Genomic DNA, 115,343 nt, shown 5'->3' on the forward strand with positions numbered 1-115,343 from the left:
GTTTTCCTTGATTGCCATTCGCGGCCGTTAACAACAGCATCACTCTTCTCCGTATCGGTTGTGATGGCAGGAACTTGACGGGAAACGGTTGGAAAATTGAACCCCGCACCAGTCCGCCTCGTTCTTGCCTGCAGGTCGATGCGATGCGTCGAGCGCGCTGCATGGCGGCCGCTCGGAGCTGGGGCGCAAAAGGAGCTCAAATCCGTTTTGCAAACACATTCTCGATGAAGTCATCAATCATCTTGTAGGTCTGATGTGCGATACCCGGGTCACAAACGCCAACACCTGGGACATTAGCCCCCTCTTCGGCGAAAGCATGGAGCAGCCCGTCGTCGGCAGTCCATCGGGGGGCTTGCCTTCGCCATACATGCAACCAACGAAAGCGACATAATCATCGCCGGCCATCCGTGCTGCCCGGCCGATCGCAACGTCGGTCACCCCAACCAGTTTGGCATAACCAAAAGAAGCGGAGGCCGCCGATCAATTTTGTTATTCCAAACGAGCGCGCCACGACTAATCACTCCACCAGCAAGGTAGTTGATCCTCTCCACAACCAAAGCAAGCGCTTCCCTCAAGTCGATCGCATCGAAAATTATTATAATTTGTACGATTTCATAACTTGTCAAGTTTTTGTTGGGCGCGCCACGAAAGATTGTGTTAGAGTTGCCTTCACCAACGATGGCTCTAAGATGTGATCGCGGCTCATAGCGACCGGCGAAAATCTGGGCGCAAACAAAATGAAGGTTAGTCAAGTCCATGAAAGCTGTAGAAGAGGCTCCGCTGGGGGAGGCGGTCGACGACGGTATCAACATCGAAGACACCGATGGTCTCGATATTTATCGCCTGCGCGATTTGCTCGGGATCGATTCTGAACGGTTTGGCCTGCGAGAACAAAACAAGGTCGATAAGCTGCAACGGATCTTTCTCGCGGCTCGGCGACAGTTCGCGGACGTCGGCTACGATGCGACCACACTGCGGGACGTAGCGAAAGAAGCACGAGTTGCGCTGGGGACCCTCAGCTCATACGCGGAAAGCAAGAGCGAGCTGGTGCTGCTCGTGTTTAACGCCGGGATGCCATCGCTGATTGCCAAGTGCAGGGAAGAGGCAAGGAACGAAAGCACGCTTCTCGATGCTGTGACTGCTTATTTCAGGCCCGCCTACACCGCTTATGCAAAGGAGCCCGGTCTGTTCCGGGTGCTACTGCGCGAAAACGTATTCCACACCAACTCACTTCACGCGCGGGAATTCCACCGTATCCGCGCGGAAACCCTGCATGACGTCAAGGCGATGATTGTGCAGGCACGCGATAGAGGAGAGATTAGACCGTACATGGACGCGACATTGAGCGCACGCACGATTTTTCTCCTCATGTTTGCCGCTGTGCGGATCTGGATTTCGAGCGATAAGCCGGATGTAGAAGGCGGACTTAGCGAGCTGAAGAGCATGGTTGCACTCCTCCTCGATGGCATGAGAGGTGGAACAGCTTAACGCGCTGGTTTGCGTCCGGCGCCGATGGCCTTCACCGACGGGCGCCCTCTTGACTATTAAAAAAACGGACATATCATAGTTTTATGATAGGTATTGTATTTCTTCGCCGATTAACAGCCGGCGCGCGGGAGCCCTGCTGAACTCGCAAGTTTCGCAAGTCTCAGTCCTGGCGTGCTTACCCTTGGGAGGGAAAACTATGATTCATGAAAAAATCACGCCAATCGATGTCGGAATGTTCCGTAGTCTAATGCGACACGTCGCTTCGAGCGTTGGCGTCATAACCACGTCACACGAGGGACAATTACATGGTATGACGGCGACGGCCATCAGCAGTGTTTCGGCCAGCCCGCCCCGGATATTGATCGTGGTCAACCGCTCCACTCGCAGTCACTCCTTGATTTCCGGTAGCAGGAACTTCGTTGTCAACATCCTTGCTGACCATCAGAAGGATCTCGGAGAGCGCTTCTCCAGTAAATCCGAAAACCGGTTTGAAGATGTCGCCCATCATTTCGGATGGCGGGGAACGCCAATCCTTGACCAGGCGGCGGCGCATCTGGAATGCGAACTGGTGAGCGAAACCGATGCCGAAACACATACAATATTCATTGGGGAGGTCGTAGGCGGCGGGGTTTCGGGAGCAAGTCCGCTTCTATATCACGACGGCGCCTATAAGGGCTTGACGCCACGCGTCCCCTCCTACGAGATTTCGCCGCTATTCCTGGAGCGCTGGTCCCCCCGCGCTTTCTCGGATGCGGAGATTGCAGACAGTGAACTGATGCCGATGTTCGAGGCAGCGCGCTGGTCCCCCTCATCACACAACGCGCAACCATGGCGGTTCGTCTATTCAAGACGGGGCGGACCTGCCTGGGAAGATTTTCTCGGATGCCTCTTTGAGGTCAATCGCGACTGGGCATTTCGGGCAGCAGCGATGGTCGCTTTCATATCTAAGCAAACGCTGGAACGCGATGGCCAGACGATGGAATCTCGATCCCACGTCTTTGATACAGGCGCGGCCTGGATGTCATTTGCCCAACAGGCAAGTCTTCTTGGATGGCACACCCATTGTATCGGCGGGTTCGACCGAGGGAGATTGGCGGAGGCTTTGAAAACTCCTGCCGGCCACACGATCAACGCCGTCGTGGCAATCGGCAAGTTGGGTGATCCATCGATACTCGCGCCTCAGCTTCGAAGCCAGGAGATTCCCAGCGAGCGACAGCCAATTCAAGATCTGGTCTTCCAAGCTTCAATGCCGGGCTAGTGCGGGAATTGAAGTATTGTATCGTGGTTTCGGCCTTGATTCGAGAGAGGTCACTCGCACTGGACTGGTGTGTCAGAGCTTGTCGAAGCCTATCACAGATCCAGTACTCGGCCGTGCTGGGCACCGGAATAAGGCGAGGCGGCAAAGTCAGCCATACGGTCGGCGTTCCGGAGATTCAGGATTTGAAAGCGTCCAGCGTTACAGGCCAATTTTGCAGCCGAACGACGGCTCGCCGTAATTCGGTCGCTTCCCAAGGCACTCTATGGTGAATTGAAAGACCTGGCCGGTGACAAGGGCGCGTGCGCCGATTAGGGCTCTCGATCTGCAAGTTGTCGACGCCGAGATCGGCGACGGCGCTTTGATAGATGTCAACACGCCGGATGCCATCAAGGCTGCCGGTGGTGAGATCGCTTCATGGCAGCTGTTCGAGCACCCCGGGTTCGTCAGGTACGATTTCGAGCGCGGTGGCAAAACGAGTATTTCCTACATACCAGGAAACCAGGGCCGCCAGATCGACAACGCCCCGCGCTCCGAACGCTGTCAGAGCCTCCTGGAACGTCTCGTCATCTACGCCGGCGTTGCCAGACGTTTGATCCGCAAATCCGAGAGCAGCGCGCTCCTCGTCCGAATAAAGATCAGATTCAGTCCAGTTGCGCAGAGCCTCAATCTTGGCCATCGGTACGCCCAGTTTTGTTGTCACGCCAACATGCACGCTCCACTCATACGCCCCGCGATTCAGTTGGCAGACGCGGAGCACCACCAACTGCCGGATCGGTGCGGGTATTGCCGACTCGCTTCTGAGAGCGGCAGCATAGGTTGCCATTGCACGAAACATCCCCGGCGAATGGCAGACAGTTTTGTGGATGTTCAAGATCTCGCCGCCACGGCCGTGTATTACCGCGAAAGCCGCCTCGACCCGCTCGTCGCTCTCTGCATAGAGACCTAGTCTGGAAGGGTGCGTGGTCGTGTTCATTGTTTCTCCTTGTCGTTCGAAACGTCTTTTTAAGAGGCGCTTATGCGATTTGAGCCAGCTCAAGCGGAGTGTTCACTAGAAGCTCCGCTTCCTTGTCGCGGACGACCATGAAGTCCGCTAGCATGACCCCGACATCGACCTTCCAATTGGCATCATGTAGATTGATATTGTTGCCAAACGCCATTCCCTCCTGGAGCTCCATTTCTGAGACGTGCGCGCCGTTGACGGAGTTCACGCCGAATCCACCTGGGTAGACGACGCTGGGGTGCTCGGGCGAGGCGGTTCCCATCGCGTGGAAGCCAAGCTCGACCCAGTCAAGCCCGGCCGCTTCCGCTGGCTTGCGTATCATCGCCACTGCCTCGCCAATCGTGCGGCCGGTTGTCAGTGCGGCTTTGCTGGCATGCAGGCATTCGACGGCAACATCCCAGATGCGGAGCAATTCCTTCGGAGCCTGCTTGCCGAGATAAACGGTGTATTCCGTATGGCAGCGGTACCCGCCATACTTCGTGTGAAGCTCCGAAATAATGATGTCCCCTGTTTCCAGCGGTCGCATTGTGGGAGCGATCGGCTGGTCCGACCCATGCAGCAGGTGCCAGAGCTCGTCTTCCGGATGATCGACTGGTCCGGCTGCCCAAAGATTGAAAATATTCGGTTCGGCCCCGTTGGCGATCTGCGCCTTTATCATCTCAGCGTATACGACTGCCTCGGGCACGCCGGGCCGCGCGGTTTCGATCAGCGCATCCACAGCTTTCCGCGCGATGCGTCCGGCCCCGCGCAGCATATCGATCTCTTCTTCGCTTTTGACGACGCGCAGCTCCTCGATCAGCCAGCTCGTTTCCACAAAGGTGGCGCCCGGCAGGAGCGATTTCAGTCCCTCAACCTCTCTGTGAAGCAGGGTCGGCGTGCGCTGGATGGTGGAAGAAAATCCGACAATTCCTATACGCCCCCGCTCCAGTCCGCGCGCCCGCAGCTCCTCGACGATCGCGCCCAGGCCCGCGCGCCCACGAACATCGTCAACCCAATCCTGCATGGACGCAAAGGCGTTAAACGGTCTGTTCATGTGAATGATGCCTGTCCAAACCACAGGATCACCAGTTGCGGGGAACAGCGCGTCGCCTCCGAGCTGAGCGTCCAACTGAAACATGTACCTGAGATTTGCCATCCCCATGCCATAATAGATATCGTTGCCAAGGAAGACTAAGGCATCCAATTCAGCGAACATCATTCGGCTTCTGGTCCTCGACCATCGCCGGTCTCGCTCGGCGATGGACAAGTGCGGAACGAATTTCTTGAGTTCACTTGTCGGTACCGCGTTCGATGGAATTGGGCGCGCGGTGGGCTTGAAGGCTGGCATGGTCATGGACAATCTCATTCGTTTGGTTGAAGTGCCGGCTGCCGCAGCAGTCCGTACTCGCTATGGAAATCTAGGCCTCTGTGCCTGGCGGAGACATGATATCTTCGATCCGGATGGGGAACCGACGGACACGGACATTCGTCTACTCCTTCGAGCGAAGTTGAAGATGCTTCGCTGACACTCGCTCCCCATGGCTGCCCATGCTTATCCGGCTGTTTCGAGAATTTCGGCCAGGCGCTCGCCAATGAACACGCATGTGGCCATCGTGGCGCAAGCAGGGATTCGTGGCATGATCGAACTGTCGGCAATGCGAAGTTTGCCGATGCCGTTGACGCGCAACTCAGCATCGACAACCGCGCCGGGGTCAGCGCCCATTCGGCAGGTGCCGCTCGGGTGGCTGTAAGTCGTCACACCGTTGCGCACGAAATTTGCGAGCTCCTCGCCTTTCAACTCCGTGCCCGGAGCTACCTCCCGCACGGCGTATGGCTTCATCGCTTCCGAATTGCCGATCTGACGGCACACCGTAATGCTTCGCTCAAGCGTCGTGATGTCGTCGAGATGAGAAAGGTAGTTTGCCTCGATAACAGGACGATCTTTGGGATTGCCGGATTTCAGCCGGACACGACCGCGACTTTTCGGCACCATCAGGGCAGCACAAAGGGCCCAGGTTTTAGGGGTTGGGACAAAGGCCTTGGCAATCGCTTCGCTCGCATAAGGTAGTTCGACCTGTACGAGGCTTATGTCAGGGCGATCGAGTGATGGGTCGCTTTTGAGGTAGCCTAGGACCTCTGCTCCACTGTTGCGATGTTCCATCTGCAGGGGTGCCTCCCACAGGCAGGACCCATGCAAAATGTGGTCCTGAAGGTTCATCCCAACCTCGGGCGAGTGGACGACAGGTTCGATTCCGACGGACTTCAGGTGATCCTGATCGCCAATGCCACTGAGCATGAGCAACTGCGGGGTATTGAAGGCGCCGCCGCACAAGATGACTTCACGGTCTGCTGCGACCGTCCGCCGCTGACCCTCATGCGTGAAGTCGACGCCGGTGGCTATGCCTCGCTCGACGGCAATTCGATCCACATGTGCATTTGTTAGAAGCGTCACGTTTGCCTGGGTAAGGACAGGATAGAGATAGGATCTTGCCATGTTCTGGCGCTGGCCGTCCCGTACGATCAGCTCCGTCAGTGCAAAGCCCTCGCCGATCTCCTCGCGCACGCCGTTTACGGAGCTATTTATCGGTAGCCCAAGGGCGCGACAGGCATCAAGCATCGCGAGCGCAAGCGGTGACGGATCGTGCGCCGTCTGGCACCAGACAGGGCCGCCTCGGCCGCGGTATCGCTCGCTCGGTACACCTTGCCAGTTTTCGATGCGGCGAAAGGCTGCAAGCGCAGATTCGTAGTCCCATCGCCTGTCTTGAGTCACCTCTGCCCAATAGTCGAAATCGTTCTTGAAGGGGCGGGCCCAGATCGTTGCATTAATACTGCTGCCACCGCCCACCGCCCTCCCCGTATGTATCACCACGCGCTGATTGTTGACATCAGCAGATGGTTCGGACGAGTCGCCCCAGTCCCGTTCGGTGCCGAGATTGGTGAACCACAGCCGCGGATCGAGAACTGATGGAGCGTCGTCCCAATCTCCCGCCTCGATTACGAGAACGCTTTTGCTACGGTCGACGGCCAGTCTGCCCACCAGTGCACACGCGGCGCTGCCCGCACCGCAGACAACGTAGTCGTAGCGTGCGGCAAGTGACCGGACTTGTGAGGCCTGGTTGGTCTTGATCTGCTCCAGTGTCTGCGCGACAGACTTGACCCCAGAAGCTGAAAGAAAGCCCAGAGCCAGAGAAGTCGCTATGAAACGGCGACGGCCAATCGTCCCCCGCAGAAAGGCGGACTCGAGTTGATCCTGCCGGGCTGCGAGCATAGCTGTCGGAGTATGATCCTGTTTATCTTGTTTCATTGCACGTTCCCTCCCAAAGGACGCCGTAGACCTGTCCTAATTGTCTGTTGTCGCGGACGTCGGCCCTCCAACCGGCGTCCAACAGCGGGCTCACGCCAAAGCGCAGCTCCAAGCTGTCCGCCCTATACGGACGGAAACAATTGGCCGATTTCGTCGCACGCGCGTGACGCGTGAAACTGCAGAACCTCGTATGTCGCCATCGAATGCTGGTGGAACGGGTCTTCCTTCATCAGCTGCTGCAGTTCTCGTCGGCTTACGCCCGACGCGACAACCACACCCGGGTCGTCATCCGCGCCACGTCCGGAAACTAGAAAAATTCCGCGCGCGTATCCCGAGGCGATGAATTCGCGATGGGCCTCCAAGTGTTTCATCACCGCCTCCAGCGGCTGCGTGTATCGCACGAGCACGACGAAAATCGGCGTATCGATGGTCTTCATTTGCTGAGCTCGCTTTCCGCATGGATGCCCTTTGCCGGCGGGCGGCGCTCAATGGACCGACTTGTCTGGTTCAGTCCTGCCTATGTCCCGCCGTCTCGTGACTACCGGTCGTTGGACCAATTGTGCATGAGTTCTTTCCAGCGAATGAAACCAACGCCTGGGGCGCCCATCATCTTTGTCTTTTCGATCGGGTATTCGTCCCAGGTGCAGAACTCTAGCTTGTGCCCTTCCGGGGAGCGGAAGTAGACCGAGACGACATCAATATCGCGATGGGCCATCGGCCCGAAGAAGGGGATTCCCTCGTTCTTTAGCCGCTCGATGTTCGCATCGAGGCCCCCCGCAGTCGTCCGGAAGGCCCAGTGAGGAGCAATGTTCGGATCGTCGGCCTGTGGGGTGGATGGACCTGTTTCCGCCGTGATCTGCAGCAGAGTGCGGCCGATCCGGACAAAGAGGTGCGGCTTTCGGTTCGTTCCTTTGTCGTAGTCGTCAAAGCCGGCATAATAATAGGGTTCGCCTCCGAGGAACTCCCTGATGAAACGCTCCATCATAACGATGTCCGTCACCGGAAGTGCAATGTGATCGACGCCCCAGAGCCCGAAGGCATTGTCACTCTTGTCTTCGCGGCCGCCGTGGCGGGGGTTGATGTTCATCAGGTGGCCGGTATCAGGGCGCGCCTGTTCTGTGGTAACCATTTCTTCTTTCTCCTGCTGTGGCGCTGTCCATCCATTTACAAGACCGGGATCAGCGCGGTCTTACATGTATCGTCGCTCGCGGTAGTACTTCTCCGCGCCTGGATGAAGCGGGACGAAGGTGTTCTTCGACATGACCGAGAGGTCGATTGGCCCTGTCAGCCCTTGCTCGGGCAGGAACAGCGACTCGATCTGGGTCTTTTGTTGATCGATGCCACGGATGGTGGCGTAGACGAGGTCGTCCGGAAGATCCTGATGGCAAAAAAGAACATGCCCGGAAAAATCGATGGCGGGAGTATCTTCCTCTACGCCACGTAGCGATCCCCGAGGAATGATCGCCCGGCGTATGCCGTATCTGCTCTCCATTCGAGCAAGGATATCCTCGTCAACGGGCAGAAACGCCAGGTCAACTGCGTTTGCGATGTCCTTCCATGGACGCGTCATCAGCGCTTCGTCGAAAACGGCGTTTAGTACTCCGGTGAGCATTCCAGAAGCCCTATCGAGCCGCCCCTCCGGCACCTTCTCCATCAGGTTCGGCTGTCGGTCGCCGTAGACGACACACCCGCCCCAAGACTCGATCTCGTCAATCGACATGCCATATTCCGCGAGAATGATATCGAGCACCCAGCCTGCGGGATGCGCCAGATGTGTAGGAGCTGTCGAAATCCTCAGCGGAATTTTTTCGTCTTTAACTTGTTTGATCGATTTGACGCCCAAGTCCCTACGGACAGCAAAGGCGAACTGATCGAAATGCGGAAAAACGCAGATCGCGCGAAGCCGGAGAGGGTGTTCACCGAAACCACGTGTTCCTCGACCGGAGACAGCCGTCTCCACCAGCCAGGTCGGCGACGTCAACGCCATGTGGTAACGCCCCTCGTCAACAAGTCGAGGACCAGCCATGCAAGCTTCGCCTGGATGCATATTGTGCACGGAAACCGTTGAACCGCCCGGCAGCGAACCGAAGTAGCCAGTCAACCCCAGGCTGATCATGCTGCCATATTTAGAGAAGTTCGCTCCTGCAGCCAACAATCTGATCTCGACGGGGCCGTTGGTTAAATCCAGCATCTTTTTCCTCCTCGGCGATTGGACGGACTTCTGAAAGGCTTTTTAGGCCCACGCTACTCCGTCAGCTCCTCCTTGCCGATAAAAATGCTATATGACCGATTTTCAATTCTGTCCACTTATTTATGTAGACCATCAAATTATGGCAGTGGCTCCTGAAAGCTTCCAGCGCGAATTGACAGCATCGCGCACGAGAATATAGTCATTAATATCAGTATGATAATGAGAAAATTTCTGATGCCTTATTTCTTGGTGCGGCCTTCACGAAGTGCGAAAGGTTTTGCAGATTAGAAGCCACAACCCTGATAAATCTCGAGAAATAAAAATGGACATATAACATAAATTATGAAATAGGAACGTGCAGGAGGATACTTCATGATGCATTCGAACATTACTACGTCCCACGAGCTGGTGAATGCGGCCACGGCCTTGGTGCCGTATCTGCGAGAGACAGCGCTGGAAACGGAAAGGGCACGCAAAGTCCCCGAGGAGACAATAGGTCGCCTACGGGACGCCGGGCTGCTTGAAATTCTCGTACCGCGACAGTTTGGTGGTCACGAGGCCGATCTGACGACGGCAGCACGGGTCATCGCAGAACTCGGACGCGGCTGCGGTTCCACCGCTTGGGTCTACGGGGTAGCAGCATCACAGAACTGGATTGCTGCCACGTTCGATACCGAGGCGCAGAAAGAGGTGTGGGCTCGGGGTCCGCGAACCGTCATTTCCGCAACCTATGGGATCAACCCCAAGACACAATCGGCCACGCGCGTCGACGCCGGCTTTCGGTTGTCCGGGCGCTGGGGATTTGCCAGCGGCTGTGACCACGCGGACTGGCACCTCGCACAATTCCTTGCTCCTGCGGACGGAGACAAGCCCCCGGTCGCCCACTTCGCGCTTGTGCCACGCAGTGATTTTTCCATCGAAGACGACTGGTACGTCATGGGTCTAGTGGGGACCGGCAGCAAGACGGTCTTCCTCGACGACGTCTTCGTGCCCGCGCACAGGACCCTTGCCTACCCGTTGATGAACAGCGGAAAGACTCCGGGTTCGGCAGCCAACGCCAATCCAATATACGCCCTGCCTCTGATGTCGACCACACCTGTTGGCATTGCTGCAACACTGCCTGGCATAGCGCGTGGCGCGCTTGAGGTTCTGATCTCGACGGCGGCCAGCGGCAGTCGCGACTCGGCACGCGGCAAGTTCAGTGACCATGTTCTGGCTCACGCCTGGATCGGTGAAGCGCTGGCGGATATCGAGGCTGCGGAGCTTGCGATCTTCACGAGCATGGATGTCCTTACAGCAGTAGCGCATGCCGGCAGGCCGCTGGCTGCCGAGGAGCGAATAAGGATCCGCCGCAACTTTGCTTTTTCGACGCGGATGTCGACCGAGGCTGCCGAACTCATCCTGAAATGCACGGGCGCGGCTGCCACCGCGTTGAGCCATCAAACGCAGCGCGCATGGCGGGATATCAATGCTGCGGCCAGACACATCGGACTGAACTGGGAGACCTATGCCACCCAGTCCGGCCGGCATGCGCTCGGGATGGAACCCTCCGGCCTTTACTGAAACACGCAGATCGGGGTGACAGCGGAGCGGCCGCACTCAACAACTTGGCAAGGTACCGGTTTCAGTCTAAAATCGGACGAAATGCAAATTTGTGCCTTAGAGCAGAACGCGGAGGGTTTTGTTCTATCGGCGCTGGATGTCGGACCTGACCCCCATTTCGCAGTAGCACCGGCCGGTTTCGCGGGAAAGCGCTTCGGGAAGATGGTCGACAACAGGTCGTTTTGCCAGGAAACGCGCCGTGAATCGGAGGATTTCTGGCTCAAGCATTGAACAGCAGCGGAGGAATGCATGCTTCACACTCTCAACGACTCGCGTTCGGCGGGGCCACCACAGCCAATGATTTCTTCCGTGCCGGCTCTTACCAGCGTCGATATCAGGGATCTGAAATACACCTACACGCCGGAAAACAAACGACCAGTCACCGCACTCGAAAATGTCTCGCTACATGTAAAGGGGGGTGAGTTCATCTCGTTGCTTGGCCCTTCTGGCTGTGGCAAGTCAACGCTTCTTTACCTCATCGGCGGCTTTCTCCCGATCATTGAAGGCAGCATCTCGGTCGATGCGAAGGAAATTGCCGGTCCAGGCCCGGACCGCGGTATCGTTTTTCAAAGTTTTGCATTGTTCCCCTGGCTGACTGTGTTGCAGAACGTGGCCTACGGCCTGCGGAAGCAGGGCATGTCAAAGGCCAATGCCGAAGACAAAGCGCGCGGTTTCCTGAAGCTTGTCGGGCTTGAAGGTTTCGAAGACAGTTTCCCTTCGCATTTATCTGGCGGAATGAAGCAGAGGGCTGCAATCGCACGAACCTTGGCAATCGATCCCAAAATCCTCCTGATGGATGAACCCTTCGGCGCGCTCGATGCACAAACTCGAAGTCTGATGCAGGACGAGCTGCTTGCGATATGGAGGCGTTCGCCAAAGACCGTGATATTCGTCACTCACGATGTCCATGAGGCGGCCTATCTTTCGCAGCGGGTTGTTGTGATGTCGGCGCGGCCGGGCCGCATCAAGACGATCGTGTCGTGTGATTTTGACCGCTCCGACCCGGCATTTGTGCGCAGTCCCCATTTTGTCGAAAAGGTTGACGAGCTCCAGCGTCTGGTGCGTGCTGAAGCCAAGCAGGCTGAGGATGCCGCCAGCCGATGAGACACGCGATAATCCACTATTTACCCCTGCTCCTCGTCGCCCTGTTATGGGAGATAGCGCCCCGTTTGGATCTGGTTTCGGCCAATATCCTTCCGCCGATCAGTGCCGTAGCCGTGTCATGGGCGCAGCTGATGGGCGACGGAGAACTCGTTTCGAACGGCCTGGCATCGCTCACCCGCGCGGGCGCCGGGCTGGCCTCTGCCATTGTGCTCGGCGGAACGCTCGGAATCCTGATGGCGTGGTGGCGTCCGCTCAATGCCACCGTCGGCCCCCTCGTTCAGATCTTCTATCCGGTTCCGAAGTCGGCGCTCATTCCGGTGACGGCGATTTGGCTCGGCTTCGGTGACGCCTCGAAGATCCTGCTCGTCTTCATGGGGTGCTTGCTACCGATCATGCTTGGCGCATTCAACGGCGCCCGCACGACCGAATCCGCGCTTGTCTGGTCTGCTCGCAGCATGGGCGCCTCAAAATTCGGCGTGCTTTGCGATGTCGTCGCCCAGAGCGCGCTACCGGAACTCATGAACGGCGTCCGAACGGCGCTCGCTCTTTCCTTCGTCTTGCTCGTGGCCGGCGAGCTGATCTCGGCCAGCAACGGCTTGGGGTATCTGATCGGCCTTTACGGGTCGGCCGGAGCCAATGACGCGATGTACGCGGTCATCGTCTCGGTCGCCGGCCTTGGATTTCTATTTGACCGCCTCTATCAAACATTTTCGAAGAGAGTACTGGCATGGCAACAGTAGAGGAAGTCAAGAATGGTTCCAGCCGAGGGCAAGACGCCCGAAACGCGATGATATTGCGGGTGGCAGCCACCGGTCAAAGCTCGGTTGCCCTCGTCTCACTCGCCCTCGTCTGGGAGCTGTTTGCGCGAAGCGGGCTGGTCACGCCATTTCAGCTCCCGACGCTGACATCGGTTCTTGGCACGATCTACGCTTCCGCGCTTTCGGGCGAGTTGTGGCAGAGCGTCCACCTAACGCTTTACCGCACGATATCGGGGTTTCTGATAGCAAGTACGCTCGGCATCGCACTCGGTGTCCTTATGGCGCGTAACCGAACCATCCGCTGGTTTTTCGATCCGCTCATCTCGATCATGTTTCCAGTGCCAAAGATCGTGTTTTTGCCTATCGTCATCCTGTGGCTGGGGTTCGGTGACGCCACCAAGATTTTCATGATCGTCATAGACGCGTTTCTACCGGTTCTGACAGCGACCATTGCTGCCACAAGCACCGTGCAGCGCGATCTCGTCTGGTCAGCAAAGAGCATGGGCGCAAGCCGGACCGAACTGGTTCGGGAAGTCTTGCTGCCGGCGGCAATGCCGCAAATTCTAACAGGTTTGCAGGTGGCCCTGCCCTTATCCCTCATCATCTGCATCGTGACAGAGATGCTTACTGCAGGGGGCGGTCTTGGCGCCGACATGATCAATGCGTCCCGCTTTTCCAACTCGAGGGCGCTTTTCGCCGGAATCGTGGAAGTTGCCATCGTTGGCTTTGTCCTGATCAAGGTTCTTGCCGTCGCCCGCAAACATCTGCTGCGATGGCACCCGGAGACGGCGCCGCCGGCGACCGTGTAGCGAAAATCCGGTCCGATGGGTGGGGGTAGGACTCCCGCCGGACCGTAAAACATCAACGGTGACGTAGCGCCGTATACGGGCCGGCTGGGCCTCAACAACCAGGGAGGAATGCAATGAAACTATTGTCAAAGATCGCACTCGTGGTCGGGTTGGCGACCATGTTGCACATGCCAGCAGCGGCAGAGCCTGTGAACATCAAGTTGTCCTGGGTCGTTCCGGTGACAAGCTGGGGCTCGATCGTGCTGGAGAAGAAAGACCTGATGCGGAATCTGGGCAAGACCTACAATCTTGAGGTCGCGCGCTTTCGCGGCACCTCCGAGGCGCTCCAGGGCCTCGCTTCAGGCGACCTCGACATTGCAGACATTTCTACCGGCGGGTTCGCGACCGCATATGATAACGGAGTGAATGATATCAGCATCATCGCAGATGAGCTCCAGGACGGCGTGAACGGCCATTATTCGACCGAGTTTTTGGTACGCGCCGACAGCAACATCCGTTCGGTAGCAGATATCAAAGGCAAGATTATCGCCGTAAGTGCTATTGGGAGCGCGAACGACCTAATGCTGCGCGCCATGCTGCACAAGAACAAGATCAGCGACAAGGATGTGACGATTATTGAGGCGGCACCAGCAACCATGGGCGAGATGCTGAAGAGCGGAAAGGCGCATGTGATCGCCGCAATACGGCCGTTCTCGGCACAGGCTGCAATGCGGGAGGGCAACCGCGTCCTTTTCACCGGCAAAGACGGCATGGGTGAAAGCGATCTCATCGTTTGGGTAGCCAAGAGAAGCTTCGTCGAAGAAAACCGGGCGGCGCTCGTCGACTTCATGGCCGACATGCAGCGCGTCGCATACTGGTTTTCTGACCCTGCCAATCACGCAGAAGTGGAGAAGATCGCCGCGTCTGCGACAAAACTCCCGGTCGAGTTCTGGAAAGACTGGGTGTTCACCAAACAGGACTACTACCGCAATCCCGATATGATGCCGAATACAGCCGCGTTGCAGGCGAACTTCGATCTGATGCAGCAGCTCGGATTTACCAAGGGCGCCATCAAGGTGTCTGACGTGCTCGACCCAAGCATCGTCGAAGAAGCATCGAAACGATCACGCAACTGACGGGACGTAGCGAATGGTGCAGCGTCACCAGACTACGCCATTACCGGCTGGCCCAGCTACTGTCAGGCATGCCGGGCCTGCCCGGTCGTTTCAGCCCTTCGCCGCTATAACCGCAACCTTTTCAGCAAGTTATCTGTGAGGTCCACAAAATGAACAAAGGACACAAGATCGAGCAGGCTGCTCGTGAATTGGAAGATGTTATGCGCTGGCAAATGAGGCCGGCCCTTCGAGGGATCGAGACGGCGAAGCGACCTTTGGAGACGAAATTCCTGGCAGGGTCGCGAAGCGTGATCGCGCTTGCGAAGAGTCTTATGAGAGACGCAATCAGGGACTCGGCAACCTACTATGCGAGTTTTGATTGCGCCGCCGCAATACTCGGTGATTACCATGCGATATCCGAGGATGCCGACAGGAAAAGGTTCGATGATGAGCAGCAGTAATTTGAAGATTATCGTGCTTTTCCACTCGAGGAGCGGCAACACGATGGGGCTTGCTCAAGCTCTTGCGGATGGAGCGAGGCAGGTTAAGGGTGCACATGTGGACGTACGACGTGTGCCGGAACTGACGGCTGAAGCAGAGCTGCTGGCGCACCCTCACACAGGCCAAAGCTTCCAGGAGATCCGGAAATACCCCCCAGCTCAACCCGACGAGCTCGCCGGATACGATGTCGTCATTATGGGAGCGCCGACACGCCTCGGTTCGATGTCTGCAGAAATGAAACACTTCATCGACCGGCTGGGTTCAAACTGGCAGAGGGGCGATTTGCACAATAAGGTCGGCGCTGCATTTACGTCCGCCTCGACGGTTCATGGGGGCCATGAAGTAACACTTTTGGGTTTCCTTACCACGATGATGCATCTGGGAATGATCGTGGTCACTCCGGGCTACACCGACCCGGTTTTTGACCTCGCTGCGGCTCCGTACGGGGCGACCTCTACGACCAAACCAGCACGCCTGCGACGCAAGCCCAGCGATGACGATTTGGCTGCGGCCACCGTGCTCGGAAAGAGAGCGGCCGACCTCGGCTTATGGATAAAACTCGGTCAGTCAGTCGAGTAGACAGAGCGAACCTGAGGATACCAAACGATGTTCAATACGGCAGACGTCTACGACAAACACCATGAACGGCTCCAGGTGTGCGGCCTTCAGTTTCGCAGCTTCGGAAATCATGCATCTTTTTTCGGCCCAGCAGAGACCTTGCGCACGTTTGAAGATCATACACCCGTTCTCAAGGCCGTTTCTGAGGCCGGCGACCACCGTGTGCTTGTCATCGATGCCGCCGGGTCCACGCGCGTCGGCGTAATGGGCGACCGGCTTGCCGAAATCGCCGTTGCGAACGGATGGGCAGGCGTCATCATAAACGGCGTTATCCGCGACAGCGCCGCGATAGGCTCATTGGCGATTGGGGTGAAAGCTCTTGGGGCAACAGCCCGACGAGGCTGGCAACCGACACCAGGGGAGCGCGGCGCCACTCTCAGCTTCGGCGAAGTGACAATAGCACCTGGCAACTGGGTTTACGCAGACGTTGATGCGGTTTTGATCGCAGCCGGCCAACTGGATCTGTCTGCGGACCCGGGTCAAGCAGAGTAGTGGTCACTTGCGAATCTTTGGAACGGAGCCGGTCTTTGAAAAAAACCATCACTGTCGCCAGGACCGGTTCATCAACTGTTTTTTCATCTAAGTCTGGCCGTTTCCGCAAACATCAATGCTGGCGACAGCGGGTTTGCACCCGCCTTAGCGGGATCGCGCTTGTAATCGTGTCCTTCTTCACCCAGAACGCGGAAAAAAGCCGTCCCCGTACGGGCGCTGGCCCTGGGATATGAATCTCTCGACAAGGCCCGCGGCATGAGGCCAGCCGCGTCGCAAACGTTTTCCCCAAACCCAACCAATCGGGACAATTTCCACTTGATATGGCTTCTTGGAAATCCTCGAACCACTATAGGCAGGAGACCTTCATGACCACACACGTAGCCGTCCTTGTCGGAAGCCTTCGCAAGGCATCCGTTACCCGCAAGCTGTCACACGCACTAACGGAGCTTGCCCCAGATGGGCTGGAACTGACTGCTGTCGAAATCGGTGATATGCCGTTCTATAATCCAGACCTCGAAGAGGCATCCCCACCCGCCTCGTGGACCGCCTTTCGTGACAGGATCAGAGGATCCGATGCCGTGTTGTTCGTGACGCCCGAGTATAACCGGTCTGTTCCCGGCGTGCTCAAAAATGCGCTCGATGTTGGCTCTCGACCCTACGGCAAAAATGTCTGGTCCGGAAAGCCTGCAGCCGTGATTACTGCATCGCCAGGAGCATTGGGCGGCTTCGGCGCCAATCACCATCTGCGGCAGTCGTTGGTTTGTCTGGACGTGCCGGTATTGCAGCAACCGGAAGCCTATCTGGGTGATGCCTTTAAACTTTTCGATGATGACGGAAAGCTCGCCAATGAGACAACGTCGGGATTCCTTTCCACCTTCATGGAAAAATTCGCGGCGTGGGTCGCCACTAACCGCCGGACTTGAACGGGTTGCGTTCGCTGACATTCGACTTGCCATCACCGTCGGACAATCCGTCCTACGCGGCTTAGCGTCTCGGAGGACTCACTAACCTGCTCAAGCTCATAGAGCACGCCGCCCATGTCCTTCGGGTGCAGGAAAAGAACGGGATTGCCATGCGCACCGATCCTTGGCTCGCCCTCGCCAAGGATACGGACCCCTTTTTTGAGGAGATCATCGCGGGCCGCAAGAATATCCGGCACCTCAAAGCAGAGATGATGCGTGCCGCCGCCCGGATTTCTGTCGAAAAAACCGGCGAGCGGCGAATTTTCTCCGAGGGGGTGAAGAAGCTCAATCTTTGTATTTTCAGCCTGAACGAAGACCACCGTCACGCCGTGTTCGGGCAGGGATTGCGGCGCCGAGACCTCTGCACCCAACAGCCTGTAGCGGGCAATGGCCGCATCGAGATCCGGCACCGCGATGGCGACGTGATTCAATCTTCCGAACATGTCCGCCTTCCCCTCACACGTTCCGCCTGATGCCCTCGAGCAGGTCGAGGACCTTGTTGGCGGCATCCATGACATTGGTGCCGGGTCCGAAGATTGCCGAAACCCCATGGTCGAGCAGGAATTGATAATCCTGCCGCGGAATGACGCCGCCGACCACGACAATGATATCGTCCGCGCCCTTCCGTTTCAGTGCTTCGACCAGCTGCGGCGCGAGCGTCTTGTGGCCGGCGGCAAGCGACGACATGCCGACCACATGCACCTTGTTCTGAACGGCGAGATCGGCCGCTTCCGCCGGTGCCTGGAACAAGGGACCGGCCAACACATCGAAACCGATATCGCCGAAGGCGGAAGCAATGACCTTCGCGCCACGATCATGACCGTCCTGCCCGAGCTTGGCGACCATGATGCGCGGCTTGGTGCCGATCCTCTCAGCAACACCGGAAAGACGGGCGGCAAGCGTGGCAAGTTCCGGCTCATTCTTATAGGCCTCGCCGTAAATATCGCTTACCACCTCCGGCACGGCGGCATGATCGCCAAAGGCCGCACGCAGCGCATCGGAAATCTCCCCCACCGTGGCACGTGCGCGGGCGGCGGCAACGGCTGATTCGAGAATATTCCCCTTGCCGCTGCGAGCGACTTCGGAAAGCGCCGCAAGCGCGGAAGCGACCTCCTTGCCGTCGCGGCGGCGGCGCGTCTCTTCGATGCGGCGGATTTGCGCGGCCCGCACGGCGGCATTGTCGATATCGAGAACATCGATATCCTCTTCATTTTCGAGACGGTAACGATTGACGCCGACGATGACCTCCTCGCCTTTGTCCACCGCCGCCTGTCTGCGGGTCGCGGCCTCTTCGATCAGCCGCTTCGGCAAGCCTTCAGCTACCGCCTTGATCATGCCGCCCAGCGCCTCGACTTCCTCAATCAGAGCCCAGGCCTTCTCGGTCAGCTCATTCGTCAGGCTTTCGACATAATAGGAACCGGCCAAAGGGTCGACGACCCTGGTGACGCCGGTTTCGTGCTGGAGGATAAGCTGGGTATTGCGGGCAATGCGGGCGGAAAACTCCGTCGGCAGGGCAATGGCCTCATCGAAGGAATTGGTGTGCAGCGACTGCGTACCTCCAAGCACGGCGGACATGGCCTCAAACGCCGTGCGGACGATGTTGTTATAGGGGTCCTGCTCCTGAAGCGAGACGCCGGAGGTCTGGCAATGGGTGCGCAACATCAGCGATGACGCCTTCTGCGGATTGAACTCCTCCATGATGCGCGACCAGAGCAGGCGCGCAGCGCGCAGCTTCGCCGCCTCCATGAAGAAATTCATGCCGATAGCGAAAAAGAACGACAAGCGGCCGGCGAAGTCATCGACATTCAGCCCTTTCGCCAAAGCAGCCCGCACATATTCCCGGCCGTCCGCCAGCGTGAAGGCCAGTTCCTGCACCAGCGTCGCGCCCGCCTCCTGCATGTGATAGCCGGAGATGGAGATGGAATTGAATTTCGGCATCTCCTTCGCCGTGTACTCGATGATGTCTGCAATGATCCGCATCGAAGGTTCGGGCGGATAGATATAGGTATTGCGGACCATGAACTCCTTCAGGATGTCGTTCTGGATGGTGCCGGAAAGGGCGGCACGGGGCACGCCCTGCTCCTCACCCGCAACGATGAAATTGGCGAGCACCGGAATGACCGCGCCATTCATGGTCATGGAAACCGAGACCTTATCGAGCGGAATGCCGTCGAACAGGATCTTCATGTCCTCGACGCTGTCGATCGCAACGCCCGCCTTGCCGACATCGCCCTCCACGCGCGGGTGATCGCTGTCATAACCGCGATGGGTGGCGAGATCGAAGGCCACGGAAACGCCCTGCTGTCCGGCAGCGAGCGCCTTGCGATAAAAGGCATTCGAGGCTTCCGCGGTGGAGAAACCGGCATATTGGCGGATGGTCCAGGGCCGCCCGGCATACATGGTGGCACGCGGGCCGCGGGTGAAAGGCGCAAAGCCCGGCAGGATGTTCAGATGGGAAACCTTCTGCAGATCATCGGCCGTATAGAGCGGCTTGACCTCGATACCTTCGGGCGTGTGCCAGACGAGTGTATCCGGTGAACGCTTCAGCTCCTTTTCGGCAAGCGCCTGCCAGTCGGCAATCTTGGCATCCGACATCACTCAAACTCCATGATCACTTCATCCACCGCCAGGCTTTGGCCCGCCTCAACCTTCACCGCCTTGACCACTGCCCTCTTCTCGGCTTTCAGCAGGTTCTCCATCTTCATCGCCTCGACCGTCGCCAGCGATTGTCCAACTTCGACCGTGTCGCCTTCCCTGACCAGCACCTGAGTGATGACGCCTGGCATCGGGCAGAGCAGCTTTTTCGACATGTCGGCCGACTGCTTGATCGGCATGTACTGGGATAGATCGAACAGGCGCGGTGTCATCACGCGGTAGATCATGTCGATGCCGCGGAAACGAAGGCACCATCCGGTGGAGGCGCGCGAGATCTTAACGCTTGATGCTTCGCCATTGATTGTGAACGAGGCGAGCGTTTTGCCCGGTTGCCAGTTGCTTGTGACTGTGTGATTGACGCCGTCGCCATAGCGGATGTCGATGGTGCCGGTCCCGCATGTCACGGCCTGCGGCCAGGAGTGGTCGCCGCCGACGGCAACGAAGTCGGTACCCAGTTTACGCGTGTGGTTGGCCAGCGTGCCTGAGATCTGTGCGCGGCGGGCTTCCTCAACGAGGTGAACATAGGTCGCGATGGAGGCGAGCTGGCGAGCCTGATCGTTATCTGGCGTGACACCGTGGAAACCTTCCGGCCACTCCTCGGCGATAAAGGCTGTGGTGATGTTGCCGGACTGGAACCGCGGATGTGCCATGACGGCTGAGAGAAAGGGCAGGTTGTGGCCGATGCCCTCGACCTCGAAGCGATCGAGCGCCTCGGCCATCGCCTCAATCGACCGCGTCCGGTCGGGGGCCCATGTGCACAGTTTAGCGATCATCGGGTCGTAATACATCGAGATCTCGCCGCCTTCGTACACGCCGGTATCATTGCGGACCACGATACCGTCGTGCTGTGGGCCTTCTTTAGGCGGACGATAGCGGGTCAGCCGGCCAATCGATGGCAGGAAGCCGCGATAGGGGTCCTCGGCATAGAGGCGGCTTTCGATCGCCCAGCCGTTGAGCTTGACGTCGGACTGGGTGATCGCAAGTTTCTCGCCATTGGCGACACGGATCATCTGCTCCACGAGGTCGATGCCCGTGATGAGCTCGGTCACGGGATGTTCGACCTGCAGGCGGGTGTTCATCTCGAGGAAATAGAAATTGCGCTTGCCGTCGACGATGAATTCGACCGTGCCGGCCGAGAAATAGCCGACGGCCTTGGCGAGCTGGACAGCCTGCTCACCCATCGCCTTGCGAGTGGCTTCGTCGAGGAAGGAGGACGGGGCCTCTTCGACGACCTTCTGGTTGCGACGCTGGATCGAGCATTCCCGCTCGCCGAGATAGATCGTATTGCCATGCTGGTCGCCCAGCACCTGGATCTCAATATGGCGCGGCTGATCGACGAACTTCTCGATGAAGATGCGGTCGTCACCGAAGGAAGACCTCGCTTCGTTCTTCGACGCCTGGAAACCTTCGCGGGCCTCGTGGTCGTCCCACGCGATGCGCATGCCCTTGCCGCCGCCGCCAGCCGAGGCCTTGATCATGACGGGATAGCCAATGCCGGCCGAGATCCTTACGGCCTCTTCGGCATCCGCGATCAGGCCCATATGGCCCGGCACGGTGGAGACGCCAGCTTCGGCCGCAATCTTCTTGGACGTGATCTTGTCGCCCATGGCCTCAATGGCGCCGACCGGCGGGCCGATGAAGGTCACGCCTTCTTGGTTTAAGCGCTCGGCAAACGCGCGGTTTTCTGACAGAAACCCGTACCCGGGATGCACGGCGTCCGCGCCGGTCTGCCTGATGGCTTCAACGATGCGATCAATGACGAGATAGGACTGGGCCGACGGGGCGGCGCCGATATGCACGGCCTCGTCAGCCATGCGGACATGTATTGCTTCGCGGTCGGCGTCGGAATAGACGGCCACCGTCTTGATGCCCATGGCGCGGGCGGTGCGGATGACGCGGGCTGCGATCTCGCCTCTGTTGGCGATGAGAATTTTTGTAATCATGTGATTTTGCCTTACAGGGGAATGGTGTCGTGTTTGCGCCAATAGGTTTCCGACCGCTTGGTGCGAAGCATGGCAAACGCCCGGGCGATGCGTTTGCGCGATGAGCGCGGCATGATCACCTCGTCGATGAAGCCGCGTTCCGCCGCTACGAAGGGATTGGCGAAGCGGTCTTCGTATTCCTTGGTTCGTGCCGCAATCTTTTCCGGGTTTTTGAGCTCTGATCGATATAGGATTTCTGCCGCGCCCTTGGCGCCCATCACCGCGATCTCGGCGGTGGGCCAGGCGTAGTTGACGTCGGCGCCGATATGCTTGGAGGCCATGACGTCATAGGCGCCGCCATAGGCCTTGCGCGTGATGAGAGTGACCATCGGCACGGTCGCCTGGCTATAGGCGAAGAGCAGCTTGGCGCCGTGCTTGATGATGCCGTTATATTCCTGGGCGGTGCCGGGGAGGAAGCCGGGGACGTCGACGAGGGTGAGGATCGGGATATTGAAGGCATCGCAGAAGCGGACGAATTTTGCGCCCTTGCGTGACGAGTCGATGTCGAGGCAACCGGCGAGAACCATTGGTTGGTTGGCGACGACGCCGACGGTCTGGCCCTCCATGCGGATGAAGCCAGTCAGGATGTTACGGGCGAAACCTTCCGAGATCTCGTAGAACTCGCCCTCGTCGGCCAGCGCCAGGATCAGCTCGCGCATGTCGTACGGCTTGTTTGCGCTGTCGGGGATCAGCGTGTCGAGCCGTTCTTCCAGCCGGTCGGGGTCGTCGAAGAACGGGCGGACGGGCGGCTTGTCGCGGTTGTTGAGCGGCAGGTAGTCGAAGAGGTCGCGGATGCGCAGCAACGCCTCGATGTCGTTGTCGAAGGCGCCGTCGGCGACGGAGGACTTGGTCGTGTGGGTCTTGGCGCCACCCAAATCTTCGGCGGTGACGATCTCGTTGGTGACGGTCTTCACCACGTCAGGGCCGGTGACGAACATATAGGCACTGTCGCGCACCATGAAAGTGAAGTCGGTCATGGCGGGAGAATAGACCGCGCCGCCGGCGCAGGGGCCCATGATGACAGAGATCTGCGGGATGACGCCGGAGACTTCGGCGTTGCGGCGGAAGACTTCGGCATAACCGGCGAGCGAGGCGACGCCTTCCTGGATGCGGGCGCCGCCGGAATCGTTGAGGCCGATCACGGGGGCGCCATTGCGGGCGGCCATGTCCATGATCTTGCACATCTTCTGCGCATGTGTTTCTGAGAGGGAACCGCCGAGGACGGTAAAATCCTGGGAGAATACATAGACAAGGCGGCCGTTGATTGTGCCCCAGCCAGTGACCACGCCATCGCCAGGCACCTTGTTTTCGCCCATGCCGAAATCGGTGGTGCGATGGGTGACGTACATGTCGTATTCTTCGAACGATCCCTCATCGAGAAGAACGTCGAGACGCTCGCGCGCGGTTAGCTTTCCCTTGGAATGCTGGGTGGCGATGCGGGCTTCGCCACCGCCAAGTCGGGCGGCGTGCCTGCGGGCTTCGAGTTGATCTAGGATTTCACGCATTTAGTTCCCTCTTGATGCCGTCTTCGCCATACATCCCACTGTTCAGTTGCAAAACGGTGGAAGATGTGAGCATGTGCAAATCGCAAATACTGTGTTTGCTTTTTGTGAATTTGTGAAATGGCGGTAGGAAAGCTTTACATCGGTCGAAAAGTGCGCGACTTACGCCTGTTGAACCAGGCAACGCAGCAGCAATTTGCTGAGCGTCTTGGCATATCGGTGAGTTATCTCAATCAGATCGAGAGCAACCAGAGGCCGGTGTCAGCCACCGTTCTGCTTGCCCTTGCGGACAAGTTCAAAATCGATCTATCCGATCTCACAGGTGCGGAGGGCGATCGATTGCTTTCTGCGCTGGCAGAGGCGCTTACGGATCCCTTGTTCAATTCCCAAGCACCCAGTCTTCAGGAGCTCAAAATGGTAGTGCGCAATGCGCCGGGCATTGCGCATGCGCTGATTACGGCGCACCAAGCCTACCGTCACAATTCTGAACGCTTGGCGAGTATTGACGACACACTCGGCCGTGCCTCAGCCATTGTCGAGCATACGCCCTATGAGGAAGTGCGAGATTTTTTTCATTTCATGGACAACTACATCCATGAGATCGACGTATTGGCTGAAAAGCTCGCGGACGAGATCGGCATCGGCGATCAGGACACGTATACCGCCTTATCTTCCCACCTCGAAGACCGGTTTAACATTCGCATCAGTCGGTCCAGCGACACTGGAGATCTCATGCGAAATTTCGATGAAGAACGCCGGTTATTAACTCTCTCGCCATATCTTGTTCCGGCCACGCGCGATTTTCAGATTGCCCTCCAGATTGCACAGCTTACGGGCGATGCAATCATCGATCAGCTTTTGAATAAAGCAGCCTTTCGAAGCAGCGAGGCAACTGAAATCTGCCGCATGGGTCTTCACAATTATTTCGCGGGCGCGCTCATCTTGCCCTATACCCGGTTCATGGTTGCCGCACGAGAACTGCGCCACGATCTCGATCTCCTGTCAGCCAGGTTCGGAGCAAGTTTTGAGCAAGTTTGCCATAGGCTATCGACCTTACAGAGGCCCGGGCAAAAAGGCGTACCTATTTTCTTTGCTCGCATCGACCGCGCCGGCAACATTACCAAACGGCACAGTGCGGCAAAATTGCAGTTCGCCCGCTTTGGCGCCGCCTGCCCGCTTTGGAACGCCCACCGGGCCTTTGAGGCGCCCGCAGAGGTGATCCGCCAATTGGCCGAAACGCCTGACGGCGTGCGGTATCTTTGTATCGCGACACAGGTCACCAAGGGCGACCGAGGATTTCATTCTCCTCGCCAAAATTACGCGCTCGCGCTTGGCTGTGAAATTTCTTATGCAGAGCAGTTTGTCTATGCAGATGATATGGAAATCGAAAATCGCAGAGCCTTCGACCCCATTGGTATCTCGTGCCGTATTTGCGAGCGGGCGAACTGCGCGGGCCGTGCGGTTCCACCCTTGAAGAGCCGCTTGGCAATAGACCATCGCAGGCGAGGGCGCTTGCCATACCGCATTGGCTGATGTTCGCGGCTTGCTCTAACTGAGCAGTCTATAGCTGGGGCCGCAGAGAACGGATATTAGCGAAGCTCGTTTTGGAGTAACCCCCGCTCCCAAGCGGCCAGGATTTCTTCCTTCGACGTGAAGCAATAGAAAAACGTTCTTACCGAAATGCCGGCCGCCTCGGCGATCGCGTCAAGCGTCGTAATTTATATCCGTTGTCAACAAAAAGATCGAGCGCTGCGTCGGCGATACGTTGAAGGGTCTCGCGACGCATTTTGTCGCGCCAACCCTCTAGTTTTGATTGATCCGGTGTCATTGGTATGGGGATACCGGAGATCGCAGGCAATGTAAAACCGCACTTTATGCTAACTTACATGTCTTGTAAAATTACATTGCCTGTAATATCTATTCGCACAACAAAACGAGTGCGAGGACGAAATGAAGAGGGTTCAATATGATCGTTATGGTGGGCCGGAAGGAATGTATTTTGGCGAATACGATCTGCCGGCGTTAGGGGAGTCAGAGGTGCGCGTCTCGATCAAGGCCGCGGCTATCAATCCCTTTGATTGGAAGCTGCGCCGTGGCTCAATGAAACTGTTCACTGGTAGGCGTTTTCCCAGAAGTATGGGCACGGATTTTGCCGGAATCGTCGAGGCAACCGGCAGCAAAGTTACGAAATTTTACGCCGGCGATGAGGTCTTCGGGGTATTGGACTTCAAGAAATCCGGAGCCTTTGCCGAAGTCGTGATAGTCGACAGCAATCACCTGGCAAAGAAACCAGCGCACGTTTCGTTTAGCGAGGCGGCGTCCCTTCCCACGGCGGCGATGACTGCCTGGGTCGCAATTCTCGATAAAGCCGGAGCGCGCCGCGGTTCGCACATATTTATCAACGGATGCAGCGGCGCCGTCGGCGCATTCGCAGCTCAGCTCGCAACAGCCTACGAAGCACGTGTTGCGGGCACATGCGGACCCACATCGCGCGATCGCGCAAGGGCTGCCGGGGTTGATCCTGTCTTCGGATACTCCGACAATCAAATATACGCAAAGAATACGAAGTATGACGCCGTATTTGATACGCTTGGAACGCTTCCCATCGAGGGTGCGCTTTCCATGCTCAAACCGAAAGGCGTATTCGTCGACATCAATCCGACGCCCAGCAGAGTTGCTCGTGGAATGCTGTCGCGACGATACAAGCTCGCATTTGCCGCCTCGGGGCTCAAACATCTGCCGGCGATCGCAGAACTTGCGAGTGACGGGACGCTTTGGCCGACAATCGGTCTGGAGGCGCCGTTCAGTCAGGCTTTGTCGGTAATCACCAACGCAGAGACCGCAAATCGCTCATACGGAAAGACCGTACTTACATTCTGAAGCTACCTGATTTCCACAAATGTGGATGGAGAACATGATGAGCAATCCCTCAAGCGCTCGGGTCTACAAGCTTGGTGACAAGACGGTCTCTCGCATGGGTTACGGGGCAATGCAGTTGGCCGGACCGGGTGTGTTTGGCGCTCCTAAAGATCCCGATGCAGCGCTCGCAGTGCTGCGGGGAGCCATCGCAGCAGGTGTTAATCACATTGATACCGCTGATTTCTACGGACCGCACATCACCAACCAGTTGATCAGGGAAGCGCTCTACCCGTATCCAGACGATCTGGTTATTGTAACCAAGGTCGGCGCCTCGCGTGGCGAGGACGGCAGTTGGGTGCATGCTCAAGCACCAGCGGACCTGATACGGGGAGTGCACGACAATCTCCGCAGTCTGGGGATGGATGCGCTTGAAGTGGTCAATTTGCGTATTATTGAAGGCAATGGGCGGACACCCGCGGAAGGGTCGATTGAGGAGCGGTTCACTACATTGGCTGAACTTCAACGGCAGGGTTTAATCCGCCATCTCGGCCTAAGCAATGCAACAGCCTCTCAGGTCAAGGAAGCGCAAAGCATCGCCCCGATAGTTTGCGTCCAGAACCACTATAACCTTGTCCACAGAACGGATGATGCGTTGATCGATACGCTCGCTGAACAAAAGATTGCATATGTCCCGTTCTTTCCACTGGGCGGATTCACCCGCCTACAATCGAAAGCCCTGGAGGCGGAGGCACATCAGCACGGTCTTTCGCCTATGCAATTGGCATTGGCATGGCTTCTCGCGCGTTCACCGAACATCCTGCTGATCCCTGGCACTTCGCGTATTGCACATCTCAACGAGAACCTGTCCGCTGCAGAGATAACCCTCGCGATAAGCATGCTCTCGCGGGTCGGTCAGGCGGTTCAGGAGGAGGCAAGGTAACCCCTGAAAAAAATGCTACGATGTCATCTGCGGCGTAGTGCGACTGCCAGCGAACAATCTTCATCCAGCACGGTAGTTCTAGGAGAAGAAATTATGTCGACAACCCAATTTACCCCCACCATCTATAGCAAAATCGGTTGTCCGTATTGCATCAAACTGCGCATCTTCTTACTCGAAGCGGGTCTCATTGATCGAGTAGCCTTCGTAGAGGGAGGAACACCAGAGGAGCACGACAAGCTCGCCGAGTTCCTGACAATGCATGTGGGCAGAGCGAGCTTTCCGACGGGAGAAATCTCGCCTGGCAATTACCTTCCTGAGTCTGACGATCTGGTCGACCATTTCGCAAGTATTGGCCGTGTCGATCCTCAGAAGCTACCAACCTATCAGGCATTTAACGGCGCCTTGTTGCCGCGGCTTCAAGAGTATTACCGTGGATACAGCGAGCTAAAGAAGCTACAGCAGACGAAGTGAGGTACGTCCGCAAAATCGGGTTCCGATTTGGGGAAAGCGTGGTTCCGCGTAAGGGGAACATCATTGCATTGCTTGCGGACACAAAGCGCTCTCGGCTGAAATAGGAGATGTCCATGAAACTTCTTATTATCATCGCCACCATTACGGCCACGTTTATTGTAGCACCCTGCCAGGCAGCGGCGTTGTCTAAATATTCAATCACGAAATCGATTCCGCTCGGAGCCCCAGATTCTTGGGACTATCTTACGTTCGATGCCTTGTCTGGTCGCGTTTACATCGCCCACGGCGATCAGGTCAGTGTTGTCGATGGCAAAACCGGCGAAATCCTTGGCGATATCTCAGGCATTTCGGGCGGAACGCACGCCACAGTCGTACTGCCGGATGCGGGTAAGGGGTTCACGGACGACGGCGAGGCTGGTGAAGTTGTCGAGTTCGATCTCGCATCGATGAAGGTCACTAAGCGCATCAAAACCGCCGAAGGCGCCGACGACATCATCTTCGATTCCATAAGCCGTCATCTATTCGTAATTGCCGGCAATTCCGGCGTGGTGACGAAGATTGATCCCGCGACGCAGCAGGCGGTAGCGACCATTCCGGTCGGAGAGGCACTTGAGTCCGGCGTTTCGGGAAATAACGGGAAGCTCTATATCAACGGCAGTGAAAAAAACGAGATCGTGCGCATAGACGTGGAAGCCAACGAAGCAGATGCTCATTGGCCGATACCAGGCTGCGTCGGGCCTCATGGTATGGCGATCGATTTCGCACACCACCGCCTTTTCTCGAGCTGCTCGAACAAGGTTCTTGCTATTATGGACGCGGACAGTGGCAGAGGAGTTTCAACACTGCCAATCGGCGAAGGTTCAGACGCTGCGGTATTCGACCCGAAACTTGGACGCGCGTATAGCTCAAACCGAGATGGCACCATTTCCATAGCGCAGGAAGTCTCCCCGGATAAATTTGAAGCGCTGCAACCGATTCACAGCCAGTACGGTGCCCGCACAATGACGATGGATCCAGCCTCGGGCCGTATATACACTGTGACAGCTGACATCAACGTGAACAAGAGCGCTGCGGAAACCGATTACAAGCACCGCTATTCTGTCAAGGCCGGGAGCGCCCGCTTGTTGTTTCTGGATCCAAGGTGATCTGCGTTTGGTGTGAACCCGCTGGCACAGCGCCAGGTTCATACCAAATCCCGAGTCAGTTCTCGGCGCAAATCAACATGTACACTTCAAACCGCGGCCAAGACTCGATCACGGTCTTCTCGGTGGCCACGGATGAACAACTGAAAACTTCTCAGGGGCACCCGTCAGGGGGAAAAACTCCACGTTTCTTCGCGATAGATCCGACACAGCAATGGGTCTACGTTGCCAACGAAGATAGCGATACCATCATAACCCTCCGCCGAGAAACCGATGGTTTGCTTGAAAGGCATGGCGAAGTAACCGCGGTCGGCAGTCCGACATCGATCGTGTTTCGCCGGCTTTCGAGCGACTGATCCCACTGCTCGCTCTTTACGAAACACTCACGTGGCTCTCGCGACAATGGGCGGTTGCATGACCATAACCTGCCCGCAGCTCCGTATTCCCCTCGCCGCTATGGGCGTCCGGCACGAAGCCTACCTACGCGTTTTCCGGAATTAGGTAACAACTGCTGCAGTTACTACCTGATACCGGAGATCTCTGCCGCGTTCGAAGCAGCTTGATATGGAGCAACCGGCGTTAAACCGCAGCGAATCTTCCGCTTGATACGAAACTTGGCAATCGAGTGAAGGCGAGGAAAGTTTGAAATCCGATTGCAATGTTCAAACGTTAACGAGTAGAAGGGCGACATAATCGGCGGAGCGACTCTTGCTCCCGAACAACCGAAAAATGAGGCGTTATTGTGCATGAGATCAGAACCGAGAAGCAGAAGATGCTCGCAGGTGAGCTGTATAAGGCAGACGACGAACTAATCGGCGAGATCATCAACGCGCAGCGGCTGCTTCAGGAGTTCAACTCGTCGCAGGCGAACGATTTCGAAGGTTCGGTCGGGCTGCTGCGAAAGCTCCTGGGAGCGCTTGGCGAAGACTCGTACGTCAGGCCGTCTTTCCGTTGCGACTATGGATACAACATCAGCATCGGTGACAGGACATTCATCAACTTTGATTGCGTCCTGCTGGACTGCAATCAGATCACGATCGGCAACGAGGTTCAGATTGCGCCTGGCGTGCACATCTACACGGCGACCCATCCGCTCGACGCCGCCGCTCGCCGGACAGGACTCGAGTCCGCCAAGCCCGTTGCGATCGGCGACGGCGTATGGCTGGGTGGACGGGTAACCGTCTGCCCCGGGGTCACGATTGGGCGGAACACCGTCGTCGGTGCCGGGAGCGTCGTGACGGAAGACCTGCCCGCAAACGTGCTTGCGGTCGGCACTCCGGCTCGTGTTATCCGCAACCTTTAGGGACGCGCCCTTTCCTTATTGGAGCCAGTTGGCGAAGCGATCCTTGCTTACCTGCGGTCTGGACAGCCGGCGACCGATGCCAGGGAAATATTCATCCAGACGCGCGCGCCCTATCGCAAGCTCGACAAGCTATACAGCCTGGTTCGGCGGAGGATCCGGGATGCCGGCGTCAATCTCCTAGGCAGGTGCGGCCCCCGCATCTTTCGTCACGTTCGTGCGACCGAGTTGCTGCGTGCGGCTGCCGGATGGTTTTGGTCGGAAGAAGTCTGCAGCGCATTCTTCAGAATAAGCGGCAGAATGCCGCCGGCTCGGAGAATTTCGACCTCAGCATTGGTCTCAATAGCTCCTGCCACGATAAGTTTGGTCTCTCGCCCGTCTTTACGCTTGATGGCGACCTCTATGTCGCAACGCGGATCGACGCGAGCCGGATCCGCGGAGATCTCGATAACATCACCCGACATAAGCGCGAGCTCGTCCGGACCAAAACCATCCGGCAGCCGCAGCGGCAGGATGCCCATGCCGATCAGGTTCCACCTGTGTATCCGCTCGAAGCTCAGGGCGAGAACCGCCCTTACCCCGAGCAAAGCAACTCCCTTCGCAGCCCAGTCTCGCGACGATCCCATGCCGTATCGCTCGCCCGCGACAATGACGACGGATCGATCGTCTTCAGAATAGCGTTGAGCCGCCGCCCATAGGGACATCATATCGCCCGAAGGAGCATAGACGGTCGAGCCCGGCGGGATATCCGCGCCGATCAGGTTGCGGACGGTCTTGTTGGTAAACAGGCCGCGGACCATGGCTTCCCAGTTTCCCCGGCGGGAAGCGAAGACGTTGAGATCGGTCGGGTTCTCTCCTCTTTCGACGAGATAGGTCCCCGCATCGCTGCCGACGGAAACGGCGCCGGCCGGAGAAATGTGATCCGTGGTAATATCGTCGCCGACGACCAAGATGGGATGAGCCTGATAATTGCCCAGCAACGTGCCTTTGCCGAAGCTCGCAAAGGGCGGCCGGCGAATATAGGTCGACTTCTCGTCCCATGGGAAAATGGTCGTGGTCGGCGCATCGAGTTCGCGCCACGCCTTGCTAGCCTCGGCCTTCTCATAGGCCGGTGCGAAGTCCCCGACATTCGCGGCCCGCGCCAGGACCTCGTCGATCTCCAACGCCTTCGGCCACAGCATCGAAAGCGTGACCGGCATTCCTTCCTGCGAAAGACCTATGGGGTCTGAGAGTATGTCCAGCTCAACGGTGCCGGCCAGAGCGAAGGCAACGACCATCGGCGGAGATGCCAGAAAGCCTGCCTCCAGCTGCGGATGCACGCGCCCAGGGAAATTCCGGTTTCCCGACAGCACCGCCACGGGCAGGATACCGCGCTCGGCCATGGCCCTTGCGACAGGCTCCGTCAGCGGACCCGAATTGCCGATGCATGTGGTACAGCCATAGCCGACGATCCCGAAACCCACCGCCTCCAGATCTTCAAGCAGACCGGCGCGCTCGAGATAGCGTCCGGCGGTCGGCGAGCCCGGCGCCAGCGATGTCTTCACCCAATGCGACGGACGTAGCCCATAGGCGCGCGCCTTGCGCGCAAGCAGACCGGCTGCAACAAGCAGTCGGGGATCGGAGGTGTTCGTGCAGCTCGTGATCGCAGCGATCGCGACGGCGCCGTTGTTTGGCTGTCCCTCAACTTCCACCGATACCTTCATCATGTCGGCGATGGCATGCGCCGTCTCGCTGACAGGGATGCGGTCCTGGGGACGCCGGGGACCGGCGAGACTCGGCTCGATGCTTGCGAGATCGATTTCGAGTGTCGAGGTATATCGTGGCTCGCACGACGGATCGAACCAGATGCCCACGCGTCTGGCGTAACGCTCGACGAAATCGACATGATCTTCGCTTCGCCCCGTCGCCCTCAAATATTGCGTCGTGTGGCCGTCGATCGGGAAATAGCCGCTGTTGCCGCCGAACTCCGGCGTCATGTTGGCAACGACGGCACGATCGCCTGCTGTCAGCGTCGAAACACCCGGCCCGTAGAATTCGACGAACTTATCCTGAAGATCGATCTGACGCAGCAGATGCGTGACCACCAGCGCGAGATCGGTGGCAAGCACGCCCTCGCGCAGGCTGCCGGTCAGCCGCACACCGACGACATCCGGCACGCGCAGCGTCACCGGCATGCCAAAGAAGACGCTTTCCGCCTCCAGGCCACCGACGCCCCAGGCAAGCACGCCGATACCGTTGATCATGGGGGTATGGCTGTCCGTGCCGATCAACGTATCGGGAACGGCCCAGCGCCGACCGTCTTTCTGCTGGTCGGTCGCGACCGTTGCGAGCCGCTCCAGATTGAGGGTGTGCATGATACCCGTACCGGGAGGATGGACCCGGAAGCCGGAGAGCGTATTGGTGGCCCATTTCATGAAGCTGTAGCGTTCGGCATTGCGCTCATATTCCCGCGCCATGTTCCGCTCGAGCGATGCGGACGTGCCGAACGCATCGACGGCGACGGAATGATCCGTCGAAACATCCACCGGCACCACCGGATTGAGCAGGGCCGGATCGCCGCCGGCCTCGGCCAATGCCGAGCGCATGCCGGCGATATCGACGAGCGCCGGCCCGCAGGTGGTATCATGCATCAGCACGCGGTTCGGCAGGAAGGGGATTTCGACCTCGCTCCTGCCTTCATCGAGCCAGGCGATGATCGCCGATTTCGCGCGTTCGGCGTCGTCTCCCCCCGTCCGGAGCACATTCTCCAGCAGGATGCGATGGATATAGGGCATCCGTCCAAGGAGTGCGCCTGCTACCTGCGGCAGATCGATGATATCGTACCGGATGCCGTTCAGGTCGAATTTGCTGATCGTCGTCATGCTCTGAAACTCTGCCTTACGCCTTGGGCTGCCTGGCGCGCCCGATATGGAATTGTCCCGACGGATCGCCCTCGCCTGCCGCCTCCGCGTTGGAGACGCGCATGAACCACGTCATCAGGAAGGACAGCAGCAGAAGTGCCGCCAGGAACATGAGGCCGCCAAGCGCACTGCCAGTCCAGGTCTTGGCAGCGCCCATGGCATAGGGACCGACGAAACCGCCGAGATTGCCGATGGAATTGATTGCGGCAATCGAGACGGCGGCAGTCGATCGGCTGAGAAACAGGCCCGGCAGCGACCAGAAGGGCGACTTGAAGGCATAGATGCCGGCAAGCGCCACGGAAATGAGGGTAACTGCGATATAGGGGTCGCGCGTCAGACCCGTGGCCGCCAGCGCGATGCCGGCAATCAGCAGCGGCACGGCGGTGTGCTTCTGGCGTTCGCCGGTGCGGTCCGAACTGCGCGACCACAAGACCATCGCCACGGTAGCGACCGCATAGGGCACCATGGCCACGAGACCGATCTGGAAATGGCTGAGATCGCCGCCAAAGCCCTGGATGATCTGCGGCATCCACAATCCAATCCCGAGATTGCCGACCTGATAGATGAAATAGATGGCCGAGAGGAAAAGCACCTTCGGGTTCGAGATCGCCTGCCAGAGCCCGAGATGCTTGACATTCTTGCGGGTCGCGTGATCGGCGGCAAGCTCCTTGGTCAGCCAATTGCGCTCCTCCTCCGTCAGCCATTTCGCCTTTTCTGGGCGATCCGTCATGTAGAAATAGTTGAAAATACCGGCTGCGACGGCGGGAACACCTTCAAGGATGAGCATCCAACGCCATCCGGACAGGCCGAAGCCGTTGACATTGTCCATGATCCAGGTGCTGAGCGGCGCGCCCATCAGATAGGAAACGGGGATGGCGGCGGTGAAGAAGGCCACCGTCGTCGCCTGCTCCTTCGAGCGGAACCAATAAGTCAGATAGATGATGATGCCGGGGAAGAAACCGGCTTCGGCAACGCCGAGAAGGAAACGCAGAACATAAAGCTGCATGGCGCTCTGGGCAAAGCCGGTCAGCACGGCAACGGCGCCCCAGGTCAGCAGGATGCGAGAGATCCAGATGCGCGATCCGTATCTTTGCAGGGCGATATTGCTCGGCACCTCGAAGAGGAAATAACCAATGAAGAAGATGCCGCCGGCAAAGCCGAAGGCTTCGGCGGACAGCGCCAGATCCTTGTTCATTTGCAATGCCGCATAGCCGAGGTTGGCGCGATCCAGATACGAGATGACATAAAGCAGGAACGTGTAAGGGACGATCCTCCAGAAGACCTTCCGCATCGTCGTCTTTTCTAGCGCGCTTGTCGCTGTATCGGTCATTGCTACCTCCCAGAAGCATTGATGGCGGCCCGAGGTCAACTCGAGCTCGTACAGCTTATTTACACAATATGATTATAAAATGCAATTGCGACAATCTGCAAATGGAGATATTGATGGTAACCACATCAATTCGCGGGGGGATTTTTGGGATGAACGGAGAAAAGACGAGGATCGTCTATGTCGGCGCCCGCACCACCAAGGCCCGCAACGCCCGCGGCAACGGCCTGAACGTCTATCGGCTGGCGCAGGATTTGAGCTGGGAGCATCGTCAGCTCGTGGAGATGGAAAACCCTTCCTTCCTCGCCTTCGACCAAACTGGGCATTTCCTTTATACCGTTCACGGCGACTCCGATCGCGTCAGTGCTTTCTCGATCGACCCATCATCCGGATTGCTGACCTTCCTGAACGAGCAATCGACGGAAGGCCGAAACCCCGTTCACCTCTCGCTCGATCCCTCGAACCGGTTCCTGATCGTCGCGAACCACGTGACCTCCTCGCTCGCCGTTCTCCGGCGCCTGGATGATGGTCGGCTTGGCCCGGTCGAGAGCCTGACCGCCATTGAAGGAGAGCCCGGTCCTCACCGCGTCGAGCAGCCTTTCGCCAAGCCGCATCAGGTGGAATTCGACCCCTCGGGACATTGGATCGCGGTGCCGGACAAGGGCTTGGACAAGATCCTCGTGTATCGCCTGGATCACCTCCGCGGCGCGCTGGTCGAGGCCGCATCCTGCCCGACCCGCGAAGGCGCCGGGCCCCGGCACATCGCCTTCCACCCCGAAGGACGGCTGGCCTATGTCATCAACGAGCTGGATTCGACCGTAGCGGCGTATCGTTTCGATCCTGCAACGGGAAGCATCGCGCCGTTCCAGATCCTTTCGTCGCTTCCAGACAGCTTCACCGGCAACAGTCGCGGCGCAGAGATCGCGGTGTCTCGCGACGGTCGCTTTATCTACACCTCCAATCGCGGCAGCGACACGATTGCGGCTTTTTCCATCAGCAACGACGGGCGCATCACTGCTGTCGGTTCCTGGGAGGTGGCGGGCAGAACACCGCGCTTCTTTGCGCTCCTTCCCGAAGGTGACACCCTGCTTGCCGCGAACGAGGACAGCGATACGATCGCAGCCTTCCGCGTTGACCGACAAACCGGTCACCTGTCGCCATACGCGAGCGTCCTTTCGGTCGGCAGCCCGGTCTGCATCCTTCTCAAGGACCTGGATCAGACCTGAGGCGTCTTGATGCGGCTCGCGCCCATGATGTGGGTGTAAAGGAATGCCGCCGCCTCATTGCGGCGACCGTCTTCGACCAGGTCGAGAATATGCAGATGCTCGGCCGTCTGTCTCGGAAGCCGGCTTCGGTCGATCGTGATATGATATTCGATGAGCCGGCGCAGGCGGTTTATGCGCCTGATCGCATCGAGAAAGAATTCGTTGTGGGAGCAAGCCACGAGCATCTCGTGAAACTCGTTGTTCGCCTTGAAGATCTCAGCGCGCGACCAGGTCTCATATCCTCCCTCACCGAGTTCCGTTTGGATCTGGCGCGCGCGCCTGAACCCTTCAGGATCTGGCTCAAAGCTTGGCAGTAGCATGGCCTGCTGCTCGATGACGGCACGGAAGGTGTAGCCGTCCTGATAGCTCTGCCTTGACGTCAAGGTTTGCCGGAAGGACCAGCCATTGCCGGGCAGCCGTTCGACCCATCCCTCATCGGCAATCCGATGCAGGATCTTGAGCAGCCGACTTCGCGGCAAATCGTAAAGGCGCATCATCTCGCTTTCGCTGACGCGCTCTTCGAGCTTGCCGGAAAAACGATCCTCGGCGATCCGGAAATAGATGGCCTCGTCGCCGTCGCTGTCCTTCGGGCTCTCCAGCCTGGAAGCATTCAGGCTCTCGCCGTCAACCGCGAGAAAATAGCCTCGGTTCGGCTCGGCACGGACGATGCCACGGCCCTCCAGGCTCCGGAGCGCGCTCATGATCGGTGCGCGCGATACGCGGAACGCATCGGCCAGCATCTGAAGAGGCAGATGCTGGCCTTCGCGCATTCCGTTCGCTTTCACGAACTCGATGATATTGCCGCTGATCTGCGGTGTGAGGCTGCTTCTCGCCATGGCTTCCGATTCATTGCTTCTCTTGCGGTTTTCTATCACCGCATGAAACATCAAGACAGCCCTGTCGATATCGGAACCCAGTCCGCTTACCTGGCGTTTTTGACGAACTCCGTCGTATAGGTCCTGGAAAGATCGATCTGCTTGCCTTTGACGTTCTTGGAGAACTCCGAGAGAACAGTCAGGACAGTTTCAGGACCTCCCTCAGGCATCATTCCGTCAGGTGTGAACATGCCCTTGCTTGCCTCAAGCGCTTTGACATAGCCGTCCTTGTCGCCGACGTAGAAATCCTTCGGCATCTTATCGGCGATCTCCGCGGCAGAGTGCGTGTCGATGTATCGCATTGTTTTTACAAAGGCGCTGACCAATTTCTGGACTTCCTCCTTGTGCGCGTCGACCCAGGAACTTTCCATGTACAGCGATGCAAACGGATAAACTCCGCCGAGTGCCGTTCGTGTCGATTCGACGGTGCGAAGGTCCACCAGCACCTTGGCTTCGTTTGTCTTCAGCAGCCGTGACACGGTCGGCTCGGTGGTCATTCCAGCCTGGATCTGATCCTGCTGCATGGCCGCGATAAAGGTCGAGCCTGCGCCGACGGGAACGGTCGTCACATCGCCCGTCTTCAATCCAGCCTTCGATGCCATGTAGAGTGTCAGGAAATTCGTGGAGGAGCCAAGCCCGGTTACGCCGAGCGCCTTGCCCTTGAAGTCGGCCGGCGACTTGATTTCCGGATGCTTCGTCGAAACCAGCTCCACTTCGCCGGGAACCTGCTGCAGCTGCACGACCGACTCGACGAACTTGCCCTTCGATTGCAGATCCACGCAATGGTCGTAGGAGCCAACGACGCCTTGAACGGCACCCGCAAGCAGCTGATTTTCGGCATCCACGCCAGCCGACTCGTTTAACAGTTCGACATCAAGGCCTTCATCCTTGAAATAGCCGAGCGCTTCGGTGAGCTTGGCCGGCAGATAGATCTGCTTTTCATACCCGCCGACCATGATGGATATCTTGTCGGCGGCTTTGGCAGGCGTGCCCGTGGCTACCGACGCAATCGCCATACAGATAGCTGCGCTCGAAAAAAACTTGTCTGTCATGCGCATGAAACTCCTCCTCAGTCCATAACGATCACTTGGGCGACGCGGCTCCTATCCGTCATGGGGCGCGACGCAGACAGGCAAACATGCACCTTTCTGCCGCGGGAATGACCGACCATTCCCATCTCCACGTCAGCATCAAACAGACTAGCGACCTTTGACGGGTCGTGCAATTGCATTTTATAATTATATTAGTCTTTATCGTGAGCGAGATGGAAGCGTCGCTCGGCAACGACATGAAGCGAAGTTGCGAAGAGGCGCGCTATCAGTGCAGATGACAGAACCTATTATTGCTGGCCGGTCTTGATGACCTTGTCGAAATACGGTGCCGGCGCCACGGTGACGCGGATTTCGCGCACATGATGGCGGTCCACAGTCCGCCGCCGGCTATCCGGCTCACCCCATAGCAGGGTAAGTTCGGTACCGGGCGTGGCGTGTTCGATGTTGACGAGCGCAAGCGAAATGAAGCGTCTTGCATTGGCGGAATAGGCAGACCACTGCGATACACCGGCGCGTTTACCGCCCTTGAGAACCGCGTCGGATTCGAATGTCGCATACATTGGCGTGGGAAGAGCGACGAAGCGACCAGGTGCCCCCTTGTCGAAGAGGGAAGCCTTGATCGTTGCCGCAATGTCGTCATCGTTCCAGACGAGTGTCACCTTTGTGCGCTTCTGGTTGGCTGCCCTGTCCTTGAGTACATCCCGACCGAGGAAGTCGCGGTTCCAGTCAAAGAGCCCGCCATAGCCTAGCTCGATCGGATCAACGTAGTAGTCCCCGATACGATCAGAGAGGAAGCTGCCACCAAGCGACGCGATCGATTCCAGATAATAGTTGTTGAGCCATTCGCGATAGGGCTTCATGTCGGCACTGTGATAGATCGCCGGCAATGGCATGGGCATCCAGCCGGATTCCTGAGCCGTCGTGGAATAGGCGAGCGCGCCGATCTTGCGTATGCCATATTTCTCCCCAGCCTTTTCGAGTGCTTCCCGAACCGCCTGCTGATCATCCCATTTGCCATAGAGGTCGAAGCCCGGCGTACCCGCCATGCCATGCCGCAGCGCCCGCACGTTCTTTCCGGCGATTTGGAACTCGCCGATGAAGAAGAATTTGATTTCCGGCAGCGTATTTTCCGTCACGTCCTGCATGAGGGCCAATGCTTGCGGTCCCTGGATCTGCAGCCGGAACACATCGTGGGGCGCCTGGCGCACCGACCAGTTATCATTCTTCTCTGCGCTCACGTCCAAAGATGTGGCCTGTGCGTTATAGAGCAGCCAATCACTCGCAAACGGTGCGCCGACAACGCGGAAAAACTCTTCCTCCTCGCGAAAAAGAATTGCGTCGGCGATATAATGGCCGTCATGACCTGCCAGCGGATCTGCTTGGCGCGGCGCACCTGAAACGGATCGAACCTGTTGAGCGCAAACTGTGAAAGGAAGGCGATGACGTCGCGCCCGCGCAAATGCAGTTCGGTCATGTGATGGGATTGCTCCAGAAGCGCCACGCCGTCCTTCCACGATCGCACCTCGTCGCGCCAATTGGTGAATTCGGGTGGTATGCCCGGAAAGACATAGGGGCCAATGTTGGACCCGCGCAGCAAATTCACCGCTCCGCCTGCTTCGTTGATCAATGTCTCGAGAGTCCTGGTCATTCCTCCAACGACAGCCATAAGTTCTCCTCCCTTGGCTTGTGATATCCTCGCGCTCTTTCGCTGCACCGGTCAGGCTTGGCGAGCGCGAACGTCGCAGGCATGGGTGCCCACATCCGCAATCCCTTATCTCGCTCCACTTGGCTGAGATCGGATGAGAACGCCAGCGCAACCGGTCCGGCGTCCTCATCGCCGCATCACTCCTTCGTCTTGCCTTCAAAATGCAGGACGTCGCCGAGCGGCACGTACTTCTGGCCGTCGAACTGATAGAGCTGCAGCGCTTCGATCGGGAAAATGTCGCTGCCCTCCTTGGTGGTCATCGTAATGCCATTCAGGAGAAGTGGATTTTTCCAGCCATCCATATTCTGCACCACCTTCATCAGTTCCTCGCGTGTCGGCGTCTTGAGCTTCTGAAGTGCCTGGATCAAGGAATCGCCGATGGCGTAGCCGGTCTGACCGATCGTGTTTGCAAAATTAAAGTTCACCTTGGCCGCGGAGATGGCGGAAAGGTAACGATCGACGCCCTCGTCACCCGACGGCTTATCGCTGATGATGGGCTTGAGAAAATCTGACGTGATGATGCCCTTGGCGTTGTCCAGTCCGACCGACTGGAGGACCGGGTAAGCCGACGAAAGGTTCGTGACCAGGGTTAAAGGCTTCCAGCCGCTTTCGGATTGAAAGCGGATTGCCTCGCCGCCCTGGCGAGGCGCCGCGATGATGACGAGGGTATCGGCGCCAGAGGCTTTCAACGTCGAGAGCTGCGTTTCGACGGTCGGATCCTGGGATGTGACCGGCTGGCGGTCCAATACCTTGACGTGAGAGCCCTCGATCGAGCGGTCGAACGCCTTCATGAAGGTCTGGCCGGTCTCGGTGTTGAGATAGAGAATGGCGACTTTCGCATCGGGCTTGTGGGCCTTCAGATATTCGGCAAACGAGTCCGCCTCGGTAGAGAAGGACGGGACGAAGCCGACCTCCCACTTCGGAGCATTCAAGGCAACGACACCTGAATACATGAAGACATTCGGGATCTTCTTCTGGGTGATGTAGCGGCCGATCGCAAGGTTGTTTGGTGTTGCTGCGGTACCTACGAGCGCGAATACCTTGTCCTGTTCGACCATTTTGCGGACGTTGGCCAACGTGCGCTGGGGATCGAGGGAGTCGTCTTCGATGATCAGGTCGATTTTGCGCGTTTTTCCATCGCCCATTTTAACGCCGCCTTCGGCATTGGCCTGCTCGATACGGGCGCGGATGCCTTCCGCAACACCGCCGACCACAGCGACCGGTCCGGTCAAGGGACCGGTAACGCCAATCTTCACCGAGCTATCGGCTACACCCGGTGTGGTCTCGGCTGCGCTGGCGTGTGTTGCAACAAGCAGCGCGGCCACGGCCAACTGCATTGTGCAGCCCTTCAGCTTGGAGACAAATTTCATATCAGTTCCTCCCATTGTTCGGTCGCGGGCCTCCTCAGCCTGCTGTTTTCCGAAAGATCATCGAAAGCCATTTTTCGACGAATCCAGTAACGCCATTGCGCGCGACCATCATGATCAGGATTAGCGCCAGGCCATAAATCAGGTTGCCGAGGCTGAGGTTGATGTCGGAGGCCCAGGTCGGAACGAAGACCATGAACAGCCCGCCGACAAATGCTCCGACGATACTCGTCACTCCGCCGACGATGCTGCCGATTACGATGTTGATGGACAGGATCGCCAGAAACGACTCAGGGCTGATGAAGCCAGTGACAATGGCGAACACGCCGCCGCCCATGCCCGCAAGTGCCGAGCTTCCAGCGAATGCCCACAATCGCGTGCGTGTCAGGTTCACACCGAGGGCCTCTGCGATCTGCGCATTGTCGCGTTGAGCCCGTAGCGCGCGTCCGACGTCGCCGAAAAGCAGCAACGCAACCAGAAGGGCGGCGATCCCCGCGCATCCGAGGCAAATGACATAGAGCCAAACCTCCGGGCTGAGGGGAAGCCATTCAGGCGGTTCAAGAGCGTCGATCGGAAGACCCGAAACCCCGCCCGTGAAGTTTCCCATTTTCAACACGAGCTGAGGGAAGGCAGCAGCGATACCGAAGGTGACAATTGCCAGCTGCAGGCCCTGAAGCCGCAGCGCCGGCAGGCCGATCGCGAGTCCGACCAAAACCGTCACCGCCGCCGAAACGGGAAGAGTGGCGAGCGGAGCAATGCCGTAAGTCGCGTTCAATATCGCTGTCGCATACGCACCGACGCCGAAGAGCGCACCTTGTGCAAGGCAGATCTGTCCCGCAAAGCCCATCAGCAGGTTCAGACCGAGAATTGCGATTGCGTAGGCGATCGCAACGCATATCTGCTGGTGTGCGTAGTCCGGAACGATGAATGGGATCAATATTGCCACAAGTACGAACAGACCGAACTTGATCAAGGCCGGGCGGAATCCACCACTCATAGTTTTGTCACCTTGTAGGAACCGAACAGGCCGACCGGCTTCACGAGCAGGATGGCCAATGTGAGGACGATTGGCACAGCAATGCGCATGTCAGCGCCAATGAAAGGAAGGTAAGTGGCACCAAGGCTTTCGGCGACGCCAACAGCCAAGCCGCCGACAATTGCACCCAGCGGACTATCCCATCCGCCGAGAGTCGCGGCAGCCAAGCCATAAAACAAAATCGGCGCCATCATTGTCGGGCTGAGGAAGAGACGAGGCGCAATCAGGATCGCCGCAAGAGCACCAATGACCGCCGCGAAACCCCATCCGAGCATCAGCATGCGCTCGACGTCGACGCCGACAAGGACGCTGCGAGCCCGATCGAAGGCGGCCGCGCGCATCGACAACCCAAGTCTTGTGAAGCGGAAGATGAAACCGATGGCGGCCGCGATGAAGATCAGGATCGCCAGCGTGCCTGCTGCCGATGCGAGCACGCGAACCTCGCCAAAGTTGAAGCCGCCATCGGGGAACAGGCTTGGGAATGAGAGTTGTTCAGCGCCCCAGATCCACATGCACATGGCCTGGAAGGTGACGAATATTCCAAGCGTGACCACGACGACCGCCTCCACGGACGCGCTCATCAATGGCCTGATCACGAGACGGAATGTCACGATGCCTGTGACGAATGCGACCGCCAGGCTTGTAAGCACCGCTAGCCAGAGCGGGACGCCCCATTGCATCATCTGCCATGCGACGTAAGCCGAAAATGTTGCCATCTCGCCCTGGCCGAAATTCACGACATTCGTCGCCCGGAAAATCAGGACGAGCGCAAGAGCGAGTGCCGCGTAGATGGCACCCGTCGTCAGTCCGCTCACGACGAGCTGCAAGAAGAGACTCATCAGGCAACTCCCAGATATGATTTCTTGATGTCCTCATTGTTGATAAGGTCGCTTGCCGCCCCGCTTGCGACGATTTGGCCGGCCTCAATGACGAAGGCGCGATCGGCGTATTGAAGTGTGATGTCAACGTTCTGTTCGACCACGAGCAGCGTCATGCCGTGCTCCTTGTTCAGCGTCTTAAAGATCGCCAGGATTTCCTGCGTGATCGAAGGAGCAAGCCCGAGCGAAGGCTCGTCACACATCAGGAGCTTCGGGCGGGACATGAGTGCGCGGGCAACCGCGAGCATCTGCTGTTCGCCACCGCTCAGGTTCCCAGCCAGTTGGTCCCGCCGTTCGCGAAGACGGGGAAACGTTTCGTACCAGCGCTCTTTGTCTTCCCGCACCTGTGATCGATCGGATATGATCGTCGCACCAAGCGATAGGTTTTCGTCGACGGTGAACTCCGTGAAGGTGCCGCGGCCTTGCGGTATCTGAGCAATTCCGAGCGCAAGACGCTTTTGCGCGATGGTTCTTTCCAGTGCCCTTCCGCAGAAGGCGACCGATCCCTTAAACGGAAGCAGTCCCGAGACCGCGCGTAAAAGCGTTGTCTTCCCTGCCCCATTTGAGCCGAGCAGCGCGACGAACTCACCTTCACACACCGACAACGAACAGTCGAACAACGCTCGTGTCTTGCCGTAGAATACGGAGAGGTCCTTGATGTCGAGAAGCATTACGCTGCCCTCCCCAGATAAGCCGAGACAACCGCGTCGTTCGAGCTGATTTCGCTCGGAGTGCCTTCGGCGAGATTACGGCCGAGATGGAAAACAACGATCCGGTCGCACAGCCCCATCACCAGGCCCATGTGGTGTTCAATAAGGAGGATGGAGAGATTGCGGCTCTTCCTTATTCCGTCCAGCAAAGTGCCGAACTCGTTGACCTCGCCATGCGTCAACCCTCCTGCCGGTTCGTCGAGAAGCAACAGCTTGGGATCTGACGCGAGGGCGCGGGCAATTTCCATCCGCTTCTGCAGTGGATAGGGAAGCACACCTGCTTTTCGCGCCGCCATATCGGCCATGCCCATCTCTTCGAGGATAGCCATCGACTTTGCGCACACCGTCCGCTCATCGGCCCGTGATCGCAAAGGGGTCAGTATCGCCCGTGCAAACTTGCTGCCGAGTTCATGGTGGGCGCCGAGCATGACATTCTCCAGAACCGTCATGGAGGCATAGATGCCGAGGTTCTGGAAGGTCCGCGCGACGCCGAGGCCGATCATGTCCCGAACCCTCGCGCCTTCAATTGGTACCCCATTCAAGACAATGGTGCCTGTGTCGTAGGCCGCAAGACGGGTGATTGCATTGAGAAAGGTACTTTTGCCCGCACCATTGGGTCCGATCAGGCCGCAGATTTCGCCCGAACGTATCGAAACGGAGACGTCGGTAAGCGCCTTGATGCCGCCGAAGTGCACTGAAATGCCGCGGGCTTCAAGCACGGGGCGCGCGTCGACGATGCTACTCATTTCCACTATTTCCTCCCTCCGTGAGCGGTCTCCCCGACGAGCTGTCCAATTTCTGTGATTGACAGCTATCTCCGCTTTGGATACCAATAAGTATCCGAAGACGTTTCGGTATGTCAAGTATCAATCGCATGTGGATTGGCTTGCACGAAATGGCCTCGAGAGTTGTCTGCCATCGGGTTGGAGCCGGAGGCGGCAAGACAATCGAATGCCCCGCCCAAGGGGCGATGGGAGGATATCCATGACAGGAAACAATAGCGAACTGACGGGCGAGAACCTGTATCGAGATCCGTATCCGGTCTACGCAAGGCTGCGTGCGGAAGAGCCGGTCGCCTTCTTCGAAGGCACCAAGGAATATTTCATCACGCGATTTGACGACTGCCGCACGATCGGCGGCAACGACAAGGTGTTTGGGCCCTCCGGATCAGTCGATCGCCCTGAAGCCCGCGTCATGGGCATGCCGAACGTACTGACCATGTCGGGCGAGGAACATCAATGCCTTCGCGAAGGCATTGATCAAAATCTTACACAAGAGCGCGTGCGCTCGTTTGTCGAAGGCCTGACGCACCCGGTCGTGCAACGTTACATCGATACGATCAGGAAGAACGGAGAGGCAAACCTTACGACCGAATTCTTCGAGCCAATTTCGGTGCGGTGTATCGGCGACGTCATCGGTCTGACGGACACCCCTAACGAGACGCTCGTCGAGTGGTTTCACGCGATGGCGCTCGGCCTTCAGAACGTTGCGAACGACCCCGCCATATGGAAGCGTCTTGACGATGCGCTCGCAGACATCGACAAGCAGATGGGCGACCTCTATCAGGCCTGCTTAACCAAGCCCAACAACTCCCTCCTCAGTCACGTCATGTATGGTGGCATGCCGAAGGGCGAGGTTCGCAGTTGGGAGGAGATTTCCCCCACCATGCGCGTCATCATTCTTGGTGGTCTTCAGGAGCCAGGCCATGCGGCTGCGAACGCGTGCACAGGTCTTCTTACAAATGCCGAGCAGGCCAGGATCATGGCCGAGCAGCCTCAGGAAAACGCCTTGCGCGCCTTCGACGAAGGGTTGCGTTGGATCGCTCCGATCGGCGTGACGCCGCGCGTCGCCCGAGAGGATTTCGCGATTGCCGGAACCGTCATTCCGCGAGGAGCGTCAGTGGCAATCGTCATGGGCTCCGCCAATCGTGACGAGACCCGCTTCGAAGAAGCCGACAAGTTCGACATGTTTCGCAAGAAGAAACAGCACCTCTCGTTCGGCTTCCGCCCACATTTTTGTTCGGGACATTTTCTGTCCCGCGCCATGGGCGAGATTGCACTTGCGGAAGTGTTCCGTCAGTTGCCCGAGCTTCGGCTCGACCGATCGCGCGAGATCCAGGGCAAGGGCTGGCGGTTCCGCGGTATTTCGGATCTTCCCGCGAAGTGGAACGCGTGATGTCACTCATCATCGACTGTCATGGCCACTTCACTACCGAACCGCCGGAGCACCACGCTTTCCGCAAAGCCCAGGTCGCTTTTGCGGAAGGCACGTCGTCGGATCGCCCAGTCTATCCGGGCATCCCTGACAAGCAGCTTCACGACATCATCGAAGCCAATCAGCTCAAGATCCAGCGTGAGCGCGGCTCGCACGTGACACTTCTTAGCCCCCGCGCCTCCGGCATGGGGCACCATCTGCCGAACCTGCCGGTGGCGAAAGAATGGGCGCGGGTTTCGAACGACACGATCGGTCGGGTCGTCGACATGTTTCCCGACAACTTCGCCGCGGTCTGCCAACTTCCGCAAACTGTGGACGGCGATCTTTCGGCAGTCATCGAAGAACTGGCGCGCTGCGTCGACAATGGCTTCGTCGGTTGTAATCTCAATCCCGATCCATCAGGGGGCCGCTGGAGCGCGCCGCCAATCTACGACACCTGGTGGGATCCGCTTTGGGAGGCGATGGTGGGGCTTCAGGTGCCCGCCATGATCCACGTCTCCGGCTCCTGCGAACGTTGCCTGCATACGACCGGAGCGCATTATATCAACGCCGATACCGCGGTTTTCATGCAGCTTATCCAGGGAGACCTGTTCGAGCGTCATCCCGATCTCAAGCTGATCATACCGCATGGCGGCGGGGCCGCTCCCTACCATTGGGGGCGTTATCGCGGTCTGTCCATCATGCTCGAAAAGCCGGGCCTGGACACGCACCTCATGAACAACCTGTTTTTCGATACCTGCGTCTATCACCAGGCGGGCATCGATACGCTGTTCCGCGTCGTCGATACGAAGAACATCCTCTTCGGCTCGGAACTGCTCGGCGCCGTAAAGGCAATCGATCCCGAGACCGGTCATCCCTTTGATGACACCAAGCGATATATCGACCAGCTCGACCTTGGCGAGGATGAGAGACGAGCGATCTTCGAAGCAAATGCGCGACGGGTCTACCCGCTGCTGGACAAAAGACTCCAAGACCGCGGCCTTTAAACAGCCCGAAATCCATAGGGAGATTTCAAATGACCTCAATCCAGAAACTCAGTCTGGCCGGCGGAGCGCAAGGCTTCAACTGGCTACCGGTTTTCGTGGCGGAAGAACACGACATTTTCGCCAGGCACGGGCTGTCGATCGAGTACATGAAGATGGGGACCGTCGACAAGGCCACCAGTGCCGTGTTGGAGGGCGAGGCCAACCTCGCAATTACACCTCCTGAAGGAGCCGTTTCAAACTTCGTGCAAGGCGGCCCGCTCAGGGTAATCGCCTCAAACTCGAACAGATTGCCGATGTCTCTTGTCGCCCAGCCATCCGTCAACTCCATCCAAGATCTCCGAGGCAGGAAGGTCGGGACCTCTTCGCTGACCGAAGGTACGGCAATCTACACCCAGATGCTTTTGTCCAAGGAAGGATTGCGTTACCCCGGCGACTACGAATTCGCGCTCGCGGGTATTCACACGAAACGTTGGGAAGCGCTTCAATCCGGTGAAATCGACTGCGCTCCGCAACCGGCGCCCTGGAATTTCCTCGCCGAAAGGCAAGGCTTCAATCTCATCGGCGAGATCAATGACGTCATCCCGCAAATTGTCTTCGCGGCGATCATTGGACGCGCGACCTGGCTGGAGGCAAACCGCGACCTCGTGATCCGCTTTCTGCGCGCGTTGCGGGAAGCCTATGCGATCACCAGCGATCCCGGCCGAGAGGAGATCACCCTTCCGATTTTCCAGCGGATCACGACCAAGGATGACAAGGATCTTGCGCTGCAGGGCTTGCGCTATATGCGCGACATGGGAATGTGGCCCGACGATCTTTCGATCCCACAGCAGGCGTTGGACACCACTATCGACCTTATGATCCGCGCCAGCCTTCTGGACGAAGCCACCCGGTCCGCGTCTGTAGGCGTCTTTGATCCCAGCTATCTGGACGCATCGGCTTCATAGCCAAAAAGCGGCTCCAAACCGGCGCAGAATTCGCGGGTTTGAATTGACATTCCATATGGAATTTGCATACTTATTGGTATTTAGAGTGGCATGCCCGCGCCAATATGGGGCAGGCCCGGGAGGATTCTGGTGAGAGTAGTGACAAAGACGCCGCGGACTGACCGCGCGGTATGCGAGGCCCTGGGCAAACTTGGCGTCGCCACGGTCCATGAAGCGCAAGGCCGAAAGGGGCTTCTGGCTTCGCATCTGCGGCCCGTGCTCGAGGGCGCGCGCATTGGCGGGACGGCCCTGACATGTGAAGTTCCGCCCGGCGATAACTGGATGATCCACGTCGCCCTCGAAATGGCCCAGCCGGGCGACATCTTGGTGGTTGCGCCGACCTCCCCCTGCACCGACGGATACTTCGGCGACCTGCTCGCCACCTCGTGCAAGGCGCGGGGAATCGTCGGCCTGGTCATCGACGCCGGCGTGCGCGACATCGCCGACCTGCGGGCGATGAAGTTCCCAGTCTGGGCGAAGGCGATCTCGGCCCAAGGCACGGTGAAGGAGACGCTGGCGAACGTTCAGGTTCCGATCGTATGCGCCGGCGCCGCGATCGAACCGGGCGACGTGATCATTGCGGACGACGACGGCGTGTGCGTGGTCAAACGCGACGAGGCGGAAGCGGTCCTTCAGAAAGCCCTTAAACGGCAGCAGATGGAGGACGAAAAGCGTGCACTCTACGAGTCCGGCCAATTGAGCCTCGACATCAACAATATGCGACCCCAGTTGAAAGCAAAAGGCCTGACCTATGAATAAGGGAGCAGACATCCGCATCCCGCGCCGGGTGGTTACGGGTCTTAAAGACGGCAAGTCGGTTTTCGTCAGCGACGGTCCGACGCCCAACGCTCACAGATATGACTCCGTACCAGGTCACCTGACCTCCGTCCTATACGCCACGCCGGCAAAGCCAAGCTTGCCGCAGGACCATGCCGAACAGGCACCGCCGCACACTCTGATCACACCCGAAGCGGGCGAGACGAAGCTCATGATCGTGGTTTTTCCACCGGATTCGGTCTTTGCTACCGTCGATCCCGCGGCCGCGTTTGCGGAACAGGCGCTACACATTTCCGGGCTGATCCAGGCATTTGAGGCGGACGCGCCCGGCATGCATACCACGAACACAATCGATTACGACATCGTTCTCGATGGCGAGATCTGGCTCGAACTCGATAACGGTGCGGAAACCCTCCTGAAACAAGGCGACATTGTCGTTCAATGCGGCACGCGCCATGCGTGGCGCAACAAGAGCGACAAGCCCGCCACCATGTGCTTCGTTCTGATCGGTGCAGAAAGAGTGACGCCATGACGCAGGACGTCCTCACGGGCACTTTCGATTGCATCATCGTCGGCGCGGGACACGGCGGTTGCCAGACAGCGGCAGCACTTCGTCAAGCCGGCTTCGAAGGAAGCATAGCGCTGATCGGCGCCGAGCCGGAGGTGCCATACGACCGGCCATCATTGTCGAAAGAGTATCTCGCCGGGAAGAAGACGTTCGAGAGGATGCATTTAAGGCCGCAGGATTTCTGGAGTTCCCGCAATGTGGAACTCTTGCTGAGCGCACGCGTCGTTACGGTCGATCCAATCGCAAAGACGGTCACTCTGGAAAATGGCGCGCGCTATTCATATGGCAGCCTCGTCTGGGCCGCGGGCGGAGAGCCGCGCAAACTTGTCTGCCCCGGCAGCGAGCTTTCCGGCATCTTCTATATCCGCTCGAAGGCGGATTGCGACGCGCTCCTGGCCGTTCTTTCAGATATCAGAACGATCGCAATCATCGGAGGCGGCTATGTGGGCCTTGAGGCGGCGGCGGTGTTTCGAGAACTCGGCAAGGAGGTCGTCCTTGTCGAAGCGCTCGACCGGGTCCTCGCCCGAGTGGCCGGAGAACCCATATCCCGCTTCTATGAACGCGAGCATCGCGACCACGGGGTAGAGATCCGCTTGAACAGCGGCGTCAAAGCCATCGCCGGGCGCAACGGCCATGTGAACGGTGTGCTGCTGGAGTCTGGCCAGTCGATTGAAGCCGACATCGTCGTGGTGGGCATCGGCATCGTGCCGTCCGCCGCCCCGCTTCTGGCCGCCGGAGCCGAGGGCAGCAACGGCGTGGATGTCGACGAATACTGCCGCACGTCGCTACCCAACATCTATTGCGTCGGTGATTGCGCAAAACTCATCCATGGTGCCGGCATCAGGATCGAGTCGGTGCAGAACGCCACCGATCAGGCGACGACAGCCGCAAAAGCCATTTGCGGCGACGACAAGGCCTATGACGCGTTGCCCTGGTTCTGGTCCAACCAATATGACCTGAAGCTGCAGACGGTCGGCCTCAATGTCGGCTACGACGCCGTCGTCCTGCGGGGCGAGCCGGCCAGCCGCAGCTTCAGCCTGGTTTATCTGAAGAACGGAGCGGTGATCGCATTGGATTGCGTGAATGCGCCGCGAGACTATGTCCAGGGGCGGAAACTCGTCGAACACGCGGCCAAGCTCAGCAGCGACCGATTGGCTGATATCTCTAAGCAACTCAAGGAACTGCCCCTCGAGACCAATTGACGGTCCGAGGTTCTCAGTCGGAACACGGAAAAATCAATGGCTACGATCTCACTGCGTACACGCGACGGCGAACTCCATCACTTCGAGGGGCGTATCGGCATGTCGCTGATGGAAAACATCCGCAACGCCGGCTTTGACGAACTCCTGGCGATGTGCGGCGGCTGCCTGTCCTGCGCCACCTGTCATGTCTATGTCGAAAGCCTCCCGGGCGGCGGGCAACTACCCGATGCCTCGATCGACGAAAGCGAATTGCTGGAGGGCTCAGATTATCGCGAGGACAATTCCCGTCTTTCCTGTCAAATTCCATTTGATCAGGCTCTTGACGGCATTGTCGTAAGAATTGCTCCCGAGGAATAACCCGTAATAAGATGCGCCGCGTTGGGCCACGTGAGCCTCTTCGCGGCGGGTATATCATCGTGGGACAGAAAAACCTCAGGGAGAGCCATTGGCGGCTGACGCGATCGTTATCACGATCGCGTCAGCCGCCAATGGCAAATTCGTTGCGATAGCCAAGCAGGTAAATATCTCTCTCGATGCGCCAACCGAGGCGTGTCTCTCGCACTCGATCCGGACGAGTTTGCGCGTCAATGAATTTTCGCGCGGCGATTGAGCCCTCGAAATTGCGAGAATCCCTTCAAGCAGGCAGTGAAAGCGCCACTCGAACCGGAGCAGCTGATACGCGCTGCGGCCACGAGATTGCGTAGGTGTCGGGCTGGCTGTGAAATCCAGTTCTCACGCCAGCCTTACCCCGACGCTAGCGGCGCGGACCGTGATCCTCCAAACCGGTGTAGTAGACGCATTCACGCACCTCTCGGCCTGCGGACATGCAGAAATGCTGGAATTGTCGGGTTCGGAGAATTCGAACGACGACCGGAAACCGACTTTTCGGCAATTGGTCCTCATGTATCGCAGTTTGGGCTTATACTGCGATCTCCGGATTCTCCCGGCATGGGTCACAGATGTTCACCCCTCGGGGAAACCTCCCCGACAGATCGGGGAGGAAGATAGATTCAGGCCAAAGCGGGAAGAAGTTGGTCAATGCTCTTCTTGGCGTCGCCATAAAACATGCGAGTGTTTTCCTTATAGAAGAGCGGGTTCTCAATACCGGAATATCCGGTTCCTTGGCCGCGCTTAGAGACGAACACCTGCTTGGCCTTCCATACCTCGAGAACAGGCATGCCAGCGATCGGCGAGTTCGGATCCTCCTGCGCCGCCGGGTTGACGATGTCGTTGGAACCAATCACGATCACGACGTCGGTCTCATGAAAATCCTCGTTGATTTCATCCATTTCAAGCACGATGTCGTAGGGCACCTTCGCTTCGGCAAGGAGCACGTTCATGTGACCTGGCAGGCGCCCGGCGACAGGATGGATCGCGAAACGGACAGTCTTGCCGGCGGCGCGCAGTTTGCGCGTAAGTTCCGAAACCGATTGCTGGGCCTGGGCGACCGCCATGCCGTAACCAGGCACGATGATAACGCTGTCGGCATCGTTCAATGCCGCGGCGACACCGTCGGCATCGATGGCAATCTGCTCGCCGGTGATCTCGATCTGCGGACCGGCCGTGCTGCCAAAGCCGCCAAGGATGACCGATACGAAGGAGCGGTTCATCGCCTTGCACATGATGTAGGAGAGGATCGCACCCGACGAGCCAACCAAAGCGCCGGTGACGATCAAGAGGTCATTGCCGAGCGTGAAGCCAATGGCTGCCGCCGCCCAACCGGAATAGCTGTTCAGCATTGACACCACGACCGGCATGTCGGCCCCGCCGATCCCCATAATCAGGTGATAACCGATGAAGAAGGCGAGTGCCGTCATCAGAGTGAGCGTCCATACACCGGCTCCATCGAAATACATCACCAGCAGCGCGAGCGAGGCGATGGCAGCGCCGGCATTCAGCAAATGACCGCCCGGCAGCTTCCTGGCCTTGCCGTCCAATTTACCGGCGAGTTTGCCAAAGGCGATCACTGAACCGGTGAAGGTGACGGCGCCGATGAAGACGCCAAGGAAGACCTCGACCTTCATGATTGACAGTTCCACGACATCCTTGTGAGCCAAAATGGCGCCAAATCCGGTGAGCGCTGCGCGCGAGGCTTCATCGAGACCAGCGACCTGGACCGCTTCAATATGGGCATTGAAGCCGATAAAGACGGCGGCAAGACCGACGAAGGAATGCAGCGCCGCAACGAGTTGCGGCATTTCCGTCATCTGCACCCGGTTCGCCACGTAATGGCCGAGCACCGCGCCGCCGGCAATCATCAGCGCGATGATGAACCAACTGCCGACGCCGGGTCCGAAGATCGTGGCGATTACGGCGAAGGCCATGCCGACAATGCCATACCAGACGGCGCGCTTGGCGCTTTCTTGGCCAGAAAGGCCACCGAGCGAGAGGATGAAGAGAACCGCTGCCGCAACATAGGCGGCTGATACGATACCGATGGTCATTTTTGAAGATCCCTATCGCTCAAGACTTCTGAAACATGGCAAGCATGCGTCGCGTGACCAGGAAGCCGCCGACAATGTTAACGGTGGCGATCAGTACCGAAAGGGCAGCAAGCGTCGTAACTAGCCAATTGCCCGAGCCGATTTGTAGCAGCGCGCCGAGGATGACGATGCCGGACACGGCATTGGTCACCGCCATCAGCGGTGTATGCAGTGAATGCGACACGTTCCAGATGACCTGGAAACCAACGAAGCAGGAGAGCACAAAGACGACGAAATGGCTCATGAAGCTCGACGGGGCATAGGCGCCAACAAAGAGCAGAAGTGCCGTGCCGATGGCGAGCAGCACCGCTTGATTGCGGGTCTGCGCCTTGAAGGCAGCCAGATCCTTGACCCGCTTTTCCTCTGGCGTCGGCTCCTTCACCTTCTCCTTTGGTCTTGCGGCCGCGATTGCCTGCGCCTTCGGTGGCGGCGGCGGATAAGTGATCTCGCCATCTTTGGTGACGGTTGCACCCCGGATGACGTCATCGTCCATGTTGTGGACGACAACCCCATCCTTGCCCGGCGTCAAATCCGTCAGCATGTGGCGGATGTTGGTCGCGTAAAGCATCGAGGCCTGCGCCGCCATGCGGCTCGGAAAATCCGTGTAGCCGATAACGATCACGCCATTGTCGGAGACGATCTTCTGATCCGGCACGGTGAGATCGCAGTTGCCGCCGCGTTCGGCGGCAAGATCGACGATCACCGAGCCCGGCTTCATCGCCGTCACCATATCGGCAAGCCACAGCTTCGGCGCATCCCGGCCCGGGATCAGGGCCGTGGTAATAACGATGTCGATCTGAGGTGCCAGTTCGCGGAACTTGGCCAGTTGCTTTTCTCGGAACTCCGGCGAAGACGGCGCGGCATAGCCACCTGTCGCGGCGCCATCCTGCTGCTGTTCATCGAAGTCGAGGAAGACGAATTCCGCCCCCATGGATTCGATTTGTTCGGCCACTTCCGGGCGCACATCGAAGGCATAGGTGATGGCGCCGAGTGAAGTTGCCGTGCCGATGGCTGCAAGGCCTGCAACGCCAGCGCCAATCACCAGGACCCTGGCCGGCGGCACTTTGCCGGCGGCCGTCACCTGCCCGGTGAAGAAGCGGCCAAAATTGTTTCCGGCCTCGATCACCGCACGATAGCCGGCGATGTTGGCCATCGAGGACAAGGCATCCATCTTCTGGGCGCGCGAGATGCGCGGCACCATGTCCATGGCAATGACGTTCACCCCCTTGGACTTGGCTTGTTCAAGAAGGTCCTGGCTCTGCGCCGGATAGAAGAAGGAAATCAGCGTCTTGCCGGGTGCAAGCTGCGCTATCTCGCCGGCATCGGGTGGGCGAACCTTCGCAATCAGGTTGGCCTCCGCATAAAGATCTTCGACATTATCGAAAACGGCGACACCAGCTGCGCGATATCGATCGTCTGAGTACCCAGCCGCCTGGCCGGCACCCGCTTCGATCATGCACTGATATCCGAGCTTTTGAAGCTCTCGAGCGCTCTCTGGCGTCAGAGCGACCCTCAACTCTCCAGGGTTCGTCTCCCTGGGAGACCCAATTTTCATCATTGCTGAACTTCCGGCCCAGCCGGCTCCTCTACCCCAATCCCCGTCGATGGCGGGGTAACCGAACGGGTGGCGAAAACGTGCAAAACGAACCTGTTTTGTCTAGTGCATAGAGACGCAAATTTGCTGGTTCTCGTCGCCCTTAGGACTTCCTAAATCGATTTTTATTTATTGGCCCCACTCAATACACGACGACGCCTCTGACGCTCTTTCCGGAATGCATGAGCTCGAAGCCCTTGTTGATATCTTCGAGCGGCATGGTGTGGGTGATCATCGGATCGATCTCGATCTTGCCCTCCATGTACCAGTCGACGATCTTCGGCACATCGGTGCGGCCGCGGGCGCCGCCGAAGGCCGTGCCCATCCACGAGCGGCCCGTCACCAGCTGGAACGGACGCGTCGAGATCTCCTGGCCGGCGCCGGCAACGCCGATGACCACCGACTTGCCCCAGCCGCGATGGCTGGCTTCCAGAGCCTGGCGCATCACCTTGGTGTTGCCGGTGCAGTCGAAGGTGTAGTCGGCGCCGCCGATCTGATCGGCCCCGCGCTTCGTCATGTTGACGAGATAGGGCACGATGTCGTCGCCGACCTCCTTCGGATTGACGAAATGCGTCATGCCGAAGCGCTCGCCCCAGGCCTTCTTGTCATTGTTGAGATCGACACCGATGATCATGTCGGCACCGGCAAGCCTCAGGCCCTGGATGACGTTAAGGCCGATGCCGCCGAGGCCGAAGACGATGGCGGTTGCGCCCATCTCCACCTTGGCGGTGTTGATGACGGCACCGATGCCTGTGGTCACACCGCAGCCGATGTAGCAGATCTTGTCGAAGGGGGCGTCGGGATTGACCTTGGCGACGGCGATCTCCGGCAGCACGGTATAATTGGCGAAGGTCGAGCAGCCCATGTAATGATGGATCTTGTCCTTGCCGATCGAGAAGCGCGAGGTGCCGTCCGGCATCAGGCCCTGGCCCTGGGTCGAACGGATCGCGGTGCACAGATTGGTCTTGCGCGAAAGGCAGGACGGGCATTCGCGGCATTCGGGGGTATAGAGCGGAATGACGTGATCGCCCTTCTTCACAGAAGTCACACCCGGACCGACATCGACGACGATGCCGGCACCCTCATGGCCGAGGATGGCAGGAAACAGGCCTTCCGGATCGGCACCCGAGAGCGTGAAATCATCGGTATGGCAGATGCCGGTCGCCTTGACCTCGATCAGCACTTCGCCGGCTCTTGGCCCCTCCAGCTGAACCGTCATCACCTCAAGCGGCTTGCCTGCCGCAACCGCGACCGCTGCTCTTACGTCCATGATTGGTATCCTTCCCGGTTGTTGCCGAAAGCGGCTGACGTGGTGTGCGACCTCGCCGGCAGTTATTTTGATGTGTCATATGGCTATCCAGGCACCACCGATTTCTCGATGGCGCCTAGCGAAACGGAGAACATTGTTCCCAATCATAAACCAAGGCCATTCCCCTCCCTGCGAGCGTTGTTCTTGACCGATGCGTTGGTGACGTAGAACCGCTCATCCTGAACCGCGCTAAGCAAGGCCATCAGAGAGAGGCATTTAACATACCAATACGAATGTGCATACCAAAAAGTATCTGAAATAGTAAATAATTGCCGTTGGGACGAAATCAAGGAGCGACGGATTTATCGAATCTTAAATACGATTTGGTATTTGGATGTCTGACGGTATCGGGAGGAAACGTTCAATGTCGGCAATCATGAATAAAGTCGCACTTCGGGCTGCTCTTTATGGGGCCGTTGTCCCGCCTGTGATCGCGATGACATTCTTTGGCGGGTTAAAGATTTGGGAATCGTACGAAGCTTACAATAACGCCGTTCGCGTTGCGCTCGTTCAGCGTTTTGCCAATACCTCGGGCGAGCTTGCGCAATCGCTTCCCGCCGAAATGTTCTCCCCACCCGGGGTGATCGAATCGGCGCGTGCACGGACCGACGATGCATTTGCTAACCTCTCCCGCACCTATGAGCAACTGAGTAAAGACGGGAAGCCGGATTCCGTCTTTGCAGCCGATTTCAGCTTTCTTCAAGACAGCAAGCAACGCTGGCTTGCCTTCAGAAACCGAGTGAAATCGAACCATGATGCACTCAATAAGGAGTTGTTGGCCGAAGGCACCGCTTTGGTACCCCTTCCGGCCGCCGCGATTGATATCGTCCGCAGAGCCGGCAGCGAGACGGCGGATCCTGATATTGCCGGATTGCTCCAAGGCTACTACGCCCTGATGCAGGTCAACGAGGCATCCACCATGGAAATGGCGAATGGGGCTGTCCATCTTTCGAACACGGAGCTTTCCGCTCTTCAAAAGACCCTCGTGATCAACTCCAAAGTCAACTTTGCCAATTTTCAAAGCACCGCATTGGAGCGGTTACCAGACGTCGTGATGGACGATTACAAGGCGTTTCTTGCCTCAGACGACGAAGCCTTCATCGAGGGTGTGAGAACCGGCCTTTATAGCCTGACCACATCCGGCGTCTCTGATCCGGACAAAGTGGCAAGATGGCAATCCGTAACGTCCCATAGGCTGGGAATCCTCAAGAAAGCATTTTCCGACACGCGTGGATATTTGGAAGCGGCTTCCCGTCGAGAGATCGCAAGAGCCCGATTCGAGCTTACCGCGTTCAGTATCGCTACCATAGCGCTTTTGCTTCTGATTGCCGCTGGATCGATGGTGCTTACCTCTAATATCACAGAATCGCTGAAGCGCATCAACGATCGCATGAAGCGACTGACGGAAGGGGACACCAGCTCGGATGTACCGGGCATGACCCGCTCAGACGAAATCGGGCAGATGGCGGGAGCGGTTGAACAGTTCAGGCAAAATGCAATCGATAGGGAAAAGCTGGAGCGAGAGGCCAACCTCCTGAGATCTCACGCAGAATCCGAGCGTGCGGAGCTTCAGAGCCGGACCGAACGCGAGACGGCCGAAAAGCTTTCGCGAGCAACTCGGGGCCTGGCGGGTGCAATGCGCTCTATGGCGAGAGGAGACCTTTGTTGCGAGGTTGGGGATCAATTTTCGGATGAGTTCGAAGCTCTTCGCCATGACTTCAATACGTCCGTTGTCCAACTGCGCACCACGCTGACGGCTGTTGGCCGTTTGGCCGAGGTGGTGGACAAGGAAAGCCTGGATTTCTCCACGGGATCTTCGGCCCTATCGCGGCGCACGGGCGAGCAGGCGGCAGCTCTCGAGGAGACCGCCGCCGCACTCCACGAAATAACGACGAACGTCGCTGCAACGACGAAGCGCACGACTTTAGCTCGTGATGCGGTCAAAGACGCAAGCCATAAGGCCGACGCGGCAGCATCGGTGGTCCGAAGCGCAATTGCGGCCATGGGGCAGATTGAGGACAGCTCTCGAAAGATCAGCCAGATTATCGGCGTTATCGACGAGATCGCTTTCCAGACCAACCTTCTTGCGCTCAATGCAGGTGTTGAAGCGGCCCGAGCGGGAGAGGCTGGAAAAGGCTTTGCAGTGGTGGCACAGGAGGTTCGTGAACTGGCGCAGAGATCCGCGACGGCCGCAAAGGAGATCAAGGCTCTGATTTCAAATTCGGCTAATGCTGTCGGTCACGGCGTCGGCCTCGTCAGCGACACAGGAGCAGGGCTTGGAGACATTGAGCGGCTCGTCAAGGAAATCAGCAGCCACATGGATGCAATTGCCGGTGCAGCGGAGGAACAGGCTTCTGGATTGGCTCAGGTCAATACAGCCATCACTCAATTTGACAAGGCCAACCAGAAGAACGGCGGGATGGTCGAGGATATGGCTCAAGGTGGGATGCGTCTGGCCGAGGGAAGTGCCGAGCTTCGTTCCATGCTGTCAGCATTCCGCCTGAGCTTTTCAGGGAACGCAGACCGAGGCGGCCCCGATGGCCACTCCACAAGCGTCAGCAGGACGATATCCGCCGCGGCCTAGCGCCACGCTGTCAATCACGATGGAAAACAGCGCCGCCGGCTTTTAGGCGACGACGCCTCCTGTCTTTGAACGTGAATATTGGGCTATTGCGTTCAGCTCTGATGCTCACGACCTTCGACCTGGATCACCAGATCGACCTCGTCGCCGATCATGCCAAGTGCGGCCTTCATGCCGAAATCGCTTCGCTTCACTTTGGTTGTTGCGCTAAAGCCCACGACATGGCTCTTGTCCCACGGATTCTGGCCTTCCTTGTTAAAGGTCACATCCAGAGTTGTTGCCTTCGTCACACCCGCGATGGTGAGATCTCCGACAATTTGGCCTGTCGTATCGGTCGTCTTCTTGAATTCCTTGCCGACAAATTTGATTTCCGGAAATTCCGTAGCATTGAACCAGTCGGCGCCCTGGATATCGCCGTCGCGCTGCTTGTTGTTGGTCGAGATCGCCGCGACGCTCACGTTGACGGCAAGACTGCTGGCATCCGGTTTCGCAGCGTCGAAATCGAACGTCCCGGAAAATTCCCTCGCCACGCCGATCACGCGGGAAAAGCCCAGATGGTCGATGTAGAACGCTATTCCCGAATGCACGGGATCAATGTCGAACTTCGTGGCCCATGCGGGATTTCCCACCAGCATCAGCAGCGGTGTTGAAAGCAAAAATACTGCAAGTCGTCTTTTCATTTCCATCTTCCTCCTCAGTTAAACAGGGAAATCCGTGCCGTAGTCGAGAAACACCACCAGCGCCGCCAATATCGCTGGCACGATGGCAAGGGCGACGTAGACAACGAGGCGAGCAAACGGCGCTGAGATGCCGATCCGACGGCAGACGCGTTCAGAAACGAGCGGTGGGAGCACGACACACAAGGCAAGCATAGCAAGAGCAGCCAGGTCGGTCTTGCGCGTGACCAGGACGACGGTATCTGCGACAGACAGCAGCCCACCAAGGGCTCCCAGATAGGATGCAGACCTGAAGCGAAAGGCGGGCTTGATCACATGCACAACCAGAACTCCGAATGAGGCGGCTGCATAAAGCAGACAAAGCTGAAAGGTCGAGGACGATGCGCCAAGCAGTGCGATCGGGGCAAAGCCCAATGCAAGCACCGCAACACCACCGCCACGCCTGATATCGTCATCGCTCGCTTCTCCATTACCGAAGAGAGCAAATGCCATGACGGCTACGCCCGCAATCGCCGCGAAGAAAACCTCCCACGGAGCAGCACCAAGTATCGGCTGGCCAATGTAGACGGCTGCCGCGACAGGCTGGAGCAATGCGAGCATCTTTGCGAGATGCCGCAGCCCGCCAAATTCCAGGACAGTCCCGGCAACGGTGCCCAATAGGGCGATATAGAAGATCTTGTTGACAGCACCGACCGGAGGGAATGCCGGCATCTTGTTGTAGACGAACCAATAGGCAGTCAGAAACGAAACCGGCATCAGAAGGTCGGTGGCGCAGATAATTTTGCGCCATCGCATGAAAGCCGAAGCCGCCACTGCGCCTGCCATGAAGACGAGCACAGATGCGGCCATGATCTCCTGCGGGGAGTTGCCGAACCCTAGCATCCAAGCTTTTCCGATTGTTACTTGATAAAACGAGGATCGCACGCGATTAGCTGCGCGTTGCGCCGTCCGCGAATGCCGCTAGGCCATGATGGATGCAGGTTGATTCATTTTTCCCCTCCCTTGACGGCCGCTCCTCAACGGCCTGGTCATTTTGACCAAAATACCAAATGGACTTCACATACCATATAGTTTTCGAATTCAAGATAGTCTTCGAAATTTTTGCTGTCAAGCCGGGGGATTGGTTGGCTGTTCGGGGACCGTAGAAGCACGCCACGCCCTGCCCGAAGCCTGGGGCCTTCGGACGAAGCGCGGCGACGTAATCGCATAAACCTGAGACGCGCCGCGTGGTCAGTTCACGCTTGAGGTCGATTTCGCTTCCTGCGAAGAACGATGCATTGCGCCGAGGACGATCCGCACCATGTCACCAGGCGCACCATCCTTCAGGAAGCTCGAAATACCGCCATAAGTCAGTTCGAGGACGATACCACCGACGTAGAATGGGGTTGCAGGCGACCGCATGGTCAGACCGAGCTTCCGTATCAGGATTTCGCCCACACCTTCCCACTGATCGCGGAAAAGCTTGATGTGACGATCGCCAAGCGTCTTGTCGTGCTGGGCCATTCGCAGCAACTCGATGGCGAGCATACCCCACTTGCGATCATCGCCGCGATTGTTGGCCCAATCTGCCAGCACATCGATCAGTTCGATCGGATCATCGTATTTTCCAAGAAGATCGGTGAGTTGCACCACGTCCCCACCCGCATTGCCTGCAAGAAGCTGGAGGAAGATGTCTTCCTTATTGGCGAAGTTCGAATAGAAGGCGCCCTTCGAATATCCTGCCTCTTCCGCAATGCGCTCAATCGACGCGCCTGCGTAGCCGTACCGCGCCATAACCTCATAAGCAGACTCAAGAAGCTTTTCCTTCGTCCTTGCCTGACTTTGCTCACGTGTCAGCCGTGCCATTTGCAGTTCCTGTCCGTTCAGTATCTGGAAACTGACGCGTACCTCAAAATGCAATGATCATACAATAGCCAATAGCAAACAAATGATCGCCCAGAAGATCGGATATTCCGGCCCCATCTTCTGCCAACGCCAATTTGGGCCGTTGATTTTCACAACTGCGTAAGCCGCACCCAGCATGACAAGTGCGCCGAAGACAGCGGCTATGCGCGGGTAAATCGAAAAAACGAGACCGATCGCGGCCACGGCCTCCATCGCCATGGTAATGCCGACGAACAGCTTGGCGGGACGAAAACCCGCATTCTCGAATGTGCCGGCTGCCTTCTCGTAGTGCAGCCCCTTCCCGATCAGATGAGGCACGAACCAGATGCCGCAAAGGAGTCCGAGCCACTCAGCTAGATCGATATGCATTTCCTCCTCCTTGGACGCCCTGGCGTCCCTGCGTTCTACGTCAGCGAGAAAAATGATTCTCTTCGCTTGCTTTTTCAGATACCAAACGGTATTCACAATCCATATCGAATGTCAATACGATGCGTTTTTGAGAGTGGGAGGATGGTATGAATACAATGCGGGCTGCGCGGCTGCATGCGGTAGGCCAACCAATGAGCATCGACGAGGTCGAGCGCCCCGTCGCGACCGGAAGCGACGTGGTTGTCCGAGTAAAAGCTTGCGGAATGGTTCCGAACCTTGGCAACGTCCTGGCGAATTGGGAGACGTGGTATCCGCAAATGCCGCTGCCGCCGCGCCCTGCGATTCACGGCCTCGATCCCAGCGGGATCGTCCATCAGGTAGGGCCGCAGGTCGTCAGCATTAAGCCCGGCGATCGCGTCTATGTTAACCCAGGGCGCTTTTGCGGGGCTTGCCATCATTGCTCATCGGGAAAGCCGCAAGCTTGCGAATATTGGACGCTCGGGGGATATTTCGGCTATAATCCCAAGAGCTTGGAGATGTTCGCCCGCTATCCCTATGGAGGCTTTGGCGAATATATGCTGGCTCCCCAGGCGCAGATTGTCAAAATTCCCGACAATATGAGTTTCGTGCAGGGGTCCCGGATGGGTTACCTCGGAACCTCCTACGCCGCATTGAAAAAATGCGGGCCTTTGATGGGAAGGACGCTGATTATCAATGGCGCGACCGGCACCCTGGGCCTGGGTGCGACACTGTTCGCCTTGGCCATGGGTGTTGCCAAAATCTATGCAATCGCCAGAGGCGAAAAGCTGCTTGAGAGGCTAGAGGCCATTGCCCCCGACAGAATTGTCACCTTCTCGAATACAAAGGGATCCTCCGCAGCCTTCGTCAGGGAACAGACCAATGGACGTGGCGCCGATCTGATGCTCGATACGCTGGGGGCAAAAGCCCCGCTGGAATCCATGCGGGACGCGATGGGCGGCCTCAAGCGAGGGGGCCGGATCGTGAACATCGGCGGCACCTCCGGCGAACTCCCCGTCGACGTCAAATGGTGGATGGACGAACAGATGGAATTGATCGGCTCGGTCTGGTTCACGGCAGCTGAAGGCATGGAGATCGCCGCTATGGTCGAAGCAGGGATCATCGATCTGGATGTCATGTCGCCGATGATCTGGCCGATCGAGAAAATCAACGAGGCGATCTCAGGCGTCGGCAAGGATGAAGGTGGCTTCACCTACTATGCGGTCGAATTGTAATCGACGGATTGGCGTCTTCTCATCGCATAATGATGGGCGGCTAGAGGCAAAGGCCCCAACTCAAGGCCAGAGCGTCGACCATGCATGCGGTTCTCGACGGCAAAATCTATCGAGCGGGGCAAGGGCACAGATATGAAACGAATTTCGCTGGAGCGATCATATGGTGGAACGCAGGGCGTCTACACGCATCGGTCGGACACATGTGACTGCAATATGACCTTCGCCATTTACCTGCCGCCCCAAGCAGACGAACGTCCCTGCCCCGTCGTATGGTACTTGTCCGGCCTGAGTTGCTCCCATGCCAACGTCATGGAAAAGGGTGAGTACAGGCGCACAGCCGCCTCGCTGGGACTGATCGTCGTCTGCCCGGACACCAGCCCTCGAGGACAAGGTCTGCCGGACGAGCCCGACAATTGGCAATTTGGGAGCGGTGCCGGATTCTATCTGGACGCCACCCAGCCGCCCTTCGATACAAATTATCGAATGTATTCTTATGTCATCGACGAACTGCCGCGCGTCATCGCGGCGGAGTTTCCGGCAGATATATCGCGGCAGGCGATCTTTGGACACTCCATGGGCGGCCATGGCGCCCTGACGCTCGCGCTGAAAAATCCGGATCGTTTTCGCAGCTGTTCGGCATTCGCACCGATCTCGCGACCTATGCGGGCCGATTGGTCGCGGCCTGCTTTCGAACGATACTTGGGGGTCGACGAAACGACGTGGCGCGCCTACGACAGCTGTGCGCTCATCGAAGACGGCTACCGATTCCCGGAGTTTCTGATCGATCAAGGCACCGCCGACACGTTTCTCGAGGACGGTCTTCGCCCGCAGGAACTTCAGAAGGCCTGCGCTGACGCGGGTATCAAACTGACATTGCGCATGCAGGAGGATTATGGCCACTCCTACTACTTCGTTTCGACATTCATGAAGGACCATTTAAGGTGGCACGCGGATCGGCTCGCTCCATGATCTGCCACCTCTCGACGTTCAGCAAGCTGGACAGGTGTCCGGCAATTTAGGAGGAAGCACTGATGGCAAGCATCGGAATACACCCTCATGTGGATGGTGGTCTCGGCAAAAGCGATGTGTCGTTCGCCGGGGGCACATTGGTCTGCAAGTGCAGCACAAACCCCGTGCGTATCAGGATAAAGGGTGACATCGCTCATAATCATGCTTGTGGGTGCACTAAGTGCTGGAAGCCGACTGGCGCGAACTTTTCGATCGTTGCGGTGGCCCCGACCGAGAATGTTGAGGTTCTGGAAAACGGCGACAAACTCGCTATCGTCGATCCGAACGCCCTCATCCAACGCCATGCATGCCAGGAGTGTGGTGTCCATATGTATGGTCCCGTCGAACGCGACCATCCCTTCAATGGTCTCTCCTTCGTTCATCCTGAGCGTTTTGAGGAGAGCGGCTGGTCGCAACCGGGCTTCGCCGCCTTCGTCTCCTCGATCATCGAAAGCGGTTTCGATCCCGACAAGATGGATGAGGTTCGCTCGAGCCTCAGAGATCTTGGGCTTGAGCCCTACGACTGCCTGTCACCCGCGCTGATGGATTATATTGCGACGTGGACTGCCAAGAAGAATGGGATTCTCGCCGCCTAAGATCTAATGAAACATTCGGCTTGCCTTGATCAGCAATTGAGGCAAGCCTGCGATCTACCCGAACAGAACGCGTTGTCAGCCGACAATTGCCGCTGCGGCTGATCCGCACTTCACAGTGCGCCGCCGCGAAGTGCGGCCACGCAATCCCAGCGTCACGCAGTGCTGACAGATTCGGATTCATAAGGTTACGCCGGCGATCCCGCCAGATCGCCATTCAGCTCAAGAACGGCGGGCCATGCAGAGACGCTTTTTGCGGACAAAACCTCTATATGTCTGAGCGATTTCAATCCGAATTCCGACGGTTTCAACAGTATGCGTCTGACGCTGCCGGGGGGGAAGCGATCAGCATACTTCCACACCGAAACAGGTGGCACGATCACATCGTCTTCCATGGTCACGATATTCACGTCAAAGCGCGGGGCCGAAAAATCGGGTTTAGGCAGCGAATCTCCGATATCGCTCCCGAAAAAGTCGCGGCTCGTGCACCAGCGACGCCACTGCCAATAGACACCTGCGGGCAAATCGGCTCCCAAAAGAAGCTTGCGACCGGGCAGATAACCTGCCAGCACCGTTGCCAAGGGGCCGATACCATACCAAAATGCCAGAACGGTCGGCCGGTAGTTCCAGGGATGATCGCTTACGTGAGCGAAGCCGGCACCGATTGCTATTACTCGCTCGACCCGCGCACTATGACGTCGAAAGGCAAAAGCGAGACCACCGATCGAATGGCCAAGCAGCCATAGGGGTCCTTGGGTTGCCAACCTCTCCAAGGCTGCTTCGGCCGCTGCCTGATCTTTGATGCACCATGTGGCGAGTGTCGCGCGGCTTTTGCGCATTGAGCCTCGCTGTGAAGCGCCAAAATCGCGGTAGTCATAAGTCAGTACGCCGATACCTTGACTGGCGGCCCAGCTGGCGAATGCTCTATAGTAACGCTGCGGAACACCTGTCGCGCCGTGCAGGACGAGATGAGCACGGGCGGGATCGGTCGGCTGATAGAAGCTGCCGACAAGACACGTGTCTTCAACCTCAATGTGAATCTCCTGTACCCCTGTCATCAGGCGTCCTTGGTTTCTGTAGACCATTTGGTCTATTACGACAAGTAGACCGAATGGTCCAGGGGTAGTAATGATGGAATCATGGAAGAAGCAAACAATCGGAATATCCTCATTCGCGCCGCCGCAACGCTATTTCGCCAGCGGGGCTACGCCGGTGTTGGATTGAGCGATATCCTTAAAATGGCAGATTTGCCAAAAGGATCGCTCTACTACCACTTTCCCGGCGGCAAACAGCAGTTGGCCGAGGAGGCGACACGATGGGCGGATCAAATCGTTGGAAATCTCATTGAGACCAGTTTCCGTGATACTGCATCTTTCCCCGATGGATCGACCACGCTTTGTCGTGCAATAGCAGGCATTGCATCTGCCCAGGAGCATTTTAGCGGTTGCCCGGTTCTCAGCATCGTTCTGGCAGGAGAAAAAAACCCGGAACTGCGTATAATGGCAGCGCAGGTTCTCGATCGATGGATGGAACGGATTGCCTCTCACGCACGCCGGCTCAATCAGAACTCACCCGAAGAGGCTGCAGCCTTGCTGGTCATGCAGATCGAAGGAGCATGGCTGATTGCCATGGCTCAGCAGAACCCTGTGTCATTCGAGATTCTCGAACGCTCATTGGCTGGAAAAATGTAATATCCTCGACGGTGTTTCGTCGACGGAGGCACTGTGCTTCCTGCTCCGCCCTCTGGGTGATCGACGATCGATACGATAGTGGATGGTGCCGGAACCGTCCTAGGCTATATCGCGTGTCTTTCTCGGTTCTGCTCTTTCGTCAACATCGGTCGAACCCGGCATTACGCATACTGACTATTGCTCGGCGCACGATTTGAGCCATTTTGCAACCATCGCCCGATATCGATGGATCAGCATTGCGCTAGCTCAATCGGAGATGGATACATTGCGTGGATGCTAGTAGCGCTTTTACCAGCACTTTTGAGCATCCCGTACGCACCGATCGAGTTTGTGTTTACCCCGTACTGGACCGATCGCGGGATAAGTTACCCATCTTCCCCGGCTCGCGGGCTTTGTTGGAGGTTTGATTTGTATCAATGATGTCTTCGATAGAGAACAGTCTCCACGCTCATTCAAGGATCGAATACGTTTCAATGGCCAAAGCATGAAAATTGCGTACCTCCGTATGCAGACAATTCACAAAGTTGGAAGGCCAGAGCTACCGACGGAAAACAAGCAATGATTCAATTTTCCTGGTTTTGAAGAATCTCGGGCTCAAAGGGAAGTTTACCGCCCTTGAACGGTCTCCGTCTGCTTATTCGATAAACGAAAGCCGGGGGCAAATTGCGCAGAGTGCCACCGATGCAATGGGCCTTCAATCCAAGCCGATCAAGTATGGCACGTGGCACCGGGCATCGCAGGCCATAGGTGAATTGGTAGAAATTGCCGCCATTCCGTAGGTAGGCGAACGCGCCGAACAGAATAGCAATCACCTTCCGAGGCCGCATGGACAAGAGCGGTAGCCCGCTCACAACCGAAGCGACTGATTTCGACATAAACAAATTGCTATTCGCCATATTTGCTGCGTCCATCTGCAGTACCCTCGCCTCCGGAAAATGCTGCTGCAGGCGCTGAGCGAAATCTTCTCCGAATTCAATGAGCGTCAGATCATCTTGCCGAAGACCACGAGCAAGGAGCGCCCGTGTAAAGACGCCAGTCCCGGGTCCTAGTTCCAATACCGGCCCCTGAGACGGTGAGATCTCCAACGTCATTAGTTGTGCAAGTGCTTCGCTGGATGGTGCGATCGCCGCGACACGGCGCGGATCGGAGATAAGCGAACGTACGAAACGCAAATGGTCGATAATCAAATCCATGCTGGTGCTCATCGCATTGATACCTTCGCTTTTCCACGCCAGACGACGAATAAGAGCCCCTCGGCCGCGTCGATGAGATTGATGCCGGGCGCAAATGCGCGACACAGCTGTGGCCGATTGACGGGTTGCGGACGGGAACGAGAAATCCGTTCCCTGCGCGCGATATTGCGCCGGAGCCGGTCCCCCCGGCCATATCAGCGCCGATAAAGGATTCCACACGTTTGCTCGATGGCATGGTGCGCGCTCCGGATTACTGCGGCATTTGATCAGGCCGCGAGCCCTTCAATCTCCGCCAAGGCGGCTGCCATCGCGGCATTACGGTTCTCCGTACTGATGCCGAGACCTTCAGCGCGGATGAAGCTAATGTTGGTCACACCCAAGAAGGTGAAGAAGCCTTTGAGATAGCTCTCCTGGTGATCGAGCATGGCACCAGGCTTGCCTTCGCTGTAGAGATTTCCGCGCGAGGAAGCGATGATCAGACGCTTTCCTGTCACCAGCCCTTCCGCGCCGCTGGACGTGTAACGGAAGGTCTTCCCAGCGACTGCGACACGGTCGAGCCATGCTTTGAGCTGAGAAGGCAGAGAAAAATTGTACATTGGCGCCCCGATGACAATGACATCGGCATCAAGGAAATCGTCGAGGGCTCTGGTATTGCGAGCGACATTCTCGCTCTTCGCTCCGTCCTCTGGAACTGAGCCCCTCTGGGCCAGCAACTCGTAAGCGGTTAAATGCCCCAGTGGTTCGGCGGCGAGGTCGTAGTGAATGACCGAAGTCGAAGGTCTAAGAGCGGTGAGCCGCTTGACGATAGCCCCGGATAGCTGGCGACTGGCCGAATGTTCGCTGAGAATGCTGGCGTCGACATGCAGGAGTTTCAAAATTCGTATCCTTTCGTATGTCCTCGCGACGGAGCTTCCGATCGGGAGAGTTGCATTCGACGCCGCCTGCGCAGTCGCCGGCTTTAGTCTAGTCGAGACCGCCGCAGGGTTAGGCAGTCCCTCTCATTCAAAAAATTACAGTCACTGCGATTTTCATATATTGCAGTGGCTGCGAATTTACAAGGGGTGCGGCCTGTGATAGTTGCCATCGCATGGAAAAGGAATCACTAGACCAGGCTGGCTGGCGCGAGAGGAAGCGTCGGGAGACGCTGCAGCGCATTGCCGAAATGGGGCTTAAGCTCTTCATCGAGAACGGCTACGAGGCGACGACGCTGGATGCGATCACAGCCGCTTCGGGCATATCCCCGCGTACATTCTTTTACTATTTCAAATCGAAAGAGGAGATCCTGCTGACTTGGCAACAGGGATTGCCGGATGCAGTTCGCGCCGCAGTGCTTGCCGAATCGACAGATCAGGCCTCGCTTCACGTTGTGCGCAACGCGCTTTTGAAGATGGCGACGCAGTTCGACTCCGCTCAAGCCATTACGATCTACCGAATCCTTCGCTCAAACGAACAGCTTCGAGCGAGCAATCTCGCCAAGTTCTTACAGATGGAACAGGCTGCGTTCGAGGCGCTCTGCGAGCTCTGGCCTCAGGCCAAGCGACGTAAAGGACTTCAGATGGTGGCGATGGTGTCCATAGGCGCTCTGCGCGTGGCGCTCGACGCCTGGGCGGACGAGGTGCAGCCTAAGCCACTTGTGAAGACCCTGAAAGAACAGTTCGCGAGCCTGGAAGCCGAGCTGTGAACGAGCAAGAGGGTTCGGGTCTGGAGCCAATTCGACGGTGAAGTTAGGTGCGGCCACTCTTCATATGGCCTTAGCTTTTCAGATCAGCGGCGAATAGACATAGATCTGGCGGCGCTGCCGCCTCGTGCGGCTCGCCCACTACCCCGATCTTGACAAGACTTGCTACAGCCGCACTGGCTGCGGAGGAGGAGGCGCTGGATTTTTTGGAAATTGTCTGCGCTGCAAGGATCGGGCGCGGCTGCATTAGCTAATGGGCTCTTACTGCGCGTCCGATCACGCCGATCGTCTGTGGATGCGCGTCGACCATGATAATTAGATCGCGTGCTCGATTTCACAAGTAGAATCACTGTTGGGTAAAAGTAAGATCTGAAGTGCGGCCAACAACGCGGTGACTCCCGTGTCGAAAGCCACGTGAAATTACTCGCGTTGAAACCAAGCTAATTTCCTTGGGCTCCTCGGAACATAAGGTCTTGTTCGACGAGAACGTTGAATTTGTATCCAGGCCGGATCTCAAGTGTCGGCTGAATATTGAGGTTCTTGCCGATCGTCTGTTCGGCGACGCGGCCGAAGCTCTCTGCGAAATTCCGTCGTGCCGCATCGGACGCAGTATCTTGCGTGGCGAGCGTCGAGCTCTCCGGCATGGACGCATCGATCCCCGTTCCGATCAGCGCGATCAGTACTGCCGATCCGAAGGTCCTCAAATAATGGTTGTTCACCTTGTCGCTGAAGCCACCATACCCTTGAGCATCCGTCCCAGCCATGCCACCAATCTGCAGCGTCGAGCCGTTCGGGAAGACAATGTCGGTCCAGATGACGAGAACACGGTTCTGGCCGAATGACACCTTGCTGTCGTATCGGCCGAGCAGCTTCGTTCCCTGCGGGATCAGGAGGCGATATCCTGTTGCGGAATCGAAGACGTTCTGGCTGACCTGGGCTGTGATCCGCCCCGGCAGGTCGGAGTTGATACCCGTGATCAGCGTTGCCGGAATGACGGAGCCTCGTTTTAACTCATAGGGAGACTGCTGCGGCACAATACGGTTCGGGAGGTAACCGGCCTCCTTGAGATCCGCATTGAAGAAGTCCTCCTTAGACTTTTGCGCGTTCGGATCGAGATTCTGTCCGCCAATGCCGGCGCGCAGTGCCGCCGCATAGAGGTCCGATGCCCCGCTATTGGTTGCCGTGGACGAAGAGGAATTGGTTGTCTCGGCACTTGAATCGGAGATCTCACCTCCCTTCGAACTGAATTTCCCATGATCGACGGAGATGGGGGCATCATAGGCTGAATCATCGGCTTGAAGTCTCGCCATCCGCTGGCGTTGCAGCTCGCGCAAATATTGCTCGTCCTGTTCGCGCTTCAGGCGGGCACGCCAAACTCTTTCTGCCTCGTGTTCCTGGGATGGCTGTGTCTGCTGGCGGGGCTCGGGCTGCGGCGCAAACGGATTGGTGTTACTCCTCTCATCCTTTGCTTCAACGGGAGTCGGCTGGAGGGGCGAGGTTTGTTGGGGTTCGCCAATGATCGCGTCGCCGACGCCGCGCTTAAGCTGGTCGGCAAATGTCGATGCTGGGTTGCCGGAGCTTCCACTGGGGCCTTCGTCTCGGCGGAGAAATATCCCACGGGTGGTGAGACCATAGAAGATGACAGCAAGGAAAACGACGAGCAGAACGACCAGGACGATGATCGGAAGCCGATTGACCCGGCGGATGCCGCTCTCTGAGTCCTGGTTGGGCGCACCGCCGAGCTTGAGGGATTGCACCATTGTTCTCTCCCCTACCCGCGACGCATGACGGAAAGCGGGCTTGCCGGCGACGCGCCTTGCTGGGTCACGCTGTAGGCGCGGCCGAGCTCCACAGCTTTCATCGATAGCCGTGCAAGAACTTGCCCTTCGAAGGGCTCAACGACATAGGCGAGCGGGATGGCCGCATTGTCTCCGGCGGTCTTCTGGTCGGTGACCACGGCGTACCCCGATCCTCGAAGAGCAGACTCCATCGCTCGCCCGAACGGAGAGCCATCCTGCTTCAGCACGATCGTACCTGTTCCCGGACCGACGTGTTCGGAAAGCCGGCTCACCATGTCCGTTGCGATCGAAGTCGCAGTTGCCGCGGAAATATCCGCTGGAGCCTTGCTGGCAACCAGACCACTAGGGCCAAGGCTCTGGCAACCGGAAAGGAGAAAGGAGAGTGCGAGGGCAAGGCCGACACGGCGGATGGGATGGACGGATAAAGCTCTCATCCCCGCCCTCCCCGTCGGATCGTGATCTTTTCCTGCTTCCGGCCGACGCCGGAGACAAGCACCGCCTTGTCGACATTGTAGTCGACGATCATCATGTCATTCTTCATGCGATAATTGACGATGCGGTTCTCGCCGCCGGAGACGACAAACAGCACCGGCGCGTCCTGACCGGAGATCGCCCGCGGAAACTGGATGTACGTCTTCGAGCCGTCGCTGTAGACACGGCTCGGTCGCCAACCGGCGTTACCCGAGATTGAATAGCCGAATTGCAACTGCTCAGCCGGCACTCCGGCGCCGGGAATTGTGCTGGCTTCCATGCGCGCGTTGACGTCGGCAAGTTTTGCCGAGACGTCCTCCGGAAACTCAAATCCGACGCGAGCCATATATTGCGTCGGGTTCGACTTGAGCTGGATATGGTAGGTCCGGCGCGATGTTGTGACGACCATCGAGGTCACGAGGCCAGCCTCCGAAGGTTTGACGATCAGGTGGATTGCCTGAGCGCCGGCCGCTCCCGAGGTCGCAGCCTCGACCTTCCAGCGCACGATATCGCCCACCAGCACATCGCGCACGACTTCGCCTGCCTGAAGCTCGATATCGCAGACCTGGAGCGGCGAACACACCACGGAGGGTTGGACCTCACCGTAGAGAAAGATCACTTTGCCGTCCGGACCTTTCGTCACGAGGCCAGCATTGCCCCGCCAGCGGCCGGATATGCTTGTCCCCTTGGCTTCGTTCGCCGAAAGTTTTTGGGCGATCGCCTGTGACGCGACCGTGGCGCCGGAAATGTTGATCGCCAAAGCGATCACAATGGTTCCGGCCATCCGGACTATTGTCGTTCTGGTATTCATTTTGGGTGCATGCCTCTTAGAGCTGGGCCGTCCAGTCGAAATCGCGCAGATAAAGGCCTATCGGATTGAAGCGGATGATGGCCTCGTCCTGCGGCGGTGTGAGCGTGACCGTTGCGATACCGCGGAACCGGCGGACGCCGGTTTCCTTGCCCTTGCGGTCGCGTTCGAATTCGGTCCAGTCGACCTGATAGCTCTGGTTTGACAGCGCAACGATGTTGTTCACCTCGATGGCGACGGTTGCCGCTTTCGCCTTCTCGAAGGGCGAGGAGGAACGGAACCAGGCATTGATCTTTTCCGTCGCAGGATCCGAAGTTCTCAAGAGCGCATAGGTGCGATCGATGTACTGCTTCTGTACGATGGCATCCGGGGTTACGCTCCGGAAGTTCGAGACGAAACTTCCGAGCGTTGCCCTGACGACGCGGGGATCGGCGTATTCGATCTGCTCCGGAAAGCCGGCGCTCGAGGCCGTGCCGAGCTTGTCGACCTCCACGATATAGGGAACGAGCTTGACCTGCGTGCTCTGGAAGAGCGCATAGGAAAAGCCAATCACCGCCATGACCATGCCGGTAATGCCGACGGCGCGCCAGCCGGCCGCGGCCTTCACATATGAGCCATAGCGCTCGTTCCATTCCTGCCGTGCGGCAAGATAGGGATTTTCGGGCGGATTGCCTGTCGCCATTACCAGACGGTCTCCTTATGTCTTGTCATCGATCGGCGGCGGTGGTGACTTCGACGACGGACCGCCGCCCGGCCTGCGGCTCTCATCAAGCTTGGCGTTGGCAAGACCCAGCAGCGAGCCTGCGTAAGCGCCTGGCGACGCAATCGCCTTGTCCTTGGCGGCGGAGGCCGTCGCCCTTCCTGCACCGCCGATGCCGGACGCCATGCCGCGAAGTGCTGCGCCCATCATGGACGAGCCGCTCGCTCGTGCTGTGCTTGCGGCTTGCGTCCCCTTCACCGCGGCGCCCGCGCCGAGAAATGCGCCGCCGGCTGCAAAGGTCGCGGCTTGTCCGCCATGACGGATGGCTTCCATCCCACCGGAAATCGATGCTCCTTGCACCACGCCCTGCAGGATCGGCGGGACATACATCGCAACGATGAAGACGACGACCGAGATGCCGGCGATTGCCAGCGTGGTGATAAACTGGTCCGACGTGGCGGTCGGCGCCTCGGCAAGGTCAAGCAGGATGTCGGACCCGATCTTCGCAATCATGACCAGCCCCATCAGCTTCATGCCGACGGAAAAGGCGTAGATCAGGTATCGGACAGCGAAATCCTTGGTGAAGGAGGAGCCGCCGAGGCCGAGCATGATCATGCCGGCCAGAAGCCCGACATACATCTCGACCATCACCGCGACGAAGATCGCTGCAACAAGCGAGAAGGCAATCACCACAATCACCATTGCGAACACGGCGGCGATAGCCAGCGCATTGTCTTCGAACAGGCCGAACTGCACCTGTTCCGACATTTTTGAAGCGACTCGAATTCCGGCATCAAAGATGTTTGCCGGCGATGCGGAGCCACCACCGGCGCCGAGCTGGAACAGGCTGTCGACGATCGCCTTGGCAAGCGCCGGTCCCCGGTCGAGGATGAACGCGAACAGACCGATGAACATGATCCGGCGCACCAGTTCGGCGAACCAGACGTCCAAGCTCGCCGCATTGATGGCGAGCCAGACCGCGGCGATGCCGATTTCGATGCCGGCGAGGATCCAGAATAGGGACCGCGCCGCATTCGTGACCGTCGTCTCCCAGCCCTTGGCCGCGGTGACGACGGAATTTTCGAGGGTGGTCAGAACCTCGCCACTCTGTTGGGCGAAGGCTGGCGTGTTCGTGAGAAGCACGAGGGCGATGACCATGACGCTGAGCTCAAGGGCGCGTAATTGCCGAACGATTACCATCGTGGCCTCATTTCCTGCCCGCCGCGGACATCACGTTCAGGATCGCCGCCGAAGAAGTGTGTCCGCTGGCTTCGTCGGGTTGCGTCGGATTTCGTCGTCCCACCTGCTGGGGCGGCAGTTTTTTCGTCTTGCTTCGACGTCGACACGAATGCCCACGCCGTGATGCCGGCTGCGGCGATGCCAAGGGTAATTAAGGTTATGATGACGAGGCGGCTCACCAGCGCGGCTCCATCGTCTGACCGCCGCGGATATCCGTTTGTGGCGCGTTGAAGAACCTTTCCCGGCGTGCCTGAGCGAGATCCTTTTGCGCCTGCTCGGACTGATACCAGGTTCCCATCATCGTCATTTGCTGAGAGACGAGGCCCCGAAGCTTCTGCATCTGCGCCACCTGCTGCGCGGCAATCTCATGGCCGACCTGCAGCGCCTTCATCTGCCCGTCGGCCGACTCCGACATCGAACGAAGGGATGACATGGTGGTTTCCTCGCTCGAGAACTGGTCGGCGGTCAGGTTTGCGGCCCTCAGCGTTCCGGCGATCGTGTCGCGATTGGTGGCCGACCAGCCCTGATAAGTCGAGGAAAAGCTCGCCCCATCAGGCAGATTGTTTTTCATGTCCGCAAAACTCTGGAAGCGCTGCTTGAGGACGTCGTCGATATTGCCCATGGAGAAGGCGACGCCCTGCCCTTGCGCGACAACGTTCTGCAGGCTTTTCAGATCGTTCTCGACCTGTCCCCAAACGTGATTGGGAAGCCGGGCGGTGTTTTGAAGCATGTTCTGGTAGATGTTGAGCTGGTTCTGAATCTGCTCGGCAAGTTGCGAGATCTGCTTGATCTGATTGTTCACCTGCTCGGCCGATTTGCCGACGAGGCTGATGAGCTCCGTATTGTTGGCAATTTGTGTCCACTCGGTTGCCTGCCCCGTCACTCCGCCGGCTTGAACGGGCATCGGCAGGTCAGCCGTGAACACGCTCGCAAGGATGACAGTGGCGTGCGTGGTCTCACGCAGCAGATAGAAGCGTTTCGGCATCGACAATCCCTCTTTGTTGGAGCCATTGGACAGGCCAGGCGGCTCCGTATTGCGCGTGAAGAGCGCGTATCTGTTTGAGATCCTCCTTGCCGGATGCGCCGACGAAGGAGAGAGCCACCGGAGCGAGGGTCATGTCGAACAGTCGCCGACCTTCGGGCGAAGCGACGTAGTATTCCCGCTTCGGCAATGCGGTGGCGACGATCTCGATCTGCCGGGCGTTAAAGCCGATCCGCTCATAGAACTCGCGGGTGCCCGGCTCGCGCGCAGCTCCATTCGGCAGGCAGATCTTTGTCGGGCAGCTTTCCTTCAGCACGTCGATAATGCCGGAGCGCTCGGCGTCGGAGATAGACTGGGTGGCAAGCACAACGGCACAGTTCGCTTTGCGTAGTACCTTCAGCCATTCGCGGATCTTGTCGCGAAATGTCGGATGCCCGAGCATCAGCCAGGCTTCGTCGAGAACGATGAGGCTTGGCGCTCCCGTCAGGCGCTTCTCGATGCGGCGGAACAGATAGGTGAGCACTGGAACGAGGTTCCGCTCGCCCATATTCATGAGCTCTTCGATTTCGAAGCATTGGAAGGGGCCAAGTGACAGACCGTCCTCCTCGGCGTCAAGAAGCTGTCCCATCGGTCCGTCAACCGTATAGTGATGCAAGGCGTCCTTGATCTCGCGCATTTGTACGCCGGAGACGAAGTCGGAGAGCGAGCGTCCACGGGACTGGGACATCAACGCGATCTGACGCGAGATCGCGTTGCGATAGTCCGGCGTCACAGTGACACCCTGCAGGGCAACCAGCATCTCGATCCATTCGCTTGCCCAAGCGCGATCACTTTTTCTCGAAAGTTCGGCGAGTGGGCAGAATGCCAATGCCCTCCCCTCCCCGCTTGAGGTTCCACCGTCTGCTGGGTCGCCGCCGATCTCGTAATGGTCGGCGCCGAGGCCCAGCGTGAGCGGCAGCATCGAGCGGCCCTTGTCGAAGGCGAACACCTGCGCGCCGGCGTAGCGTCGGAACTGGGCTGCGATCAGCGCCAGAAGTGTCGACTTGCCGGAGCCTGTCGGACCGAAGACAAGCGTATGACCGACGTCGTCGACGTGAAGGTTCAGGCGAAACGGTGTCGAGCCCGACGCCACCTGCATCAGCGGCGGTGATCCCTGTGGATAAAACGGGCATGGCGCCTGCGGGCTTCCTGACCAAACCGAATTCAAGGGGATCAAGTCGGCCAGATTGCGCGTATTGATCAGCGGCTCGCGAATATTGGCATAGGAGACGCCCGGCAGGCTGCCGATGAACGCGTCGGTGGCATTCAGCGTTTCGATCCGCGCGCCGAATCCCTCCGCCTGGATCAATCGGCGGATCGCCTCACATTTTTCCTGGAGACGAGTTTGGTCCTCATCGAAGAGAACGATGACAGGGGTATAGTAGCCATAGGCAACGAGTTGGGAGGCGGCCTCGGCGATCGCATCCTCAGCCTCGGCCACCATCGACATTGCGTCCTGGTCGAGCGAGCGGCTCTCAGTCTGGAATAGCTGATCGAAGAAGGGCCGGACCTTTTGTTGCCACTTCTTGCGCGTCCGTTCCAGTTTCTGCCGCGCCTCTTGCTCGTCCAAGAAGATGAATCGCGATGACCAGCGATATGTTAGCGGCATCAGATCGAGGGCGCTCAGAATCCCGGGCCAGCTCTCGGCCGGCAATCCATCGATGGCAACCACGCCAAGGAAACGGTTTTCCACCAGGGGCGTCAGACCATGCTGCAGCTCTGCAGTCACCAGCCAGTCCAGATACATCGGAATGTCGGGTAGGCGAAGAGGATGGTTCTCTCCGGCAATGCAGAAGCGCACGAACTGGAGAAGCTCGTCGTAGCGTGCGACCCGGAATCCGCCGCGTTCGTCGGTTTCACGGGTTGCCATGCGACGGATCGAGACGACATTGCCAAGATATTGTTCGATCTCACGGATGGATGTCCGGAAGCTGTCGAGCATCGTCGTGGCATAAGATGCCGACCGACTTTCCGAGTCGGAATAGACATAGCGCGCGAGCCCGGAGCGTCTCGGCTCCGGTGGCCGCCATGTAAGGATAAGGGCATGCCGGCATTCGAAATGCCCCCTCTCCTGTTGGAAGTGAGCGCGGCGCTCGGCGTCGATTGCCCGCGTCACCGGATCAGGGAAGAAGCATTCGCCCTCGTCCGGATAATCCGAGGTTGGTACGCGCACCGCTTCGACCTGGATCATCCAGCCGGATCCGAGGCGAGCGAGGATCGTATTGATCTGGCGCGACACTTCGTTGCGCTCAGCATCTGTCGAACTTTCGCTGTCAGGTCCGGCGAAGTACCAGCCTGCCATCAACGATCCGTCCTTCAAAAGAAGGACACCGTTGTCGACCAGGCCTGCATAAGGCACGAGGTCGGCGAAGGAGGGGTTTGAATGGCGGAAGGATTTGAGCGCTACCATCTTGGCCCTCAGAATTTGAGCCACGGCGTCGACGTCGGTCGGTAATGCGCCTTGTACGAGACATGACGAATGTAGACGCGTCGCATCAAAGGGTCGGCCTTCGCCATTATCCTGAGTGCAGCGATTGCCACCAGCGATAAGCCGAGCCCGAACAGCGCGGCGTACCAGGTCAGGACGACGAAGATCAGGATGATCGACGCAAGGCCGCTCAAAAGAACCAGTTCCCGGTCCGCGCCCAACAGCAGGTTCGGGCGCGAAAGTGCACGATGGATCCGAGACTGCGCGAGATTGCTGCCAGGTTCAGCCATGCGCAGGGCCTCCTCTCGCCTGGCTTGATGCCTGATGTGGCGATGCGCCGATCGATGCCCCGGTAGCGCCGAATAGGGCCACAATCTGTGTAGCGCCGAGGAGAACGCCGCCGACGAGCGCGATATAGCAAAGCCGCCGCGCGAAGTCGTTGAGTTCGCCGCCGAAGATCAGCATCCCGCCGGCGATCGCGACGGCCGCCAGAGCAATGAAGCCCGCCACTGGACCGGTGATCGATTGCTGGATCTGTTGGAGCGGAGATTCCCAGGGCAGACCGCCGCCGCCCGACGACGCAAGCGCCGGGTCGGCCAGAGCTGCTGACAACAGGACCGCGATCAGGCCGCCGGTGAGGGCATATTGACGCTTACGCTGCATGGCTATCCTCATCGATTTGGGCATAGTGTTCGGTGCGGTAGCGAGAGTTCTCGAAACCCTCGACATGGATGACGTCGCGGACCCTTCTGCCGTGCCCCGTCCGCTCGATGGAAACGACAAGGTCTACGGCCTCGCCGATCACGTCCTGCATGGACTGCTGGCTGGCTTCGGCCGTCAGTTGCTCGAGGCGGCGCAGCGCGGACATCGCCGTATTCGAGTGAATAGTAGTGACCCCGCCGGTATGGCCGGTGTTCCAGGCCTTGAGAAGCGTGAGTGCGGCACCATCGCGGACCTCCCCAACGATGATCCGGTCAGGCCTGAGCCGCATGGTACTCTTGAGAAGCCTGGCCATATCGACGCTATCGCTGGTGTGAAGCGAAACTGCGTTGTCTGCGGCACATTGGATTTCGGTAGTGTCTTCGAGAATGATCAAGCGATCGTCGGGCGCGCGCGCGACGATTTCCGCGATGACCGCATTGGCGAGCGTGGTCTTGCCCGAGCCCGTACCACCGGAAATCACAATATTCATGCGTGATCTGATCGCCTCGCGCAGGACGAAAGCCTGTGCTTCCGTCATGATTTTGGACTTCACATAGTCGTCGAGCGGGATCAGGCGCGACGCGCGCCTGCGAATGGTGAATACCGGTGCGGCGACCACGGGCGGCAACAGACCTTCGAAACGATGTCCTCCGATCGGAAGCTCACCAGAAATGATCGGCTGCTCGTTGTCGGCCTCAGACTGGAGTGCGTGGGCCACGCTCCCTATGATGACCTCTGCGGCGGTCGAATCCATCGCGCCTGCCGGCGCGACGCCCTGCCCGAGCCGCTCGATAAAGAGCCTTCCATCTGGGTTAAGCATGATCTCGACGACGGTCGCGTCATCAAGGGCGAAGCAGAGCTGATCACCCAGAGCGTCCTGAAGCTTGCGGATAAGCCGTAAATGAGAACTGAGTTGGGTCACACGGCGCCCCCGATCCGTCCCACGTTTCTGTTGCTGGCAAGCGAATGATATGTTGCTGGGCGAACTCGTTCGAAGCTTTCGCGATCAAGTGGGAGGCTTCCGGCAACCGCGATTGTGTTACCGATTTGAGCCGGGTCGCCAAGCCGATCCATCGGCCAGCCGGCACGCTTCAATATCCGCTCGAAGCGAAGATCGGTCGCGGTGACGAGCTGCGTATAGCCGCTGACCATCGACCATTCGATGATCGCTGCGAACATGGTGAGGGTGACAAAGTGGAGTTGGCCCCCTCCCCTGCTCGCTGCAACTGAAGTGTCGACACAGAAGCGTGAACTCTCGATCGTCGCCTCTCGCTCGGGAAGCGTGCGCTTTTCCAGGAGCTGCGGAAAAGTGCACTCAAGCATCGTCGGGCCGTTCGCCGGGAGAAGGCGAACGCAGCCGGCGATCGATCCATCCGGCGTCACAACGAGGATGTAGGTGGGGTGAAGGTCGTCGTACTCATCTCGCTCTTCGCCGGCGACAATTTTGACATCCCATGCCAGCCTGTTGCCGAATACTGCGGCGCGCAGCTGATGCATCTTCTTCAGATAGCTCGCACGACTTTCATAGATATCCGGCGGAACGACGAGTATTTGCATGCTCTACTCCACATAGATTGGACTACTTGGAGTGGAAACCATGCTTGTCAGCTTCAGGCTACGTGCAGATTTGCAGTTGGTGATTCTGCGGCGCTTCGGATCGAGGCTCGCAAAAGAGGGATGGCCACTTAAAGGAGAGGGTCTGATTTCAGGTGCAAATCTGCATATCAAGACCGCTGGCGTTGAACGCGGGAATCAGACTAGCTCTACGTCTATTAGTGTGAATCACGCTCGGCGCCGAAAGTCGTGGCGAGCTCCGCAAACATGCATGGCGATGAACCGGCAAGTCATCGAGCCGACTGAGTCGCTGACCGGTCGGGTGAATCTGGATCGCAAATAACAATTCTCAACGCTTTTGAGTTGTGACGGAAAGCTGGATCAACAGAAAATGCGGGCATGCGCGTTGCTGGCCTCGGGCGCTTAAGTTGTGGATATAATAGGGTTTATTTCCGTATCGGAAGAAAGGGCGTTTATGAATGAAACTTTCGCTAAGGTTTTGTTAACCCTATTTTTCTTGCCATTCACTGGGAATCGAGCCTTATTGCTTATATGCGGAATTGAGCGAGTGGTTCGGGAAAAACCGCAGATGACTTGAACAGGCGATATTATGACAGAGAGCGCAGAAGCGAAAATCACCAAGAATCCTGGACTGAGGTCCGTGATTGCGCGGCACGCTTCGTCGCTATCCACCCAGCTGCAGGCACATCACGCAAACATCTTTCCACCGCATGCGCGCAAGGGAATTCGGACGTTTTCGCCCTCCGAAACAGCTAAGCTCCTGGGCGTTGCGGAAGGCTATCTGCGCATGGTTGCATCTGAGATGCCCGATTCCAATGTCGCTCAAGGTGCAGGCGGCCGCCGAATGTACTCGGTCGATGATATTGCCGACATTCGACGCCATCTTGACCAGGGCCCGCGCGCTACGGGTCGCTATCTGCCGCATCGCCGCGAGGGAGAGGAACTGCAGGTAATTGCCGTCATGAACTTCAAGGGCGGCTCCGGTAAGACGACGACGTCAGCGCATCTTGCGCAGTATTTGGCGTTGCGCGGTTTTCGCGTTCTTGCCATTGACCTCGATCCGCAGGCAAGCCTTTCGGCACTGTTCGGAAATCAACCGGAAATCCATGTCGGCGAAAACGAGACCCTTTACGGGGCCATTCGCTATGACGACGAGCAGCGTCACATGAGCGAAGTTGTTCGTGCCACTTACATTCCGGACCTCCATCTTGTGCCTGGCAATCTCGAACTGATGGAGTTCGAGCATGATACCCCCCGCGCGCTGATGAAGCGGCAGGCCGGCGACACGCTGTTTTTCGCGCGTGTTCAGGCAGCGATCGCGCAAGTGGAAGAAAACTATGATGTCGTGGTGATCGACTGCCCTCCCCAGCTTGGTTTTCTGACTCTCTCTGCACTGACGGCTGCGACGTCGGTGTTGATTACGGTTCACCCGCAGATGCTCGACGTCATGTCAATGAATCAGTTTCTTTCGATGACGAGCGATCTTCTCGACGAAATCGCAGCCTCGGGCGCCGAGGATCGTCACAAATGGATGCGCTATCTGATTACTCGCTTCGAGCCGACTGACGGTCCTCAGAACCAGATGGTGGCCTTTCTGCGTTCGATGTTTGCTGAGAACGTCATGATCAACCCTATGTTGAAAAGTACGGCAATCTCCGATGCGGGCTTGACGAACCAGACTCTTTTTGAAGTCGACCGCGGCCAGTTCACGCGCTCGACCTACGATCGAGCGCTGGAGGCGATGAACAATGTCAACAGCGAGATCGAGACATTGATCAAGAAGGCATGGGGGAGGGTAGCATGAGTCGAAAAGATATTTTTGCCAATCTCAAGCAACCTGTAACTCCCGTCGAAGCGGAGCTCCCAGGAGATTTTGAGCGACCTCTGCTCGCCAAAACGAAGCCGATGTCCGCCGTCTCGAAATCGCTCGGCGATCTCAATGATCGAAGCCGGAGGGCTGACGAGATTGAGAAGCGCTTGGCGGAAGGCCAGACCGTCGTCGAGATGAATGTTGCCCAGATTGATCCGTCATTCGTTCAGGACCGCATGCCTGGCGACATCGATGGCCTGATCGCTTCTATTCGCGATCAGGGACAACAAGTCCCAATCCTGGTGCGCCCTCATCCCGAGCAGCCGGGCCGCTATCAGGTGGCGTTTGGCCACCGGCGTCTTCGTGCGATCAAGGAACTCGGACAGACCGTCAAGGCGATCGTTCGCAATTTGACGGATGAACAGCTCGTTGTCGCTCAGGGACAGGAAAACAACGAGCGGCAGGATCTTACCTATATCGAAAGGGCACGCTTCGCGGATCAACTCAAAGCCCGGTTTTCCCGCGACACAATCATGTCGGCCCTCTCAATCCAGAAGGGTGACCTCTCTTTGATGCTTTCGGTTGTCAGCCGCGTTCCCGCCGAACTCATCGAGGCTATTGGCCCGGCCCCTGGAGTCGGGCGGAGAAGCTGGGTGGATTTCGCCGATTATCTTGATGTGGGGACTAACACCGACAAGGCAATCGAGGCGAGTGCCCTTCCGGAGATCCGGTCCCTCCCCTCGGAGGAGCGCTTCAAGGCCATTCTCAAGGCTATCAAGCCGCGGTCAGTCGCCGAGACTTCAGACCGTTGGACGACGCCGAGTGGTCACCATCTCGGCCAAATCAAGACCGGCAAAAGCAAGCTGGATATCTCTATTGATCGAAAGGCATCGCCGGAGTTTGCGACATTCGTTCTCGAACGCCTGCCGGAGCTCTTCGATGAATTTCGCTTGAAGCAAGCAGATCAACAGAAAGCGGAGAATAAATAGCAAAAAGAAAAGGCCCCAAAACGTCGCCGTTCCGGAAGCCTCATCTCTCTTGTAGCGAAGCAGAGAATCGCATTTCCGGGAATCATCGTCAAGAGTCTTTGGCACCGTTTTTGGTGAGCGCTTTTCTTTTGCCTTTTGAAAGGTGAAAGAGGATGCAGCCGGGAAGTGTGACGACGCCGTTTGGGCGGCGGCCGATGACGCTTGCGCTCGTGCGTGGGCAGCAGGCGGCCGCGGAAATCAAAGCAGGAAAAAGCGTCGAAAAATGGAAAGTGTTCCGGGACGCCTCTGAGGCAAGAGAGCGTCTTGGTCTGCATGATCGGAGCCTCACGATTCTCGATGCCTTGCTCAGTTTCTATCCGGAAAGCGAACTTCGCCACGATGCACAGCTGATTGTGTTTCCATCGAACGCTCAATTGACCCTTCGGGCCCATGGGATCGCTGGGGCAACCCTGAGACGGCACCTGGCCGTCCTCGTTGACGCCGGGCTGATCATCCGGAGAGACAGCGCCAATGGCAAACGATACGCAAGAAAAGACAGTCAGGGCACAATTGAAAGTGCCTACGGATTTGATCTGTCGCCCATTTTGGCACGATCAGAAGAACTGGCTGTGATGGCTCAAGAGGTTGCGGCGGAGCGGATCGCATTCCGAAGGGCAAAAGAAGCGCTGACCATCTGCCGACGTGATATCCGAAAGCTTATCACGGCAGCGATGGATGAGGGCGTAGAGGGTGACTGGCGGGCGATCGAAGCCGTCTACGTGTCGATTGTCGCGAAGATTCCGCGCGCTCCAACGCGCCACGACATCCTCGCCCGCCTTGATGAGATGGAACTCTTGCGTGAAGAGGTGCTCAATCGATTGGAAATGCAAACAAAAACAGAAATAATAAGCACCAATGATGCTCAAGATGAGCGTCACAAACAGAATTCAAAATCCGAATCCATCCATGAATTTGAACTCCGCTCCGAAGATCGGAAGGGGGCAAGGCCGAATGATAAACAGAAGCCGCTGAGGGAGCCGCTGAAAGGGTTCCCATTGGCAGTCGTCCTGAAAGCTTGCCCCCAGATTTCGGATTACGGACCTGACGGCGCCATCAACAGCTGGCGCGACCTGATGTCGGCTGCGATTGTGGTGCGGTCAGTGCTTGCGGTGAGTCCGTCGGCTTATCAGAACGCCTGTGAGGTGATGGGGCAGGAAAGCGCAGCCGTGGCCATGGCCTGCATTCTGGAGAGGGCGAATGTCATCAATTCGGCAGGGGGCTATCTTCGCGACCTCACCAGGCGAACGGCAAGAGGTGAATTCACCCTGGGGCCGATGGTCATGGCTCTTGTAAATGCAAGCGGCGGTCCTCGGAGCCACGCTGGATGAAAGTTTGCCGCGGCAAACTTTTGGATGGCATCGAGCTGTCGCTTGGATTTGGCGATGGGATCAATCGCAGCGATTTTGTCCAGAGTGTTCGAGTAGGGCCTGGCGGGCGGGAGGGCTAAAGTGCGTTAAGGCGGTGGTTCGACTAGCAACGAGTCTGAAGAAAGAAAGTTTGCCGCGGCAAACTTTACGAGAGCACTGCACACCACGAGAGCCGGAAAAGTGGGATCATACGCACTCCCCATGGCGCAGATATTGCTGAATTGTCGTTTGGCATTTAATCGTAAGAATGTAGCTGTTCCGGCAGGTGATGGCACCTAATTTCAGATTTCTCGGAGCGATTTCCGGCGCTAGGCATCTCTCGACTCGGCAATAACCGTTTGTAGTATTGTGCATTTTCTGATGAAGATTGGCCGAAGGCAGCCATCGTTTCCACCGCAGCGAATCCACAGAGCCGTCGCCGTCGCGTGGGTTGTCTATTCGGCAGCATGCCCTGGATCGTCGCCCTTTGGCTCGGGCGGCTGTTCGCCTTCCCGTTCCTTGGCGCGCTCCTTCTTGATGGCGGCATTCGGGTCACTGTCGGTACCCGCTGCATCCTGACCGCCATCCGGCTCTTTGACGGTCGGCTTCCTGTCTTCGACCTTACCGGCAGCTTGCAACCAATGCCGCGGCACTTCTCCCTGCGTTACGCCTTGCGGCCGCCATATCTCATAGGCGCGGCGCCGTACCGCGCAACTGCTATCCTCGATCATCGTCTTCTCCTCCGTCCTTGCTGCTGGTACCGGGCCAAGAACCGTTCTCATCGAATGGTTAAACTCACCCTGCAAACAATGGTTCCTGTTCGCCGCCGATATGCTGCAGCGGGCGATAATCCATGGCCGTCTGCCTGTTCATGAATGCGCAGGTTCCGTAGCCTCGATACTTGAAAGCGTGGGCAATAGAGCTAGATCGTGATCGCCGAAACGTGGGATGCCGCAGCCTCTAACGAAGGCCGCATGGAGTAGATCATGTCTTCAAAGACAATGGAGTTGGTCAGCGACAATCGCGGGAGCGCGCCGGCTGTGTCAGAACTAGCGCGACATCTTGACTAGTCGTTCAAAGAGGCCATCGAGGTCTGCTCGAGCGCGGGCGATGTCGTCGCTCCCGCCGTTACGCTCGGCAAAGGCCAACTGACGGCGAAATAGATCCTCAGCGCCAGCATAGTCACCTGCCGAAAAGCAGGCGATCGCGAGATCGCGTAGCGTCGTTCCGATCACGTCGAGAATTTCATGCCGTTCGGCGATTTCCAACCGCCGGCGCATGAGTTCCACCGTACGGGCGGGATGATCGAGCGCGAACTCGTTCTGGGCGAGATTGGCAATTATGCGCAACAGGCGCGGGTCGTCCTTGCCGAACGCGATTTCGGCGCGCGTGAGGGCTTCCTTGTTGAGCTTGCGCGCCTCTTCGAATTCGTTGACTTCGTGCAGGCAGAAGGCGAGATCGGTCACCGCGGCAAGCACGACATTCTCCCCTGCGTCGGAATCGGCCTTGACGATATCAAGTACGCTACGATGCAGATCGACGGCCTCCTGCCACTTGTGATCGCGGGCCAGCGTAATAGCCTTGGCAGTCAGCAGAGAGGCGCGCTCCGATGATGTTAGGAAGGGATGCTGGCCATCGATCGCAAGCGCCGTTTCGACGGGCTCAATATAGGCAGGGTTACGCTGCTTCCACAGCACGAAACCGCGAATCAGGCTCGATCTGCCGAGAACATGTGCTTGGTCGGCGGCAGGATTCTCCTCGTCCTCAAGCAGATGCTCGCAGATGCGAGCCAGTTCGAGCAGCAAAGCCTCGACACTGAAACGCCTCTCCGGATCGCGGATCATGACCCTTAGGTCCTCCAGCCGCTGAGCAGGATTGACGGCGGGTGAAAACTCCTTGCCCATCTTCAGAAGTACCCGTTCGATTGCTTCGTCCGCATCCTCGCGACCACCGGCCCGGGCACGGCGGAACAGATAGAGCGCCTCCTCTAGATCACGATTCGTGCCCTTGCCTTCCTCGTTGGCGACGGCAAGCGTATAGGCCGCCCGCTCGAAACCGCTCTGGAGCGCATTGAAGAGAAGCAGAACGGCCTTTTGCATATCTTGCTTCACGATCGTCCCGTAATAATAGGCAACGCCGAGATTGTTTGCTCCGCGCGGATTACCGGCCTGAAGCGCGCGGCGATACCAATAAAGTGCGAGTACCGAGTTCTTCCGGACGCCCGAGCCGGTGCTATAGCAACGACCGAGGCTGACCATGGAATCGCCATCACCGTTTCGAGCGCCCCGCCTGAATAGCTTGACGGCGAGCCGCTGATCTTGCCTCAGTCCGGCGCTGCCAGCAGCGTAAAAATGGCCAAGATTGCCCATTGCCGTGCCAGAACCGGCTTTGACGCCCCGCTCGTAATAGTCGCGCGCCTTAAGGAGATCGATCTGGAAAGGGCCGTCGCCGTGCTGGTATATGCTGGCGATATTGTTCATCGCGTCGCCGTGGCCGAGGGCGGCCGCTTTTTCGTACCATTCGACGGCCTGTGCCCTGTCGAGAGTGACGTCGCACTGGCCTTGGTCGTAAATGTCACCCAGCACGAAGGCGGCATCGGAATCACCGAGGGCAGCTCGCTGCTTTAGATCCTCAAGTGGAACATCGTAAAGCCCGTGCCAGCGTTTTTCCGGCGCAGGCTCTGCAAAGCGCTTCTCAAAGTAACGGTCTGCAAGCGTTGCCAGATATTTCAGCATCGACAATCCTTATCACGAATGCATTTTTTTATGCTAGGCATTCCGCCAACTCCAAATTGTTACCACACCGATTTACACGCAGCGATGAAATTGCCGCAATGATGATTAGAAGATTTGGGTTCCTACGACCCTCAAAATCGGCCAGCCGGTATGAATCCAAAGCAAACAGCTGATCTTATTCCTCGTCGAGTGCTCTTCGATCCCTTGGAACGACGCTTGGTTAGAATTAGCCCCAACGGCAAATGGATTGCGTTTCAGGCTCCCATAGATGGCATTTTCAATCTTTGGATCGCATCCATCGATGATCCGAACACGGCTCACCCAATTACGATATACAAGGATAGGAGCATTGGCCCTTTCGTTGCCTGGGCTTTTGACAATCACCATGTTCTCACATTGCGTGACGAATACGGAGACGAAAATTTCTGCATCTTGAGCATCGACGCTCAAACAAGCGAAGCGAGATCGCTCACTCCGACAAGCGGCGTTAAAGCCTATGTCCAAAGGCTATCCCGAAATTTTCCGAACGAGGTCTTGATCGCCCACAATGGCAGATCAAAGCAGCATTTTGATCTCTACCGCATGTCGATCGATACCGGAGCTGGTGCCCTCGTCGAACAGAACGATGAGTTTCAAGGTTACATCACGGACGGCAATTTTGAAGTTCGACTAGCCCGGCGATTTACCGAACATGGGGAGAAAGAATATCTCTACAGAGATGAAACAAAGACGTGGCGGTGTTACGCGCTCGTTCCGTTTGAAGATAGCCTGACAACCTGGCCCGTTGACTACAGCGACGACGGAAAGGAGCTATTTTGGATCGACAGCCGCGGGCGCGACAAAGCTGCCGCGGTTGCGGAGAACCCGGAAACGAAAGCCATCCGAGTTCTTGCTGAAAACCCAAGAGCAGACATCGATTTCCTGTTGCTGGATACGGGGACGAGCCGGCCAATTGCAGCAACGAGTGCTTATAGCCGCAGCACATGGAACGTTATTGATTCTCGATTTGCGTCTTTTTTCGCTGGTCTCGAAGCCCAGTTGCCGGGTGACATAATATTCAGCAGCATGTCGGATGACGCCGAAAGGCTGGCTTTTGCACACGCTCAAGATCGTCATCCGCCGGAGTTTTATGCTTTCGACCGAAAGGCCGGAACAGCTAAACGGCTCTTTTCTGCGCAGCCAAAGCTCGAGAATGCGCCCTTAGCAAACATGGCGCCTGTTGTTGTGAAGGCGAGAGATGGCCTAGAGCTCGTCTGCTATCTGTCGCAGCCGGTGACCGCGTCGGAGCCAATGCCGATGGTACTCGTCGTTCACGGTGGGCCGTGGATGAGAGATAGCTGGGGACTGAACCCGACGCACCAATGGCTGGCAAATCGCGGATACGCTGTTCTAAGCGTCAATTTCAGGGGTTCCGCGGGGTTCGGTAAGGCTTTCATCAATGCAGCTAACAAGGAATGGGGTGGCAAGATGCAGACGGACCTCATTGATGTAGTCGATTGGGCTGTGTCGGAGGGAATTGCCGATCCTGATCGCATTGCCATCATGGGCGGAAGTTATGGCGGGTATGCCGCGCTCACTGGTCTCACCGCGACTCCTGACAGATTCGCCTGCGCCGTAGATTTGGTCGGGATTTCGAACCTTCTGACGTTTCTCGACACGATCCCGGAATACTGGAAAACATGGAAATCCGTCTACAAGGCCCGGTTGGGCGATTTCACGACGGAAGAGGGGCGCCGTTTTCTGGAGGAACGGTCGCCTCTGAACTATGTCGATCGAATTAGAAAGCCATTGCTGATTGTTCAGGGCGGGAACGATGTCCGGGTCAAGCCATCAGAATCAGAGCAGATCGTCGCAGCAATGCAAAAGTGCGGTGTCCCGGTTACGTACCTTCTCTATCCAGATGAGGGGCATGGTATTCAACGGATGGAAAACCGTCGATCTTATTCTGCTGTCGTGGAGGCATTCCTGGCTCAGCACCTTGATGGCCTGTGCGAGCCCGCCGGAGACGATTTCAAAGGTTCGTCAATTCAGTTTTTGGCGGGACGTGAACTCATTGCTGGTCTCTAAGGCGCCGTCGAACCTTATGTGCAGGCCATCCATAACGTACACAGGGGAGGTTTGGTAAGGCTGTTTCGCCGTTCCAAGCCTTAAGCTCATGACTGCCTGTGCTGGAAGGCAGCTGAGAGGACAAGCGAGGCGCTCAAGAGCGAACGAGTGGCAGAACAAGATTAGTGCGAAATCGTACGCTAGCCGAATTCGGGCGGATTTTCCATAACTTACAGCCTGTGCTGAAATATGACACTTTAAGTTGCAATCCTACATTGCTTGCAGCTTAGGAGTGAATGTCGATCTCCAGTTCGTCACGGCTTGTCTTGGTCGAACTGCCTGCGTAGGACCTGCCATTCCTCCCAGGCACGGGAAAAATCAACATCCTTGTAGCCACGCCTCTGTTCCACAGCCTCTGCGGCACTCGACGGCACAGCCACGGCGGCGGCGCCGTCGCGCAGTGCCTCCACCTGCTCTTGGGTCAGCGGCTTTCCATTCAGCCTTTCCGCGTTCAATAGCAATGCCGCCAGAGACGGCACAGCCACGATGACCAGGTGGTTGGGATTCGGCCGGCCCGTCAATTCCCTGAGCGTACCGTTATCTGCGCCCTTCAAAGGCTGATTGTTTGCTGCCATGCTCGCTTCCGGACTGACGATGAGGCCAACGACCCATAGCACGGCGCAGAAATTCACAAAACTTGGCATGGATAGTCTCCTTCCTAGCGCTCTCCGGAGCGGGGGGAACTTGCAACTTCTATGCCCTAAGAACGCTAAAACCAGGTATCTAGACTGGATCGCCCCATCCGAGGTGGAGATCAATCTTCCAATCTCCGATTGGCGTCAGGAGGCTGAAGACCACTCGCTTCAACAAACAGGATGTGCCCGTTTCCCTGTTCGTAGTGAATCAAGCCCGCTTCCATCGTTTTGACCATAATTCCGGAAGACAGGGTGCCACCGCCCATCATCTCTACGTCAGGGATGTCCCAGTCGGAGTAGCCGGGCAGAAAGGCGCGATTATCGAAATCGCAGACGACTATCCCTGCCATACCATCGACCATAACATGATCGCCTACCAGTATCGGCTGGCCAGTCGAATACCGCATCTGCTTACCCTCGATTGATTTCCTAACTCACCAATCTTGCCGCTCGCCCGTTTTTCCGCTCGGCGTTGTTGTAGTAGCTTGCGGCCTGGGCCACCGATTTATGTAGCGACTGCTGCATGGCTTCCTGCAAGGATACGCCGCGATTGGCCGCTTCGGTCAGATAGCCAGACCGCAGCCCATGAGCAGAGAATGCCTCAGGATCCAGACCCGCCTGTCGGCATCTGTTCTTGAGGATCAGATTGACCGACTGCGGCGTCAGGGCTCGCCGGTCGATGTTGCCCCACTGGTCGATCCGCCGGAAGAGCGGGCCGCTCTCGATCCTAGATTCTTCAATCCAGCGCTTCAGCGCGACAACCGGCCGGCCGATCAGAACGACATGCGCCTGGTCTTCAGCCGTCGTCGTCTTCGTGCGGCCGAGATGAACGGTGAGACACGGCAGGGGAGGGGAAGCGGCGTCTCTTGGATCGGCATGCACCGGCTCTTCGTCGACCAGATCCTCGATGCGCAGGTCGGCGATTTCGGAGCGCCGACGACCGCCGGAGGCAAAGGCGGCGAGCAACAGGGCGCGATCGCGCAGGTCGACCAGGCGTTCACTGTCGCAGGTGGCCAGCAGCTTTGCCAGGACATCGCCGGTGACTGCCTTTTTGCTCTTGCGTCGCCTTGGCCGAGCGCTGGCCCGCACCGCGAGCCTGAGTGCGGATTTCAAGGAAGGGGCGGAAAACGATCCGCTCAAACCGCGCAAGCGAGTAAGGATCGACCAGGAGGTCAGCCGCCGGCGAACGGTATCTGGCGCGTGCGGGCCCTCGACACGCAGCAGGCCTTTGGCGCGCAATCCAATCTCGACGTCACCAGGCATGCCGTGGGAAGAATCCTCGGCACGTTCGACCGGATCCCAGAGATGGTGGGCGACGAATTTCAGGAGTAGGCTCTCCGGCGCCGGCCAGGGGAGGGGAGCGCCGGTCGAAAGCTCGCACCAGGCTTCGAGGTAGCCGAGATCGGAGGCAAGTGCACGCAGCGTATTGGCGCCCATGCCTTCCTTGGCCAGATGCTTGAGGGTGGCGACATCGTCGTCGGTCAGCAGCGTTGCCAGCTGATCGCGGCGGGCAAAGGGTAGGATAGCGTCAAGCGCATCGAGTTCTTCGGCGCGCGCCTGCACCGGATCGGCGGGGGAGGGGAAGGCTTTTGGCTTCAGCAAGATCGTCTCCGGCGCTGTGATTTGCGCCGAGTTTAGCGGTGTCGACCGGCTTGATTAAGCGAAATCTGTTTCGTTGAATTGATAGCGTTTCCTGCCTTCTAGGTTCACCGGAATCTTCCTGGTTGGCCAGGCTGCGGGGCAGGTGGTCACCGACTGAGTAATCGAGATTTAAGGCCCTTAGGGTAAAGCTCCGGCCTTCCTTCGATATCAAGCTCTCGCGGATCATACCAAGCTGCGACCATTGAGGTGCCGTCGTCCTCCTGAAATCGAATGCGTTCCTGACCCTCGAAAGCTCCTTGAGGAAATGCCAAGTCAAAAATAAACAGGATTTCGTGCCGGCTTTGGCCTTCGTGGACGAAGACGTTCTCTATCACCATTGGCCCTGCGAGAATGGAAACCTCAGTATCGATTTCCTCTTTAAACTCTCTGGCAACAGCATCTTTTGCGGTTTCGCCAAACTCAACGCTACCACCTAGCGGCCGTACCCCCTTGAGCCGGCCCTCATGATCATAGACCTCAAATGCTAGGAGCCGGGGGCCTCGCCAATGCAGACCCAGAGCTTTGACGCGGATAACACTGGATTTGGAAATGGTCGTCATTCCATCCAGCTATCGCAATTAAAGGCTGTTCGCAACACATCCTTTGCAAGCGTGTTTTATCAACAAAATGAGGAGCCATACAGCGCGATTTTGGGCCGAGAATAGGCAACGGCCATCGTGACCACCAAACGCGCGTCAGCGGGCTTCCCTGGCGGAAATCGCGCAAGTCGGCTGTTATGGAAGGGGTCAGCCCCGGCCTCGCCGTTTTAAGCAGAGTTCGACGCGGGAATGGAGGAAGGGGAGCGGCAGTGGGCCGGCCGGTTCGGTGAACGTCATTCCACTCAATCAGGCAGATGAGTCCACCGATTCCTGGTGAAGAACGGCCAAAAAGCCCGGATTTCCGGGCTTTCCGCCGATCCATGATGACTGACGTAATGGTTTTGGGCCCCGAAATCTATCACTATCGATACTTGATACCTATCGACAGTGAAATACCGAGAAAAATACCGTCTGAGCAACGGAAGCAACGACCAATTTCGCTTCAACAAGGTGAAAGAACAGCGTTAATTCAGATGGTTAACGAAGCGGAAATCGGGAATTTTCCACCCTAGACCGGGTAAGTGGGGCAGATTCGATGGCCGCGCCCTCTTGGCAGGCAGCGATGCTTCGACGCTGTTCTATCACAGTCTGTAGCAGCGGATAAGACTTGGGCAAGGTGAAGGGTGTGGAATGGTCCGGGCGGGGGAGGTCGCCGCGCACCTGGCGATGCGGTCTGGAAGCTGATTGTGCGTGAAGAACCCATCAGGGCTTGGCAGTGATGAGCCCCGCCAGCGATGGGACGATTTTTCCGCGGACGCCAAGCCGATCGCCGAGATAGTGGTAGAAAGACAGACCAAGCTTTTGGCACGTCTTCATCAGGCCGAGCATGGTGTCACGGGCAACACGGCCGTCGCGGCTCATCGTGCCGCCGGAGACCTTTCGCTTGATGACGAAGCTGCGCAGGTCGTTCTCCGACGCATTGGTGTTGAGCGGGATTTCCGGTCGCTCGAGCACGCGCAGCAGTTCGGCCTTGCGGCGGTGCAGTCGGACCAGCAAGGCGTCGAGTGCTTCAAAGCCGGTGTGCAGCGTAAAGATCCGGTCGAACCGTCGTCGGAAGGCCGGGACTGCCTGTGGTGAGGGATGCTGTTTCCAGGCCTTCAGCGCCTTGTAGAAGCGCCAGACGAGATCGCGAACCAGTGCAACCGATCGCACCTCCTTCGCTTTCGCCGGCATCAACTTTTGCAGAAGACGCTCGCAATGGACCCAACACAGGGCATGATTGCCAATCCGGAACTGGCCGGCATCGTCGGAGATAATCACCATGTCGCCGACAAGGCCATGATAACGGATACAGCCCCAGAGGCCAGCTTCGGTCAGCAAGCCAATCCCCTGCCTGTCGAATATCTCGACACCCTTGCTGGCCAGATGCTCCAAAAACGGTACTTCGTTACAGAAGCGTTGCGGCTCGAATGAGTGCAGTCTGGCAGCAAGATCTGGATCGGCACGACGGCCTTCCAGATAATCAAACGCGGCATCGCTGAGAACGTAATCCCGATAATTGCCGCGCAGCAAGGACAGGAAGTTCAGCCGCGATTTCGACTTGGTGGTGCGGAAGACGGAAAAGTGCTCACTGCCGATCTGGGTGGTATAAAAATTGGAATGAGCATGGCGGGCGCCGGTGTCGTCGACTGTGATGTAGGAGGACGACACCAGGCCGGCATGAAGTACTGCCGCATCCTCGGCGACAAATCCGTCCAGTCCCTTGGTCAAGAGACGCACCAGCTGGCGCTTGGAAATGTCGATGCCGATATCGTTCAGCAATGTCGCTAGCCGCCCGGTCGTCACCTGACCTTGAGCGTGCAGCATCAGGCAAAGGCGCCTCAAGTGCACGCCGAAGCCCCCATAATCCCGGCGGGAAGAGGCGCCAGCACGGTCTTGCCATCGGGCGTGACCCAGCACTCACGTTGGTAGCGCACGAGCTCTGCACGTAGGATCAAATCGCGTACGACAAAGCTCCTGTACCCCTTGAAGCGTGAGCCGACCGGAACATTGGCGCGTAGGATCTCTTCCCGGCTAACCCGCTCCATATCCAACTTCGGGCCGCGTGGCTTCTTCTTGCCCACCTGCTTGTCGCCGGATTTGATGTCGGTCGCTTTCTCCATGCCGGACGGGCGAAACGGCGGCCGCGGCGGCAGGCTTTTTAGCCGGGCGATCTCATCGCGCAGCAATTGGTTCTCGACCTTGAGGCGGCTGTTTTCCAACCGAAGCTCTGCATTTTCCTCGCGGAGCGCTACATTCTCAGCCTCCAGTTTTCCGAGGCGAACTTCAGCCTGCTCGGCCCTTTCCAGCAGGCCGGTCACCAAACTGCGCAGCGCCTTCAGCGACAGCGTATCGGCATGCTCAGGGGAGGGGAGCCGTCTCTTTGCCATGTCGAGACTGAATCTGATTTGCCTTGACGACGGAATCCCCACGCCAGCAGGCAGCGCTTGAGACGGACGGTTATGCACACCTCTCTGCTTCATCATCCAAAGAGTAGTCAATCAAAACGCCCAGGTGAATTGAAAGCTCCAAATTCAGACCAAGCTCTTCGTCATAAAAACCGACAAAGGATCCGGCTGATACTGGCCGAACGGATTGCAATAGGCGTAGCCGAAGCTTTCGTAGAGTGCCCTGGCAGCCAGACTGTCGGTGCCAGTCTCCAGGTTCAATCGAACGAGGCCGATCTGTCGCGCCTTATCTTCGATTGCACCCAGCACCCTGCGCGAGAGACCCTGACCTCGCCACGCTGGCCTGACAAACATGCTCTTGATTTCACCGTTGTCATCCTCCTCACACTTCAACGCTCCGCAACCCGCAAGGGCACTATTCGTCCGGATAGTCCAGAATATGATGTTTGGCCTATCGAGTTGAGCAAGGTCGAGGGTGTGGATGCTCTCTGATGGTAGGATAGCTCTAGAATGGGCCATCCGTTCCTCGATCAACGCTTCAATCTCGAAGCCGGCCGGCCTTTCGATCTCAACACGAACCGTCATCCGAGCTCTCAAATCTAAGGGGTGTGTATTACACGTCCATTCAATCGTAGCTGGACGGATTTAGCAACCTGCCCCAAATTGGACGATAAGTAGGTGCCGATGACACCGGCTGCCATCGAAAATGCCCCACTTACCTAGACCGGGTAGTGGGCAGATTTGGTGGCAGTGCCAGTTTGACAAGCAGAGGCTGGAGAAGCTGGCCGCTTTATGCCGTGGCGAGCTTGGGTCCGGACAGTGCCGCACGCCTGTGAAATATCTCGACCATGGAAACCGTCCGCACCTCGCTGATTATTCGCGCCATTCCTTGAATGGTGGGTTTGTGCGTTTTTAGTTTTCAGATGCAACCCGCCCGGTAAGGCGGGTTTTGCTTTTCCTGTCTTCCGGCCTCAACAGGAGACAGATATGTCACGTCACGATCTGCAGGATGTAGTCGAAGCCGCCGACAAGGCCATCATGGCGGAGGATTTCGATTCCCTCATGGACTTTTACGACGAGCAGGCGACACTCGTCATCCGACCGGGATTGAACGCTTCGGGTAGGGAGCAGATCCGCGAGGCCTTCTTGGCGATCGCCAATCATTTCAATCACTCTCTCCGAATCTCTCAGGATCGGATGGTGGTAATTGAGGGTGCAGATATCGCTCTTGTTCTGGCCGAGGCCGTTCTTGATGCCGCCGGGCCGGATGGCGTGCCGATCTCGCTCGTGCGGCGCGCGACCTATGTGTTCCGAAAGAATGCTGAAGGCAAATGGCTCTGCACGATCGACAATTCCTATGGGACCAATCTGCTCGACGAGCGATAGGACAATGGTCGAAGAGATCGTTCTGGCGATAGACCAGAACGATCTCGATCGAGCGGAGGGGGGCCACCGATTTTGCCCCACGTACGGGATCGGGCAACTGGGGTAAATTCGACGGCCGTGCCGAATCCGCATGCGGTCGCCACCTCTCCCCATCGATCAGATGGATCCCGCGCGCAACCATGATCTGAAACGTTATCGGCCGTATGGTGTTTGACTGCTCAGAAGCGCGGCATGGCGAGATTGCTCGGATCGCGTTGAGCGGGCTGGTCGGGTAGTTGTTCGGACCCGCGCGCTCGTGGGTTCGACTATTTCTCGCGCAGATAGCCTGTTTTGGCGTAATTCCGCCAGTCACGAACCCAATCCGTGTCAGCGCAGCTTGGCTTGTACAGACTGCGCCCGCTTAGCAGCGGTTGCTTGAGAACGCCAAGTTTATTGGAGGAAGCGAGGTCGTAGAGCGTCTCATCGACTTTCTTACGTTCCTTGAGGGAAAGCACGTGACACTTGTCGTCGATTCTTGCGGTATGGAAGGCCAAGTTGAATATCAACCCATATCGCGCGGTGTCGCTTGCACCGTTTGCGCTTCGGCCGCCAAGGACCGGGACTGGAGTACAGAGGAGCGTGATCGCCATGAACACGATGCTTGGTCTTTTGAGGTGCTGCATTATTCTCTCTTTAAAAATGCGATGTGTGATGCGGTTGATAGCAGGGGCATCAGTGGGGCCTAGCTTACGGAAACTTCCTCGCTTTGCTACGAATCCGTGCGAGAAAAACGCAGGGGAGGCACTGGGAGGTTCGCTCGGCCTTGCGAAACAAGGATGTGAATCAACGCGCCCGCGAATATAAACAGGAGCAACCAAAGCACCGTCGTGAGGGTGATGAATTGTGTCCCGATGCGGATGTAGAGAGAGTATTGGATGGTCATGATTGCGCTTTGCGGGCTGATCAACCTCAATCCACCAATCCAGCCAAGTGTCACGAATAGCGGGATAGACATGACGGCGCAGATGATCGCAGACAATGCCGCGCTCGCCTGAGCCATCTTCCAGCTCCTTGGCGGTGATTCACTTCCGTTCTCGTCGGAGCCCTTCCACAGCGAGAGGAACGTTAAAAAGGCAAAGAAGAAAATTAGGGTTACCGGCCATCGGAAGGACAGGATTCCCAAGGAAAAGCCCACGGACCAAAAATTCAAACCCGCCATCAGGGCGTCGCGGGCGGCGAGCAGCCAGAAAAGCGACGCAACAACCCACCAGGAACTCAATCCGGTGCGTCTGCAGCGAGCAAACAGAGCTACAAGCATTGCGGTGCCGAAGATTAGAACACCGAACAGTCGACCATACAATCCGAATACGAGCCCAACTGCTCCACAGGTATCCGGAGCGCAGCGGATCGCGCGTGCAAGAGCAAACACCAGAAATGGCAACCCAAGAATAAATGCGATCATCGCGAGCGTGAGTACGCAGGTGTAGGTGGCAAACTGTCTGCGCGGCATGGGGGCGCTCTCCTATTCCACGTAAATATAACGCGAGCGAATTAAGCTATTGAAAAAGAGAAGGCTTCACATTTAGGGGACCGGTTGGGATAGCGTTCACCACAACGGGGTTGTGCTACGGCCTTTTTGGCACGCCATGCTCATTATAAGACGTTGGACAGGAACGGGAGATGAAAGACAACAAGGTCGAGAATGACGAGAAGTCGCCCGGTACCGTGGACGACATGGTGAGCGCTCTAAAAGGCGGAGAGTGGATTATCATCCTGCGACGATTTTTCGAGGCGCTCCGCTCGGCCTGGCCAAAACCGAAAGACGAAAATCGGTAGGTTCGAAAAACATCATTAGCTTTCTGACGGGCATCCTTCGCCGATATTGCGCCGCCAGATGTGCCCCACTTACAGGTGGGGCTAATTCGAGGGCAGCGTCAAATCGCTGGGCAACTGCCGCCGCTTCGGCTTTCGATATTGAATTGAATTTCACCGTCGAGTCTAATCTGCGGTGCCTGAACGTAGGAGAGACCATTGAACTCGGCGCATCTTGAACACCTCCGGCGGATACTGATCTTCGGGAACGGTGGAGCAGGTAAAACATGGCTTGCTCGTGAAGTCGGCGCCATCATCAAACGTCCCGTTGTTCATCTCGACGACTTGCGTTGGGTTCCCGGTCAGTATGGTGTGGCGAGAGGTAACCAACTCGTGCTCCGCGAGGTTGGCGACGCCGGAAGAGCCGAGACCTGGTTGATGGAAGGCGTATACGGCTGGCTGGCGAACGCCGTCTTGTCACGGGTAACCGCGTTGGTTTGGATTGATCTTCCAGAGGAAGAATGCATTGCCAACGTGAAGGCCAGAGGCATTCAAGGCGGCGGCAGCGAGGAGAGTTTCCAAGAGCTTATCGAATGGGTGAGAGAATATCGTCACCGGGAAGACTCCTCGACCTGCTATTTGGGACATCAAAAGCTGTTCGATGCATGCTCAGCCTCAAAAGTGATCCTGAGGAGCAGGGAGGATATTCGCGCATATACCGAGAATGTCCGTGCGCTTTTAGCATAGACAGCAAGCGGTCTGGCACAGGCGCCCATCCGGATGGAGGCGGGATTAATAGACATTGTCTGCCGGCATCGGTTATAGCCTTCGCTAGATTTATCTCTCAGGCGCCCCACGAGATTGAGCATTGAATTGAAGACGATGTCTATGCGTGCCTTTTCTGCCATACTGATCATGGTGCTTTTGCCGATGGTGCCGGCCGCGGCCGCCTCTTCGATCACGTGGCCACAAGGATGGGAATTGCGGCAGTCGCCAGTGCCGACGTCGAACTCGGGGGAAAAATTCGATGGTTCGAACAGGCTGGCGGTGAAGCTTGACAAGTCTGGACAGATGCTTGCGGTGCTGAACCTCATCGTGCTTGCGATCAAGCAAGGCGATAAGCCCACGCTGGAAAACCAGACGGCATTGCTGGCCAATACCATGCACGCCGCATATGCGGAGAAGGGAATGACGTCGTCTTGTCAGGAGCCGCAAGACACGACGCTCGACGGCTTTCCGGCTCGGCAGATGCGATGCACGGTGTTGAAGGATAAGGCGGATGTCCTGGAGCAATTGTTGATCGTCACCATCGGACGCCACACGGTGCAAGAGTTGAGCCTTACCGCGTCGCCGGCCAATTTCAAAACTTACGAGCCGGATTTCATTGCGACCCGCGACAGTTTGCGGATTGATTGAAACTTCCGGGGCGGGGCCTGGCGAATGGCACGCCACCCTGAGCATCGGTGAGCATCCTGGAGGGCCGATGGGCTAGATGCCGGCGTCATCCCGGCTAGTCTCGGCGGCCAGCCAGTTCAGCCTAGGAGTGATCGCGGGCTGGGCATATGCGTCGCGGCATCACCGCCGCCCGGAACCCATCGGCTACTCTCATAAAGCCGATGGGCGCGACCACGCGTCCCGAGGCGATGTCGACGCGGACCAATCTCTCCTCGGCCAGCGCCACGTCCTTGCCGGTGACCGTCGCATCCAGGGCGAGGAAATGATGCACGTGCTCGACGAGCCTGTCGGACTCCACATCTTTCCCGAGAGGTGTTTCCATGCTTCCCACGTGCGGGTGGCACCTTTCTGGAAGAGACGCACGGGAGCGAACCAGCGATGCTCATCGCGTTTCATGAGATAGCCGGCAACGTAGACTGGACCATAGAGCGTGTCGCCCAGCCGCGGATAATCCTTGCAGGCGTTGTGATAGCCAGCGAACCGCGAACGTCGTGCTTAGCTCTTCACCAAGGGCTGCGCTTTCGGTCTCAAGCTTTGCATGTCTGACTTCAGCCTGTTCCGCTCGTTTCAGCAGGAAGTCGCTGAGCAAGCGCTTATGCAAAGTTCTCTCATGAGGTGACTGAAGATGCCGCCACCCAAAATGCCCCACTTACCGTGGCCAGCTGGGACAGATTTCGTGGGAACGCCGGCGCAAACCGGCAGGGAGTGGATGGTGCAAGTCCATTGCGATGAAGGAGTGCGATCTTTGTCGACCCAAAGTGACGTGCGGGAAGTTTTGACAGAGGACCATCCAAGCCAACAATTGCGCCGCGAAGAAAGAGTGTATTATTAGTGTAACGAACACCACTTTCGGTAGATTTCAAGCGGCTAGGCTGTTGATTCGGCAATAGCGCGCGGATAGCCTGATTATTGCCTTGGTCGATTTAGCTCCGTCGCCAGGCTAAGGGGGCTTCGAATTTAATGAATGTAATTTTTGTGGGTCTTTGGACGCGCGATGCGGTTCTATGGGCCGCTTCTGTACTCAGGCAGCCTTATGCGCCTGGCATCTTCGTGGTCGTATTAGGTTTTGCACTGGTTGTATGCCTCTTAGTTTTTTTCCGAAGTATGCGGCGGAAGCGGGCTGTACTGAACAGAGCGACACGGGAAATCAAGAAATATGGTGGACCGAACGAATTTCTTCAAAACGCAGCGCAGCTATCCAATGTAATAGGCCGATGGAAGGGTGCTGATGCGCAGCACTTTGCGGCGACCTGGGAGGAATTCCGTGAGACGACGATAGAGCCAAAGCCTGGCGTCTCGAACGGAATCCAGAATTCCTTCAGGCCTTCAGTGTTCTTCAACCTGGACGAGATGGGATTTGGGGTCACGAGCTGGCGCTTCGTCCCGGGGCTTTTCGTCTCCGTTGGCCTCGCCGCGACCTTCCTTGGACTTATCGCGGCGCTTCAGCAGACTGGTGAAAGCCTTCAGACCGGGGGAGACCAAGCCAAGGTGATGTCAGCTCTGACACAACTGCTCACGGTCGCGTCCGCCAAATTTATTATGTCCCTGACCGGGCTGGTTTGCTCCATCATCTTCACCCTGGTGCTTCGTTATTGGTCGAACAGCCTGGATGGATCGATGCGTAAGCTCGTCCACGCGATCGAGCGAAGGATGAATTTCGTCAGCCTCGAAGACTTGGCCAGCCGCCAGCTCGAGTCGATCTCTGGCTTGAGGGATCATATGCAACAGCTCAACCATGAGCTTATCGCAGCAATCTCGGCTCCGCTGGAAAAGGCGGCAAGTGCCGGGGGCATCCAGGTCAGTGAGATGGTCAGTCAGATCAGCGGCACGCTGGGCACCAGCGTTACGACGGCAATTGCATCGATCAGTGACAGGATGGAAGCAGCAGCTGAACAACTGTCGGGGTTGGCGGCCGAGATCGGTACGGCTGCGGAGCAGTTCTCGACAGCGGCCGAGCGTACGGCCGTAGGTCTCGATGGCGCCGCACGGCGGTTGGAAATCGTCTCCGATAATCTCGCCAGGACGGGCAACGGGCTCGCGGAGGCATCGGGTCCAATCCTGGAAGCTGCTGGGAAGACGGCGCGTGCTTCGCAAGACATTGCGACCTCGAGCACGGCGATGGTGGAAACGATAAAACAAACACTTGGGACGGAAAAAGACGTCGTCGTCGCCGCGGCAACGGCAATTCAGCAGCAAATAAGCCAGTTCGAGGCACGAGCCGCAGCTTACGATGGTGATCTTGAACGAGCATTCAAAAAGTTCACCGATGAGATCAGTCGTTCGATCAGCGAGGTAGAGGCCCATTCGAACAACGTGCACGGACAGTATGCGGAAGCACTGTCGACGCTCCAGGCCGTTATCGAAAATGCAAAGGCTTTTGAGCCCGAGAGTTTGAGGCCGACAGCGTGAGAGGGACAAGACTATCCCACCGACATGAAGAGGAAGAAGAGTCGGTCTTCGTATCGATGGCCGACATGACGATCAGCTTTCTCTTTATCATCATGATTCTGCTGGCGTTCTTCGCCAGCCAGTTTAGCGTCTCCGACACCGTTCCGCGGGCTCAGTTCGAAGCGATGCGCTCACAAAAGGAGCAAATGGAGAAGGAACTGCAAGCCGTCCAAACCATCGTGGGAACCCCAGACCTTTCCGTCGCTCAATCCGTCCAGAAAATGAAGGACGAACTAGAACGGCTGCGCCGCCAAGTGTCGCCCGATAGCAGGAACCCAATGGAAGTCTACAATTCAGCCGTTTCGGAGACGCGCAAGGCACTTCTTGTCGGCCTTCGTGATCAGATTAACCGGCAAATTCCAGGCGTGAACGTCACGGTCAGCAGCAATTTCGATGCACTTCAGTTCCAAGGCGACGGGCTCTTTGCCTCCGGAAAAGACATCCCTACGGCAACTGGCGAAGCTCGCATGCGGCAAATCGCAACCATCCTGGACAAATCTCTGGGGTGCTTTTCACTTGGACCAAGAAGCTCATTCCATGCGGACTGTAATGACGGATACGCACTGATCGACGCGCTTCAGGTTGAGGGCCACACCGACAACCAAGGCACGGACGATCTGAATATGGGCCTCAGTGCAAACAGGGCCGCCCAAATCTTCTCCCTTATGACGAAGCAGCAGCCCGGTTTGCTGCTCTATCAAAACCGCGAGACGCAACCCGTCCTATCAGTTGCCGGTTTTGGGAAAGGACGTCCGATCCAAACCAACGTGACCGAAAACGGGCGTGACGCAAATCGCCGCATTGATCTTCGATTCATCATGGTCGTGCCGACCAAGGCATCGGATATCGATGCGATCAAGCATGCCCTGGAGGGCGTGGGCAAATGACGCTGCTTACCGCTCTTCGAACCACACGTCAGGTATTGAAGCGAAAGGACGGCGCGTCGGATCTCGCCGACTTCTCAAGAAGTGTTCAACGTGTCCGGGACCGGTTTCCCGGCTACAAGAGCGAAACTGCCCTGAACCTTGAAAAGGCCTTAGACAAGGTCGAAGCGGCATCCCGGTCGTGGGACTGGACCAAGGTGAAGCAAGGCGAAGTCGCTCTGGTGATGCAGGCGGCCTTTTCCCGGGATGTCGAGGTGAGTGAGGCGGTTGAGAGCTTCCTCGACAGGGAAGCAGAGGCAACGACAAACCCCTCCCTCCTTAGTGCGATCTGTCAAACGCATTTTTCGAGCTGGGAGAGAGGCAACTCCCGAACACGTCGGTTGGCACGCATCATTCAAAGCAGGAGCCAGTATCTCTCCCGCAACTGGATAATGCTGTTCAGTGCGCTGCCGCAAGTCCTGGACGTGGAACAGGGACCGGAGCTTATTGCTCAGGAAATGATGAAGCAGACTGACCCGTACAGGTGGCTCAGACAGTCCGGGATCGTTGCGCCCCATTCTGGCAGCCTCATGAAGGACGTCAATTTTGCTTTCCTTCGAAGCCGGGAGCCGCGAACTCTAGCGGACGTTTCCCGTATATTTCGCTGGCTTTATCCCTCGGAAGCTGTCGCGGCGGAAATAGATTGGTGTGGTGCCGCAGCCAACGCTTTACTTAAACCGTGGCTGGCTGCGGAACCGCCACCTGAGGTCAGACAAGAGCTATTAGATCGCCTCGTCGGGCTCTATGGCGATCCGCGCAATGCCCAAGGCGGATTCTGGCCTCTGGTTGATGATTCCTGCAAGCAGTTGATCATGCGGTGGTTAGCGGGCAAAAGCATGGATGCCTTGCTTGAAATCATCACGACATCGACCAAAAATCATATGTGGGCGCCACGTCACGATTTCTGGAAGGGGCTGTACAACCGCGGTGTGATCGATGAGGCGTGGATTGCTCTCTCTCCGTCGGCCGCCTTAGAAGCGAAAGCCAAGCATACGGCGACTGGCGACCCAATCTACACGATGTTTGGCAATCAGCTATCTAGACGCAAGGAGACCTGCCTCCTGATTATGCGCATCGGCAATTTCATTGTGGTTGAGGGTTCGCATGATTATCGAGTCCACATCCACAGCAAGGATCTCGTACCGACGTCGCTGCTTTACCGACGTCAGTATGACGCGGAGGCAATGACCTTCTCTGTGAATGATCCAAGGGCAAGGATCCATGACGCGTACGGCGGCTGGCGGCGGTGGGTTGAAGAGCAGGTGCTCGGGTGATCAAGTTTTCCTTCCGATACGACGCAGATTTCGCTTATCTTGAGGTCCAGCCGGAAAAGCGTGGGATGCTTGGATTGCTGCGCGGCAAATCCAGTGCGGACCTCCTTGCTTTACCGAAGGAAGAGCGAGAGCTTTCGATTGCCCTGTTTCGGCTGCGTCACCTCGATCCGGAAGGGCGATTGCATAGTGTATCCGCCAACGGTCTGTGGTTGGCACATCCACTCGTCGTCCGGCTGGATTCGCTGACCGCTCGGACGCTAGGCCTTCCGGACCTCATATCGAATTTGACCTTTAGGGCATCGATGGTTGGCACGGTCGGCAGCCCCGATTTCCGCATTCAGTGGTGGTGGGAGCAGAACGGGCGAACGGTATCATTGCCGCTCGTCGGAGCTTTCGTCGGAGCGCAATCGAAACCGATGAGGCTTCCGGCGCCAATCTACGAAGCAATCGAGATAGCTCGTGAGGTTCGACAGGGTACGAGCCTGTCAGACCACTGGCTGGCGCTCGGAGAGTTCCGGCGGCTTTTCGATTCCAAGTTCGCACTGGCGTCAGATGCTCGGCTCGACGGCCTACTGAGAAACATATCGGTGACGACCACGGATGCCATCGGGTTGGCCTTGGATGAGGAGGACGACTCGGTTTTCCGGGCGGTGCCTTATGTATCGCGTGATGTCGCAAGTTCCGAAAACGGCCAAGCCTCAACTGCCGTCATAGGTCACGAGCTGGCGACGTTTCAAGCACTTGCTGTACAGCGAGGCGCTCAGCCGGCCTATCGGGTGGGGGACGGGAAGTTTCTGATCTTGGACCGATCAGCAATCCCGGTGCTCAGCACCATTGCCGAATATGCTCGAAAGGAGCCTGAAGAGCGTCGCGCCTTTATCGCGAACGCTGGTCGCATAATTTCCGAAGCGATTGAGCGCCAAATGCGAGACGATGGGCGCCTGACGGCACTCATGTCGATCGAAGCTCGAACGGAGAGGGTTGAAGAAGAGGCCGCCAAGGCTTGGGTCGAAACGCCGGAGTGGGTTTCGCGCGTTACGGGAATTGCCAAGTGGAAAGCTATGGCAATCGATCCGATGATGGGTTCAGGCACAACCTGGCTGCCTTCAATGTCCGAAACGCAGCTGGGTGAATACCTGGGGCTCATTCCGGATGAGGATCTGGCCGACCTTGTCGAGGCGATCAAAACAGCCATGGCGGCCGGTGAGGGCTCGGTCATCCACGCAATCGGCCCGATACCAGTTACGGAGTTTGTGGTTGAAGCTTTGTCCCGACGACTTGCTGAGTTCCTGAGGCAGAAGATCGTCGATCCGGTCGGAAGCCAGATTGATGCGTATCTGCCGGTCACTCACGACAACTTTTGGGATCTGGATTACGAGGGAGGCGCGGAACCCCGTAAAGACCTCGATTTTGAAGAAGTGCCGCCAGAAATCACAACACCTTTACAAATGCATCAGCGGTCTTCTCTTCTCTGGCAGTTGAACGCCTGGAAGATGGGTTTGCCGGGTATTCTGAATGCCGACGAACAGGGTTTGGGAAAGACCCTACAGACGATCTCGTTGATGGTGTCGCTGAAAAAGAAGATGCTTGAGGGGAGCATTGCAAAGCGACCTTTCCTCATCGTCGCCCCGACATCCCTTTTGCTGAACTGGGAGGCTGAGCTAACTCGCCACCTTGTCTCAGGATTCATGGGTACACCTGTGCGCCTGTTCGGCGATCACCTGTCGACTTATAAGAAAGAAGACAGTTCCGGACAGGACATCCGCGAGGGCGAAGGACAGCTCGCGCTCGACAAGATCCTGGCAGCTCAGGACGGTATGGCTGTCGTCATTACCACATATCAAACTCTCGCGAACTATGCGATCAGCCTCATGGAGCTTCAGTGCGCAGTCGCGGTATTCGACGAAATCCAGTTCATCAAGAACCCTACAACAATGCGGGCGATTGCGGCAAAGTCTATCCATGCGGACTTCAAGATCGGCCTGACTGGCACGCCGATCGAGAATGCTACTCATGATCTCTGGGCGATCATGGATCAGCTGTTCCCGGGAGCCTTGGGAGCCCGGGCGCAGTTCAAGCGCATTTTCGATCTACCGACAGAGGAGAACATGACCGCCCTTCACGGTGCGCTATTCTATCCCCAACACGGCAGACCGCCTCTAGCTCAACGACGACTGAAGACCGACGCTGCTCCACAGCTTCCCACTAAAGTCAGAGTGCTCCATCCGCGTGAGATGCCCGCCGCACAGATGATAAGATATGACGAGGCGCGGAGTAGGGGTGGCATGATCCTCGCGCTCCTGCATCATATCCGGAGAACATCGCTTCACCCCGGCCTCTTGGACGGCGAGGCTCCAGACGATTTTGTCGCGTCATCAGCCAGGGTGGCGGCCGCGATGGATATTCTCAGACACGTAAAAGAGAAGAACGAGAGGGCTTTGGTGTTCGTCGAAAGCCGAGACGTCCAAGCCTGGTTTGCCGAGCTGATCCGCCTCGAGTTCGATCTGCCCCGGGTGTTCATCATCAATGGCGACACCACCATTGATGCTCGCAAAGAGATCACTGACCGGTTCCAGCGCCACCTTCAGGAGGACAAAGGCTTTGACGTCCTCGTGCTTGGACCGCGGGCGGCGGGAACCGGCCTGACGCTGACGGCCGCAAACCACGTCATCCATCTCAGCAGATGGTGGAATCCGGCGGTCGAAGAGCAATGCAACGACCGTACCCATCGTATCGGGCAAACCAAGCCGGTCACCGTCCATATCCCGCTGGCTGTTCATCCGCGACTTGGACCAGGATCTTTCGATTGTCTGCTACAGCGTCTGATGAAGCGTAAAAGATCGTTGGCCGAGAGAGTTTTGTGGCCCGCAGAGGCGACTGAGGGGGAGACAAAGCTCTTATATGATGCCGTGATTGCCGGGAAGGCTGATCGAGTCGAAGATCAGACCGCAGCGGTGAACAACGCCAGCTTGGAGGGACGTGACGATCTAGTTAGTCATTTCCTGACTGAGAACACGATCCGCGTCAAACCAAAGCGGGGAGGGGCCAGCGTTCTCATTTCTAGGGATCAGCACATCTCGGCCAAGGTGTTACAAGACGATGACGACGCCGTGGTGATTACGATGCACCCGGAGATCACCGAACTTCCCAAAGCTGGCGTTCCGCATTCTCGTTTGATGTCGACATCACTGTGGCCTGATTTCGTGCTCCCGGAGTAATCAGGAAGGCTTTTTTCAGGAACGTAGGACTCAAATTAAGGCATATGGGCGGACAGCTTCAGCCAGGGCTACTCGCTTGACTTCCGGTCCCCGGAAAATAGTGAAACGCTGTTTAACATGCTGGATCGTGAAGTCGCCCGTGTACATAAACCGACGGCCATCACGCCGAGCACTCGATTGCAACGGTTTCAGGCGAGGTCGGTTATTTGCGCGCCCAGGTAGATCTGTAATGACTCCCATCCGCAACTCTGGCAGATTGTTGCAAAACCTTGGTGAGTCGAAACTTAATGACGGACCGCAGCGCAGTCGCCACCATCGCGGGATACTTCTACCAATTCGACCAGTCGATCCTGCGGCTTCTCGAGCTTTTGCGAGATTCCGATACGATAGACGTTGAGTGCATCGAAGACATCGACGTTAGAACCGCTACGGAGACTACTGCCGTTCAATGTAAATATTATGAGAGCTCTGAGTATAATCATTCGATTATCAAATCAGCAGTCATCTACATGCTTGTTCATTTTCAGGCCAACAAATTGAAGGGCCTTCCACCCGTGAAATACCTAATTTTCGGGCACTATGCATCGGGGCAACAAAAGTTAACGCTGCCAATCGCGGTGGATTTCCTCAAAGAAAATTTTCTGACGTACACCGAAAAGAAAATCGTAAAGAAAAAATATTCGGAATTGGGACTTAGCGATGCGGATCTTCAAGATTTCCTATCGCTGCTTACAATCGACTTGAATGCTCCCAAATTCTCGGACCAAGTTGCGTCAATTATCAAGAAGCTCATGTCAGTGTTCGCTTGTAGCGATTTCACCGCGGAATTTTTCTTTTATAACAACGCATTGCGAGTCATCAAAGATCTAGCGATCCAACGGGAGCCAAGCAAGCGCAGGATTTCCAGGCGGACGTTTTTGAAAAAGATTGATAGCTCGAAGATCCTTTTCAATGAGTGGTTTGTCGAACGCAAGGGGAAGCAAGCCTATCTAAAAGCGCTGCGCTCCGAGTTCTTTACGACGATGAATGTCACACCTTATGAGCGTTTCTTTCTGATCGAAGTTGATACCGACGATTACAAGAGAAGCGATCTGAAAGAGCTCTTCTTCCTCATTGCCCACAAATACTCGAAGCTCTCGCGGCGCGAGAAGACGCCATTTTCGCCATATGTTTTTATATCAGGTATCGCGCCATCGGAGCTGCTTGCGCTCAAGAATGAGCTTCACCGGGAGGGCTTCGCCTTTCTCGATGGTTTTGACTTCAATGGCGCCAATTTCGACGCCGCTTCGGTGTCGCGAAAGGCTACTCATGACGGTCCAAAAATCAGGATCATCGATACATTGGGCGACGTCGAGACAACCCTTGGCGTAATTACCAAAACGCGTAAAATCTACCAGTTTTACGACAAAGTCCCGTTCGCCCAGATCGGCGATCAATCGATTGCCCATGTGCAAATCCAGGTAGAGCACTTCAACGACATCAAGAAAATCATCTAGGGGGCCGGTCGTGGCTGACATTAACGCGGAAGTTATTGCTGTATTCCCAAACAAGGTTCGCATCACAGTTGACGATCTCGAAGACTTCAAAATTGCCGAAGAGTCTCTGAAGGTCGGTTCTTACGTTAAGATTGCGGACAACGAGAATGCTGTCCTAATTGCGATTATCGAGAACTTTCAGATCGCCGTCTCAAATGACGGCGAGCGCAACTACGTGATCGAAGCTTTCCCCTTGGGAGTTCTGCGTGACGGCAAATTTGAACGAGGTGGCGACTCCCTTGCGATCCCACCCAAGGAGGTTCAGCCCGCCACGATTGAAGATATTCGAAAAATCTATGGGACTTCCCTGGCTGCGGATGACCGCTTTGCGTTCAGTCGCCTATCAACCAACAGAGACGTTGAAGTTCCAGTGAATGGAAACAAGTTCTTCAACAAACACATAGCGATTGTTGGATCTACCGGATCAGGTAAGTCGCACGCGCTTGCGAAATTAATTCAAACAGCGATCGCAGCCAAGGGCGACTTCTCGCTCAACAATTCGCATGTGATCATTTTCGATATTCATTCGGAGTATCGGTCGGCGTTTCCTGAGGCAAACTTCATCGATAGCAGCAACCTCGTCTTGCCTTACTGGATGCTGAATAGCGAGGAACTCGAAGAGTTCTTTCTCGACACCGAAGCGAACGATCATAACCAGCGCAACATCTTCAAGGAAGCCGTTGTCCAAGACAAACAGGCTCATTTTAAAGGGCCCGAAAACGAGAAGGACCTCGTTCATCTAGACACCCCAACGCTCTTCGACATCAAGAATGTCCTCAAGTACGCCGTGGCTAAAAACTCGGAGATGATTGATAGCGGAGAGGTCTACGCATCCTCCAATAAGGAGAAGGCAGGCCAACCGAAGCTGAGCCAGGGAAGCCTATTCGGAAAGCTCACGAATTTTGTGAATCGACTGGAAAACAAAATCCTCGATCGGCGGCTGGAATTCTTTCTCGGCGCGAAATCGAAGGCGATTACATTCGAGGAAACCCTTCGTAGCATCTTGGGATATACTATCCCCAAGCGATCGAACGTTACCGTCATTGACTTGAGCGGCGTTCCTTTCGAGGTCCTGAGCATTACCGTCTCCCTCATCTCGCGAATTGTCTTCGAGTACGGATATTTCTACAAACGCCTGCGCTCAGGTAAAAATCCGGAGGAGAGGATCAACAACGACGCGCCTATTCTGCTCGTATACGAGGAAGCGCATAAGTATGTGCCGAATAGCGAGCTGTCGAAATTTAGATCATCAAAGCTTTCAATCGAGAGAATTGCAAAAGAGGGGCGCAAATACGGCGTCAGCTTGCTGCTTGCGAGCCAGCGGCCGTCTGAAATCTCGGAGACGATATTTTCGCAATGCAACAATTTCATTGCGATGCGGCTGACCAATCCCGTGGACCAAGGTTACGTCAGAAAGCTGCTGCCTGATTCACTTGGAACACTGATCGACAAGATGCCTTCATTCCGCCAAGGCGAAGCCCTGCTTGTTGGCGAGTCGATCATCCTTCCTTCGGTGGTTCAGATCGATGTCTGTGACCACCCTCCCTCATCCAACGACATCCCCTTCTGGGATCTTTGGAAGGAAGAGTGGAGGGACATCGACATTGATAGCATTCGAAAAGAATGGCTTAAGCGCTAACGATTTACGGGACCGAGTTGATGAACTTCATATGGTGTGGTTCCGCACCCGAGGCAGAACTCTATGGCCGGATGTTGGGCTACTCTGGGGAGTACGTATCGCAACCCGCTGTGCCGGAGCGACCGTGGGTATACTCAAAGCCAAATAGCCTCCGTCAACCCTGCAAGTGCATAAGAAGACGAGCTGGATCTAGCGGCACTCTCCGTCTCCGGTTAAGCGCTGGCTGCAATCAGAGATAGGTGTAGTCCTGTGGTAGAGACGTTTTCAAAAACCGAAAAGTCTCCGAAATCCAAGCGCGAGCGTCCGAAGAAAGAGGCGCCGGCCGAACGCCGAATAGCGGGGGGCGCTGCGACTGGAGGCGGGATAAATTTTCAAGCGACGGTTACGGCTATCGCTTACGCCTATACGCTACGCGGGCGACCGCTGAAGTGGCTGGACGGATTGCAAGAAGACGTCCCTGTCTCGGTCGCCGCGGAGACCGGCGACGGGGGCGACGACATCCAGTTGATCCTGCGCGGCAGCAGGCGTTGCGATATTCAGGTCAAACGTGGGCTGCGTAGTGGAGACGAACTCTGGAATTCGCTGTTGGCGATGGGAGCCGCCGTTGCGGGCGGCAAGATAGACTTTGGCGTGCTCGCGGTATCCTCGAGTAGCAGCAGGACTATTCGTGAGGAACTGTCGAAAGCAATTCCTAGGATCGGCGATGGTCGTACCGATAACTTGCCGGAGATCGCGGAGCTGTTCATCACTAAGCTCACGACCGCGGCTCTAGTACCAAAGCAGGTCTGTCGGGCGCTCCGCATAATTACGGTTTCGGCAGCAATCCATGACAACGCATCGATCGCGGCGGCCCAGGCTGAACTTGGCCACATCTGTCTCGATGCTGCGGCGATAGACGCTGCCTGGAACGTACTGTACCGGGATGCAGTTGAGCTGATCGACCATCGTGGGCGCCGTGAGTTGTCCTCGCTTGTTCAGTTGCTCAATGCCAGCAACATTGCGTTAGCCACTGACGGCGCGTCACCCGCCGCTTTGCTCTCTCATCTGGCGGAGTGGACGATCAAGACGAATACAACTTTCTCGATTTTGGGTGTCAAAAAGCGGCTGCGGCTAAAGGAGGCATGGATACCGCTGCGCGCAGTCGTACATAAAGAACAAGAACCTCATACCGATCTGATGGCCGCGCTAAACGCTTATCAGTTGTGGCATGATCGCGAATACTCGCGTGACGCAACAAAGGTCGATCCAGAAACGCTTGGCCGGTTCATCAAGCTTGGCGTTCTGGTAGCCGGACCTGGTATGGGAAAAACGACCCTACTGAGCCAAATAGCCAAGTCTTATGCACACGACGGCATTCCAGTCCTTAAGGTAAGGCTCGTTTCGGTCGCAGCCCGTATGCACAGCGGCGAGACATTCGAGGAAGCAGTATTTTCGCTAGGCCTTGCTGGCAGTATGATCTCGCCCAATGTGGCGAGAGCGGCCGGCATCCGCAACTGGGTGCTGCTTTGCGACGGTCTCGACGAAACCGGCGCAGCCCAGACCCAGATTGCGTTAGCAGCGGAGCGTTTTACGCTGGGGCACGCGGAATGCCGGGTCATTGTTACAACCCGGCCGGTCGGATATCATGCCAGCAATTTCAGCGCTTGGCGGCACTACGACATCGTGCCCCTAGACCGGCACTCTGCCTATCAGGACTTGGCGCGACTTCTCCGCGAAATAGGAGGCGAGGGATGGAAATTTGCAGAAGATGCCGAGAGGATCGCTAAGGCCGAATTGGAGGAGGATGCCATTGCTAAAGCGGTAGCGCGATCGCCGCTCCTGCTCGCACTGGGCGCATCGGTAATCGCACGAGGCGGTTCGCTCGGCGTGAGCAGAAACCGCCTCTATCAAGAACTCGTCGCCCTCATTGACGATGCGCCTAATTGCAGGGTGCCGGAGCCGCCGGCAGAATCAGCTGTACTTCGCAGGTTCTTGGATATCCTTGGGTGGCAGATTGTCTCTCATCCAATTGCACCAGTCGACATCGTGATCGAAAAATCCGCGAATATCCTTGCTGATGAACTGGGAATGAGGCCACTCGCAGCCCACGCTGCGGCGCAATCTTATTTGCGGTATTGGCAGGATGTTGGACTCATCGAACGTATCGGCCTGGAAGATACGGTGACGCTCACTTTTCTTCATAAAACGTTTAGCGAGTTTGCAGCCGCGCGGTTTCTTGTGGCAATGCCCGCCATTGAAAGAACTGCCGTTCTGTCATCTATTCGGAGCGAAGACAATTGGAGTGAAACGTTGGATTTCGCGGCGATGCTCGGCATCGGCGAGGAAGTCTGCACCATTCTCATGGACGGCATTGCGCATGATGCTCCCGGAATCGCTAGGGCGGTTCGTTGCCTTGAAATTTGCCGCGAAGCGGACCCGGCACCGGACGAACAAGTCCGCACTGCGATCCTCGATTATGCGATCGAAGCACTGCAGACACCACGCAGACAATGGGCGGCCGAGATCGGTATCGCGATGCTCCCTCTGGCGCGCCGCTTTCCGAAGGAGACCGCACCGCGTTGCGCATCTCTTGTTTCTCATCCGCAATATTGGACGCGATTGGCTGCCTGGGCGGTGCTGGCTGCGGCAGGGACGCCTGATCTCGACTTTTCGCGTCTGCTATCAGCAATCCAAGATGAACCTTTGTTGGCTATGAAGGGCATATGGTCGAGCCATAGCCGCAGCTTGGTGCTCGACTCAGGTAGAGAACGTGAACTGGCCCAAGCATTTGTCCTTGCCGGTGCGCGCCAATTGCTGGAACATTTTCCTGGAAGCGCGACCGACGAAGCCGTTATCGTCGCATGTCGCATTGAAGATCTTGGCACTATGGATTTCGTGCGGCGAGCTTCGCGGCTGCTGGAGGAATTTGGGAAGTCCGGCGATATATGGTCCTATAGGCTCCCAAATGCCTCGAGACTGGTAGGTTCGTCAGCGGATCTCTTTCAAGCGCAACGTCAGGCCGTCGCCGTGTTGCTTGACGCCATCGACGGTGGTGGAGGCACCGTCGAATTCCTCTCCACTGAAGCCCCCAGGCTGCTAAATCTCAGCGCATTTCTGAAGGTAACCGGCTATTTGGATCTTTCTCTGAGTGACATCTGGGAGTGGCGGAAGCCGTTCAATCCCGAGTCTGTTCGCGAAACGTTGCGGGCCGCCGTGGTGGCCTCGGGAATTCCCCGGGATGTCCTCGATCATGAAGTTCGCGTTGCGCGCAGCGCATTGGGGGAGAATGATACGTTCTCACGACTGTTCCAATTCATCGCCGAGGTAGATGTGGCACCGATGGATTGGAAAGCGGCCGCTGCCTGCAACCCGGATCTCGAAAAAATCGAGGCGGCGCTTTATCACCCCTCTGAATGGCTGGTTCGGATCGCTGCCCATCTGATCGAAGTGCTGTCAGAAAAGTCGACGTTGGAGATGATTGCCCGCCGAGCGATCGCTGTTGGGTACGGTGACACGTTAGGGGCTATCGCGGGATTAGTCGTCGATCTTAGCAAGGCGGAGATGACCACCGCGATCTATGATCGCTTGGGACGGGATATGTCCAATGGCTGCGATCATTTGCTGCTTGCACTTCCCAAGCTGGAGGCGTCAACGGATTCGCGACTAATGGCGGCCCTTGAAATCGCATTTCTGCGTGGCACGCTGACGACTGCAATTGCTGCAGCAGAAGTGGCCGCGCATTATGCATCACCCGACACGCAGGACCTGCTTACAATCCTCGACCTGGCTGCCGCATATTGGAAGATTCACGAAAAGCCTTATCCGAAATCCGACGGTATCGTTCCGCCTAGCCCCCGCGCCAAGATCGCGGAGGCAAGCGCCGCAATCTGTATTCCAACGTACGAAACCTTGAAGATCTATGTGGCAGACCCGCGATCGGATGTGCGTAGGTTCGGCGAAGATACTCTCGTCACGCGCCTGGGTGAACAAGCCCAATTGGCATCTACCTTCCTCTCGGACATCGAGGCTGGAACGTTGCCTTTTAGCATACTTGACAATGCACTGACGGGCGGTGTTGGCTGGGATGCGCACTCTCTTACCCAAGTAAAAGGATTTTTGGTCTCGACCGAAGTCCGCCTACGCTACGCGGCGATGGCGGTATTAGAGCAGCAGTACTGCACGCTTGATTTCATCAGAAGCGAAGCAATGCGGATGACGATGGATACTGACCGACATATCAAGGATCGAGCCTATCGCATTCTCGATAGGTTGCCGGCCCTGGACGGAAGTCGCTTCGATTAGCTCGACAGTTTTTGAGAATCGACCAGGGTGCTGCCGAGCCGCTCTCGGCCCCGAAATCGCTCACTCCATCCCGGCCGGCCGATGTCTGTTAGGGGAAGTGAGATGTATGGAGTTTGCAATAGCTCGGTCGTCGTCGACTCGATGCTGGCTTCGTGACCGAGGCATGTAGCGCGTTCGCCCAAGGCGATGGCCGAGTAAAAACAAATCGCGACAGTTGCGGAACTCAATTAGAAAATGAGTTTTCGTGCGAGACCCGGAGAGAAGCGATGTTCAGTCTAATAATGTCTCACAAACTCGACGAATGGAGGTATCATGTTGGACATCAAGGGGATGGGACGTTCTCGCTGTCCCGGTTCTCAAATACATCAACAATGAAATCATCGAAAGATTGCAACCGGTAACAGATGTATCACTCAACAGTCTAACTTGCCCACGGTTTTCATGAGCGAATTGACACCTGATCCCACAACCGGTGACTACTATGTTGAACTGCAGGTCGGACGGATTGATCATCACATGGCTGATGATCAGCCAGTCAAAAAGATGCAGCACGGCGGTCAGGCGCTGCTTTGTCGTCGGCGCGGCACGGCTCCTGGTCAGCTCCTTGACCCAACCGGCCACGGGGAAAGGCGGATGAGCTGGTTCATAGTGGGTCGTCTGAGGCCGTTGGCAGATTGCCCCACTCCAGCTCGACCGCCGGTGCCGGGCAGTTTGCTTGGCATAGGATGTTGAGGTTTAGCGTCCTCATCCGCAGAAACGTTACTTCATCGCCCAGGTGGGGAATGAACCGCCGGCGGATAAAGTTGGGATCCTCGACCGGCGTGATATCGACGAGCTCTCCACGAGGATCGCGCAAAACGGAATGAGCGGTGTAGCCGTGAAAATCAGCCCCACCTCCCATATAGGCTAACCATCCGCGTACGGCGGTATATCCCGCGTGATGATTGACCCAATAATCCACATTGGCGTGACATTCGGCCGCCTTCGGCTTCCAATCTCCGATGGAGGCCTCGGGCTCGTATCGGACATCGACCGCCGACCCGCTGCGGGCACAAACATCGCGTTCGTAGTCATCCCGCTCCATCATGGCTGTCCTCGAAAGTTCAAAACCGATGCCCGGACATATTGCGGGATGTTGAGGTAAGCCACCCAAGCTTCCTTGCCCTTATTGCCGCGCAGTTTCACCTCGCTGGTCAGCGGGTTTTCCGCCGGGTTTCCGCAGTCGGGAACAATGTGGATCGCGTGGACAATCTTATTACAGGCTTCGCGAAAGCTTAGCTTTTGCGATTCTTTGTCCTCGAGCAAGTCCGGCTGCAGCTCGCCACATGCCGTATCGGCAAGTTTGCGTGTTTTGTCCGCAGCGCCCATATGCTCCAGCTGGATCCGGTTGGCGATTGCCGTGCCGATCAGCAAATGGATGATCTCGTCGACGAACAGGTCGTCGCGCATCATCCGTAGCGGATCTTCTAGGTCATCGCCGGCCAGGTCAAAAATCCGTTCATCGCCGGCGAACAGCAAAAACAGCCGATAGACATCTCTCAAAGCGGTCGAGGCATTTAGCTCGAAATTGTTGCGACCGTTCGGAATCATGTCCTCTCCTATCTATGATAAAGGACATTATCACTGATAATCAGAGGCTCGGTGTCAACTGATCCGAGTGGCCGTAGGTTCGATTCTTTTCAAGGCGTACATTTACGCAATTCAAATCGTCGCGCGCTGCCACTGTGCGAGTTCGCACATCTCAGCTTTATAAGTTGCTATAGTCAGCGGCCATATGCGCCGCCTCGAAAAGGCCGAGCAGATGGCCGTCGACCAGCATGACATCACGCTTTTTCTCTTCTGCAAGAGACGGCCGCTCGCTACATCGCGCCTGGCACCGAAGAAAACCTGCTTTCTCGTGGTTTTCGACGGACCGCCCCCGGAAGGGCGGTCCGCACGACTCGCAAGGTTTTGCTCATTTTCAGACATCGCGTGCATGAAAATTGACGGCGTTGTATTGAGTACACGCCACTCTATGACGCGCGGACAGAACGGCCTTGAATTACCGCGTGCTTGCGCACAACTTCACGTACGGCCTGTAATGTCTCCTATGGGCGTTGTCTGAAATGGCATCGTCGATCTTGCGTGCCGCGAAACTGCGACTACGCGTGCGTTGGCGCCCGGAAGCTATCGCCGCTATTCAACAAGGCCCAAA

The 115,343-nt window shown here is 57.3% G+C and carries 103 protein-coding genes and 1 pseudogene (1 of these 104 running past the window's edge); 46 read left to right on the forward strand and 58 right to left on the reverse strand.

Annotated features, from left to right (window positions below; all coding sequences use genetic code 11):
• The first annotated feature begins 756 nt into the window (after nucleotides 1-756).
• Both AC13RM_RS23970 and AC13RM_RS23975 read left to right on the forward strand, forming a co-directional pair.
• Nucleotides 757-1,488, forward strand: a complete 732-nt coding sequence (locus AC13RM_RS23970; RefSeq protein WP_488555636.1) for a TetR/AcrR family transcriptional regulator — start codon at nucleotides 757-759, stop codon at nucleotides 1,486-1,488.
• Nucleotides 1,489-1,684: 196 nt separating this feature from the next.
• On the forward strand, nucleotides 1,685-2,746 hold the full coding sequence (locus AC13RM_RS23975; RefSeq protein ID WP_488555637.1) for a flavin reductase: 1,062 nt from the start codon (nucleotides 1,685-1,687) through the stop codon (nucleotides 2,744-2,746).
• A gap of 412 nt (nucleotides 2,747-3,158) precedes the next feature.
• Here AC13RM_RS23975 and AC13RM_RS23980 read toward each other — a convergent pair whose 3' ends face one another.
• From AC13RM_RS23980 to AC13RM_RS24005, 6 genes are all read right to left on the reverse strand, one after another.
• The gene (locus tag AC13RM_RS23980) at nucleotides 3,159-3,719 is read right to left on the reverse strand and encodes a carboxymuconolactone decarboxylase family protein (protein ID WP_488555638.1); all 561 of its coding nucleotides are present in this window, start codon (nucleotides 3,717-3,719) and stop codon (nucleotides 3,159-3,161) included.
• 40 nt (nucleotides 3,720-3,759) lie between these two features.
• Complete coding sequence (locus AC13RM_RS23985; protein WP_488555639.1) at nucleotides 3,760-5,079, reverse strand: M24 family metallopeptidase; 1,320 nt, start codon at nucleotides 5,077-5,079, stop codon at nucleotides 3,760-3,762.
• 198 nt (nucleotides 5,080-5,277) lie between these two features.
• Nucleotides 5,278-7,029, reverse strand: a complete 1,752-nt coding sequence (locus tag AC13RM_RS23990; RefSeq protein WP_488555640.1) for a GMC family oxidoreductase — start codon at nucleotides 7,027-7,029, stop codon at nucleotides 5,278-5,280.
• 122 nt (nucleotides 7,030-7,151) lie between these two features.
• Nucleotides 7,152-7,466, reverse strand: coding sequence for a YciI family protein (locus AC13RM_RS23995; protein WP_488555641.1), 315 nt, complete (start codon nucleotides 7,464-7,466; stop codon nucleotides 7,152-7,154).
• A 101-nt stretch (nucleotides 7,467-7,567) separates the two neighbouring features.
• Nucleotides 7,568-8,158 carry a VOC family protein gene (locus AC13RM_RS24000; RefSeq protein ID WP_488555642.1) on the reverse strand — a complete coding sequence of 197 codons (591 nt, stop codon included), beginning with the start codon at nucleotides 8,156-8,158 and terminating at the stop codon, nucleotides 7,568-7,570.
• A gap of 60 nt (nucleotides 8,159-8,218) precedes the next feature.
• Nucleotides 8,219-9,220: a TAXI family TRAP transporter solute-binding subunit gene (locus AC13RM_RS24005; protein WP_488555643.1), complete on the reverse strand. Its 1,002-nt coding sequence runs from the start codon at nucleotides 9,218-9,220 to the stop codon at nucleotides 8,219-8,221.
• A 372-nt stretch (nucleotides 9,221-9,592) separates the two neighbouring features.
• On the opposite strand from AC13RM_RS24005, the gene AC13RM_RS24010 reads away from it, so the two are divergent.
• From AC13RM_RS24010 to AC13RM_RS24045, 8 genes are all read left to right on the forward strand, one after another.
• Nucleotides 9,593-10,783, forward strand: a complete 1,191-nt coding sequence (locus AC13RM_RS24010; RefSeq protein ID WP_488555644.1) for an acyl-CoA dehydrogenase family protein — start codon at nucleotides 9,593-9,595, stop codon at nucleotides 10,781-10,783.
• 288 nt (nucleotides 10,784-11,071) lie between these two features.
• A complete protein-coding gene (locus tag AC13RM_RS24015; protein WP_488555645.1) occupies nucleotides 11,072-11,926 on the forward strand; it encodes an ABC transporter ATP-binding protein in 855 nt (284 codons plus the stop codon).
• The gene (locus AC13RM_RS24020; RefSeq protein WP_488555646.1) at nucleotides 11,923-12,666 is read left to right on the forward strand and encodes an ABC transporter permease; all 744 of its coding nucleotides are present in this window, start codon (nucleotides 11,923-11,925) and stop codon (nucleotides 12,664-12,666) included. Before AC13RM_RS24015 ends, AC13RM_RS24020 begins: the two co-directional genes overlap by 4 nt.
• Nucleotides 12,654-13,493, forward strand: a complete 840-nt coding sequence (locus AC13RM_RS24025) for an ABC transporter permease (protein WP_488555647.1) — start codon at nucleotides 12,654-12,656, stop codon at nucleotides 13,491-13,493. Before AC13RM_RS24020 ends, AC13RM_RS24025 begins: the two co-directional genes overlap by 13 nt.
• A gap of 113 nt (nucleotides 13,494-13,606) precedes the next feature.
• Nucleotides 13,607-14,608, forward strand: coding sequence for an ABC transporter substrate-binding protein (locus tag AC13RM_RS24030; protein WP_488555648.1), 1,002 nt, complete (start codon nucleotides 13,607-13,609; stop codon nucleotides 14,606-14,608).
• 423 nt (nucleotides 14,609-15,031) lie between these two features.
• A complete protein-coding gene (gene wrbA, locus AC13RM_RS24035; RefSeq protein ID WP_488555649.1) occupies nucleotides 15,032-15,667 on the forward strand; it encodes an NAD(P)H:quinone oxidoreductase in 636 nt (211 codons plus the stop codon).
• A gap of 27 nt (nucleotides 15,668-15,694) precedes the next feature.
• Complete coding sequence (gene rraA, locus AC13RM_RS24040) at nucleotides 15,695-16,198, forward strand: ribonuclease E activity regulator RraA (RefSeq protein WP_488555650.1); 504 nt, start codon at nucleotides 15,695-15,697, stop codon at nucleotides 16,196-16,198.
• A gap of 365 nt (nucleotides 16,199-16,563) precedes the next feature.
• Nucleotides 16,564-17,121 carry an NADPH-dependent FMN reductase gene (locus tag AC13RM_RS24045; protein ID WP_488555651.1) on the forward strand — a complete coding sequence of 186 codons (558 nt, stop codon included), beginning with the start codon at nucleotides 16,564-16,566 and terminating at the stop codon, nucleotides 17,119-17,121.
• A 32-nt stretch (nucleotides 17,122-17,153) separates the two neighbouring features.
• Here the strand turns inward: AC13RM_RS24045 and mce are convergent, their stop codons facing one another.
• From mce to AC13RM_RS24065, 4 genes are read right to left on the reverse strand one after another with little or no spacing between them, the layout of a single operon-like run.
• A complete protein-coding gene (gene mce, locus AC13RM_RS24050; protein WP_488555652.1) occupies nucleotides 17,154-17,603 on the reverse strand; it encodes a methylmalonyl-CoA epimerase in 450 nt (149 codons plus the stop codon).
• Between the two features lie 13 nt (nucleotides 17,604-17,616).
• Complete coding sequence (gene scpA / locus AC13RM_RS24055; RefSeq protein ID WP_488555653.1) at nucleotides 17,617-19,755, reverse strand: methylmalonyl-CoA mutase; 2,139 nt, start codon at nucleotides 19,753-19,755, stop codon at nucleotides 17,617-17,619.
• Nucleotides 19,755-21,758: an acetyl-CoA carboxylase biotin carboxylase subunit gene (locus AC13RM_RS24060; protein ID WP_488555654.1), complete on the reverse strand. Its 2,004-nt coding sequence runs from the start codon at nucleotides 21,756-21,758 to the stop codon at nucleotides 19,755-19,757. The genes scpA and AC13RM_RS24060 overlap by 1 nt, the downstream gene beginning before the upstream one ends.
• 11 nt (nucleotides 21,759-21,769) lie before the next feature.
• Complete coding sequence (locus tag AC13RM_RS24065; RefSeq protein WP_488555655.1) at nucleotides 21,770-23,302, reverse strand: acyl-CoA carboxylase subunit beta; 1,533 nt, start codon at nucleotides 23,300-23,302, stop codon at nucleotides 21,770-21,772.
• A gap of 117 nt (nucleotides 23,303-23,419) precedes the next feature.
• Between AC13RM_RS24065 and AC13RM_RS24070 the strand changes: the two genes are divergently transcribed.
• Nucleotides 23,420-24,832 (forward strand): helix-turn-helix domain-containing protein, encoded by a 1,413-nt coding sequence (locus AC13RM_RS24070; RefSeq protein WP_488555656.1) that lies wholly within the window; start codon nucleotides 23,420-23,422, stop codon nucleotides 24,830-24,832.
• Nucleotides 24,833-24,888: 56 nt separating this feature from the next.
• Here AC13RM_RS24070 and AC13RM_RS24075 read toward each other — a convergent pair whose 3' ends face one another.
• Complete coding sequence (locus AC13RM_RS24075) at nucleotides 24,889-25,017, reverse strand: helix-turn-helix domain-containing protein (protein WP_488555754.1); 129 nt, start codon at nucleotides 25,015-25,017, stop codon at nucleotides 24,889-24,891.
• A gap of 232 nt (nucleotides 25,018-25,249) precedes the next feature.
• Between AC13RM_RS24075 and AC13RM_RS24080 the strand changes: the two genes are divergently transcribed.
• The 6 genes from AC13RM_RS24080 (at nucleotide 25,250) to AC13RM_RS24105 (ending at nucleotide 30,014) form a co-directional block, all read left to right on the forward strand.
• The gene (locus AC13RM_RS24080; protein ID WP_488555657.1) at nucleotides 25,250-26,179 is read left to right on the forward strand and encodes an NAD(P)-dependent alcohol dehydrogenase; all 930 of its coding nucleotides are present in this window, start codon (nucleotides 25,250-25,252) and stop codon (nucleotides 26,177-26,179) included.
• Between the two features lie 37 nt (nucleotides 26,180-26,216).
• Entirely contained in the window at nucleotides 26,217-27,098 is an 882-nt protein-coding gene (locus AC13RM_RS24085; RefSeq protein WP_488555755.1) for an oxidoreductase, read from the forward strand.
• 93 nt (nucleotides 27,099-27,191) lie between these two features.
• Entirely contained in the window at nucleotides 27,192-27,569 is a 378-nt protein-coding gene (locus AC13RM_RS24090; RefSeq protein ID WP_488555658.1) for a glutathione S-transferase N-terminal domain-containing protein, read from the forward strand.
• Between the two features lie 113 nt (nucleotides 27,570-27,682).
• The gene (locus AC13RM_RS24095; RefSeq protein ID WP_488555659.1) at nucleotides 27,683-28,714 is read left to right on the forward strand and encodes a YncE family protein; all 1,032 of its coding nucleotides are present in this window, start codon (nucleotides 27,683-27,685) and stop codon (nucleotides 28,712-28,714) included.
• A 77-nt stretch (nucleotides 28,715-28,791) separates the two neighbouring features.
• Nucleotides 28,792-29,067: a lactonase family protein gene (locus AC13RM_RS24100; RefSeq protein ID WP_488555660.1), complete on the forward strand. Its 276-nt coding sequence runs from the start codon at nucleotides 28,792-28,794 to the stop codon at nucleotides 29,065-29,067.
• A gap of 386 nt (nucleotides 29,068-29,453) precedes the next feature.
• Nucleotides 29,454-30,014, forward strand: coding sequence for a sugar O-acetyltransferase (locus AC13RM_RS24105; protein WP_488555661.1), 561 nt, complete (start codon nucleotides 29,454-29,456; stop codon nucleotides 30,012-30,014).
• A gap of 206 nt (nucleotides 30,015-30,220) precedes the next feature.
• Here AC13RM_RS24105 and acnA read toward each other — a convergent pair whose 3' ends face one another.
• Together acnA and AC13RM_RS24115 are read right to left on the reverse strand one after the other, a co-directional pair.
• Nucleotides 30,221-32,872, reverse strand: coding sequence for an aconitate hydratase AcnA (gene acnA, locus AC13RM_RS24110; protein WP_488555662.1), 2,652 nt, complete (start codon nucleotides 32,870-32,872; stop codon nucleotides 30,221-30,223).
• Between the two features lie 16 nt (nucleotides 32,873-32,888).
• Nucleotides 32,889-34,241: an MFS transporter gene (locus tag AC13RM_RS24115; protein WP_488555663.1), complete on the reverse strand. Its 1,353-nt coding sequence runs from the start codon at nucleotides 34,239-34,241 to the stop codon at nucleotides 32,889-32,891.
• A 149-nt stretch (nucleotides 34,242-34,390) separates the two neighbouring features.
• Here AC13RM_RS24115 and AC13RM_RS24120 point away from each other — a divergent pair, with 149 nt between their 5' ends.
• Nucleotides 34,391-35,464, forward strand: coding sequence for a lactonase family protein (locus AC13RM_RS24120; RefSeq protein ID WP_488555664.1), 1,074 nt, complete (start codon nucleotides 34,391-34,393; stop codon nucleotides 35,462-35,464).
• Here the strand turns inward: AC13RM_RS24120 and AC13RM_RS24125 are convergent.
• The 9 genes from AC13RM_RS24125 to AC13RM_RS24165 form a co-directional block, all read right to left on the reverse strand.
• Nucleotides 35,455-36,339, reverse strand: a complete 885-nt coding sequence (locus tag AC13RM_RS24125) for a GntR family transcriptional regulator (RefSeq protein ID WP_488555665.1) — start codon at nucleotides 36,337-36,339, stop codon at nucleotides 35,455-35,457. The genes AC13RM_RS24120 and AC13RM_RS24125 overlap by 10 nt on opposite strands.
• Before the next feature lie 86 nt (nucleotides 36,340-36,425).
• Entirely contained in the window at nucleotides 36,426-37,394 is a 969-nt protein-coding gene (locus tag AC13RM_RS24130; RefSeq protein ID WP_488555756.1) for an ABC transporter substrate-binding protein, read from the reverse strand.
• Between the two features lie 323 nt (nucleotides 37,395-37,717).
• Nucleotides 37,718-38,776 (reverse strand): aminomethyl transferase family protein, encoded by a 1,059-nt coding sequence (locus AC13RM_RS24135; protein WP_488555757.1) that lies wholly within the window; start codon nucleotides 38,774-38,776, stop codon nucleotides 37,718-37,720.
• A complete protein-coding gene (locus AC13RM_RS24140) occupies nucleotides 38,665-39,057 on the reverse strand; it encodes a hypothetical protein (RefSeq protein ID WP_488555765.1) in 393 nt (130 codons plus the stop codon). The genes AC13RM_RS24135 and AC13RM_RS24140 overlap by 112 nt, the downstream gene beginning before the upstream one ends.
• A 215-nt stretch (nucleotides 39,058-39,272) precedes the next feature.
• Nucleotides 39,273-40,505, reverse strand: coding sequence for an ABC transporter substrate-binding protein (locus tag AC13RM_RS24145; protein WP_488555666.1), 1,233 nt, complete (start codon nucleotides 40,503-40,505; stop codon nucleotides 39,273-39,275).
• 34 nt (nucleotides 40,506-40,539) lie between these two features.
• Complete coding sequence (locus tag AC13RM_RS24150; protein ID WP_488555667.1) at nucleotides 40,540-41,499, reverse strand: branched-chain amino acid ABC transporter permease; 960 nt, start codon at nucleotides 41,497-41,499, stop codon at nucleotides 40,540-40,542.
• Nucleotides 41,496-42,377, reverse strand: coding sequence for a branched-chain amino acid ABC transporter permease (locus tag AC13RM_RS24155; protein WP_488555668.1), 882 nt, complete (start codon nucleotides 42,375-42,377; stop codon nucleotides 41,496-41,498). The genes AC13RM_RS24150 and AC13RM_RS24155 overlap by 4 nt, the downstream gene beginning before the upstream one ends.
• Nucleotides 42,377-43,087, reverse strand: coding sequence for an ABC transporter ATP-binding protein (locus AC13RM_RS24160; RefSeq protein WP_488555669.1), 711 nt, complete (start codon nucleotides 43,085-43,087; stop codon nucleotides 42,377-42,379). Before AC13RM_RS24160 ends, AC13RM_RS24155 begins: the two co-directional genes overlap by 1 nt.
• Nucleotides 43,087-43,872, reverse strand: a complete 786-nt coding sequence (locus tag AC13RM_RS24165) for an ABC transporter ATP-binding protein (protein WP_488555670.1) — start codon at nucleotides 43,870-43,872, stop codon at nucleotides 43,087-43,089. The genes AC13RM_RS24160 and AC13RM_RS24165 overlap by 1 nt, the downstream gene beginning before the upstream one ends.
• A 238-nt stretch (nucleotides 43,873-44,110) precedes the next feature.
• Between AC13RM_RS24165 and AC13RM_RS24170 the strand changes: the two genes are divergently transcribed.
• The 7 genes from AC13RM_RS24170 to AC13RM_RS24200 all read left to right on the forward strand — a co-directional run bounded on the left by AC13RM_RS24170 (nucleotide 44,111) and on the right by AC13RM_RS24200 (nucleotide 50,213).
• Entirely contained in the window at nucleotides 44,111-45,301 is a 1,191-nt protein-coding gene (locus tag AC13RM_RS24170; protein WP_488555671.1) for a cytochrome P450, read from the forward strand.
• Entirely contained in the window at nucleotides 45,301-46,326 is a 1,026-nt protein-coding gene (locus AC13RM_RS24175; RefSeq protein WP_488555672.1) for an amidohydrolase family protein, read from the forward strand. The genes AC13RM_RS24170 and AC13RM_RS24175 overlap by 1 nt, the downstream gene beginning before the upstream one ends.
• 29 nt (nucleotides 46,327-46,355) lie before the next feature.
• Entirely contained in the window at nucleotides 46,356-47,270 is a 915-nt protein-coding gene (locus tag AC13RM_RS24180; RefSeq protein WP_488555673.1) for an ABC transporter substrate-binding protein, read from the forward strand.
• A 90-nt stretch (nucleotides 47,271-47,360) separates the two neighbouring features.
• Nucleotides 47,361-48,068, forward strand: a complete 708-nt coding sequence (locus tag AC13RM_RS24185; protein WP_488555674.1) for a 4-carboxy-4-hydroxy-2-oxoadipate aldolase/oxaloacetate decarboxylase — start codon at nucleotides 47,361-47,363, stop codon at nucleotides 48,066-48,068.
• Nucleotides 48,061-48,618, forward strand: coding sequence for a cupin domain-containing protein (locus AC13RM_RS24190; protein ID WP_488555675.1), 558 nt, complete (start codon nucleotides 48,061-48,063; stop codon nucleotides 48,616-48,618). The genes AC13RM_RS24185 and AC13RM_RS24190 overlap by 8 nt, the downstream gene beginning before the upstream one ends.
• Nucleotides 48,615-49,856: an NAD(P)/FAD-dependent oxidoreductase gene (locus AC13RM_RS24195; RefSeq protein WP_488555676.1), complete on the forward strand. Its 1,242-nt coding sequence runs from the start codon at nucleotides 48,615-48,617 to the stop codon at nucleotides 49,854-49,856. The genes AC13RM_RS24190 and AC13RM_RS24195 overlap by 4 nt, the downstream gene beginning before the upstream one ends.
• Before the next feature lie 36 nt (nucleotides 49,857-49,892).
• Complete coding sequence (locus AC13RM_RS24200; RefSeq protein ID WP_488555677.1) at nucleotides 49,893-50,213, forward strand: 2Fe-2S iron-sulfur cluster-binding protein; 321 nt, start codon at nucleotides 49,893-49,895, stop codon at nucleotides 50,211-50,213.
• 653 nt (nucleotides 50,214-50,866) lie between these two features.
• Here AC13RM_RS24200 and AC13RM_RS24205 read toward each other — a convergent pair.
• The 3 genes from AC13RM_RS24205 to AC13RM_RS24215 form a co-directional block, all read right to left on the reverse strand.
• Entirely contained in the window at nucleotides 50,867-52,300 is a 1,434-nt protein-coding gene (locus AC13RM_RS24205; RefSeq protein WP_488555678.1) for an NAD(P)(+) transhydrogenase (Re/Si-specific) subunit beta, read from the reverse strand.
• Between the two features lie 19 nt (nucleotides 52,301-52,319).
• A complete protein-coding gene (locus AC13RM_RS24210; protein ID WP_488555758.1) occupies nucleotides 52,320-53,894 on the reverse strand; it encodes a Re/Si-specific NAD(P)(+) transhydrogenase subunit alpha in 1,575 nt (524 codons plus the stop codon).
• Between the two features lie 181 nt (nucleotides 53,895-54,075).
• Entirely contained in the window at nucleotides 54,076-55,203 is a 1,128-nt protein-coding gene (locus AC13RM_RS24215) for an S-(hydroxymethyl)glutathione dehydrogenase/class III alcohol dehydrogenase (RefSeq protein WP_488555679.1), read from the reverse strand.
• 403 nt (nucleotides 55,204-55,606) lie between these two features.
• Here AC13RM_RS24215 and AC13RM_RS24220 point away from each other — a divergent pair, with 403 nt between their 5' ends.
• Entirely contained in the window at nucleotides 55,607-57,826 is a 2,220-nt protein-coding gene (locus tag AC13RM_RS24220; protein ID WP_488555680.1) for a methyl-accepting chemotaxis protein, read from the forward strand.
• Between the two features lie 92 nt (nucleotides 57,827-57,918).
• Here the strand turns inward: AC13RM_RS24220 and AC13RM_RS24225 are convergent, their stop codons facing one another.
• The 4 genes from AC13RM_RS24225 to AC13RM_RS24240 all read right to left on the reverse strand — a co-directional run bounded on the left by AC13RM_RS24225 (nucleotide 57,919) and on the right by AC13RM_RS24240 (nucleotide 60,849).
• Nucleotides 57,919-58,503 carry a YceI family protein gene (locus tag AC13RM_RS24225; protein WP_488555681.1) on the reverse strand — a complete coding sequence of 195 codons (585 nt, stop codon included), beginning with the start codon at nucleotides 58,501-58,503 and terminating at the stop codon, nucleotides 57,919-57,921.
• Nucleotides 58,504-58,521: 18 nt separating this feature from the next.
• Nucleotides 58,522-59,349, reverse strand: coding sequence for a hypothetical protein (locus AC13RM_RS24230; protein ID WP_488555682.1), 828 nt, complete (start codon nucleotides 59,347-59,349; stop codon nucleotides 58,522-58,524).
• A 381-nt stretch (nucleotides 59,350-59,730) separates the two neighbouring features.
• Complete coding sequence (locus AC13RM_RS24235) at nucleotides 59,731-60,345, reverse strand: TetR/AcrR family transcriptional regulator (RefSeq protein WP_488555683.1); 615 nt, start codon at nucleotides 60,343-60,345, stop codon at nucleotides 59,731-59,733.
• Between the two features lie 57 nt (nucleotides 60,346-60,402).
• Complete coding sequence (locus AC13RM_RS24240; protein WP_488555684.1) at nucleotides 60,403-60,849, reverse strand: DoxX family protein; 447 nt, start codon at nucleotides 60,847-60,849, stop codon at nucleotides 60,403-60,405.
• A gap of 50 nt (nucleotides 60,850-60,899) precedes the next feature.
• Here AC13RM_RS24240 and AC13RM_RS24245 point away from each other — a divergent pair, with 50 nt between their 5' ends.
• From AC13RM_RS24245 to gfa, 3 genes are all read left to right on the forward strand, one after another.
• Nucleotides 60,900-62,006, forward strand: coding sequence for an alcohol dehydrogenase catalytic domain-containing protein (locus AC13RM_RS24245; protein ID WP_488555685.1), 1,107 nt, complete (start codon nucleotides 60,900-60,902; stop codon nucleotides 62,004-62,006).
• 132 nt (nucleotides 62,007-62,138) lie between these two features.
• Entirely contained in the window at nucleotides 62,139-62,975 is an 837-nt protein-coding gene (gene fghA / locus AC13RM_RS24250) for an S-formylglutathione hydrolase (RefSeq protein WP_488555759.1), read from the forward strand.
• Between the two features lie 62 nt (nucleotides 62,976-63,037).
• On the forward strand, nucleotides 63,038-63,610 hold the full coding sequence (gene gfa / locus AC13RM_RS24255; RefSeq protein ID WP_488555686.1) for an S-(hydroxymethyl)glutathione synthase: 573 nt from the start codon (nucleotides 63,038-63,040) through the stop codon (nucleotides 63,608-63,610).
• A gap of 185 nt (nucleotides 63,611-63,795) precedes the next feature.
• Here gfa and AC13RM_RS24260 read toward each other — a convergent pair whose 3' ends face one another.
• Nucleotides 63,796-64,692 carry an alpha/beta hydrolase family protein gene (locus tag AC13RM_RS24260; protein WP_488555687.1) on the reverse strand — a complete coding sequence of 299 codons (897 nt, stop codon included), beginning with the start codon at nucleotides 64,690-64,692 and terminating at the stop codon, nucleotides 63,796-63,798.
• A 54-nt stretch (nucleotides 64,693-64,746) separates the two neighbouring features.
• Here AC13RM_RS24260 and AC13RM_RS24265 point away from each other — a divergent pair, with 54 nt between their 5' ends.
• Nucleotides 64,747-65,298: a TetR/AcrR family transcriptional regulator gene (locus AC13RM_RS24265; RefSeq protein ID WP_488555688.1), complete on the forward strand. Its 552-nt coding sequence runs from the start codon at nucleotides 64,747-64,749 to the stop codon at nucleotides 65,296-65,298.
• Between the two features lie 563 nt (nucleotides 65,299-65,861).
• Here the strand turns inward: AC13RM_RS24265 and AC13RM_RS24270 are convergent.
• Nucleotides 65,862-66,491, reverse strand: a complete 630-nt coding sequence (locus tag AC13RM_RS24270) for a class I SAM-dependent methyltransferase (RefSeq protein ID WP_488555689.1) — start codon at nucleotides 66,489-66,491, stop codon at nucleotides 65,862-65,864.
• 266 nt (nucleotides 66,492-66,757) lie between these two features.
• Entirely contained in the window at nucleotides 66,758-67,366 is a 609-nt protein-coding gene (locus AC13RM_RS24275; RefSeq protein ID WP_488555690.1) for an FMN-dependent NADH-azoreductase, read from the reverse strand.
• A 212-nt stretch (nucleotides 67,367-67,578) separates the two neighbouring features.
• Here AC13RM_RS24275 and AC13RM_RS24280 point away from each other — a divergent pair, with 212 nt between their 5' ends.
• Entirely contained in the window at nucleotides 67,579-68,172 is a 594-nt protein-coding gene (locus AC13RM_RS24280; protein WP_488555691.1) for a TetR/AcrR family transcriptional regulator, read from the forward strand.
• A gap of 437 nt (nucleotides 68,173-68,609) precedes the next feature.
• On the opposite strand, the gene trbI is transcribed toward AC13RM_RS24280, so the two are convergent.
• Genes trbI through traI form a run of 12 tightly spaced genes read right to left on the reverse strand, consistent with a single transcriptional unit; the run spans nucleotide 68,610 to nucleotide 78,894 of the window.
• Nucleotides 68,610-69,929 (reverse strand): IncP-type conjugal transfer protein TrbI, encoded by a 1,320-nt coding sequence (gene trbI, locus AC13RM_RS24285; protein WP_488555692.1) that lies wholly within the window; start codon nucleotides 69,927-69,929, stop codon nucleotides 68,610-68,612.
• 11 nt (nucleotides 69,930-69,940) lie between these two features.
• Nucleotides 69,941-70,402, reverse strand: coding sequence for a conjugal transfer protein TrbH (gene trbH / locus AC13RM_RS24290; protein WP_488555693.1), 462 nt, complete (start codon nucleotides 70,400-70,402; stop codon nucleotides 69,941-69,943).
• Nucleotides 70,399-71,223 carry a P-type conjugative transfer protein TrbG gene (gene trbG / locus AC13RM_RS24295; protein ID WP_488555694.1) on the reverse strand — a complete coding sequence of 275 codons (825 nt, stop codon included), beginning with the start codon at nucleotides 71,221-71,223 and terminating at the stop codon, nucleotides 70,399-70,401. The genes trbH and trbG overlap by 4 nt, the downstream gene beginning before the upstream one ends.
• Nucleotides 71,224-71,266: 43 nt before the next feature.
• Nucleotides 71,267-71,929, reverse strand: coding sequence for a conjugal transfer protein TrbF (locus AC13RM_RS24300; RefSeq protein ID WP_488555695.1), 663 nt, complete (start codon nucleotides 71,927-71,929; stop codon nucleotides 71,267-71,269).
• 15 nt (nucleotides 71,930-71,944) lie between these two features.
• Nucleotides 71,945-73,147, reverse strand: coding sequence for a P-type conjugative transfer protein TrbL (trbL, locus tag AC13RM_RS24305; protein WP_488555696.1), 1,203 nt, complete (start codon nucleotides 73,145-73,147; stop codon nucleotides 71,945-71,947).
• Nucleotides 73,141-73,365, reverse strand: coding sequence for an entry exclusion protein TrbK (gene trbK, locus AC13RM_RS24310; protein ID WP_488555697.1), 225 nt, complete (start codon nucleotides 73,363-73,365; stop codon nucleotides 73,141-73,143). Before trbK ends, trbL begins: the two co-directional genes overlap by 7 nt.
• Nucleotides 73,362-74,171, reverse strand: a complete 810-nt coding sequence (gene trbJ, locus AC13RM_RS24315; protein WP_488555698.1) for a P-type conjugative transfer protein TrbJ — start codon at nucleotides 74,169-74,171, stop codon at nucleotides 73,362-73,364. Before trbJ ends, trbK begins: the two co-directional genes overlap by 4 nt.
• The gene (locus AC13RM_RS24320) at nucleotides 74,143-76,617 is read right to left on the reverse strand and encodes a conjugal transfer protein TrbE (RefSeq protein ID WP_488555699.1); all 2,475 of its coding nucleotides are present in this window, start codon (nucleotides 76,615-76,617) and stop codon (nucleotides 74,143-74,145) included. The genes trbJ and AC13RM_RS24320 overlap by 29 nt, the downstream gene beginning before the upstream one ends.
• 8 nt (nucleotides 76,618-76,625) lie before the next feature.
• Nucleotides 76,626-76,925: a conjugal transfer protein TrbD gene (locus AC13RM_RS24325; RefSeq protein ID WP_488555700.1), complete on the reverse strand. Its 300-nt coding sequence runs from the start codon at nucleotides 76,923-76,925 to the stop codon at nucleotides 76,626-76,628.
• Nucleotides 76,918-77,298 carry a TrbC/VirB2 family protein gene (locus AC13RM_RS24330; protein ID WP_488555701.1) on the reverse strand — a complete coding sequence of 127 codons (381 nt, stop codon included), beginning with the start codon at nucleotides 77,296-77,298 and terminating at the stop codon, nucleotides 76,918-76,920. Before AC13RM_RS24330 ends, AC13RM_RS24325 begins: the two co-directional genes overlap by 8 nt.
• Nucleotides 77,288-78,259 (reverse strand): P-type conjugative transfer ATPase TrbB, encoded by a 972-nt coding sequence (gene trbB / locus AC13RM_RS24335; protein ID WP_488555702.1) that lies wholly within the window; start codon nucleotides 78,257-78,259, stop codon nucleotides 77,288-77,290. The genes AC13RM_RS24330 and trbB overlap by 11 nt, the downstream gene beginning before the upstream one ends.
• On the reverse strand, nucleotides 78,256-78,894 hold the full coding sequence (traI, locus tag AC13RM_RS24340; RefSeq protein WP_488555703.1) for an acyl-homoserine-lactone synthase: 639 nt from the start codon (nucleotides 78,892-78,894) through the stop codon (nucleotides 78,256-78,258). The genes trbB and traI overlap by 4 nt, the downstream gene beginning before the upstream one ends.
• A gap of 607 nt (nucleotides 78,895-79,501) precedes the next feature.
• On the opposite strand from traI, the gene repA reads away from it, so the two are divergent.
• From repA to repC, 3 genes are all read left to right on the forward strand, one after another.
• Complete coding sequence (gene repA, locus AC13RM_RS24345) at nucleotides 79,502-80,716, forward strand: plasmid partitioning protein RepA (protein ID WP_488555704.1); 1,215 nt, start codon at nucleotides 79,502-79,504, stop codon at nucleotides 80,714-80,716.
• The gene (repB, locus tag AC13RM_RS24350) at nucleotides 80,713-81,711 is read left to right on the forward strand and encodes a plasmid partitioning protein RepB (protein ID WP_488555760.1); all 999 of its coding nucleotides are present in this window, start codon (nucleotides 80,713-80,715) and stop codon (nucleotides 81,709-81,711) included. Before repA ends, repB begins: the two co-directional genes overlap by 4 nt.
• Nucleotides 81,712-81,863: 152 nt before the next feature.
• Nucleotides 81,864-83,078 carry a plasmid replication protein RepC gene (repC, locus tag AC13RM_RS24355; protein ID WP_488555705.1) on the forward strand — a complete coding sequence of 405 codons (1,215 nt, stop codon included), beginning with the start codon at nucleotides 81,864-81,866 and terminating at the stop codon, nucleotides 83,076-83,078.
• A 473-nt stretch (nucleotides 83,079-83,551) separates the two neighbouring features.
• Here repC and AC13RM_RS24360 read toward each other — a convergent pair whose 3' ends face one another.
• Nucleotides 83,552-83,827 (reverse strand): hypothetical protein, encoded by a 276-nt coding sequence (locus AC13RM_RS24360; protein ID WP_488555706.1) that lies wholly within the window; start codon nucleotides 83,825-83,827, stop codon nucleotides 83,552-83,554.
• A gap of 318 nt (nucleotides 83,828-84,145) precedes the next feature.
• Nucleotides 84,146-85,831, reverse strand: coding sequence for a tetratricopeptide repeat protein (locus AC13RM_RS24365; RefSeq protein ID WP_488555707.1), 1,686 nt, complete (start codon nucleotides 85,829-85,831; stop codon nucleotides 84,146-84,148).
• A gap of 216 nt (nucleotides 85,832-86,047) precedes the next feature.
• Here AC13RM_RS24365 and AC13RM_RS24370 point away from each other — a divergent pair, with 216 nt between their 5' ends.
• Nucleotides 86,048-87,898, forward strand: coding sequence for a S9 family peptidase (locus tag AC13RM_RS24370; RefSeq protein ID WP_488555708.1), 1,851 nt, complete (start codon nucleotides 86,048-86,050; stop codon nucleotides 87,896-87,898).
• A 293-nt stretch (nucleotides 87,899-88,191) separates the two neighbouring features.
• Here AC13RM_RS24370 and AC13RM_RS24375 read toward each other — a convergent pair whose 3' ends face one another.
• The 6 genes and pseudogenes from AC13RM_RS24375 to AC13RM_RS24400 all read right to left on the reverse strand — a co-directional run bounded on the left by AC13RM_RS24375 (nucleotide 88,192) and on the right by AC13RM_RS24400 (nucleotide 93,784).
• A complete protein-coding gene (locus AC13RM_RS24375) occupies nucleotides 88,192-88,581 on the reverse strand; it encodes a hypothetical protein (protein WP_488555709.1) in 390 nt (129 codons plus the stop codon).
• A gap of 110 nt (nucleotides 88,582-88,691) precedes the next feature.
• The gene (locus AC13RM_RS24380; protein ID WP_488555710.1) at nucleotides 88,692-88,979 is read right to left on the reverse strand and encodes a hypothetical protein; all 288 of its coding nucleotides are present in this window, start codon (nucleotides 88,977-88,979) and stop codon (nucleotides 88,692-88,694) included.
• Nucleotides 88,980-89,001: 22 nt separating this feature from the next.
• Nucleotides 89,002-90,174 (reverse strand): site-specific integrase, encoded by a 1,173-nt coding sequence (locus AC13RM_RS24385; protein WP_488555711.1) that lies wholly within the window; start codon nucleotides 90,172-90,174, stop codon nucleotides 89,002-89,004.
• A gap of 146 nt (nucleotides 90,175-90,320) precedes the next feature.
• Complete coding sequence (locus AC13RM_RS24390) at nucleotides 90,321-90,773, reverse strand: NUDIX hydrolase (protein ID WP_488555712.1); 453 nt, start codon at nucleotides 90,771-90,773, stop codon at nucleotides 90,321-90,323.
• A 741-nt stretch (nucleotides 90,774-91,514) separates the two neighbouring features.
• A pseudogene (locus AC13RM_RS24395) lies at nucleotides 91,515-93,181 on the reverse strand (IS66 family transposase).
• Nucleotides 93,182-93,325: 144 nt separating this feature from the next.
• Entirely contained in the window at nucleotides 93,326-93,784 is a 459-nt protein-coding gene (locus tag AC13RM_RS24400) for a GNAT family N-acetyltransferase (RefSeq protein WP_488555713.1), read from the reverse strand.
• Between the two features lie 402 nt (nucleotides 93,785-94,186).
• Here AC13RM_RS24400 and AC13RM_RS24405 point away from each other — a divergent pair, with 402 nt between their 5' ends.
• Nucleotides 94,187-94,585 carry a YybH family protein gene (locus AC13RM_RS24405; RefSeq protein ID WP_488555714.1) on the forward strand — a complete coding sequence of 133 codons (399 nt, stop codon included), beginning with the start codon at nucleotides 94,187-94,189 and terminating at the stop codon, nucleotides 94,583-94,585.
• Nucleotides 94,586-94,890: 305 nt separating this feature from the next.
• On the opposite strand, the gene AC13RM_RS24410 is transcribed toward AC13RM_RS24405, so the two are convergent.
• Both AC13RM_RS24410 and AC13RM_RS24415 read right to left on the reverse strand, forming a co-directional pair.
• Nucleotides 94,891-95,247, reverse strand: a complete 357-nt coding sequence (locus AC13RM_RS24410; protein WP_488555715.1) for a hypothetical protein — start codon at nucleotides 95,245-95,247, stop codon at nucleotides 94,891-94,893.
• Between the two features lie 86 nt (nucleotides 95,248-95,333).
• Nucleotides 95,334-96,074 carry a hypothetical protein gene (locus AC13RM_RS24415; protein WP_488555716.1) on the reverse strand — a complete coding sequence of 247 codons (741 nt, stop codon included), beginning with the start codon at nucleotides 96,072-96,074 and terminating at the stop codon, nucleotides 95,334-95,336.
• A 170-nt stretch (nucleotides 96,075-96,244) separates the two neighbouring features.
• Here AC13RM_RS24415 and AC13RM_RS24420 point away from each other — a divergent pair, with 170 nt between their 5' ends.
• From AC13RM_RS24420 to AC13RM_RS24430, 3 genes are all read left to right on the forward strand, one after another.
• Entirely contained in the window at nucleotides 96,245-96,400 is a 156-nt protein-coding gene (locus AC13RM_RS24420) for a hypothetical protein (protein ID WP_488555717.1), read from the forward strand.
• A 195-nt stretch (nucleotides 96,401-96,595) separates the two neighbouring features.
• A complete protein-coding gene (locus AC13RM_RS24425) occupies nucleotides 96,596-97,123 on the forward strand; it encodes a P-loop NTPase family protein (protein WP_488555718.1) in 528 nt (175 codons plus the stop codon).
• A 183-nt stretch (nucleotides 97,124-97,306) separates the two neighbouring features.
• Nucleotides 97,307-97,792, forward strand: coding sequence for a DUF4946 domain-containing protein (locus AC13RM_RS24430; RefSeq protein ID WP_488555719.1), 486 nt, complete (start codon nucleotides 97,307-97,309; stop codon nucleotides 97,790-97,792).
• Nucleotides 97,793-97,913: 121 nt separating this feature from the next.
• Here the strand turns inward: AC13RM_RS24430 and AC13RM_RS24435 are convergent, their stop codons facing one another.
• Nucleotides 97,914-98,153 carry a LysR family transcriptional regulator gene (locus AC13RM_RS24435; protein WP_488555720.1) on the reverse strand — a complete coding sequence of 80 codons (240 nt, stop codon included), beginning with the start codon at nucleotides 98,151-98,153 and terminating at the stop codon, nucleotides 97,914-97,916.
• Nucleotides 98,154-98,791: 638 nt separating this feature from the next.
• Between AC13RM_RS24435 and AC13RM_RS24440 the strand changes: the two genes are divergently transcribed.
• From AC13RM_RS24440 to AC13RM_RS24470, 7 genes are all read left to right on the forward strand, one after another.
• Nucleotides 98,792-100,240: a methyl-accepting chemotaxis protein gene (locus AC13RM_RS24440; RefSeq protein ID WP_488555721.1), complete on the forward strand. Its 1,449-nt coding sequence runs from the start codon at nucleotides 98,792-98,794 to the stop codon at nucleotides 100,238-100,240.
• A 65-nt stretch (nucleotides 100,241-100,305) separates the two neighbouring features.
• Nucleotides 100,306-101,166: an OmpA family protein gene (locus AC13RM_RS24445; protein WP_488555722.1), complete on the forward strand. Its 861-nt coding sequence runs from the start codon at nucleotides 100,306-100,308 to the stop codon at nucleotides 101,164-101,166.
• Complete coding sequence (locus AC13RM_RS24450; RefSeq protein ID WP_488555723.1) at nucleotides 101,163-102,476, forward strand: EH signature domain-containing protein; 1,314 nt, start codon at nucleotides 101,163-101,165, stop codon at nucleotides 102,474-102,476. The genes AC13RM_RS24445 and AC13RM_RS24450 overlap by 4 nt, the downstream gene beginning before the upstream one ends.
• Nucleotides 102,473-105,694 carry a DEAD/DEAH box helicase gene (locus tag AC13RM_RS24455; RefSeq protein ID WP_488555724.1) on the forward strand — a complete coding sequence of 1,074 codons (3,222 nt, stop codon included), beginning with the start codon at nucleotides 102,473-102,475 and terminating at the stop codon, nucleotides 105,692-105,694. The genes AC13RM_RS24450 and AC13RM_RS24455 overlap by 4 nt, the downstream gene beginning before the upstream one ends.
• Before the next feature lie 287 nt (nucleotides 105,695-105,981).
• Nucleotides 105,982-107,190 carry a DUF4297 family anti-phage-associated protein gene (locus AC13RM_RS24460; RefSeq protein ID WP_488555725.1) on the forward strand — a complete coding sequence of 403 codons (1,209 nt, stop codon included), beginning with the start codon at nucleotides 105,982-105,984 and terminating at the stop codon, nucleotides 107,188-107,190.
• Nucleotides 107,191-107,200: 10 nt separating this feature from the next.
• Nucleotides 107,201-108,868 carry an ATP-binding protein gene (locus tag AC13RM_RS24465; protein ID WP_488555726.1) on the forward strand — a complete coding sequence of 556 codons (1,668 nt, stop codon included), beginning with the start codon at nucleotides 107,201-107,203 and terminating at the stop codon, nucleotides 108,866-108,868.
• A 249-nt stretch (nucleotides 108,869-109,117) separates the two neighbouring features.
• Nucleotides 109,118-113,149: an NACHT domain-containing protein gene (locus tag AC13RM_RS24470; RefSeq protein ID WP_488555727.1), complete on the forward strand. Its 4,032-nt coding sequence runs from the start codon at nucleotides 109,118-109,120 to the stop codon at nucleotides 113,147-113,149.
• 643 nt (nucleotides 113,150-113,792) lie between these two features.
• Here the strand turns inward: AC13RM_RS24470 and AC13RM_RS24475 are convergent.
• The 3 genes from AC13RM_RS24475 to AC13RM_RS24485 form a co-directional block, all read right to left on the reverse strand.
• Nucleotides 113,793-114,236 (reverse strand): hypothetical protein, encoded by a 444-nt coding sequence (locus AC13RM_RS24475; protein ID WP_488555728.1) that lies wholly within the window; start codon nucleotides 114,234-114,236, stop codon nucleotides 113,793-113,795.
• A complete protein-coding gene (locus AC13RM_RS24480; protein WP_488555729.1) occupies nucleotides 114,233-114,739 on the reverse strand; it encodes a hypothetical protein in 507 nt (168 codons plus the stop codon). Before AC13RM_RS24480 ends, AC13RM_RS24475 begins: the two co-directional genes overlap by 4 nt.
• Before the next feature lie 551 nt (nucleotides 114,740-115,290).
• A protein-coding gene (locus AC13RM_RS24485; protein WP_488555730.1) for an IS110 family RNA-guided transposase crosses the window boundary here: on the reverse strand, nucleotides 115,291-115,343 show its end. The gene runs 973 nt beyond the window's last position; 53 of the gene's 1,026 nt are visible here — the last part of the coding sequence; its start codon lies off the right edge, out of view; the stop codon is at nucleotides 115,291-115,293.

The organism is Martinezella sp. CNPSo 3732 (assembly GCF_057784515.1).

Excerpts from the sequence above, each read along its gene's own strand:
- AC13RM_RS24060 (WP_488555654.1), bottom strand. The coding sequence starts at position 21,758 with ATGATTACAAAAATTCTCATCGCCAACAGAGGCGAGATCGCAGCCCGC.
- AC13RM_RS24150 (WP_488555667.1), bottom strand. The coding sequence starts at position 41,499 with ATGAGTGGTGGATTCCGCCCGGCCTTGATCAAGTTCGGTCTGTTCGTA.
- trbH (WP_488555693.1), bottom strand. The coding sequence starts at position 70,402 with ATGAGAGCTTTATCCGTCCATCCCATCCGCCGTGTCGGCCTTGCCCTC.
- AC13RM_RS24210 (WP_488555758.1), bottom strand. The coding sequence starts at position 53,894 with ATGAAAATTGGGTCTCCCAGGGAGACGAACCCTGGAGAGTTGAGGGTC.
- AC13RM_RS24365 (WP_488555707.1), bottom strand. The coding sequence starts at position 85,831 with ATGCTGAAATATCTGGCAACGCTTGCAGACCGTTACTTTGAGAAGCGC.
- AC13RM_RS24205 (WP_488555678.1), bottom strand. The coding sequence starts at position 52,300 with ATGACCATCGGTATCGTATCAGCCGCCTATGTTGCGGCAGCGGTTCTC.
- AC13RM_RS24175 (WP_488555672.1), top strand. The coding sequence starts at position 45,301 with ATGTCACTCATCATCGACTGTCATGGCCACTTCACTACCGAACCGCCG.
- AC13RM_RS24270 (WP_488555689.1), bottom strand. The coding sequence starts at position 66,491 with ATGGATTTGATTATCGACCATTTGCGTTTCGTACGTTCGCTTATCTCC.
- fghA (WP_488555759.1), top strand. The coding sequence starts at position 62,139 with ATGAAACGAATTTCGCTGGAGCGATCATATGGTGGAACGCAGGGCGTC.
- AC13RM_RS24065 (WP_488555655.1), bottom strand. The coding sequence starts at position 23,302 with ATGCGTGAAATCCTAGATCAACTCGAAGCCCGCAGGCACGCCGCCCGA.
- AC13RM_RS24170 (WP_488555671.1), top strand. The coding sequence starts at position 44,111 with ATGACAGGAAACAATAGCGAACTGACGGGCGAGAACCTGTATCGAGAT.
- AC13RM_RS24215 (WP_488555679.1), bottom strand. The coding sequence starts at position 55,203 with ATGGACGTAAGAGCAGCGGTCGCGGTTGCGGCAGGCAAGCCGCTTGAG.
- AC13RM_RS24265 (WP_488555688.1), top strand. The coding sequence starts at position 64,747 with ATGGAAGAAGCAAACAATCGGAATATCCTCATTCGCGCCGCCGCAACG.
- AC13RM_RS24020 (WP_488555646.1), top strand. The coding sequence starts at position 11,923 with ATGAGACACGCGATAATCCACTATTTACCCCTGCTCCTCGTCGCCCTG.
- AC13RM_RS24380 (WP_488555710.1), bottom strand. The coding sequence starts at position 88,979 with ATGCGGTATTCGACTGGCCAGCCGATACTGGTAGGCGATCATGTTATG.
- acnA (WP_488555662.1), bottom strand. The coding sequence starts at position 32,872 with ATGACGACGATCAGCAAATTCGACCTGAACGGCATCCGGTACGATATC.
- scpA (WP_488555653.1), bottom strand. The coding sequence starts at position 19,755 with ATGTCGGATGCCAAGATTGCCGACTGGCAGGCGCTTGCCGAAAAGGAG.
- AC13RM_RS24325 (WP_488555700.1), bottom strand. The coding sequence starts at position 76,925 with ATGGCTGAACCTGGCAGCAATCTCGCGCAGTCTCGGATCCATCGTGCA.
- AC13RM_RS24030 (WP_488555648.1), top strand. The coding sequence starts at position 13,607 with ATGAAACTATTGTCAAAGATCGCACTCGTGGTCGGGTTGGCGACCATG.
- AC13RM_RS24080 (WP_488555657.1), top strand. The coding sequence starts at position 25,250 with ATGAAGAGGGTTCAATATGATCGTTATGGTGGGCCGGAAGGAATGTAT.
- AC13RM_RS24085 (WP_488555755.1), top strand. The coding sequence starts at position 26,217 with ATGAGCAATCCCTCAAGCGCTCGGGTCTACAAGCTTGGTGACAAGACG.
- AC13RM_RS24420 (WP_488555717.1), top strand. The coding sequence starts at position 96,245 with ATGAAAGACAACAAGGTCGAGAATGACGAGAAGTCGCCCGGTACCGTG.
- AC13RM_RS24230 (WP_488555682.1), bottom strand. The coding sequence starts at position 59,349 with ATGGCCGCATCTGTGCTCGTCTTCATGGCAGGCGCAGTGGCGGCTTCG.
- AC13RM_RS23970 (WP_488555636.1), top strand. The coding sequence starts at position 757 with ATGAAAGCTGTAGAAGAGGCTCCGCTGGGGGAGGCGGTCGACGACGGT.
- AC13RM_RS24390 (WP_488555712.1), bottom strand. The coding sequence starts at position 90,773 with ATGACGACCATTTCCAAATCCAGTGTTATCCGCGTCAAAGCTCTGGGT.
- AC13RM_RS24475 (WP_488555728.1), bottom strand. The coding sequence starts at position 114,236 with ATGATGGAGCGGGATGACTACGAACGCGATGTTTGTGCCCGCAGCGGG.
- AC13RM_RS24415 (WP_488555716.1), bottom strand. The coding sequence starts at position 96,074 with ATGCCGCGCAGACAGTTTGCCACCTACACCTGCGTACTCACGCTCGCG.
- AC13RM_RS24220 (WP_488555680.1), top strand. The coding sequence starts at position 55,607 with ATGTCGGCAATCATGAATAAAGTCGCACTTCGGGCTGCTCTTTATGGG.
- AC13RM_RS24100 (WP_488555660.1), top strand. The coding sequence starts at position 28,792 with ATGTACACTTCAAACCGCGGCCAAGACTCGATCACGGTCTTCTCGGTG.
- traI (WP_488555703.1), bottom strand. The coding sequence starts at position 78,894 with ATGCAAATACTCGTCGTTCCGCCGGATATCTATGAAAGTCGTGCGAGC.
- AC13RM_RS24260 (WP_488555687.1), bottom strand. The coding sequence starts at position 64,692 with ATGGTCTACAGAAACCAAGGACGCCTGATGACAGGGGTACAGGAGATT.
- trbL (WP_488555696.1), bottom strand. The coding sequence starts at position 73,147 with ATGGTAATCGTTCGGCAATTACGCGCCCTTGAGCTCAGCGTCATGGTC.
- AC13RM_RS24460 (WP_488555725.1), top strand. The coding sequence starts at position 105,982 with ATGACGGACCGCAGCGCAGTCGCCACCATCGCGGGATACTTCTACCAA.
- AC13RM_RS24440 (WP_488555721.1), top strand. The coding sequence starts at position 98,792 with ATGAATGTAATTTTTGTGGGTCTTTGGACGCGCGATGCGGTTCTATGG.
- repC (WP_488555705.1), top strand. The coding sequence starts at position 81,864 with ATGCAGCCGGGAAGTGTGACGACGCCGTTTGGGCGGCGGCCGATGACG.
- AC13RM_RS24070 (WP_488555656.1), top strand. The coding sequence starts at position 23,420 with ATGGCGGTAGGAAAGCTTTACATCGGTCGAAAAGTGCGCGACTTACGC.
- AC13RM_RS23990 (WP_488555640.1), bottom strand. The coding sequence starts at position 7,029 with ATGAAACAAGATAAACAGGATCATACTCCGACAGCTATGCTCGCAGCC.
- AC13RM_RS24005 (WP_488555643.1), bottom strand. The coding sequence starts at position 9,220 with ATGCTGGATTTAACCAACGGCCCCGTCGAGATCAGATTGTTGGCTGCA.
- AC13RM_RS24180 (WP_488555673.1), top strand. The coding sequence starts at position 46,356 with ATGACCTCAATCCAGAAACTCAGTCTGGCCGGCGGAGCGCAAGGCTTC.
- AC13RM_RS24115 (WP_488555663.1), bottom strand. The coding sequence starts at position 34,241 with ATGACCGATACAGCGACAAGCGCGCTAGAAAAGACGACGATGCGGAAG.
- AC13RM_RS24330 (WP_488555701.1), bottom strand. The coding sequence starts at position 77,298 with ATGCAGCGTAAGCGTCAATATGCCCTCACCGGCGGCCTGATCGCGGTC.
- AC13RM_RS23975 (WP_488555637.1), top strand. The coding sequence starts at position 1,685 with ATGATTCATGAAAAAATCACGCCAATCGATGTCGGAATGTTCCGTAGT.
- AC13RM_RS24225 (WP_488555681.1), bottom strand. The coding sequence starts at position 58,503 with ATGAAAAGACGACTTGCAGTATTTTTGCTTTCAACACCGCTGCTGATG.
- trbG (WP_488555694.1), bottom strand. The coding sequence starts at position 71,223 with ATGGCCGGAACCATTGTGATCGCTTTGGCGATCAACATTTCCGGCGCC.
- AC13RM_RS24130 (WP_488555756.1), bottom strand. The coding sequence starts at position 37,394 with ATGGCGATTGCGTCGGTAGCCACGGGCACGCCTGCCAAAGCCGCCGAC.
- AC13RM_RS24300 (WP_488555695.1), bottom strand. The coding sequence starts at position 71,929 with ATGGCGACAGGCAATCCGCCCGAAAATCCCTATCTTGCCGCACGGCAG.
- AC13RM_RS24165 (WP_488555670.1), bottom strand. The coding sequence starts at position 43,872 with ATGAGTAGCATCGTCGACGCGCGCCCCGTGCTTGAAGCCCGCGGCATT.
- AC13RM_RS24280 (WP_488555691.1), top strand. The coding sequence starts at position 67,579 with ATGGAAAAGGAATCACTAGACCAGGCTGGCTGGCGCGAGAGGAAGCGT.
- AC13RM_RS24200 (WP_488555677.1), top strand. The coding sequence starts at position 49,893 with ATGGCTACGATCTCACTGCGTACACGCGACGGCGAACTCCATCACTTC.
- AC13RM_RS24145 (WP_488555666.1), bottom strand. The coding sequence starts at position 40,505 with ATGAAATTTGTCTCCAAGCTGAAGGGCTGCACAATGCAGTTGGCCGTG.
- AC13RM_RS24185 (WP_488555674.1), top strand. The coding sequence starts at position 47,361 with ATGCCCGCGCCAATATGGGGCAGGCCCGGGAGGATTCTGGTGAGAGTA.
- AC13RM_RS24195 (WP_488555676.1), top strand. The coding sequence starts at position 48,615 with ATGACGCAGGACGTCCTCACGGGCACTTTCGATTGCATCATCGTCGGC.
- AC13RM_RS24450 (WP_488555723.1), top strand. The coding sequence starts at position 101,163 with ATGACGCTGCTTACCGCTCTTCGAACCACACGTCAGGTATTGAAGCGA.
- AC13RM_RS24375 (WP_488555709.1), bottom strand. The coding sequence starts at position 88,581 with ATGCCAAGTTTTGTGAATTTCTGCGCCGTGCTATGGGTCGTTGGCCTC.
- AC13RM_RS23980 (WP_488555638.1), bottom strand. The coding sequence starts at position 3,719 with ATGAACACGACCACGCACCCTTCCAGACTAGGTCTCTATGCAGAGAGC.
- AC13RM_RS24015 (WP_488555645.1), top strand. The coding sequence starts at position 11,072 with ATGCTTCACACTCTCAACGACTCGCGTTCGGCGGGGCCACCACAGCCA.
- AC13RM_RS24435 (WP_488555720.1), bottom strand. The coding sequence starts at position 98,153 with ATGGAAACACCTCTCGGGAAAGATGTGGAGTCCGACAGGCTCGTCGAG.
- AC13RM_RS24025 (WP_488555647.1), top strand. The coding sequence starts at position 12,654 with ATGGCAACAGTAGAGGAAGTCAAGAATGGTTCCAGCCGAGGGCAAGAC.
- repB (WP_488555760.1), top strand. The coding sequence starts at position 80,713 with ATGAGTCGAAAAGATATTTTTGCCAATCTCAAGCAACCTGTAACTCCC.
- AC13RM_RS24405 (WP_488555714.1), top strand. The coding sequence starts at position 94,187 with ATGTCACGTCACGATCTGCAGGATGTAGTCGAAGCCGCCGACAAGGCC.
- AC13RM_RS24160 (WP_488555669.1), bottom strand. The coding sequence starts at position 43,087 with ATGCTTCTCGACATCAAGGACCTCTCCGTATTCTACGGCAAGACACGA.
- AC13RM_RS24000 (WP_488555642.1), bottom strand. The coding sequence starts at position 8,158 with ATGGTTACCACAGAACAGGCGCGCCCTGATACCGGCCACCTGATGAAC.
- AC13RM_RS24430 (WP_488555719.1), top strand. The coding sequence starts at position 97,307 with ATGGTGCCGGCCGCGGCCGCCTCTTCGATCACGTGGCCACAAGGATGG.
- AC13RM_RS24400 (WP_488555713.1), bottom strand. The coding sequence starts at position 93,784 with ATGACGGTTCGTGTTGAGATCGAAAGGCCGGCCGGCTTCGAGATTGAA.
- AC13RM_RS24120 (WP_488555664.1), top strand. The coding sequence starts at position 34,391 with ATGAACGGAGAAAAGACGAGGATCGTCTATGTCGGCGCCCGCACCACC.
- AC13RM_RS24125 (WP_488555665.1), bottom strand. The coding sequence starts at position 36,339 with ATGGCGAGAAGCAGCCTCACACCGCAGATCAGCGGCAATATCATCGAG.
- repA (WP_488555704.1), top strand. The coding sequence starts at position 79,502 with ATGACAGAGAGCGCAGAAGCGAAAATCACCAAGAATCCTGGACTGAGG.
- AC13RM_RS24095 (WP_488555659.1), top strand. The coding sequence starts at position 27,683 with ATGAAACTTCTTATTATCATCGCCACCATTACGGCCACGTTTATTGTA.
- AC13RM_RS24190 (WP_488555675.1), top strand. The coding sequence starts at position 48,061 with ATGAATAAGGGAGCAGACATCCGCATCCCGCGCCGGGTGGTTACGGGT.
- rraA (WP_488555650.1), top strand. The coding sequence starts at position 15,695 with ATGTTCAATACGGCAGACGTCTACGACAAACACCATGAACGGCTCCAG.
- mce (WP_488555652.1), bottom strand. The coding sequence starts at position 17,603 with ATGTTCGGAAGATTGAATCACGTCGCCATCGCGGTGCCGGATCTCGAT.
- AC13RM_RS23995 (WP_488555641.1), bottom strand. The coding sequence starts at position 7,466 with ATGAAGACCATCGATACGCCGATTTTCGTCGTGCTCGTGCGATACACG.
- AC13RM_RS24410 (WP_488555715.1), bottom strand. The coding sequence starts at position 95,247 with ATGCAGCACCTCAAAAGACCAAGCATCGTGTTCATGGCGATCACGCTC.
- AC13RM_RS24155 (WP_488555668.1), bottom strand. The coding sequence starts at position 42,377 with ATGAGTCTCTTCTTGCAGCTCGTCGTGAGCGGACTGACGACGGGTGCC.
- AC13RM_RS23985 (WP_488555639.1), bottom strand. The coding sequence starts at position 5,079 with ATGACCATGCCAGCCTTCAAGCCCACCGCGCGCCCAATTCCATCGAAC.
- AC13RM_RS24480 (WP_488555729.1), bottom strand. The coding sequence starts at position 114,739 with ATGATTCCGAACGGTCGCAACAATTTCGAGCTAAATGCCTCGACCGCT.
- AC13RM_RS24045 (WP_488555651.1), top strand. The coding sequence starts at position 16,564 with ATGACCACACACGTAGCCGTCCTTGTCGGAAGCCTTCGCAAGGCATCC.
- AC13RM_RS24235 (WP_488555683.1), bottom strand. The coding sequence starts at position 60,345 with ATGGCACGGCTGACACGTGAGCAAAGTCAGGCAAGGACGAAGGAAAAG.
- AC13RM_RS24245 (WP_488555685.1), top strand. The coding sequence starts at position 60,900 with ATGAATACAATGCGGGCTGCGCGGCTGCATGCGGTAGGCCAACCAATG.
- AC13RM_RS24010 (WP_488555644.1), top strand. The coding sequence starts at position 9,593 with ATGATGCATTCGAACATTACTACGTCCCACGAGCTGGTGAATGCGGCC.
- wrbA (WP_488555649.1), top strand. The coding sequence starts at position 15,032 with ATGATGAGCAGCAGTAATTTGAAGATTATCGTGCTTTTCCACTCGAGG.
- trbI (WP_488555692.1), bottom strand. The coding sequence starts at position 69,929 with ATGGTGCAATCCCTCAAGCTCGGCGGTGCGCCCAACCAGGACTCAGAG.
- AC13RM_RS24360 (WP_488555706.1), bottom strand. The coding sequence starts at position 83,827 with ATGATCGAGGATAGCAGTTGCGCGGTACGGCGCCGCGCCTATGAGATA.
- gfa (WP_488555686.1), top strand. The coding sequence starts at position 63,038 with ATGGCAAGCATCGGAATACACCCTCATGTGGATGGTGGTCTCGGCAAA.
- AC13RM_RS24320 (WP_488555699.1), bottom strand. The coding sequence starts at position 76,617 with ATGGTAGCGCTCAAATCCTTCCGCCATTCAAACCCCTCCTTCGCCGAC.
- AC13RM_RS24090 (WP_488555658.1), top strand. The coding sequence starts at position 27,192 with ATGTCGACAACCCAATTTACCCCCACCATCTATAGCAAAATCGGTTGT.
- trbJ (WP_488555698.1), bottom strand. The coding sequence starts at position 74,171 with ATGCCGAAACGCTTCTATCTGCTGCGTGAGACCACGCACGCCACTGTC.
- AC13RM_RS24445 (WP_488555722.1), top strand. The coding sequence starts at position 100,306 with ATGACGATCAGCTTTCTCTTTATCATCATGATTCTGCTGGCGTTCTTC.